Annotated in this window: 108 protein-coding genes (2 of these 108 running past the window's edge); 40 read left to right on the top strand and 68 right to left on the bottom strand. The window is 39.6% G+C overall.

Features of this window, described 5'->3' with window-relative positions:
- Both lnt and EHQ59_RS02555 read left to right on the top strand, forming a co-directional pair.
- On the top strand, window positions 1–1,362 hold the 3' portion of the coding sequence (gene lnt / locus EHQ59_RS02560; protein ID WP_135617564.1) for an apolipoprotein N-acyltransferase. 261 nt of this gene lie to the left of the window's left edge; the window shows 1,362 of its 1,623 coding nt (coding positions 262–1,623); its start codon lies beyond the left edge, outside the window; the stop codon is at window positions 1,360–1,362.
- Window positions 1,363–1,387: 25 nt separating this feature from the next.
- Window positions 1,388–1,684 carry a hypothetical protein gene (locus EHQ59_RS02555; RefSeq protein WP_015676730.1) on the top strand — a complete coding sequence of 99 codons (297 nt, stop codon included), beginning with the start codon at window positions 1,388–1,390 and terminating at the stop codon, window positions 1,682–1,684.
- A gap of 120 nt (window positions 1,685–1,804) precedes the next feature.
- Here the strand turns inward: EHQ59_RS02555 and EHQ59_RS02550 are convergent, their stop codons facing one another.
- On the bottom strand, window positions 1,805–3,805 hold the full coding sequence (locus EHQ59_RS02550) for a helicase (protein WP_135617563.1): 2,001 nt from the start codon (window positions 3,803–3,805) through the stop codon (window positions 1,805–1,807).
- 115 nt (window positions 3,806–3,920) lie between these two features.
- On the opposite strand from EHQ59_RS02550, the gene EHQ59_RS02545 reads away from it, so the two are divergent.
- Genes EHQ59_RS02545 through EHQ59_RS02530 form a run of 4 tightly spaced genes read left to right on the top strand, consistent with a single transcriptional unit; the run spans window position 3,921 to window position 8,554 of the window.
- Window positions 3,921–5,225, top strand: coding sequence for an ABC1 kinase family protein (locus tag EHQ59_RS02545; RefSeq protein WP_135617562.1), 1,305 nt, complete (start codon window positions 3,921–3,923; stop codon window positions 5,223–5,225).
- Window positions 5,222–5,455 carry a FeoA family protein gene (locus EHQ59_RS02540; RefSeq protein WP_135617561.1) on the top strand — a complete coding sequence of 78 codons (234 nt, stop codon included), beginning with the start codon at window positions 5,222–5,224 and terminating at the stop codon, window positions 5,453–5,455. The genes EHQ59_RS02545 and EHQ59_RS02540 overlap by 4 nt, the downstream gene beginning before the upstream one ends.
- Window positions 5,456–5,458: 3 nt before the next feature.
- A complete protein-coding gene (feoB, locus tag EHQ59_RS02535; RefSeq protein WP_135617560.1) occupies window positions 5,459–7,531 on the top strand; it encodes a ferrous iron transport protein B in 2,073 nt (690 codons plus the stop codon).
- Between the two features lie 30 nt (window positions 7,532–7,561).
- Entirely contained in the window at window positions 7,562–8,554 is a 993-nt protein-coding gene (locus EHQ59_RS02530; protein ID WP_135617559.1) for an N-acetylneuraminate synthase family protein, read from the top strand.
- Window positions 8,555–8,566: 12 nt separating this feature from the next.
- Here EHQ59_RS02530 and EHQ59_RS02525 read toward each other — a convergent pair whose 3' ends face one another.
- The 9 genes from EHQ59_RS02525 to EHQ59_RS02485 form a co-directional block, all read right to left on the bottom strand.
- Window positions 8,567–9,799 carry a vitamin K epoxide reductase/DsbA family protein gene (locus EHQ59_RS02525; protein WP_135617558.1) on the bottom strand — a complete coding sequence of 411 codons (1,233 nt, stop codon included), beginning with the start codon at window positions 9,797–9,799 and terminating at the stop codon, window positions 8,567–8,569.
- Between the two features lie 3 nt (window positions 9,800–9,802).
- Window positions 9,803–10,546, bottom strand: coding sequence for a 1-(5-phosphoribosyl)-5-[(5-phosphoribosylamino)methylideneamino]imidazole-4-carboxamide isomerase (gene hisA, locus EHQ59_RS02520; RefSeq protein ID WP_135617557.1), 744 nt, complete (start codon window positions 10,544–10,546; stop codon window positions 9,803–9,805).
- Entirely contained in the window at window positions 10,546–11,172 is a 627-nt protein-coding gene (gene hisH / locus EHQ59_RS02515; protein ID WP_135617556.1) for an imidazole glycerol phosphate synthase subunit HisH, read from the bottom strand. The genes hisA and hisH overlap by 1 nt, the downstream gene beginning before the upstream one ends.
- Window positions 11,169–11,750, bottom strand: coding sequence for an imidazoleglycerol-phosphate dehydratase HisB (gene hisB, locus EHQ59_RS02510; protein WP_167481364.1), 582 nt, complete (start codon window positions 11,748–11,750; stop codon window positions 11,169–11,171). The genes hisH and hisB overlap by 4 nt, the downstream gene beginning before the upstream one ends.
- Window positions 11,751–12,010: 260 nt before the next feature.
- Window positions 12,011–12,478: an LIC11177 family protein gene (locus tag EHQ59_RS02505; RefSeq protein ID WP_135617554.1), complete on the bottom strand. Its 468-nt coding sequence runs from the start codon at window positions 12,476–12,478 to the stop codon at window positions 12,011–12,013.
- Window positions 12,479–12,527: 49 nt separating this feature from the next.
- The gene (locus EHQ59_RS02500; protein ID WP_135617553.1) at window positions 12,528–13,481 is read right to left on the bottom strand and encodes a rhomboid family intramembrane serine protease; all 954 of its coding nucleotides are present in this window, start codon (window positions 13,479–13,481) and stop codon (window positions 12,528–12,530) included.
- A gap of 179 nt (window positions 13,482–13,660) precedes the next feature.
- The gene (locus EHQ59_RS02495; RefSeq protein WP_135617552.1) at window positions 13,661–14,359 is read right to left on the bottom strand and encodes a Crp/Fnr family transcriptional regulator; all 699 of its coding nucleotides are present in this window, start codon (window positions 14,357–14,359) and stop codon (window positions 13,661–13,663) included.
- Window positions 14,360–14,424: 65 nt separating this feature from the next.
- Window positions 14,425–15,243 carry an enoyl-CoA hydratase/isomerase family protein gene (locus EHQ59_RS02490; protein WP_135617551.1) on the bottom strand — a complete coding sequence of 273 codons (819 nt, stop codon included), beginning with the start codon at window positions 15,241–15,243 and terminating at the stop codon, window positions 14,425–14,427.
- Complete coding sequence (locus EHQ59_RS02485) at window positions 15,227–15,754, bottom strand: hypothetical protein (RefSeq protein WP_135617550.1); 528 nt, start codon at window positions 15,752–15,754, stop codon at window positions 15,227–15,229. Before EHQ59_RS02485 ends, EHQ59_RS02490 begins: the two co-directional genes overlap by 17 nt.
- A gap of 92 nt (window positions 15,755–15,846) precedes the next feature.
- On the opposite strand from EHQ59_RS02485, the gene EHQ59_RS02480 reads away from it, so the two are divergent.
- On the top strand, window positions 15,847–17,136 hold the full coding sequence (locus EHQ59_RS02480; RefSeq protein ID WP_135617549.1) for a PilZ domain-containing protein: 1,290 nt from the start codon (window positions 15,847–15,849) through the stop codon (window positions 17,134–17,136).
- Here EHQ59_RS02480 and EHQ59_RS02475 read toward each other — a convergent pair.
- The 4 genes from EHQ59_RS02475 to EHQ59_RS02460 all read right to left on the bottom strand — a co-directional run bounded on the left by EHQ59_RS02475 (window position 17,128) and on the right by EHQ59_RS02460 (window position 22,827).
- Complete coding sequence (locus tag EHQ59_RS02475) at window positions 17,128–18,291, bottom strand: tetratricopeptide repeat protein (RefSeq protein WP_135617548.1); 1,164 nt, start codon at window positions 18,289–18,291, stop codon at window positions 17,128–17,130. The two genes, EHQ59_RS02480 and EHQ59_RS02475, sit on opposite strands and share 9 nt — an antisense overlap.
- 78 nt (window positions 18,292–18,369) lie before the next feature.
- Window positions 18,370–20,886, bottom strand: coding sequence for a penicillin acylase family protein (locus tag EHQ59_RS02470; protein ID WP_135617547.1), 2,517 nt, complete (start codon window positions 20,884–20,886; stop codon window positions 18,370–18,372).
- 2 nt (window positions 20,887–20,888) lie between these two features.
- Window positions 20,889–22,091: a hypothetical protein gene (locus EHQ59_RS02465; protein ID WP_135617546.1), complete on the bottom strand. Its 1,203-nt coding sequence runs from the start codon at window positions 22,089–22,091 to the stop codon at window positions 20,889–20,891.
- A gap of 70 nt (window positions 22,092–22,161) precedes the next feature.
- The gene (locus EHQ59_RS02460; RefSeq protein ID WP_135617545.1) at window positions 22,162–22,827 is read right to left on the bottom strand and encodes a lytic transglycosylase domain-containing protein; all 666 of its coding nucleotides are present in this window, start codon (window positions 22,825–22,827) and stop codon (window positions 22,162–22,164) included.
- A gap of 157 nt (window positions 22,828–22,984) precedes the next feature.
- Between EHQ59_RS02460 and EHQ59_RS02455 the strand changes: the two genes are divergently transcribed.
- From EHQ59_RS02455 to EHQ59_RS02440, 4 genes are all read left to right on the top strand, one after another.
- Window positions 22,985–25,366: a HAMP domain-containing sensor histidine kinase gene (locus EHQ59_RS02455; RefSeq protein ID WP_135617544.1), complete on the top strand. Its 2,382-nt coding sequence runs from the start codon at window positions 22,985–22,987 to the stop codon at window positions 25,364–25,366.
- 145 nt (window positions 25,367–25,511) lie between these two features.
- Window positions 25,512–26,318, top strand: a complete 807-nt coding sequence (locus EHQ59_RS02450; protein ID WP_135617543.1) for a hypothetical protein — start codon at window positions 25,512–25,514, stop codon at window positions 26,316–26,318.
- A 40-nt stretch (window positions 26,319–26,358) separates the two neighbouring features.
- Complete coding sequence (locus EHQ59_RS02445; RefSeq protein WP_135617542.1) at window positions 26,359–27,165, top strand: hypothetical protein; 807 nt, start codon at window positions 26,359–26,361, stop codon at window positions 27,163–27,165.
- A 158-nt stretch (window positions 27,166–27,323) separates the two neighbouring features.
- Entirely contained in the window at window positions 27,324–28,106 is a 783-nt protein-coding gene (locus tag EHQ59_RS02440; protein ID WP_135617541.1) for a hypothetical protein, read from the top strand.
- 123 nt (window positions 28,107–28,229) lie between these two features.
- Here EHQ59_RS02440 and EHQ59_RS02435 read toward each other — a convergent pair whose 3' ends face one another.
- The 4 genes from EHQ59_RS02435 to EHQ59_RS02420 form a co-directional block, all read right to left on the bottom strand.
- On the bottom strand, window positions 28,230–31,406 hold the full coding sequence (locus tag EHQ59_RS02435) for an efflux RND transporter permease subunit (RefSeq protein WP_135617540.1): 3,177 nt from the start codon (window positions 31,404–31,406) through the stop codon (window positions 28,230–28,232).
- Window positions 31,384–32,796, bottom strand: a complete 1,413-nt coding sequence (locus EHQ59_RS02430; protein ID WP_135617539.1) for a TolC family protein — start codon at window positions 32,794–32,796, stop codon at window positions 31,384–31,386. The genes EHQ59_RS02435 and EHQ59_RS02430 overlap by 23 nt, the downstream gene beginning before the upstream one ends.
- 4 nt (window positions 32,797–32,800) lie before the next feature.
- Window positions 32,801–33,025: a YgaP family membrane protein gene (locus tag EHQ59_RS02425; protein WP_135617538.1), complete on the bottom strand. Its 225-nt coding sequence runs from the start codon at window positions 33,023–33,025 to the stop codon at window positions 32,801–32,803.
- A gap of 100 nt (window positions 33,026–33,125) precedes the next feature.
- Complete coding sequence (locus tag EHQ59_RS02420) at window positions 33,126–33,392, bottom strand: metal-sensitive transcriptional regulator (RefSeq protein WP_100716315.1); 267 nt, start codon at window positions 33,390–33,392, stop codon at window positions 33,126–33,128.
- Between the two features lie 44 nt (window positions 33,393–33,436).
- On the opposite strand from EHQ59_RS02420, the gene EHQ59_RS02415 reads away from it, so the two are divergent.
- Window positions 33,437–34,198 carry a class I SAM-dependent methyltransferase gene (locus EHQ59_RS02415; RefSeq protein ID WP_135617537.1) on the top strand — a complete coding sequence of 254 codons (762 nt, stop codon included), beginning with the start codon at window positions 33,437–33,439 and terminating at the stop codon, window positions 34,196–34,198.
- Here EHQ59_RS02415 and EHQ59_RS02410 read toward each other — a convergent pair.
- Entirely contained in the window at window positions 34,195–35,448 is a 1,254-nt protein-coding gene (locus tag EHQ59_RS02410; protein WP_135617536.1) for an NAD(P)-binding protein, read from the bottom strand. The two genes, EHQ59_RS02415 and EHQ59_RS02410, sit on opposite strands and share 4 nt — an antisense overlap.
- Entirely contained in the window at window positions 35,445–36,947 is a 1,503-nt protein-coding gene (locus tag EHQ59_RS02405; RefSeq protein ID WP_135617535.1) for a succinate CoA transferase, read from the bottom strand. Before EHQ59_RS02405 ends, EHQ59_RS02410 begins: the two co-directional genes overlap by 4 nt.
- Before the next feature lie 71 nt (window positions 36,948–37,018).
- On the opposite strand from EHQ59_RS02405, the gene EHQ59_RS02400 reads away from it, so the two are divergent.
- The gene (locus tag EHQ59_RS02400; RefSeq protein ID WP_135617534.1) at window positions 37,019–37,429 is read left to right on the top strand and encodes a zinc ribbon domain-containing protein; all 411 of its coding nucleotides are present in this window, start codon (window positions 37,019–37,021) and stop codon (window positions 37,427–37,429) included.
- Here the strand turns inward: EHQ59_RS02400 and EHQ59_RS02395 are convergent.
- Window positions 37,426–39,309, bottom strand: a complete 1,884-nt coding sequence (locus EHQ59_RS02395; protein WP_135617533.1) for an ABC transporter ATP-binding protein — start codon at window positions 39,307–39,309, stop codon at window positions 37,426–37,428. The two genes, EHQ59_RS02400 and EHQ59_RS02395, sit on opposite strands and share 4 nt — an antisense overlap.
- 2 nt (window positions 39,310–39,311) lie before the next feature.
- Between EHQ59_RS02395 and EHQ59_RS02390 the strand changes: the two genes are divergently transcribed.
- Window positions 39,312–40,736: an ABC transporter substrate-binding protein gene (locus tag EHQ59_RS02390; RefSeq protein WP_135617532.1), complete on the top strand. Its 1,425-nt coding sequence runs from the start codon at window positions 39,312–39,314 to the stop codon at window positions 40,734–40,736.
- On the opposite strand, the gene EHQ59_RS02385 is transcribed toward EHQ59_RS02390, so the two are convergent.
- The 7 genes from EHQ59_RS02385 to EHQ59_RS02355 are packed head-to-tail and all read right to left on the bottom strand — an operon-like array spanning window position 40,693 to window position 51,198.
- Window positions 40,693–43,176: a transglycosylase domain-containing protein gene (locus EHQ59_RS02385; RefSeq protein ID WP_135617531.1), complete on the bottom strand. Its 2,484-nt coding sequence runs from the start codon at window positions 43,174–43,176 to the stop codon at window positions 40,693–40,695. The two genes, EHQ59_RS02390 and EHQ59_RS02385, sit on opposite strands and share 44 nt — an antisense overlap.
- The gene (gene lon, locus EHQ59_RS02380; RefSeq protein ID WP_135617530.1) at window positions 43,173–45,545 is read right to left on the bottom strand and encodes an endopeptidase La; all 2,373 of its coding nucleotides are present in this window, start codon (window positions 45,543–45,545) and stop codon (window positions 43,173–43,175) included. The genes EHQ59_RS02385 and lon overlap by 4 nt, the downstream gene beginning before the upstream one ends.
- A gap of 13 nt (window positions 45,546–45,558) precedes the next feature.
- Window positions 45,559–47,553 (bottom strand): excinuclease ABC subunit UvrB, encoded by a 1,995-nt coding sequence (gene uvrB, locus EHQ59_RS02375; protein WP_135617529.1) that lies wholly within the window; start codon window positions 47,551–47,553, stop codon window positions 45,559–45,561.
- Window positions 47,554–47,559: 6 nt separating this feature from the next.
- Window positions 47,560–48,228: an ATP-binding protein gene (locus EHQ59_RS02370; RefSeq protein ID WP_135617600.1), complete on the bottom strand. Its 669-nt coding sequence runs from the start codon at window positions 48,226–48,228 to the stop codon at window positions 47,560–47,562.
- Between the two features lie 48 nt (window positions 48,229–48,276).
- Window positions 48,277–48,744, bottom strand: a complete 468-nt coding sequence (locus EHQ59_RS02365) for a tRNA (cytidine(34)-2'-O)-methyltransferase (RefSeq protein WP_135617528.1) — start codon at window positions 48,742–48,744, stop codon at window positions 48,277–48,279.
- A 7-nt stretch (window positions 48,745–48,751) separates the two neighbouring features.
- Window positions 48,752–49,909 (bottom strand): S1 RNA-binding domain-containing protein, encoded by a 1,158-nt coding sequence (locus EHQ59_RS02360; protein ID WP_135617527.1) that lies wholly within the window; start codon window positions 49,907–49,909, stop codon window positions 48,752–48,754.
- Entirely contained in the window at window positions 49,906–51,198 is a 1,293-nt protein-coding gene (locus EHQ59_RS02355) for a hypothetical protein (RefSeq protein ID WP_244245338.1), read from the bottom strand. Before EHQ59_RS02355 ends, EHQ59_RS02360 begins: the two co-directional genes overlap by 4 nt.
- A 117-nt stretch (window positions 51,199–51,315) precedes the next feature.
- On the opposite strand from EHQ59_RS02355, the gene EHQ59_RS02350 reads away from it, so the two are divergent.
- Complete coding sequence (locus EHQ59_RS02350) at window positions 51,316–52,020, top strand: histidine kinase (RefSeq protein ID WP_135617525.1); 705 nt, start codon at window positions 51,316–51,318, stop codon at window positions 52,018–52,020.
- Window positions 52,021–52,863: a glycosyltransferase family 2 protein gene (locus tag EHQ59_RS02345; RefSeq protein ID WP_135617524.1), complete on the top strand. Its 843-nt coding sequence runs from the start codon at window positions 52,021–52,023 to the stop codon at window positions 52,861–52,863.
- On the opposite strand, the gene EHQ59_RS02340 is transcribed toward EHQ59_RS02345, so the two are convergent.
- On the bottom strand, window positions 52,771–53,115 hold the full coding sequence (locus EHQ59_RS02340; RefSeq protein WP_039928508.1) for a hypothetical protein: 345 nt from the start codon (window positions 53,113–53,115) through the stop codon (window positions 52,771–52,773). The two genes, EHQ59_RS02345 and EHQ59_RS02340, sit on opposite strands and share 93 nt — an antisense overlap.
- 75 nt (window positions 53,116–53,190) lie before the next feature.
- Between EHQ59_RS02340 and EHQ59_RS02335 the strand changes: the two genes are divergently transcribed.
- From EHQ59_RS02335 to mutS, 5 genes are all read left to right on the top strand, one after another.
- A complete protein-coding gene (locus tag EHQ59_RS02335; protein ID WP_135617523.1) occupies window positions 53,191–54,081 on the top strand; it encodes a shikimate dehydrogenase family protein in 891 nt (296 codons plus the stop codon).
- Window positions 54,082–54,157: 76 nt separating this feature from the next.
- Entirely contained in the window at window positions 54,158–55,384 is a 1,227-nt protein-coding gene (locus EHQ59_RS02330) for a folylpolyglutamate synthase/dihydrofolate synthase family protein (RefSeq protein ID WP_135617522.1), read from the top strand.
- A 62-nt stretch (window positions 55,385–55,446) separates the two neighbouring features.
- Entirely contained in the window at window positions 55,447–56,067 is a 621-nt protein-coding gene (locus tag EHQ59_RS02325) for a TetR/AcrR family transcriptional regulator (protein ID WP_135617521.1), read from the top strand.
- Between the two features lie 16 nt (window positions 56,068–56,083).
- Window positions 56,084–56,716, top strand: a complete 633-nt coding sequence (locus EHQ59_RS02320) for a phosphoribosylanthranilate isomerase (RefSeq protein ID WP_135617520.1) — start codon at window positions 56,084–56,086, stop codon at window positions 56,714–56,716.
- Window positions 56,700–59,222, top strand: coding sequence for a DNA mismatch repair protein MutS (mutS, locus tag EHQ59_RS02315; protein WP_135617519.1), 2,523 nt, complete (start codon window positions 56,700–56,702; stop codon window positions 59,220–59,222). The genes EHQ59_RS02320 and mutS overlap by 17 nt, the downstream gene beginning before the upstream one ends.
- Here the strand turns inward: mutS and serB are convergent.
- The 7 genes from serB to bioD are packed head-to-tail and all read right to left on the bottom strand — an operon-like array spanning window position 59,193 to window position 65,774.
- Complete coding sequence (serB, locus tag EHQ59_RS02310) at window positions 59,193–60,092, bottom strand: phosphoserine phosphatase SerB (RefSeq protein WP_135617518.1); 900 nt, start codon at window positions 60,090–60,092, stop codon at window positions 59,193–59,195. The two genes, mutS and serB, sit on opposite strands and share 30 nt — an antisense overlap.
- A 2-nt stretch (window positions 60,093–60,094) precedes the next feature.
- Window positions 60,095–60,862 carry an SGNH/GDSL hydrolase family protein gene (locus EHQ59_RS02305; protein WP_135617517.1) on the bottom strand — a complete coding sequence of 256 codons (768 nt, stop codon included), beginning with the start codon at window positions 60,860–60,862 and terminating at the stop codon, window positions 60,095–60,097.
- On the bottom strand, window positions 60,840–61,019 hold the full coding sequence (locus EHQ59_RS02300) for a hypothetical protein (protein ID WP_002975048.1): 180 nt from the start codon (window positions 61,017–61,019) through the stop codon (window positions 60,840–60,842). Before EHQ59_RS02300 ends, EHQ59_RS02305 begins: the two co-directional genes overlap by 23 nt.
- 24 nt (window positions 61,020–61,043) lie before the next feature.
- A complete protein-coding gene (locus EHQ59_RS02295; protein WP_244245337.1) occupies window positions 61,044–62,591 on the bottom strand; it encodes an MFS transporter in 1,548 nt (515 codons plus the stop codon).
- 59 nt (window positions 62,592–62,650) lie between these two features.
- The gene (gene bioB / locus EHQ59_RS02290; RefSeq protein WP_135617516.1) at window positions 62,651–63,706 is read right to left on the bottom strand and encodes a biotin synthase BioB; all 1,056 of its coding nucleotides are present in this window, start codon (window positions 63,704–63,706) and stop codon (window positions 62,651–62,653) included.
- A gap of 57 nt (window positions 63,707–63,763) precedes the next feature.
- Complete coding sequence (bioA, locus tag EHQ59_RS02285) at window positions 63,764–65,092, bottom strand: adenosylmethionine--8-amino-7-oxononanoate transaminase (protein ID WP_135617515.1); 1,329 nt, start codon at window positions 65,090–65,092, stop codon at window positions 63,764–63,766.
- Window positions 65,073–65,774, bottom strand: a complete 702-nt coding sequence (bioD, locus tag EHQ59_RS02280; protein ID WP_135617598.1) for a dethiobiotin synthase — start codon at window positions 65,772–65,774, stop codon at window positions 65,073–65,075. Before bioD ends, bioA begins: the two co-directional genes overlap by 20 nt.
- A 58-nt stretch (window positions 65,775–65,832) precedes the next feature.
- Here bioD and EHQ59_RS02275 point away from each other — a divergent pair, with 58 nt between their 5' ends.
- Complete coding sequence (locus tag EHQ59_RS02275) at window positions 65,833–66,354, top strand: cyclic nucleotide-binding domain-containing protein (RefSeq protein ID WP_135617514.1); 522 nt, start codon at window positions 65,833–65,835, stop codon at window positions 66,352–66,354.
- Complete coding sequence (locus tag EHQ59_RS02270; RefSeq protein ID WP_135617513.1) at window positions 66,351–67,409, top strand: AI-2E family transporter; 1,059 nt, start codon at window positions 66,351–66,353, stop codon at window positions 67,407–67,409. Before EHQ59_RS02275 ends, EHQ59_RS02270 begins: the two co-directional genes overlap by 4 nt.
- Window positions 67,410–67,423: 14 nt before the next feature.
- On the opposite strand, the gene EHQ59_RS02265 is transcribed toward EHQ59_RS02270, so the two are convergent.
- Window positions 67,424–68,338, bottom strand: a complete 915-nt coding sequence (locus EHQ59_RS02265) for a DMT family transporter (RefSeq protein WP_135617512.1) — start codon at window positions 68,336–68,338, stop codon at window positions 67,424–67,426.
- A gap of 43 nt (window positions 68,339–68,381) precedes the next feature.
- On the opposite strand from EHQ59_RS02265, the gene EHQ59_RS02260 reads away from it, so the two are divergent.
- Genes EHQ59_RS02260 through EHQ59_RS02245 form a run of 4 tightly spaced genes read left to right on the top strand, consistent with a single transcriptional unit; the run spans window position 68,382 to window position 71,427 of the window.
- Window positions 68,382–69,593: a hypothetical protein gene (locus tag EHQ59_RS02260; RefSeq protein ID WP_135617511.1), complete on the top strand. Its 1,212-nt coding sequence runs from the start codon at window positions 68,382–68,384 to the stop codon at window positions 69,591–69,593.
- Window positions 69,544–70,239: a uracil-DNA glycosylase gene (gene ung / locus EHQ59_RS02255; RefSeq protein WP_244245336.1), complete on the top strand. Its 696-nt coding sequence runs from the start codon at window positions 69,544–69,546 to the stop codon at window positions 70,237–70,239. The genes EHQ59_RS02260 and ung overlap by 50 nt, the downstream gene beginning before the upstream one ends.
- Window positions 70,229–71,116 carry a DMT family transporter gene (locus EHQ59_RS02250; protein ID WP_135617510.1) on the top strand — a complete coding sequence of 296 codons (888 nt, stop codon included), beginning with the start codon at window positions 70,229–70,231 and terminating at the stop codon, window positions 71,114–71,116. Before ung ends, EHQ59_RS02250 begins: the two co-directional genes overlap by 11 nt.
- On the top strand, window positions 71,113–71,427 hold the full coding sequence (locus tag EHQ59_RS02245) for a 4a-hydroxytetrahydrobiopterin dehydratase (protein WP_135617509.1): 315 nt from the start codon (window positions 71,113–71,115) through the stop codon (window positions 71,425–71,427). Before EHQ59_RS02250 ends, EHQ59_RS02245 begins: the two co-directional genes overlap by 4 nt.
- A gap of 57 nt (window positions 71,428–71,484) precedes the next feature.
- On the opposite strand, the gene EHQ59_RS02240 is transcribed toward EHQ59_RS02245, so the two are convergent.
- On the bottom strand, window positions 71,485–72,393 hold the full coding sequence (locus EHQ59_RS02240) for a porin OmpL1 (RefSeq protein ID WP_135617508.1): 909 nt from the start codon (window positions 72,391–72,393) through the stop codon (window positions 71,485–71,487).
- Window positions 72,394–72,568: 175 nt separating this feature from the next.
- Here EHQ59_RS02240 and EHQ59_RS02235 point away from each other — a divergent pair, with 175 nt between their 5' ends.
- From EHQ59_RS02235 to EHQ59_RS02225, 3 genes are read left to right on the top strand one after another with little or no spacing between them, the layout of a single operon-like run.
- Window positions 72,569–73,138: a hypothetical protein gene (locus EHQ59_RS02235; RefSeq protein WP_135617507.1), complete on the top strand. Its 570-nt coding sequence runs from the start codon at window positions 72,569–72,571 to the stop codon at window positions 73,136–73,138.
- Between the two features lie 46 nt (window positions 73,139–73,184).
- On the top strand, window positions 73,185–74,270 hold the full coding sequence (carA, locus tag EHQ59_RS02230) for a glutamine-hydrolyzing carbamoyl-phosphate synthase small subunit (protein ID WP_135617506.1): 1,086 nt from the start codon (window positions 73,185–73,187) through the stop codon (window positions 74,268–74,270).
- Between the two features lie 24 nt (window positions 74,271–74,294).
- Complete coding sequence (locus EHQ59_RS02225) at window positions 74,295–74,480, top strand: DUF5808 domain-containing protein (protein WP_100716283.1); 186 nt, start codon at window positions 74,295–74,297, stop codon at window positions 74,478–74,480.
- Here the strand turns inward: EHQ59_RS02225 and EHQ59_RS02220 are convergent.
- The 16 genes from EHQ59_RS02220 to EHQ59_RS02145 all read right to left on the bottom strand — a co-directional run bounded on the left by EHQ59_RS02220 (window position 74,442) and on the right by EHQ59_RS02145 (window position 90,002).
- Entirely contained in the window at window positions 74,442–75,485 is a 1,044-nt protein-coding gene (locus tag EHQ59_RS02220) for a hypothetical protein (protein ID WP_135617505.1), read from the bottom strand. The genes EHQ59_RS02225 and EHQ59_RS02220 overlap by 39 nt on opposite strands.
- A gap of 18 nt (window positions 75,486–75,503) precedes the next feature.
- Window positions 75,504–76,829, bottom strand: coding sequence for an MBOAT family O-acyltransferase (locus EHQ59_RS02215; RefSeq protein WP_244245335.1), 1,326 nt, complete (start codon window positions 76,827–76,829; stop codon window positions 75,504–75,506).
- Window positions 76,830–76,910: 81 nt separating this feature from the next.
- The gene (locus EHQ59_RS02210; protein ID WP_135617503.1) at window positions 76,911–79,115 is read right to left on the bottom strand and encodes a GAF domain-containing protein; all 2,205 of its coding nucleotides are present in this window, start codon (window positions 79,113–79,115) and stop codon (window positions 76,911–76,913) included.
- Window position 79,116: 1 nt separating this feature from the next.
- The gene (locus tag EHQ59_RS02205; RefSeq protein ID WP_135617502.1) at window positions 79,117–81,450 is read right to left on the bottom strand and encodes a hypothetical protein; all 2,334 of its coding nucleotides are present in this window, start codon (window positions 81,448–81,450) and stop codon (window positions 79,117–79,119) included.
- 9 nt (window positions 81,451–81,459) lie between these two features.
- The gene (locus tag EHQ59_RS02200) at window positions 81,460–81,675 is read right to left on the bottom strand and encodes a polysaccharide biosynthesis/export family protein (protein WP_244245334.1); all 216 of its coding nucleotides are present in this window, start codon (window positions 81,673–81,675) and stop codon (window positions 81,460–81,462) included.
- A gap of 128 nt (window positions 81,676–81,803) precedes the next feature.
- Window positions 81,804–82,184 carry an ATP synthase F1 subunit epsilon gene (gene atpC, locus EHQ59_RS02195; protein ID WP_135617500.1) on the bottom strand — a complete coding sequence of 127 codons (381 nt, stop codon included), beginning with the start codon at window positions 82,182–82,184 and terminating at the stop codon, window positions 81,804–81,806.
- Window positions 82,185–82,189: 5 nt separating this feature from the next.
- Window positions 82,190–83,596, bottom strand: a complete 1,407-nt coding sequence (atpD, locus tag EHQ59_RS02190) for a F0F1 ATP synthase subunit beta (RefSeq protein WP_135617499.1) — start codon at window positions 83,594–83,596, stop codon at window positions 82,190–82,192.
- A gap of 21 nt (window positions 83,597–83,617) precedes the next feature.
- The gene (gene atpG, locus EHQ59_RS02185) at window positions 83,618–84,487 is read right to left on the bottom strand and encodes an ATP synthase F1 subunit gamma (RefSeq protein WP_135617498.1); all 870 of its coding nucleotides are present in this window, start codon (window positions 84,485–84,487) and stop codon (window positions 83,618–83,620) included.
- 11 nt (window positions 84,488–84,498) lie between these two features.
- Window positions 84,499–86,013 (bottom strand): F0F1 ATP synthase subunit alpha, encoded by a 1,515-nt coding sequence (atpA, locus tag EHQ59_RS02180; protein WP_015677260.1) that lies wholly within the window; start codon window positions 86,011–86,013, stop codon window positions 84,499–84,501.
- Window positions 86,010–86,573, bottom strand: a complete 564-nt coding sequence (atpH, locus tag EHQ59_RS02175) for an ATP synthase F1 subunit delta (protein WP_135617497.1) — start codon at window positions 86,571–86,573, stop codon at window positions 86,010–86,012. Before atpH ends, atpA begins: the two co-directional genes overlap by 4 nt.
- On the bottom strand, window positions 86,570–87,094 hold the full coding sequence (locus EHQ59_RS02170; protein WP_015677608.1) for a F0F1 ATP synthase subunit B: 525 nt from the start codon (window positions 87,092–87,094) through the stop codon (window positions 86,570–86,572). The genes atpH and EHQ59_RS02170 overlap by 4 nt, the downstream gene beginning before the upstream one ends.
- Before the next feature lie 2 nt (window positions 87,095–87,096).
- Window positions 87,097–87,381, bottom strand: coding sequence for an ATP synthase F0 subunit C (atpE, locus tag EHQ59_RS02165; protein WP_002975055.1), 285 nt, complete (start codon window positions 87,379–87,381; stop codon window positions 87,097–87,099).
- 48 nt (window positions 87,382–87,429) lie between these two features.
- A complete protein-coding gene (gene atpB, locus EHQ59_RS02160; protein WP_425270108.1) occupies window positions 87,430–88,509 on the bottom strand; it encodes a F0F1 ATP synthase subunit A in 1,080 nt (359 codons plus the stop codon).
- On the bottom strand, window positions 88,478–88,858 hold the full coding sequence (locus EHQ59_RS02155; RefSeq protein ID WP_135617495.1) for a hypothetical protein: 381 nt from the start codon (window positions 88,856–88,858) through the stop codon (window positions 88,478–88,480). Before EHQ59_RS02155 ends, atpB begins: the two co-directional genes overlap by 32 nt.
- Before the next feature lie 231 nt (window positions 88,859–89,089).
- Complete coding sequence (locus EHQ59_RS02150) at window positions 89,090–89,530, bottom strand: MarR family winged helix-turn-helix transcriptional regulator (protein WP_135617494.1); 441 nt, start codon at window positions 89,528–89,530, stop codon at window positions 89,090–89,092.
- Window positions 89,517–90,002 (bottom strand): glutathione peroxidase, encoded by a 486-nt coding sequence (locus EHQ59_RS02145; protein WP_135617493.1) that lies wholly within the window; start codon window positions 90,000–90,002, stop codon window positions 89,517–89,519. The genes EHQ59_RS02150 and EHQ59_RS02145 overlap by 14 nt, the downstream gene beginning before the upstream one ends.
- Window positions 90,003–90,329: 327 nt before the next feature.
- On the opposite strand from EHQ59_RS02145, the gene EHQ59_RS02140 reads away from it, so the two are divergent.
- Complete coding sequence (locus EHQ59_RS02140) at window positions 90,330–91,619, top strand: ammonium transporter (protein WP_135617492.1); 1,290 nt, start codon at window positions 90,330–90,332, stop codon at window positions 91,617–91,619.
- A 5-nt stretch (window positions 91,620–91,624) separates the two neighbouring features.
- Window positions 91,625–91,972: a P-II family nitrogen regulator gene (locus EHQ59_RS02135; RefSeq protein ID WP_002975072.1), complete on the top strand. Its 348-nt coding sequence runs from the start codon at window positions 91,625–91,627 to the stop codon at window positions 91,970–91,972.
- Between the two features lie 52 nt (window positions 91,973–92,024).
- On the opposite strand, the gene ilvB is transcribed toward EHQ59_RS02135, so the two are convergent.
- The 3 genes from ilvB to lepB all read right to left on the bottom strand — a co-directional run bounded on the left by ilvB (window position 92,025) and on the right by lepB (window position 95,266).
- Complete coding sequence (gene ilvB, locus EHQ59_RS02130; RefSeq protein ID WP_135617491.1) at window positions 92,025–93,740, bottom strand: biosynthetic-type acetolactate synthase large subunit; 1,716 nt, start codon at window positions 93,738–93,740, stop codon at window positions 92,025–92,027.
- Between the two features lie 264 nt (window positions 93,741–94,004).
- Window positions 94,005–94,232: an AtpZ/AtpI family protein gene (locus EHQ59_RS02125; protein WP_135617490.1), complete on the bottom strand. Its 228-nt coding sequence runs from the start codon at window positions 94,230–94,232 to the stop codon at window positions 94,005–94,007.
- Window positions 94,229–95,266 carry a signal peptidase I gene (gene lepB, locus EHQ59_RS02120; protein ID WP_135617489.1) on the bottom strand — a complete coding sequence of 346 codons (1,038 nt, stop codon included), beginning with the start codon at window positions 95,264–95,266 and terminating at the stop codon, window positions 94,229–94,231. Before lepB ends, EHQ59_RS02125 begins: the two co-directional genes overlap by 4 nt.
- Window positions 95,267–95,377: 111 nt before the next feature.
- On the opposite strand from lepB, the gene EHQ59_RS02115 reads away from it, so the two are divergent.
- Window positions 95,378–96,169, top strand: a complete 792-nt coding sequence (locus EHQ59_RS02115; protein WP_135617488.1) for an aldolase — start codon at window positions 95,378–95,380, stop codon at window positions 96,167–96,169.
- Window positions 96,170–97,909, top strand: a complete 1,740-nt coding sequence (locus tag EHQ59_RS02110; RefSeq protein WP_135617487.1) for a DUF2079 domain-containing protein — start codon at window positions 96,170–96,172, stop codon at window positions 97,907–97,909.
- A gap of 146 nt (window positions 97,910–98,055) precedes the next feature.
- On the opposite strand, the gene EHQ59_RS02105 is transcribed toward EHQ59_RS02110, so the two are convergent.
- The 3 genes from EHQ59_RS02105 to EHQ59_RS02095 all read right to left on the bottom strand — a co-directional run bounded on the left by EHQ59_RS02105 (window position 98,056) and on the right by EHQ59_RS02095 (window position 100,520).
- Window positions 98,056–99,078: an MBL fold metallo-hydrolase gene (locus EHQ59_RS02105; protein WP_135617486.1), complete on the bottom strand. Its 1,023-nt coding sequence runs from the start codon at window positions 99,076–99,078 to the stop codon at window positions 98,056–98,058.
- Between the two features lie 9 nt (window positions 99,079–99,087).
- Complete coding sequence (locus tag EHQ59_RS02100; protein WP_100718408.1) at window positions 99,088–100,266, bottom strand: MaoC family dehydratase; 1,179 nt, start codon at window positions 100,264–100,266, stop codon at window positions 99,088–99,090.
- 71 nt (window positions 100,267–100,337) lie between these two features.
- Window positions 100,338–100,520, bottom strand: a complete 183-nt coding sequence (locus EHQ59_RS02095; protein ID WP_207762651.1) for a hypothetical protein — start codon at window positions 100,518–100,520, stop codon at window positions 100,338–100,340.
- An 84-nt stretch (window positions 100,521–100,604) separates the two neighbouring features.
- Between EHQ59_RS02095 and EHQ59_RS02090 the strand changes: the two genes are divergently transcribed.
- The 3 genes from EHQ59_RS02090 to EHQ59_RS02080 all read left to right on the top strand — a co-directional run bounded on the left by EHQ59_RS02090 (window position 100,605) and on the right by EHQ59_RS02080 (window position 105,070).
- A complete protein-coding gene (locus EHQ59_RS02090; protein ID WP_135617485.1) occupies window positions 100,605–102,209 on the top strand; it encodes an NADP-dependent glyceraldehyde-3-phosphate dehydrogenase in 1,605 nt (534 codons plus the stop codon).
- A gap of 73 nt (window positions 102,210–102,282) precedes the next feature.
- On the top strand, window positions 102,283–103,527 hold the full coding sequence (locus EHQ59_RS02085) for a DUF1554 domain-containing protein (RefSeq protein WP_135617484.1): 1,245 nt from the start codon (window positions 102,283–102,285) through the stop codon (window positions 103,525–103,527).
- Between the two features lie 265 nt (window positions 103,528–103,792).
- Window positions 103,793–105,070, top strand: coding sequence for an esterase/lipase family protein (locus tag EHQ59_RS02080; RefSeq protein ID WP_135617483.1), 1,278 nt, complete (start codon window positions 103,793–103,795; stop codon window positions 105,068–105,070).
- A gap of 1 nt (window position 105,071) precedes the next feature.
- On the opposite strand, the gene EHQ59_RS02075 is transcribed toward EHQ59_RS02080, so the two are convergent.
- Together EHQ59_RS02075 and EHQ59_RS02070 are read right to left on the bottom strand one after the other, a co-directional pair.
- Window positions 105,072–106,007, bottom strand: coding sequence for a histone deacetylase family protein (locus tag EHQ59_RS02075; protein WP_135617482.1), 936 nt, complete (start codon window positions 106,005–106,007; stop codon window positions 105,072–105,074).
- The gene (locus EHQ59_RS02070) at window positions 106,004–106,567 is read right to left on the bottom strand and encodes a hypothetical protein (protein WP_135617596.1); all 564 of its coding nucleotides are present in this window, start codon (window positions 106,565–106,567) and stop codon (window positions 106,004–106,006) included. The genes EHQ59_RS02075 and EHQ59_RS02070 overlap by 4 nt, the downstream gene beginning before the upstream one ends.
- Window positions 106,568–106,653: 86 nt before the next feature.
- On the opposite strand from EHQ59_RS02070, the gene EHQ59_RS02065 reads away from it, so the two are divergent.
- Window positions 106,654–107,616, top strand: coding sequence for a putative glycoside hydrolase (locus tag EHQ59_RS02065; protein WP_135617481.1), 963 nt, complete (start codon window positions 106,654–106,656; stop codon window positions 107,614–107,616).
- Window positions 107,617–107,708: 92 nt separating this feature from the next.
- Here EHQ59_RS02065 and EHQ59_RS02060 read toward each other — a convergent pair whose 3' ends face one another.
- The 4 genes from EHQ59_RS02060 to EHQ59_RS02045 all read right to left on the bottom strand — a co-directional run bounded on the left by EHQ59_RS02060 (window position 107,709) and on the right by EHQ59_RS02045 (window position 112,119).
- Window positions 107,709–108,731: a lipase secretion chaperone gene (locus EHQ59_RS02060; protein WP_135617480.1), complete on the bottom strand. Its 1,023-nt coding sequence runs from the start codon at window positions 108,729–108,731 to the stop codon at window positions 107,709–107,711.
- A 120-nt stretch (window positions 108,732–108,851) separates the two neighbouring features.
- Window positions 108,852–109,763 (bottom strand): esterase/lipase family protein, encoded by a 912-nt coding sequence (locus tag EHQ59_RS02055; RefSeq protein ID WP_135617479.1) that lies wholly within the window; start codon window positions 109,761–109,763, stop codon window positions 108,852–108,854.
- A gap of 110 nt (window positions 109,764–109,873) precedes the next feature.
- Complete coding sequence (locus tag EHQ59_RS02050; RefSeq protein WP_135617478.1) at window positions 109,874–110,911, bottom strand: hypothetical protein; 1,038 nt, start codon at window positions 110,909–110,911, stop codon at window positions 109,874–109,876.
- A 95-nt stretch (window positions 110,912–111,006) separates the two neighbouring features.
- Entirely contained in the window at window positions 111,007–112,119 is a 1,113-nt protein-coding gene (locus tag EHQ59_RS02045; RefSeq protein WP_135617477.1) for a lipase family alpha/beta hydrolase, read from the bottom strand.
- A 287-nt stretch (window positions 112,120–112,406) separates the two neighbouring features.
- Here EHQ59_RS02045 and EHQ59_RS02040 point away from each other — a divergent pair, with 287 nt between their 5' ends.
- Complete coding sequence (locus EHQ59_RS02040; RefSeq protein ID WP_244245333.1) at window positions 112,407–112,574, top strand: hypothetical protein; 168 nt, start codon at window positions 112,407–112,409, stop codon at window positions 112,572–112,574.
- 64 nt (window positions 112,575–112,638) lie between these two features.
- Here EHQ59_RS02040 and radA read toward each other — a convergent pair whose 3' ends face one another.
- Together radA and EHQ59_RS02030 are read right to left on the bottom strand one after the other, a co-directional pair.
- Complete coding sequence (gene radA, locus EHQ59_RS02035; protein WP_135617476.1) at window positions 112,639–114,006, bottom strand: DNA repair protein RadA; 1,368 nt, start codon at window positions 114,004–114,006, stop codon at window positions 112,639–112,641.
- Window positions 114,006–114,644, bottom strand: coding sequence for a ribonuclease D (locus EHQ59_RS02030; RefSeq protein ID WP_135617475.1), 639 nt, complete (start codon window positions 114,642–114,644; stop codon window positions 114,006–114,008). The genes radA and EHQ59_RS02030 overlap by 1 nt, the downstream gene beginning before the upstream one ends.
- A gap of 54 nt (window positions 114,645–114,698) precedes the next feature.
- On the opposite strand from EHQ59_RS02030, the gene EHQ59_RS02025 reads away from it, so the two are divergent.
- Window positions 114,699–115,343 carry the start of a glycoside hydrolase family 36 protein gene (locus EHQ59_RS02025; RefSeq protein ID WP_135617474.1) on the top strand. Its footprint extends 1,242 nt past the window's final position, so 645 of the gene's 1,887 nt are visible here — the first part of the coding sequence; it begins with the start codon at window positions 114,699–114,701; the stop codon falls past the right edge of the window.

The following is a 115,343-nucleotide window of genomic DNA, read 5'->3' as shown; positions in this document are numbered from 1 at the left end:
GGTCATGGAATCTTCATTACCTCTCTTCTCTTTCTGATTTATGCGAGTTTCTCATTTTATAAAATTGGGGTGGTTTTTGTTGGTGCCCATTTGATCACCAAATACCGACTTGTGGGAGAGACTAAATTTTATCTCCTTATTTTCCCTTCTCTTTTCCTACTTTCGGATTGGCTTTGTCCTATGGTTTTTCCTGTGTATTGGGGAGATCTCTTCCGAAACCAAATCCTTTGGCGTCAGATGGCACGTTTGGGCACAGAAGTTCTGGGTTTCGTTTCCATCATTTCTGTTTCTTTACTTTACCTCATGGTGAGTCAAAAACTGACACAGTGGAAACAATCGTTTTTATACTTGGCACCGATCTTTTTTATTTTCTCTGCAAACTTATATTTTTTAGCGGAATCCATCCCGGAAGAAAAATCCATTCATTTGGTTTTAGTCCAACCAAACACACCGTATGCGAAAAAGGAAATCCAGGAAAACTTTGGTTTTATGACAAAAACCATGCAGGACGTCTATAATTTATCGCAAGAAGCCATCACCAATGCACCTAAACCCATCGATGCAGTCGTTTTACCTGAATCTTCTATTCCATTTTTAGGAACACTTCCTTCCCCTAGCCCGCAGTCCACGTATAGCAAAAGTTTTGTGGAAATCACCGAAACACTTGTCCGATTGGCCAATGCCCCTTTACTTTTTAATGAATTGGTTTGGGATGGTGGCTCAAGGAATTCGTTTAGTATCTTACAACCTATCACCTTACAGACAGATAGGCGATACAAACACAAACTTTTACCTTTTGGAGAATACCTTCCTTTCGAAACTCAAATCCCAATCCTTAGAAACGTATTCCCAGAGGTAAGCCATCACATCCCAAGTGAAACCTTTTTATCCCAATCCTTCCCTACCAAATCAGGAGAATCGGTAATTTTCACTCCTCTCATTTGTTATGAAGTTTTGTATCCAGAATTTGTCAGATCCATGATCAACCATTCCCCTTCGGAACTCCTCATCAATCTCACCAATGATTCTTGGTTTGAAAGTGTTACAGAAACCAAACAACACGCGGGTGCCGGGAGATTACGTGCCATTGAATCAGGAAGGCCATACATTCGTGTTGCAGTCCAAGGAATGACAACAGCTTATGATCCTTGGGGTAGAGAAATGATGGGAGAACTTCCCATCTTCCAAAAAGCAATTGGATACCTGGATGTTTTGTCCGTGTCCAAAGAAAGAACAACGCCCTATTTGGCATTTGGGCCCTATCCATGGAGGATATTGGCTCTTTTTAGCTTATTTTTTGTATTTTTCACGAGTCCGAGAGCTTTGGACTCCTATAAAAAGAAAAATGAAATTGAAATTTAGCATAGGATAGAAAGGCTATTCGAATATGGAATGGGAAAAAATACTTCGCGATGCAGTCAAAGAAAACTCAATCAAGGAGTTGTATCTGAGAAAGGTACCATCATTAAAGACTTGCGAAGATTGGAATAAGGTTGTCGAAGTGGGAACTGTTGACCACAAAACCAAATATGCATACTACAAAGGTGGACTTGTGAAATACGGAGAAAGATTATTCTTTGTCACACAAGAACGATTGGATGCTGTCTCTCCCTTTCGCAAATGGGATTTTAAAAGCAAAATCAAAGTCACAGACCCTGAGTTGACTGTGGGCGAAAAGAAGTAACAACCCTTTAGAGAACAACATTGCCTTTATGGGAAGAGATAAAAAAAGACCAACGATTGTTGGTCTTTTTTTTTGAACTATTCTAATGGAATGGATTTTAGATTCGAGTGAGTTTGTTTCTTAACGATTCAAACGAATGATCATATTGAGTTTTTCAGCAATGGCAATCACTTCCATCACCTTTGATTTTTCAATGATGATCCCTGTTGGGCTCACTTCTTCTAATACAAACTTTTTCCCTTTGATTTGACCAAGTAGGAGTTCCATCACTTGTGAATCTTTGGTTCTAAGGAGAACTGAGTCTTCTGTGATTGTGACAATTGGTAAATTGTTTCCCCAATCATCCAGTAAGAAGAGTAAGTTTTGCGCAAGATCAGCTTTAGAAGACTCACGTAAGAAGTGGATAAAGGTTTCTTTATCGTAACCCAGTAAAATTCCCAATTGGAAACTATCTTTTGTCAGTAAGAACGTATAAACACGATCATAATCTTTGAGTTCACAAAACGCTTTGAGCAAATGAATTCCATGTAAAGAAACTCGGTCTGGGAAGGCGATGATGGAAAAGTCTGGGTTGATCGTGATCCCACCCTTTTCGGTTACCGTTACAAGTGCTTCATGATTGAAATAATGAAGTCCAAGTTCGGATAAACTCAAATTCCGTTGTGGGTATTCTACTTCGATGAGACCAAAGAGTTGTAAATAAAAAATAGCAGAGATGATCTCTTTTCTAAGATCTGCCAAATCTTCTTCATACGTTTTGATTTGGAAGGTAGGAGAAAAAACCAAATGGTCACGAATGATATGTGAAAAAATCACGGAAGTATTGATTTTTCCATGTGCCATAATGAGTTTTACAGTTTTGTCTAAAATTCCTTTTTCATAAAAAGGAACTTCCGTAGCCGTAAACACTTCTGGTGGATTTAACCTACGAGTTCTTGCTTCATTCACTTCGTGAATGACAAGTTTCATGATTTCAAAAATATCTTTTTTCAAAAACTCATCTGTTTCTTGGATGAGAATTACATTTTCACCCTTGATATCTACATAACCTAACAGTTTTAAGATGGGGAGAATGAGTTCAATTTGATAAACTTGGCTTTTTTCAGGGAAAATTTCAATATCAGGAGATAAAAGTTCTGTTTCAGTTCTTTTATGATCTGCTTGTTTGATTTTTCCGGACTTAGCAAGGTTCAAACCTTTTCTAGAAATATAAGAAATGAGTTTTTTTACGTTTAAGAAAAAATCGAGTCCATTTGCAGAAATTTTTTCCTGACGAACACGAGTTCCTTTTTTGACCGGAGGTAAAATAGGAGAAAACTGTAAATGGTCGAGAATTTCTTTTGGAATGACAATCACACGAATGAATTTGTCTTCCACATAATACACATCTCGAACTAAATAGAGCGCTGTTAGGTGAGGAATGGTTTGTTCAAATTTCCCACGATTGACAGTGATATAATTACGGATTGTGTCTGCTTCAATCACACCACCGTGGATGTAAATTTGGTGTAATACATCTTTGTCGAAGTCAGAAAGTTCATCGATGAGTTTTTGTAAAAATTCAGCATTGAGAGCATTTTTTAAAAAAGTCTCAATGTGTTCCCCTTTTTTTGCACCAACTGCTTCTTTCCACTCGTCAGGAAGTTCCGCGAGTGTTGCTTTGTGAAGGGATTTCTCAATCGAATACTTAAACTTTTCACCCTTAGGGTTTGTTTCTACTTTGATGAGTTTTTGGTATTCATCATACGTGTGGTATTTATCTAAATTATTAGTAAGACGTTCGCGGTTTTTTCTTTGGTATAAAAGATAATACTTTCGAAGAACGTTCAGTTCCATCTCCACGTTGATGGGTGGAATGTTGACCTTACGCGAGATTTCTCCAAGAGTCATCACACCTTTGTTTTTCAAAATGGAGGTTAAGATGTTCACTTGGAGAGGAGTGAACTTTTCCAAAACACCTTTTAGGTAAAATTCGTTTTGGAAGGTCTCCATGAGACCTAAAATGGTCGATTTTTTGTCCTTCCCCGGGATCTTTTGGATGTTCCAAAGATTTGCGATTTTTTTGATCTCGTTGAGATCGAGTTTCTCTAACTCTTGGTACAGGACAGTTTCTTGGCTCATGGGTGCGATTTGATAAGTTTTTGGTTGGGACCTATTCCTGCAACTCTATTTCAATTGTAGGTCCGAAGCCTATTTTGTCGTTTCCAAACCCCATTTAGGTCCCAAATTAGGGTTTATGGACTCATTTTCCGAGATTGTTTCATTTGGCCTCCACTCGAGTCTTCGAGTGGCTCATTCTAGTTTCGTGTTTTCTACCAAACTCCTCGGAATCCTGGCAAAACTTGCCAAAGGGGAACCAAACCACAGAGAAATTGCGATCTCACTCCGAGAGGCCTTTTCCCAACTCGGTGCCACCTACATCAAACTGGGACAATTCATTGCCAGTGCCCCATCCCTCTTTCCCATCGAGTATGTGGAAGAGATGCAAGCCTGTCTTGACTCCGTTAGACCCGTCCAATTCCGAGAAATCCGCTCTACTGTAGAACGGGAACTAGGTGGAAAACTCGAAACCCTTTTCCATAGTTTTGAAGAAACGCCACTTGCCTCAGCTTCCATCGCCCAAGTCCATGCAGCAGTCACAAAAGAAGGCCTGGATGTGGTCGTAAAAGTGCAAAGACCTGATGTCCACCTAACTTTGAAAACCGACATGCAGATTCTCGGAATTCTCACGAAAGTTCTCGAAGTCATTGCACCTGAATTTAAAAAATCGGGTCTCACGGCAATGTTCCAAGAATTCCAAATGTCCATTTTACAAGAGATTGATTTTATCCAAGAAGCCAAAAACATCGAAGAGTTTGAAGCCTATCTATTAAAGGCAAAAGAACAAAGAGCAAGAGTGCCTCGTGTGTATCATACTCTTTCCACAAAAAAAGTTTTAACGATGGAACGTTTTTATGGAGTTCCCATTACCGATGAAAAAGGTTTAAAACAATTCACTGACAATCCAAGAAAAGTTTTGAGTGATGCTCTCGAGATTTGGTTTTCTTCTTTATCCAACCAAGGGTTTTTTCATGCCGATGTCCATGCAGGAAACTTAATGATCTTAAAAGATGGAAGTATTGGGTTTATCGATTTTGGAATTGTAGGTAGAATCTCTCCTAAAATTTGGAAAGGCCTTATGTTATTCACACAAGGAATTGGAATTGGGGAACCCACACTTGTGGCAAAAGGACTTGTGGAAATGGATTCCACTGATAGTGGAGTAAACCCAACACTACTTGCAAAAGAATTGGATTCTGTATTCAACGAATTAGAATCTGTTTATATACATTTAACCGAAAATGAAATGTTTGATGAATCCAAGGTGAATCGAATCATGTTTGAAATGAAGGAAATTGCCGAAAAAAATGGATTAAAAATTCCAAGGGAGTTTGCCCTTCTCATGAAACAAATGTTATATTTTGATCGCTATGTAAAATCCATGGCACCTGAAATCAATTTATTCCGCGACTCTCAAAACTTTGTGATTGGAAAAACATGACCTTACTTGATTTAAACGAAGGTGATTCTGCCATCATCCACTCCATTCGAACGGACCAATTGCCAAAACCAATGCTCACCGAACTTTTAGAACTTGGATTTTTTCCTGGTGCTGAAATTCATCTGAAAACAAAATCAAATTCCCTTGGCAAACTGATTTGTTCCCTTGGTGGCACTACCATTGGGTTACGAATGAAAGATGGTGAAGCAATTTTACTAAAAACTATTTAAACGATGAAACAAAAAAACATTTATCTTGTCGGAAACCCAAATTGTGGAAAAACCACTTTATTCAATCAACTGACAGGCCTTAGCCAAAAGACTGGAAACTTCAGCGGTGTCACCGTAGAAAAAAAGGAAGGTCTTGTTTCCTTACCCAACTTAGAACTGAAGATCACCGACTTACCAGGAACATACGGACTCGGTGGAATTGCCGAAGATAAAAAAATCGCATATGAAGTTTTGCTCAAACGGAATGAAAACGAATCCGTGATCTATGTACTCGATGCTTTGAATTTAGAACGGGGATTACAATTTTTATTACAAATCATCGACATGGGTGTGCCTACCTTGGTTGTCCTTACAATGAAGGATGTGCTCGAGAAAAAACGAATCCATTTGGATTTAGAATCACTGAAAGAATCCTTGGGTTTAGAAATCGTACTTGTGAACGCAAAATCAGGAGAAGGAATAGGCGAACTCAAAAACCTTCTTACTTCCGAAAACTCATTTCGCAAACAAAAACGACTTTGGAGTTGGGAACCAAAGGAAGAATCCTTACTGACCAAACTGAAAAAAAAGTTATCCATCACAACCAACGAAGCAGAGTTTTTTTTATCACAAGCATTGAAATTTTTAAATGGGGATCCTCATTTACAAGACAAACGATATTTGGACCAATTCCCAGAAGCCACGAAAGCAGTTTTATCAAAAGAATTACAAACAAACAAATTCCAGTTTGGATACCAAGAGGAGATGATCCATAGATCGATCCTGATTAAAAAAATCATCGCTGATATCATAAAGTCTCCCCTTTCTAAAAAAGGTGGTTTCGGGGAAAAATTAGATTCTATTTTTTTACACCCCATTCTTGGTTTTCTTTGTTTTTTTCTTTTGATGGGGATTTTATTCCAAAGCCTTTTTAGTTTTGCGGAAGTTCCAATGGATTTAATTGAAGTAGGGATCACTCAATTGCAAGATATCACATCTTCGTATTTACCAGATGGTCCGTTTCGATCGCTCCTCGTTGAAGGGATATTAGGTGGTGTGGGAAGTGTTGTAGTTTTTATTCCCCAAATTGCTCTTCTCTTTTTATTTATTGGAATCTTAGAAGAATCGGGTTATTTGGCTCGTGCTAGTTTTCTCATGGATCGACTTATGGGAAAATTTGGTTTATCAGGAAAATCGTTTATTCCCTTGCTATCTTCGGCAGCGTGTGCAGTACCTGCCATCCTTGGGACAAGGACCATTGAAAACAAATCCGATCGTTTTACAACGATTATGGTATCCCCTCTTATTATGTGTTCGGCGAGATACCCAGTTTACATTTTAATTGTAGGTACAGTCTTTAGTTATCCTCCACTCTTTGGGATTTTCAATGTGCAAGGGTTTGTATTGTTTTCGATGTTCTTTTTGGGAATGGTGGTTAGTTTTTCCTTTGCTTTGCTTTTTAGAAAAACTGTATTCAAAGAAAATGCTTCTTATTTTGTCATGGAGCTACCACGATACAATCTTCCTTCCTTCAAAAGTTTGTTTTTTACAGTGTATGGAAAGGTAAAATCCTTTTTGGCCACTGCTGGCCAAATCATTCTTTATATCTCTGTATTATTATGGTTTTTAAGCCATTTCCCTGCTGAATACAAAGAGAATGTATGGAAAACAAGTCCCATTGAAACATCATACATCGGACGTGTGGGAAAGGTAATGGAACCTGCCATTGCACCTATGGGATTTGATTGGAAAATCGGAATTTCAATCCTCACTTCCTTTGCAGCAAGAGAAGTGATGGTTTCCACCTTAGCCGTATTATACGGATCAGAGGAGGAAGGAGAAGAATCCGAATCTTTACGTGAAACCCTCAGGTCTGATCGAAAAGCCGATGGAAGTCCTGTATGGACACCTCTCACCGGAGTCTCCCTTTTACTCTTTTTTGCTTTTGCAAGCCAATGTATGTCCACACTTGCTGTCACCAAAAAGGAAACAGGATCGATCTTTTGGCCAACAGTCCAATTCTTTTATATGACAACACTTGCGATTACAAGCTCACTTCTGGTTTATCAATTGGGAAAAATTTTAGGATTTGTTTAATCTGCCGACAATGAAATCTAGAGGCACACTTTGGATTTTCATATCGGCAACAAAACTCTAAACAGAAACTCAAGTCCCTATTTAGTCGCAGAAATTGGACTCAATCACAATGCCAATTTAGAAATTGGAAAACGAACGATCGAGAAGGCAAAAAAATCAGGTGCCCATGCGGTCAAATTCCAAACCTATCGCACAGAAGAATTCATCGATTCCAAAAACCCAGAAGTAAAGTTTTTATTTGATATCTTCAAACAGTATGAGTTAAACGAATCCTTCCATCGTGAATTTCAAAAAACCGCTTTGGACTTGGGACTCGATTTTTTTTCGACTCCCCTTTGTGAATCAGCGGTAGATCTTTTATCGAGCCTTCAAGTTCCTATTTATAAAATTGCTTCAGGTGATATTGTAAACTTACATTTGTTAAACAAAGTGATTCAAACGGGAAAACCCATCATCGTATCAACGGGTGCTGCTTTACCTGAAGAAGTGATTCGGGCAATTTCTAAATTCCAAAAAGAAGCTGTAGAGGTTTGTTTATTACATTGTGTTTCCATGTATCCAACTCCTCTGGACAAAGTGAATTTAAAATCCATTCCTTATTATTTGGATACCACAGACTATATAGTTGGATTTAGCGATCATTCGGATGGAACCCTCGCCTCTTCTGTTGCCATTGGCCTTGGAGCCGTTGTCATCGAAAAACATTTCACTTTGGACAGAAGTCTGGATGGACCAGACCATACTATTTCCATGGATCCAATAACATTTCGTAAATTAGCAGACGATACCCATCAAAGTTTTCTCATGCGAGGTGTGTATGGGAAAAATACTCATACAGAAGAAACAAGTGGTTGGTTTTACGGAAGAAGGTCTTTGTACAAACAAAACCAAAGGATCTTAAGTTTAAGGCCGGCACTTCACACAAAAGACAAAACGGTTTTAGATTCTTGGGAATTAGATAAGGTAGGGGATCCTTCTCTTTTACCAGAAGGACCCATTCGTTTAACACCTATCAACAAATAGGTGTTAAATCAACTACATCTTTTGGATGATTTGTTCGAGTAAAGTTTTTAAGAACACAGGGTTTGGTGTTCCACTTTCAATTCTACGATCATTGACGTAGAGAGAAGGAGTGGATTGGATGTTCAGTTTTTCTGCTTCATCAATCTCTGCATTCAATTGGTTTTGTGCTTCTCTCGAAGCCATACAAGTTTTGAGAGAATTTACATTGAGACCAATTAGGTTTCCTAAATTCACAACACTTGCACCAGAATGAGCCACACCTTTTTCCAGGTTATCATACAATCCGCGGTACATTGGCTCAAATTTTCCTTGTTTGTCGGCACAAATGGCAGCCATCGCTGCGATACAAGAAGAAGCACCTGGCCTTGGTTGTTGCATAAGTCGGTTACAAGACCCATCCAAAGGAAAGTTTTTATACACAACTTTCACCATTCCATCATACTCAGAAAGAACAGTGTGTAAGATATGACTTGTATGCAAGCAGTGACCACAGTTATAATCTGCATACTTCACGATTGTAATTGGTGCGTCTTTTTTCCCGATAAAAGGTGAACCCGCTATATTGATGCCAAGTGTCGGCTCTTGGAAATAAGCACTGACTTTTGATTGGATTTCTTTTGAATCCATTCCCCGTGAAGTGGCAAGTGTATTGGAAGATTCACCTTTCACCCACATTTTGCTTGTTGCAAATCCAACAGAAAAACTAAAAAAGAAAACTAAACCAAAGGTTGCATATCCGTCTTTGATGGAAGAAACCATATCGAGTTTTGGTTTTCCTTCTGTTTGCCATAACAAATAGACAATGGCAAGTAACGAAATGGTGACAAGGTAGGTGACAAAACATAACTGACAAATGGTTCCAATGATCCCAACAGAGATTCCAAATAAAATTAGATCAAAAATAAATCCTAATACGAGAACAGGAACGAGAAGGGAAATGAGTTTGGCGACTTCATCAGAGTTTGCACTTTTGGAAATCGTAAAAAAAGCATAGGTTACCAAACCGTAAAATCCAAATCCAAGTAAAGCGATCGGAATATTCCCCAAAAAAGGAACACCTGGAATCGCAGAATAAGAACTCTCTGCTACTTTTAAACAGGAATCTCCTCCACCTAATGCGGAGCATGCGGCTCCAGCTAGATTTTCTGTTCCGATTCCAAAATACTCAACTGCTAATAGGAAAGAAAAAAGAAGTCCTAAAACTCCTACAACTATTCCGCTGATTGCCAAATTTTTACGATTCATTTTCTATTTTTCCCTCTTTTGATTTAAAATCCTGATACTTTCTTTTAGATCTAATTTCCCTTCATAAATGGCTTTTCCTGTGATGGCACCAAATAATTTTCCATTTGTTTTTTCATACAAATTCACTAAGTCTTCTTTGGAGGAAACACCACCCGATGCCACCAGTTGTAAGTCAGGAAAAGTTTCGAGTAATTCTGTATAAGCAAGTGTATTGGGTCCTTCCATCATACCATCTTTCGAAATATCCGTAAATATCACGTGACGAATTCCCATCCCATACATTGTTTTCAAAAAATCTTTGTACAAAATTCCTGAGTTTGTTTCCCAACCCTTAGTTCTCACATAACCATTTTTAGCGTCTACACCAATCACAATCCGGTTTTGGCCAAAAAGAGAAAGTGCCTTCTCCACGATACTTGGATCCTCGACTGCCACTGTTCCTAAAATCAACCTGGAAACTCCAAGCCCATCATAAAACTTCATTGTTTCGATGGAACGAATTCCACCACCTAGTTCCAGTTCTACGGAACATTTCTCTTTGATTTTTTTGATGGTTTTTTCGTTTTCCGATTTTCCAGTTTTTGCGGCGTTTAAATCCACAATATGAATGAGAGTGGCACCTTGTTCTTCAAACACTTGGATCATTTTTTCCGGTTCGGAAGAATACACTGTTTTTTTAGCATAGTCCCCTTGTAAAAGGCGGACAGCTTCGTTGTCGAGTAAGTCAATTGCTGGTAATACTAACATTAAAGTTCGATGAAATTTTTTAGGATCCCAAGTCCTAGTTTGTCTGATTTTTCAGGATGGAACTGAGTTCCAAATACAGTTTCTTTTTCGACAACTGCTGGAAAGGATTCCCCGTAATAATGGCAGTTAGCGGTGATATCCAACCTGTCAACACCCACGGGTCTATAGGAATGGATAAAATACATAAAGGATTCGTTTGTGATCCCTCTTAATAGTTTTGTATTCTTCTGTTTGATATCAAAAAGTTTATTCCAACCCATATGTGGAACTTTGAGATTGGGTTTGCCTTCAAACTTTCTAATTTTCCCACGGATGAGACCAAGTCCTGGAATCGTGGATCCCACTTTATTCGTTTCGTCAGAATCTTCGAATAACACTTGATAGCCGATACAAATCCCAAACAAATACTTTTTTTTGGCCACATGGTCTTTGATGATCGATGTAAATCCTAGTTCATTTAGATTCTGCATCGCTTTGTCAAAATGTCCATCTCCAGGCAAAATGATTTTATCTGCATTCTTTACTTGGTTAGGATCACTCGTAAAAACAAAATCATTTGTATATAAAGAGACAGCTTTTAACAAGGAATGGATATTCCCCATTCCAAAATCTAAAACAGCAATCACTCGAGCATTCCTTTCGTAGAAGGGATTTGATCTTTGGCGCTGGAATCAATCGCGATGGCTTGGCGTAATGCCTTACCCAAAGCTTTAAAAATAGATTCGTGAATATGGTGTCTGTTTTCACCATAATGCACCACAACATGTAAGTTCATTTTGGCATTGAGAGCCAACTTCTGCAAAAACTCTAACGTAAGTTCGGCGTCGTAAATTCCAAACTTCCCATCGAGTGTGGGTCCCGTATATTTAAAATAAAACCGTCCCCCTAGGTCAACTGCCACAGTGGTTAACACTTCATCCATTGGCAGGGTAAAATTTCCATAACGGAAAATTCCCTTTTTGTCACCCAATTGGTTGTGGATCATCTGGCCGAGTAGGATCGCTGTATCTTCCACGGAGTGATGGCAATCGATGCCAATGTCCCCACGAAGTTTTAAGTCCATGTCAATGAGGCCGTGTTTGGAAATATGAGAGAGCATATGCTCAAAAAACGGGATTTCTGTATCAAAGGAATAAACACCACTGCCTCGGAGGTTTAGGTCCAAGCGGATGTCCGTTTCGGATGTTTTTCTGGATTCCACCATATTCCTAAGCATGTTTGGCAGAAAACCCAGGTGTCAAGAGAGAATGTGGGAGAGAGTTAAGAAGCGAAGCTCAAAATACCAACTAAATTATACCCGATGAAGACCCAAAAACAATAAACGACCGCAATCACCATAAAAATCAAAATTCGAATCCAATGTTCTTTCAAAAACGTCCCTCTATAGGAACTAACAAACCACAGGGGAAAGCTTCTCAGATTTTTTAGGGAAAACCGTTTGTTTTTTCAAAAAAAAATGAGGGATTATTTTCCAAATCGTTGGTTGAACATACGAACGAGCTCAGAGATCGAATCTTCCACGTATTTAAAATGTTTTGGTTTCATCGGGTCTAGAGGCATCATGTCGTGGATTTTTTTATATCGGTCAAAAGACTCACGAATGTATTCCAAATATTTTTGGCTCGTAATCCCATACCGTTTGAAAATGGATTCGTTTTCAACGAACAGACGTTTGAAATCGTCTGCATAATTGCCATCATTCAAAAAATAATACCGCAAATCTGCTTTTGCCTGGGAAAAGGCGATGTCAATATTAGTGATAAATTTAGACGATTTGGTTGTTTCGGTGTTTACTTGGCTTTGGGAAGAAAGTTTGGCTGCTGCTTGTTCGATTGCTTTTTGTTCGGAAATTCGTTTTTCTTTTTCGAATTCTTTTGTCAGTTTTTCGCGTTTGAGAACCTCATCTACTGAGGACTTTTTATCGTCAGGCATAGTTTCATTATCCTCATCTCACACAAGTGTCAAGGAATAAGACGAAAAATTATTCCTTAACTTTACGAAGTGCACAATTTGGCAACCATTCACAACGCAAACAAATCGGATCCTCGGTATTATACGTAGAAGGAGGGCAAATATTGGCATTTTCCACTTGCAAAGGTTGTAAATAATTTATTACCGAAACCCGATCGCGTTTGGACTCAATTTGTTTTAAAACGGATTCGTTGATTTTTTTTTGGTCCAAAAACAAGTCTTCGACTGGCGATTGTTTCGGTTTCGATGTGGGAGCCGTTTCTTTTTGTTTTGGTGATTCCCATTCCATACCAGGAAGATAAGGAACAGTTGCTGGCAAAAAATGTTTGGGGAAAAGTTTCACTAGTAAGAGAGCTGTTAACGCTCCACCCAAATGGCAAGTATTGGAAATAGAACCATTTCCAAATTGGGAAATCAAATAACCGATCGCAATGGATACCCAAACCGCATTTTTCGCTTTTACAGGAATGATGAATAACAAAATTTCAGCATTAGGATAAAAAAGGCCGAATAACGCTAATAATCCGAACACAGCACCAGATGCTCCAATGGTTTGAGAGGTCATGGATTCTAAAACCGGAACATGACCACCTAATACAACATTGGCGTAAGCAGAAACCACAACGAAAATACCAGCACCAATTTGAGATAAAAAGTATAAAATGGTAAACTTAGATTTACCTATGATAGGAATGAGATTATTTCCTAACATGTACATAGCATACATATTGAATAATAAATGTAGAGGTAATACATCGACTGCATGTAAAAACCCGTAAGTGAAAACTTGCCAAACAGCTCCACTCAAAACAAAATCAGGTGTGAGTCCAAAACGATAAATGAGTTGTTGGTTCGCAAAGTATTGTAAAAAAAATACCAAACAATTGATGATTAAAATTAAATTCAAAGGATGAAGGATCGGATTCCCGAATAAACTAGGGCCCTGGCTTCGATTTCGACTCATGGTACTTCCAAAATTTACAAAGCTAGGAAAGAAACAAGGGAAATAAAAAAAGGGGGAATCCTTTCGGAAGCCCCCCGGGAGTGATTTAAGGTAAAATCAGGCAACAGACCCTACCTTGATTATCAATCACTTCTACCATCGGAATTCCAGCGCTCTTGCTTAACACTTAGGAGAAAAAATTAGGCAATTTTTGAGAGAGAATAAAGAGCATCTCTGTTCAGAATGTCGATGCGGTTTTTGTCTACGGAGATAAATTCCCTGGCCTTGAGGTCAGAAAGGGCACGAACTAAGGTCTCCGTTTTTGTACCGATGAAAGTAGCAAGCACGTCCCTTGTGACTTTGAGTTCCACATGATTTTTACGGCCTTGGGCATTGTCTAAAACGATGAGGATCTCTGCTAATTTTTCATGGACTTGTTTGGTTCCAAGAGAAACCACATGTTCTTCCATCTCACGCCACTCTTTGGCCATTTGCCGAAAGACTTCTTTTTGGAAATTATTATCGTCTTTGACTAATGCTTCAATGAGAGCACCCGTAATGTAACAAGCGTGAGTGTCTTCCACAGCGATAACGTTATGATGAGAGATAGAGTCTGAAATACAATCCCGAAAACCAACCCAATCTCCTGGACCACTGAGGCGCAAAGTTTGTTCCTTGCCACTGGCAAGTTGCACATAACTCCGCACAAGTCCTGATTTGATAAAGAAAAATCCTTCGGCTTTGACACCAGCTGTGACGAGTTGTTTGCCACGTGGAAAAATCGTAAAATCTTTCCCAGCATTGATTCGTTCGATTGTCTCATGTGCGGCACAGTGAAGCACATTATGATTTTTATAATCACAAAGGAAACAATCTGGATTGAGAGGGAGGTCAGACATCAAATTTTTTTGTAACCCCTTACCCGCTGCTTGTCGAGACAAAATTTTAGAAACTTTCTAAAATTTCATTTCCCTAAGAATTTAGGATCCCGCTTTTCAATAATACTCTGGATGGTCTCTTTGAAGTCATCCGAGATAAAATTGCGAGCTTGGGATTCCGCTTCTTTTTTCAAAGCTGAGTCCAATTGTTTCCAACTGTACAAATTTGTTTTGAGCTCTTGTAAGGCAAGTGGTGCGGCTTTGGACAACGAGATCGCAAGTTCCATAGCTCGGTCATACACGGAAGCTTTAGGAACCGAATCCAGCGCGAGTCCCCATTCTTTGGCAGTGGTTCCATCAAATGTTTCCCCTGTTAGGAGGAGCCTTCCCCCTAAACTTTTTCCAAGAAGTTCAGGCGCAAGAAAACTAGAACCCATTCCAGGATGAATTCCCAATCGCACAAAATTAAAGGAATACTTCCCTTCGTTTGCATAAATGCGAAGGTCACAACCAAAAGTTAAGGATAGTCCCGCACCAATCGCATGGCCATTGACAGCAGCGATCACAGGAACAGGAAGTTTTCGCACAGACAAAAAGAAACCGTAGAACTTTCTCATATCACGCCTGTTTTGCGAGAAACTCTTTTCAGAAAAAGAACGTAATAAATTCAGATCCCCACCGGCACAAAACACATCATTTCGTCCTGAAACGATGACAGCTCTTGGAAGTTTTTTTTGTTTGCGAATGGAATGGATGAGGTCAGAAAACTCTTCTCCCATTTTCCAAGTCATGGAATTACGAGAAGAGGGATTGTTTAAAAAGATGGAAAGGATGATTCCATCTTCGGTTTCACGGGATTCAAGTTCTAGGAATTCATACTCTTTGGTTTCAAATCGCGATTTCATCTATCTGAAAGGATTCGTACCAGGCTTTATCTTGTAAAGATAAAGGTTTTTTCCCAATCTCCATATTTTCAAAGTAATTGAGTAAAATTTCTAAATGTTGGCTTTCCAAATTTTGGTTCGGAAGAGCAGAATCAATTCCCTTGCTAAACAAAACATCCCCACGAATTTTATCTTTGTAATGATCTGGTTTGCCGCTAAAGATCAAATGGGAAGAAATCAAATCAAACCGAATCGTATCCACGATCCGACGCAGAGATTCTTCTGACTCTAAATAATAGCGCGATGCCACCTCTGTTTGGAAATAATCTCCCCATGTGATGAGATCGGGAACCGAACCTGTTTTTTCTAAAATCCGTTTTTGAGTCTCTTCATCGGTATAAAGCGAACCTGCAAATCGTTCCACGATGGCATGGAGTTCCGACAAGATGGCCAATTTTTCAGGGCTTAGGAGTCCTTGGCGGATCATGGGAAGAAGTTCAGGATTTACGTGTTTAGGGAGAGTCAGTTCCATATACTTCCCATTTCGGCGGATTCTGTCGTTTCCCAGCATATTTTCTGCCGAAGAAAATCAGTTTTCGCCCTCTAAAAATCGATAATTTTAGTATGGCGATCGGCAGAACAGATTCGATGCAGGAACTTATCACGATTTTAGAATCGTTATTTGATGAGACCATTATCGGATCCGACGTCAATATCGTAAAACACCTCTTCTATTACCTAAAAGCCGATAACCGCGAATTCGAATTCATTTACGAAGAAGACATCTTAGTGGCTGCCGTCGAAGAAATTGAGGCCCATTCCGTCACTCTGATGATCCCGGACCTTGTGGAAAAAGGTTCCAGAAGGGCACGCGTTCGTTTTGAAGTGATGAATATCAACTATCAGTTTGAAGTTGTTATCCTCGACATCCAAAAAGATCAAATTGTCATCAAAACTCCAACCGAGTTACAATCATACCAACTCAGAACCAATCGAAGGATTCCCGTTGATGATTTGTTTATGAACTTCATCATCCTCTTTCGTAGTTTGTCGGGTGGATCGAGAGAAGTAGGAAAAAACTTATATGCGGAAAGCCGTTTCCCTCACCTAATGAAGGAAGTACGAAAAGACAGGCCTGATAGCAAACTGATTAACATCATGTTAACGGAAGCAATCGAACGCATTTCTAAAGATTATGAAATTCATTTCTTCAAAGAAGGTGAATCTCGAAATGAATTCGATGATTTTATCAAAAAAACGATCCTACGCACAGCAAAAACTATTTATATCCCCGATTGCAATAGAATCACTTCCTACATCAATGAAACAAACGATGATGTTTTGTTTAATTATGTTTCTGAATACAAAGACATGTCCAAAGAATTCGGAGAAGAGTTTGCTTTGGAATTTTTTGAATCCATGCGAAAACACGAATCCAGAAATTTTTTGGTTTCGTACATCATCACTCCCATTCGTTTGTATGAAGATGTTGTAGGTTACATCAAAGTATATTCCACAGCAATGGAACGGTTTACCATTTCCCAAAACCAAGCAGTGTATATCTTTGAATTGGCAGAGATCATCAGTTACGTATTCACTAAAATTGCCATTCAAATTGGTAGTTATGAAACCATGCAGTCCACAACCAAAGTAGTGGATATCTCACTTGATGGTCTACTATTTGAAATCTATGACAAACGTTTGTTTCAATATCTAAAACGACACAATATCATCAAAATGTTCATTCCATTAAACAAAGAAAGAACCATGATCCTTCGTGGGGAAATCATTCGGTTTCTAGATAAGGGTGACCATTACCACTTAGGTGTGAATTATTTTAGTTCCGCACCAGATGATATGTTGTTTTTAGAATCGTATTTGTTTGAAAAGAGTATGAAAATTCTTTCAGAGTAATCCCGATTGTTTTTCAGCAAGACGGATTGCATTGAGTAAATCTTCAGAAAGTGTGGTTTCACCCGTGTAATACAATCGCAAAAGTTTGCCATGTTCTACCAGTTTCGAACGATATTTGATTTCTTCCTGGCTTCCTCTCGTTTCTTTCCAACGTAAATTGTAAAATTCACAAGCGAGTTTATGTAAGTAATAATCGGATTTACGAAGTGCATAAGCCTTATTTAAAAATTCTTCTGTACGAAGAGCAAGTTCATCCCGTGTTTTCCGTAAGTCTACCGTGTTCCCAGCTAAGTTCGTATGTAGGAGGTTTAAATACGTCACCTCAAAACTATAAAGCCAAACTTCATATATTTTAGGGTATAAAGTTCGAGCTTCCTTTGCCACTTGAGGCATAAGCTCTAATTGTTTTTTATTTTCTTTCCCTTCCACTTTGAAGTAAAAAGTCAAAAATCGTAAATAGTCTACAAGGAATAACAATCGTTCCTGAGGGTTTGAAAAACGTTCTCTATTTTTCCAAGCCATAGAATATTCAAAAGCAGTAGAAACATACCCTTCTCCATCTTTCCAATGAGCTTTTCCAAGCGCATAATGTAAATCAGGTGAACTTTGATCTAAGGATACGGCGTGTTTGTATTTACGAAGAGCCTCATCCATTTGCCCTTTCGCAAAATAATGATCCCCTTGTTTTTTAGCTAAAAATGCTTCTTCGTATTTTGTGGTGTCTAGTAACCTAGCAGCTGTTACAGGTCTATCTTCAATCAATCGGAGATAACCTTCTCCACGGACTTGCCATCCAAAAAAAGTAGTGAGATAAACGGATTTCACCGTAATCATCCCAACTATATTTCCTTCACGAAAGGTTTTGTGATCTTGGTTTTTTTCGAGTAAGTATAAAGTTTGTCCGACACGAATCCCTTTCGGGTCTGCGACTTTGATAGTCACCGTATCTGGTCTTGTATCTACTTCCAATTCTTGCGAGAGTTTATCTACTTCGTAAAAACTGGCTTTTTCGATTCCTACGACTTCCCCTACGACAATCATACGCAAAGGATCTAAGGAAGATTGGCTTCGAAAGGCAAATGCCAAACGATCCGATGGTGACTGTGCGTAAACAAATGTCACAAGTAAAAAAGGAAGCAAAAACAGTCGAACCATCTACACTAAGGATCGACCGTTTTTGAAACAGGGAGAGAAGAAAATTGAACTCCCTACGGACACCGTAGGGAAAATCTTTTATTTAGGAAGGAAATCCAATCGAAATTTTCCTTCTCCCACTTGGTCTTTGGAATACAAAATCTTTCGGTGCACACCGAGATTGTAATCTTCCACGAGGTTTCCATAAAAAGGACTTCCTAAGTTCCCACTATTTCCAATGGGAAGTTGCGTCACGGACTCTTCAAACCTTCCATAATCAATGACCCTTCGTTTGGAAGGACCCGCTGTCGCCGTCCAATCTTCTTTCATCAATTTGTATTTGAGGTTATTGACTACTTCTGCCCCACCTGCGCTAGCCATAGGACCGATGTTAAAGACATTCCCAATCAAAGGTAACACTCCCAGTGGATGAGGGTGTTTGATTTTGTAGAGGTATTTCCATCTCCAAAGGCTCGGGGAAGCAGAAACATGGGTTTCCAAATACTTTGCTGTTTCTTCAACAGATCGTTTCAGAATATCATCTCTTGTTTCTCGGATGCCAACAGTTCGCAAATCATCCCAATAGAGGGAATTGGGATTACGAACAAACCTTCGATAGGCATTCCAATATTCTGCCATATCACCATAGAGTTCAAAATGTTCCTGACCCATCTCATCGATCAGAAGCTCTTTCATGGTGATGTAAAAAAATACATCATAAACAGCAGCACCTTGGGATTCTGGGAAATGTTCGAAGTTCCAATTTTTTAAAATTTCTAAAACCTTTTTTCCACCTAACGACTTAGAGTCTTTGACTGTGGAAAATAGAATTTCTAAATATTCGGGTGCAAAAGAGGCAACTGTATCGTTTTGAATGGCGGCAAGTTCTTCCAAACTCCATTTTTCTTGGGTTTCTAAAATTCCAACTAACCTTTGAAAACGATCAGGGGGTTGCCAATTGCCTTCTGGTTTGCCAAGTCCTGGCAGATTTTTGGTTGTGACTAAGTTATTTGCGGTCACAATGATTCCATTCTTTGGATTGATGATCTTAGGATTGTCTTTTGTGGGAACATATCCAATGACATCATTTTCTCCGGTCGAACCTTCCAAAATTTTCCTAGAGTTTCCTGATTTTAAGATAGGGAATCTTCCCACTGCATAATAGGCAATATTCCCTTGTTTGTCAGCATAACTAAAGTTAAGCCCTGGCGCACCAATCATAGAAGAGGCAGAATCTAATTCTTGAAAGGTCTTTGCTTTTCCCATTTTATACAATACATCGAGTAAAGGGTTTTCTAAATGGTGGTGAGCCCAATACAAACTGAGTGGCCTTCCCACATAACCTTTGATGTGTTCGGTGATGATGGGACCGTGACTCGTAATCGGTACTTCCAATGGAATTGTTGATCCATCTTTCTTTTTGATTTCATCTTTGTAATAAGTTAACTCTTCCCAAACGGAACCAGTTTTGTACTTACCATCTTCAATGGTTTCCCAATACAAATTGACATCATCTTGTTCGAGCATGGTGAGTCCCCAGGCTTTATCCCGATTATGAGCAATGAGGGGAAACGGAATGATGGATAAAAAATACCCATAGTTTTCATACCCAGGGTATTCAATGTAGGCTTCATACCAAACACCCGGATTTGACAAAGCAATGTGTGGGTCGTTGGCCAAAACCGCGCCACCACTTGCAGAACGACTAGGAGCAACTAACCAGGAATTACTTCCTTCCAATGGTTCAATGGGGAGCTCTAGACTTTGCACAAATCCAACCAAACGTTTTAAATCAGAACTATCTTTTCTTCGATTCACCAAATTTAGTTTTGGAGTTTCGATACGATTGGTACTATCAGAATTTGATCCTGTTTTAGAGGATGGATTGGAATTATCTGCCAGTTGTTTCCATCCCGGTTGGCTCTCTAAAATAGAAGCATTGGTTTCAAAATCATAACGAGGAAATAATTCACTGGAAGGACGACCCACTAACTCAGATTCCATGATGGAATACAGACTATCGGATTTTATTCCTTCCGCAAAAGAAAATCCCATATAAAACAAAAAGGAAACCGCATCCACTCGGTCAAAAGGCCTTGGTTTGATACCAAGAATTGTGTATTCAATTGGTAAAGGTTCTGTTTCGAGAAAGTGATTTACCCCTTCGAGAAACCAGTCTAGTTGTTGCCAAGCTTCTGGGTAAATGGGGTTCTTTTGACTCACATACTTCTCAGCCGATTGTTTTAACAAAAGAGATTTCAAAAATTTGTCGGTAGGAATCAGTTTTTCACCAAAAATTTCAGTGAGTCCCCCTTTCCCAATCCGTCTTTGTAATTCCATTTGGAAAATTCGATCTTGCGCCATTGTAAAACCTAACGCAAAATAGGCGGACTTGGCATCTTCCCCTATGATATGAGGAATCCCAACCGCATCACGTGTCACAGTGGCCTTAGTCGAAAGAGTTTTGGAACGAACTTCTCCCTGGTATCTAGGTGATTTGAGGGCAACAAGACCCCAAAACAGAAAGTGTAAGGTCACAGGTAAAGTGAAAATGAAAAGTAGGAAGAGACTTGTAAATGGTCTCTTCCTCAAAAATGTTTTGCAAGTATGGTACATAGTTATTGTAATGCTTTGATTTGACGAATTCGGTTTTGTTTATCCGCAGAGTCCCAAGCCGCATTGGAGAAGGATTCTACTTTGTAATACTTGGTTTTGTATTCTTCTTTGTAAGGTAACACAAGTTCTCGATCTGGTTCTGTGGTTTTGGCCGCTTGGATTTTTCGAAGTCCTTCTGCACCTTGGTTAAACCACTCAGGATCAATCGGTAAATTCACACGATGACCTCGAAAGGAAGTCGCAATGTAGGGACCATCCAAATCTTTATCACGTAGAATTTTGCCATAAAATGTAAATTCTACTTCGTTGGAACCAGACACTAAATCACCGTCATACACAGCGTAGGCGATGTATTCTCCATTTTTTTCGTCTTTTAAGTTGGCTTCCAAGTGGTATTTTCCTTTTTTGTAAACATTCACAACGGCTCTTACAATGAGAGAACCATCTTGAAGTGAATCAGTAAATACTCCATTGAACTCAGCTGGGATAGAAGGACTTGAAAAAAAGCTAGAGGTTAATGTTGTTTTTAAATTTTCAGGACCATATGTGATCTCTGCCACAAGTGACATTTGCCCCCAATCTGCTTTTTGAGGTTTCCAAGAAAAGGTATGAATATTATCACCTCTTGTTTGGTCACCATCACTTCCGTTATCATTCACAGAAGCACTGACAACACCGTATCGTTGTCCTTCCCATTCTTTAAACACTTGGTGAGAGTCGATGGATACCTTCACTCGGTTTCTTGCTTTATCACGACATTCTAATGTAACGTACATCATGTCTTTGTTCCCAATGACGGCCCAAGTTTTTGGTTGGAACAAACATACATATCCTGTAGGTTCGTTCGTTTTTGCATCAATCGTATAATCTGGAGAGGTTTCGATGATAAATGGAAATGCTAAATCATGATTGAGAATGGACATTGGTCTTGAAAACGGAGGGTATTCCGCCCATTCCATATACTTTTCTAAAATGAATTCTGGTGTTGCCCCGTCATCAGGGATCCCTTCACTACCACCACCATTCTCTCCACCTGATTCATATCCTTGCGTTGGATCCGAACTACTGGCCATTCTTTCTTGTCTTTTTTTTTCTTTAGATTCTTGGTCTGTACCAAATCCATCTGAAGAAAAATAAAAAATAAAACCTACCAACACCAGTATAACAATAGTTAGATACAATCCGTATCTACGAAATAAATCCATACGCTCCCTTCCTTTTCTGTTGTAAAACGGTTAAGAGCCTTTTCGGTTTTGAAACGATGTAAAGTAAAATTTAAATGGAAATGAGACTGGCTAGTGATTCAGAAATTGGAATCTCTTGAGGAATTGGCATTTGTTTCCACTCTTCGTAGTATTTGTATACTGTTCGTGAATAAGTGGGAACACCGCCAAATCGTTTATAACCACCAAGTCCTGCATTATAAGCTAACAATGTTGCTTCGAGTGAATCGGTGCGTTCCAAAAGATAATTCAAATAAAGAACACCAAGTAAAAGATTCGTTTCTGGTTCATACAAATCATTGGCAGAAGAATATGAAATTCCTTCTTTTTTCGCAAGCCACTTGGCCGTTTCAGGCATCACTTGCATGAGTCCAAGTGCTCCTTTATGGGATTTTGCTCGCGTATGGAACTGTGATTCTGTTTGGATCAGACCAACTAAAAATCCCAAACGGTCCACGGGAACTTGGTAAGTAAGCCCAGTCCTTTTGGGAAATCGAATGAAATACGAAGCCCTTTCGATGGCCTGAACCAAATGGATTCTCTCTTTTGTAGAGAGCCCTGGTCTTTTTTTAGCGATCAGAAACTCCAGTTTTGATTTCGCAGTTTCATTTCCGACCTGGTTTCCACTAGGAATTAATTTTCCATAGGATTCCAAAAAAAAGACAGAAAGCAAAAGAAAAGGGAAAAGGGTTTTAGGGAAAAATCTAGATTTTCGCATGGTGACTGATTGCCTCCTTATTGTGCATTGCACAATAAGGCCAGTTTCTGAGACCAACTTCTCCTGGCAAGGAGAAATTTGTGCGTTGCACAACGAAACTTCGAGACAAATGGGAAATGCTTGCCGAAACTTTGTTTTTAGGCATACGTGGAATGGCTTGGTTCCTTCACTCAACCTATACAGTTTCTTTTACTTTGGCCTCAGCTTGGTGAGTGGGATCGCGTACATCTACTTTCGATCTCGGAAAGAGGAACTGACCACTAGCTTTCGAGGGCTTCTCATCCCTCTTTTCAGTTTATTTTTTTGGTCAGTCGCTTGGTCGCTTTGTAATTCGTTTTTAACCCCCCTCACAGGGTATGTTTTTGTTTTTTTAAAGAACCCCGCCATTTTAGTACTCGGTGTCTCCACTTCCGAATTAGCATTCAGGTTCCAAAAAGACTTATTTCCAACTTGGAGGGTTTGGAGTTTTCGAATCCAAACGGGCATTGCCATACTCGCAGGAGTGATCAATGGACTCGGATTTTTTAAGAGAAAGATTCTTTTTGATCCTAAAATGGAATTTTATGTTCCCGAACAATCCTCTCCCGATCTTTGGATTCGTTTGTCGATCTTATCCATCGCCATTGCTTTGTGTTGTATATTGATCAATACACTTGCTGCCCTTTTTGCGAAGTACAATCGATTTAGTGGAATTCAAAAAAAAGCAACTGGTGGTTTTATCATCGCCATCTTTGGAATTCTAACTTTAGCATTTGCCGATATCCTTGTGGATATGAATTATGTAAGTAAACCAACTTATCTTTTCATTTTAACAAACCTAACCATCATCATCATGACAATCCTCGTACTTGTTTCTTTAAACCAAGAGACAGTTCCTTCTTCCGTAGGATTCAAAATCATGACTTTCAATTTAACGATACTCTATTTGATTTTATCCATCGTGGCGAATTTTTTATTCAATCGATTTCGAATTGATATCCAAAACGAGATGAGCCGGGAAAAACATAATATCAAAACCCAATTGGAACTAGGGAATGTTTATCCATTTGTGTATCTCACGGATTTAGTCGTTGATATGCAGGAAAAAAACTTTCGAATCAATAAAATCAATTTTCCGACAAATGAAATCCAATCCCTTACAAAACGGATTCCTTCGTATGAAGAATTCAAAGTAGAAACGTTTTCTGACAAACCCAATGGCATCTATTGGACATCTGATTTTTATGCAAAAAACCATCATTTTTTATTAGCGATCCCTTATTTGGAGTATCGAAACAAAGTCCACCAAACAGTCGTCTGGCTCATCATCACACTGCTTTTTTCCATTTTCACGATCTTCATGTTGTATCCTGTGCTTCACAAAACAAGTATCGTGTATCCTCTCACTAGATTACTTTCTGGGATTCGAAGAATGCAATCAGGAGATTTATTTGTTTCGGTAGAAATATCCAGTAAAGATGAAATTGGTGAACTCTCTAAAAGTTTTAATGATATGATTTCGATCGTAAGAGAAGCAAGGTTTCAACTCGAACAAAAAATCGAAGAACGAACTGTTTCATTAAACAATACGATCTTAGAACTAAGTGATACCCAAGAACAATTATTACATGCCGAAAGAATGTCAACTCTTGGTAAAATTGCAGCAAGTGTTGCTCACGAAATCAATAACCCTCTTGCTGCCATCAAAGGAAGCATTCAATTCATAAAAGACAGCCAATTTTCCGAAGACAAACAAGAACTGACTCCACTCGAAGTCCAATCTGATTTACTGATTGCAGAGTTTAAAAACAAAAAACGTTCGGAAGTCACCTCACGTTTCAAACGCAAACGCGAGTTAACTCAATTCTTTCGCTCCAAACATATCCAAGACCCTGTCTCTTTAGCTGACACTTGTTTTGATTTTCACATCGAAACCATCCCGAAAGACTACTTACATCTTTTTGATTCCGAAGAAGGAATCGAAGCCTTCCAAACTCGTTTGAATGAACACGTGGTTCGGTTCCATTTGGGGATCATTGAAACGGCAGTGGAACGGGCTTCCAAAATCGTATTTGCCTTAAAACACCATTCCTACTCGGGTCCCAAAGAAAACCAAAAGGTACTCTCCCTGAGAGAAGGAATGGAATCAGTTCTCAGTATGTATTCCAAAAGTTGGAAACCTCATGTGGAAATTGATTGGGTGCATGAAGGGGATCCAATGGTGTTTGGCCATGCAGACGAACTCATCCAAGTTTGGACCAATTTGATTTACAATTCCTTCCAAGCTTGCCCGAATGAAAATGGCCGAATCCAAATCTCTCTTCGCCCAGCAGGAGAAAATGCCGTCATCCAGATTGAAGATAATGGGAAAGGAATCCCACAAGAGATTCTCCCTCGGATCTTTGAGCCATTTTTTACCACGAAAGAACTGGGAATGGGCACGGGACTGGGTCTCTCCATCGTCCAAAAAATCATCGAAAACCACAAAGGATCCATCCAAGTGGAAAGCCATCCAGGCAAAACCCTCTTCACCATCACCCTACCCCTAGCAAATTCCTAGGATATCTCGGACAATTTTGTCATGAAACGAATGACAATGGCAAAAATATGTTAATTTTCTGTCGAAAGTTGGCAAAAAATTTCTTGTCAAACTTTTGCCAAACTTATACAACAAAGGAAACACCATTAGGAAATAGGAAATTTAAATGCGAACTCTACTCACAGCGATCACAACTCTCATTTTAGCAGGGTCACTCAGCGCCCAAACCTACACTGTCTTCATTCATGGCAAATCGGGCAAAAATCATAATGGCATCGGCACAACGGATGTGAACGGATATTGGGGTTCTTCTGTGAATTCTGTCAGTGGAAAACGAATTTTCATCGGTTACGATGGAACCACTGACCCAAGAACGTACGGATCGTCCCGCGCACAATCGAATATTTCCACTGGTCTTACCAACTACTGTAAAGGTGCCAACTCTTGCAAAATCGTATGCCACTCGGCGGGATGTTACGCGATCGAGTATTGGTTATCAAACCTTGGCTCTACTGCTTCTGCGAAAGGTTTTAACATCACAAAAGTAACGGCACTCGCAGCGGCTTCTGGTGGATCGGAACTTGCGAACGCACTCAACGGAATTACGTTTGGTTTCGGTGGAAACGCAATGGACAAATCTCTCATCGTAACCACTGCTCGCGGGGCATTTAACCACAATAATACGGGTGGTGTGGCAGTGAATCACGTACCTGGTTACAAAGGTATGTTTGGAGCATCTGCTATCCTTCCTGGAGAAGATGACTATGCGGTTGCTTATCACTCTTCTTGTGCTTACAACCGTGCAGGGGGATTAAACAAATGCCAAGGATCTCTCACACAATACGAAGGTTTATGGCCATTCGGCTCTAACAGAACATACACACAATACAGTGGACACTACCGTGCACCATCTGTTTCTTCCACAGGATTGTATCTAGACCACGGTCAGATCAAAACGGAAGGTTGGAGATAAATTTAGGATTCATTGAAAGAAAGGAAAAGGAAATAAAGAGATGCGTAGCTCAATCACAACAATACTTGCGTTCCTAGTAGCAGGATCGCTTAGTGCACAAACCTATACCGTGTTCATTCACGGTAAGTCGGACAAAAACCACAATGGTGTGGGAACAACAGACGTAAACGGATACTGGGGTTCTTCCACTAGTAAAGTTTCTGGGTCTAAAATTTTCATCGGTTACGATGGAACCACTGACCCAAGAACATACGGATCGTCCCGTGCACAATCGAACATTTCCACTGGACTTACTAACTACTGTAAAGGTGCCAACTCTTGCAAAATTGTATGCCACTCCGCTGGCTGTTATGCGATCGAGTATTGGTTGTCTAACCTTGGATCTACTGCATCTGCGAAAGGATTTAACCTAACAAAAGTAACTGCACTCGCAGCGGCTTCTGGTGGATCTGAACTTGCATCTGCTCTGAATGGAATCACATTTGGTTTTGCTGGAAACGCAATGGACAAATCTCTTATCGTAGGTACTGCTCGTGGTGCCTTCAACCATAACAACACTGCAGGTGTCGCTGTGAACCACGTGCCTGGATACAAAGGTATGTTTGGAGCATCTGCCATCCTTCCTGGGGAAGATGACTATGCGGTTGCGTACCACTCTTCTTGTGGATACAACAAAGCAGGTGGTTTAAACAAATGCCAATCTTCCCTCACACAAAGTGAAGGAATCTGGCCTTTTAATTCCAACGTGACTTACACTCAATACAGCGGTCACTACAGAGCACCATCTGTAACTGCGACTGGACTTTACCTCGACCACGGACAAATCAAAACAGAAGGATACCGATAGAATCGGGATCCTTTCGATACTCTCCCTTCGGGGGGATTCGAAAAAGGCCAGCCACTCCGGCTGGTCTTTTTTTTTGCCCTAATATAATACGAATTGACACATTTGACTTATTTGTGGAATTTGTGCTAAAAGATAGAAAATCAGGAAAGGGAAAAACTATGCGGAGCACCATCACAACAGTACTAGCGTTCCTACTTGCAGGATCACTAAGTGCACAAACCTACACCGTGTTCATCCACGGAAAATCAGACAAAAACCACAATGGCGTGGGCACAACAGACGTGAATTCGTATTGGGGAACCTCTGCGAATACCGTTTCTGGATCGAAAATTTTCATCGGTTACGATGGAACTTCTGACCCAAGAACATACGGATCGTCTCGTGCTCAAACAAACATTTCCACTGGACTTACGAACTATTGCAAAGGATCTAACTCTTGCAAAATCGTATGTCACTCTGCGGGATGTTACGCGATTGAGTTTTGGTTGGCAAATTTGGGATCCACTGCGTCCTCAAAAGGTTTCAATCTTACAAAAGTAACTGCACTTGCAGCGGCTTCTGGTGGATCGGAACTAGCTTCTGCTCTGAATGGTGCAACATTCGGATTTGGTGGCAATGCGATGGACAAGTCTCTCATCGTTTCCACAGCACGCGGAGCGTTTAACCACAACAATACGGCTGGAATTCAAATTCACCATGTACCTGGTTACAAAGGTGCTTTTGGACCTTCTGCCATACTTCCAGGTGAAGATGACTATGCAGTTGCATACCATTCATCTTGTGGATATAACCGTGCAGGCGGACTTAGCAAATGCCAATCTTCCATCGTAAGTGGTAGCACTACTTATACACAATACACTGGACACGTAAGAGCTCCATCTCTTACTGCAACAGGTTTGTATAAGAATCATAGTGAGATCAAAAACGAAGGAACAAGATAAATTTAGGTTTTAAGAACACAAAGCTAGGACTCCTAGCCTTGTGTTTCGATTGAGAAGCTGAAGGGAAACCTTCAGCTTTTTTTGTATCAAAAGAAGATCATTTTTAGTTTAGATCTTCATTTTTTATGCATGTTTGATCACACCTTGTCTTGATTTTCCGATGAACCAATAATAGAGCACTGGTACTGCAAATCTGCTTAATACTGTTGCGGCTATTTCACCAAACATGAGTGAGATGGCAAGACCTTGGAAGATGGGATCAAATAACATCACAAAGGAACCCACGACAACTGCAGAAGCTGTGAGTAACATGGGTCGAAACCGAACTACTCCTGCATGCACCACAGCATCTTTTAATGGAACACCTTTTTTAATCTCTCCTTCGATGAAGTCAACAAGGATGATGGAGTTACGAACAATGATCCCTGCTCCGGCAATGAATCCAATCATGGATGTTGCAGTAAAATAAGCACCCATCACCCAGTGGCCAGGCAAAATTCCAATGAGTGAAATTGGAATCGGTACCATGATGATGAGAGGAACTGTGTAACTTTTAAACCATCCTAAAACCAAAACATAGATGAGTAGGATTACCACAGCGAAGGCTCCCCCTAAGTCCCTGAACACTTCATATGTAATGAACCATTCTCCATCCCATTTGATAACAGGTTTTGTTGTATTCCAAGGTACATCTGCTGTTTGGGTCTCATACTGGATCTTAGGCGCCAGTTTTAACATTCCGTAAACAGGTGCTTCCTCTTCTCCAGATAGTTCACTCATCACATAATTGACAGGTTTTAAGTTTTTACGAAAGAGGGCGCGGTCTTCTTCTAAGTAAGGATTCCCTAACACTCGTTCGGAGGAAACGACTCCCGATTCCATAGACATGATATTTTGGTTTTGGAATGGAGACTTCGAACTACGAACATTTTGTTTCACAGATAGATAAATCGATACTTCCTCTGGTTCTTTTGCTGTCGCCAAACTGACAAGTGGTGATTCCGAAAACAAAATGGAACCCGTGTATGCAAGCGCCGATGTTTTGATTCCGTAAAGACCTGATTTTTCAAAATCAATTGGATATACCATCTTCGGTCTTCCGTTCCGTAAGGAAGTATCCAAATCAACCACACTTGGTTCTTCCTTGAAAATTTGGTAAATCTCTTCCGCTACTTTTTTTCTCTCCGAGACTGTAGGTCCGTAAATTTCAGCGACCATAGTTGCCATCACCGGTGGGCCTGGTGGAATCTCTAATACCTTGGTCACGGCATTGTGATTCGTTCCAAAGGATTTGATCTCCCCACGTAATGATTCTATGATTTCATGACTTGATTCCTTCCTGTCATTTTTATTCTTTAAAATGATTTGTAAGTCATTCATCGAATCCAAATTACGAAGAAACGAGTGTTTCACCATTCCAGAAAAAGAAAACGGTGCCGCTTCTCCCCCAAAGATTTGGATTTTTTCTACATTCGGATTTTGTAACAATTTCTTTGCCAATCCTTCCGACTGTGACATACTTTCTTTCAAAGTTGTTTTTGGTTCGTAATCGACAAGAACTTGGAACTCTTCTTTGTTATCAAAAGGTAACATTTTTACTTTTACCCATTTGAAAGCAACGAAGGCCATGGAAACCACAAGCAGTCCAATGGTAATGGCACCAAAGAGACTTGCGTTTTTCTTTGTACCTAACAACCAATTGGTGAATTTAATGTAAAGTTGGTCTAGTTTGGAAACTTTATGACCCACTTCCTTTTCAGAGTGAGTATGTGTTTCTTTTAACAATCGGACAGATGCCCAAGGAGTGATCACAAAGGCAACAATGAGTGATAAAATCATCGCAAGACTTGCCCCAACAGGGATCGGTTTCATATAAGGACCCATAAGTCCTCGCACAAACGCCATCGGTAAAATCGCAGCGATCACGGTAAATGTTGCAAGGATAGTTGGATTTCCAACTTCCGAAACTGCAATGAGAGTCGCTCGAATGATACCGAGTTTTGGATTTTCTTCCAAATGTCGTTCAATGTTTTCCACCACAACAATGGCATCATCCACCAGAATTCCAATGGAAAAAATCAATGCAAAGAGTGTCACTCGGTTCAGTGTATAACCAAGGAAATAATAAATGGCAAGTGTTAAAGCCAAAGTAACAGGAATGGCAATGGCAACCACAAGGGCAGACCTCCATCCCATCCATAAAGCAATGAGGATGGTCACAGAAATTGTAGCAATTAATAAATGTTCTATGAGTTCATGTGATTTGTCTTCCGCAGTACTTCCGTAGTCTCGTATTACACTTAAAGAAATTTCTTTTGGTAAATCCTTTTGAAATAGTTCTGCTCTTTCAATTAAGTCCTTAGAGAGGTTTACTACATTGGTTCCCTTTCGTTTGGCAAATACAATGGTAACCGCATTTCGTTTGGACTCACCGATGGATTTGTCATATAATAAAGAGCTTCTGGTTCTTTCCTCAGGCCCCTCTTCCACTTGGGCAAGATCTTGGATGCGGACCACTCTTCCTCCGCGTTGAGCAACAGGTAAACGTTTTACATCGGCTATATTTTTTAATACACCACCAACTTCCGTATCCAAAACAGATTCTGAAGACCAATTTTTACCAGCAGGTATGAGGGCATCATTTTGTTTTAAACTTTCTGCTACCTCCATGGAAGTGACTCCGTATCTTGTGAGTAACTCTGGATCAATTTTTACCCTTACTGTTTTCTTAAGTCCACCTAACATTTGCACACTAGCTAAATCAGGTGTAGAAGACAATTCACGGGCTAAAGGTGCCACTTTTTGTCTTAGTTCATAATCATTTAATGATTCAGAACTAAAACTTAAAGCAAGGAAAGGAACATCATCAATCGAGTATGACTTTACAATGGGATTAAGAGTATTTTTGGGTAAACTTGTTTTTGCTTCCATCAGTTTGTGATGGATTTTCACAAGAGAAGGTTCAATCGGTTCTCCCACTTTAAATCGGACAGTGATATAACTTCCATGCCACTTACTTGTGGAATAAATGTATTCCACTCCTTCCAGTCCCCAGACTGCACGTTCGACAGGTTCTGTCACTTTACGTTCTGTTTCTTCTGGTGAAAAACCAGGACTAGGAATTTGGATATCAATCATCGGAACCGAAATTTGTGGTTCTTCCTCTTTTGGAGTTAAATACACTGCAAATAAACCGAGCACTAAACTCGCAATTGCGATGACGGGCGTTAACCTAGAATGTAAAAATGTTTCCGCAAGTCGCCCTGCGAAACCCGCTCTAATTTCTTCCAGTGGATTCATAATTGTCTTCCTTATTTGAAAATATTGATACTTCGGTTCTTACTTGTAACATCCCAATTTCTGTTTCCATTAGAACACGTGATAACTCTAAAGATTTATTTAATGTCTCTGCAAATTGAATGGCATTGATTGCTCCACTTTGGAATAATCTTTGCATGTTTGAGACTTGTTCTTCTTGGAATTTTACTGTTTCTTTAATAAGTTCCAAACTTTCCTTAAGAGTGGTTTCTTTTTGAATTAAAGATTTCACATGTGCTTCTTCTTCTTTTGTTTTTTCTTCAATTTTTTTCAGAGCGGATTCAGCGTTTAATTTTGCTTCATCAACCGCGCCCATATCTTTTGGATTATAAAGATTCATTTGTAAATACACACCGGCTTGGTAGGCGTTGGAAATATTCCTGCTTCCTTGGTATCCATATGCTTCCGAATACGCTCCCAGTTTTGGTAAAAACTTAGCCATTTCCATGTCAGCTTTCAGTTTTTCACCTTCTGCATATTTGATTTGTGCATTCATTTGGTTGGATCGTTCATAACCAACTGGTCGTTTGAAATAGGTATCTAAGAAAGTATTTAGATCTGACTCTACTATTTCCAAATCTGTAGATGGTAAATCAGATAATACATATAAGGTTTCTTTATAATCTTTGATTTGTAACTCAGATTGTTTTTCCAAAATCGAAATTTGGTTTTTGATGGATTTTAAAGCAAGGTATCCAGCATAACCAACAGGATTTCCTTTGTTCCCTAACGAGTAATTGGATTGGAAACGACTTTCTATTTTTTTGATTTGTTCGAGTCTCTTTTGATACTCATACAAGGACTGGATGGCTCTGTAATAAAAACCAGCTTGGGCAAATTCACGATCTCGAATCGCTAACCATTCAAATTTTAAACCAGTACTTCTTTTTTCATTCATTGCTGCAAAGGTTTTGCCAGATCCACCTTCGTATAAAGGTAAATCCATACCTAACGTTCCTCGAGAATATTGGTGGCTACCTGGATAGTTTAAAGTATCTTTTGCAAAAAGATTCATTGTATCCGAATTCAATGTCGTATAAGGTTGGTTATTCGAATCTAAAAAATTTCCTGGTCGAGTCCGAGTGGATGCCGTAGAGAAATCTGCATCTGTCGCACTCCTTTGACTTAGTTTACCCATAAAGTTGAGAGTTGGATCGTTTGTTTGGAAAGTTCGAAGATCTGCATATACTCTAGGTAACCAGTGTTTGTCGGATCTATCTTTTGCAATTTCACCAGCTTTCCACTCCAAATATTTAGATTTTCTTGCTGATGAATTTTCTTCGATTCGTTTCCAAAGTTCATTAAATCCGACTCCTTCAGCAGAAAGATAAATCGGCGCGAAGAGAAGCAGAAAGCTAGTGAAATATTTCATTGGATTAGTCCTTAACCTTTGGTTCTACACCAAGTTTGTTCAAAAGGATTGCCATGGGACAAAAACCAATGATTGAAAACACAACCAAGTTTATCCCAACAAGTAAGTTCAAAAGGAACCACCAAGAGGAAACATATACCCCAAGAGAAACTCCTACTAAACTAAACACTCCAGCGATGAGAAATACCAATCGCTCCAAATACCATGTTTTTGTTGAAGCCAAGAACATTACCATACCCCCTATAGTATATAGCTTTTAGACCATACATACCCCTGCGGGTATATATGGCAAGAATTTTTAAACGGATTTTGGTAGGAGAAAAATGGAATTAGAGAGAGAAAGCAGCAGAAATGGCTTTTTTTACGTCAGTTTCGATGTTTTGTGTGGACTTCTTTTCTTTGAAACAGGTATCCATATATTCATGTATATAGGCCTCTCCAAACTTTTTCATGGCTTGGTGGGCTGCCTTCAGAAGAAGGATCGCTTTTTCGCAGTCCTGTTCTTCCGTCACAATGGTATTTTTGATCGCTTCCAACTGCCCTTGGATACGATTGATGCGGTGGATGAGTTTGGTTTGGTTTTCAGAAAGGCTCATACCTACATACCCAGCAGGGTATATGAGAAATTCAAGTAAAAAAAATGACACCTTTCCCGTTTTCTAAGTCTCCCGTCACAGACCTTTCGCAAAGAGCACCCTATTTTGTTTCCAATTTTGGTTTTTGGACAGGGGTGACCGACTACAAAGAAGCAGGAATCCAATTTTTAACTGAATTTGCAAATCAATGCGGACTCAAACAAAATGTTTCCATCTTGGAAGTGGGATCTGGCCTTGGCGGAAGCCTTCTCTATTGGAAGGATCACTATCATCCCTCTAGGCTATCTGCTATCAATTTACCAGGGGAACAATCAAACTTCGCCAAACAACTCTTTCATGAACATAATCTAGAAGTAAGTCCTTTTATAGAAGCAGGATGGGAAAAAATAAACACATTAACATCGAATGTGTATGATTATGTTTTTTCTGTTGATGCTGCTTACCATTTCACTCCTATGAATGAGTTTTATAAAGAATGTTATCGAGTTTTGAAACCTGGTGGGAAATTGGTATTCAATCTGTTTCACTTAATCGATACTCGAAAAAAAAGTTTTAATGGGCTTTTGTCTTTTTTTTACATCCCACCGAACGAAGTGAAAAAATCCGAGGAGACCATTTTGGAATTAGAGTCCATTGGATTTCTGATCGAAAAAAAATTAAATTGGACAAAGCCAGTAATCGAAGGATTTGTTCAAAACAAGTCACAGATGAAATTTAGTCTACAAGTCTTTGGAACAGTATTACAAACGATTACTAAAATTTTAGGCCTTAGTTATCATTACTATGTAGTCCAAAAACCAATCTAAGTTTGGATGATGGAATCAATGGATTGGTTCAAAATTTTGGAAACAACTAGTAATGCAGACTTTGCACCTGCTTCCAATAGAGGAATTCCATATAAGGAATAGGATCCACATAGCCAAAGTTTGCAATCTGGATTTGCATGTAAGGAAGAAATCCTTTCAATGGCAAGTCTCGTTCGTTCATCCATGACTGGTCTTTCGAATTTTGCCAATTTCAAAGTATCTTGTTCACTCGGTAATTTGTGAGGGTTCCAAGTTTGGTAAACCGTTTTCCCTTGTAATTCAGGGATAATTCTTCCTAAGTCCAATGTGACTTCTGGTTTATCATAACCTTCTCTGATATTAAAAACGAGCGATACATTGGGATTTTTAAAATAACTGGAATCAGTATGTAAAACCACATCACTTGCTTCATATCGAAATTCATCCAGAATTTCTTTTTCCTTTTCAAACCCTTTTCCAAGTAAATGTTTCGCCTGATTGGCTTGGGTAGAAAGGATCACATGATCAAATTCTTTTTCTTCCTGTTCAAATTGAATGATGGACTTCGAACCTTTTTTATAAATTTGTTGGATTTTGGAATTTAAATGGAGTTCATCTATTCCTTTTGTCATTCGAGTGACAATATCACGTGTTCCAAATTTTGCTGTTTCTTGTGGAGTGTATGAATATCCTCTCGAATGATAACCGATAATGGTTTCCGCAGGATACTGCGCCACAGTCTCCGTTTTACAAGTGTTCACCAAAGCAAATGTAGGTAATAAAAATTCATAAATAAAAGAATGAGAATATTGGTATTTCTTTAAAAAATCTAAGATCGTGATCCTTGGATTTTCGTTTTGCCAATCTGATTTTGCATTGGCATAAAACTTTAACAAATCGGAAAAGATGGTTCTTCCTTTCGCAGATAAAAAAACATCTGCTGTTGGGATCCCTATGTGAAAACCAAATAGGTTTTTGGAAAAAAAACCGAATACGGCTTCATCACTGGAATCCACACGAAAGGAATAATCCACAACTTTTGTTTGGATCGAAGCCTTGTCATACACTTGGAATAAAGTAGGATAATAATCACGTTTGATCGTGCGAAAGGGTATATCAAATTCCACTTCCTTCCCGTGTATCATTTGTTTGGCTCCAAAGGCAACCATTCCAATCTCGGGATGTTTTTCGTATAAAAAAACATCCGTAAATTTATTGAAAGCCCAAGCAGCCGTTAAACCGGTAATCCCTGATCCAACAACTGCGATCACTTCATACTTCCTGTTTTTAAGAATTGCACATGCCAAGACAAAGCTGTTTCCAAATCATGAGGAGTATGTTTCCCTTTTGAGACTCGAAGTGCATTTTCATAATAAGCTCGAAGTTTATCCCGGTATATCGGATGAGCACATTTTTCAATGATTAATTCCGCACGTTTTTTAGGCGGACATCCTCTTAGGTCTGCCAGTCCATTTTCTGTTACAAAGATCATCGTTGAATGTTCGTTATGGTCAGTATGAGAAACCATAGGAACGATTGCTGAAATATTGCCATCTTTGGCAAGCGAAGGAGTCATAAAGATACTGAGATGAGAATTCCTTGTGAAGTCACCTGACCCACCAATGCCATTCATCATGGATGTTCCCATCACATGGGTTGAATTCACATTTCCATAAATATCAATTTCGATGGCTGTGTTCATAGCAATGAGACCCATACGTCGAATCACCTCAGGGTGATTGGAAATCTCTTGTGGTCGAATGATAAACTTAGATTTCCAATTGGATATATTCTCATGGAATCGCTTCAAACCTAACTCCGAAAAGGTGAGAGCCGAAGTGGATGCTACTTCTAATTTATCTGCATCAATCAAATCGAAGACAGAATCTTGTACGACTTCTGTATACATTTGAATTGCATGAAATTTTGGATCCTTTGCCATACTGGCAAGAACTGCATTGGCAATATTTCCTACTCCATTTTGGAAAGGAAGGTATTGTTTTGGAATCCTTCCTTTTTGAATTTCGTGTTGGATAAATTCTAAAACATGAGCTGCTATATTTTGGCAATCTGCATCAGGAGTTTTGAAGACAGTAGCCGCATCCGGTTTGTTTGAGCGTACAATTCCTTTGATTTTTTCTTTTGGAACTTGTACATATGGTTCTCCAATACGATCACTTGGATTGACAATCGGGATGGGTCCACCTTTCTCATGGTGATTTGGTAGATAAATATCATGGTAGGTTTTGAGTTCTAATGGATGAGTATCGGTTAACTCAATATAGATGGATTCCGCATTTTGTAAATAGGTGGCACTCATCCCAGAAGATGTGGATAAATAAATTTTTCCATCAGTTGTGACATCGATCGCTTCCACGATGGCAACATCAATTTTTGGTAAAATTCCATGTTCGATGTATTTCACCACATGCGATAAATGCATATCAATAAAATCGGTTTCCCCTTGGTTGATCAAATTACGAAGGTGAGAGTTGGATTGGTATGGGATTCTTAATTTTAAAGCACCCGTTTTGGCAAGAACACCATCTAACTCTTCGCCTGTGGATGCTCCTGCATATAAATTGATCGAAAACGTTTTTCCCGATTTTTTCTCTTCTTCAATTCGTTTTGCAAAAGCGGTGGGAATGAGTTTTGGGTAACCTGCAGGTGTAAAACCGGAACATCCCATGGTCACATGATTTGGTAATAATTGGGCAATTTCTTCAGCTGTTTTTAACTTTTCTTCAATCAGTGTATTGGTAACTGTCATAAATTCAATTTCTCTACTTAGACCAAAGATAAAGAGATTGCCTAAAAATAAAAAGTCCAAATTCTGAACGTATGGATTTTCTCTTATATTTCTATTCGGTATTATTTGGAATCATTCTTGTTGCTCCTTTTGTTTTGTTCTATTATCGCTTCCAAGTGGATGAGTCTCCTTTTGGAAAGGAAACAGATGCCCACTTAAAAGCCATTTATGAGAAAAAGAGTAATCTCTTGGATTCGTTAAAAGACATTCGATCTGATTTTGATTCGGGGAAACTGACAGAAGAGGAATTTCAAACCCAATCCATTCCTTACATTGAAGCCTTGGAAACAGTAGAATCCGAACTTATTGTGAAACAAAAAGAACAATTGACAGTCATAGAACCGATCATCAACAAGGACTGGACTTGTGCGAATTGTGGTTCTTTTGTTTCGGTTCCTAATGCAAAATTCTGTCCCAATTGTGGGACCAGTCGTTTGGCCTAATGGGATCCAGAGAATTGCATATCATATAAACGTTTGTATTTGGAATTTGGATTTTGTAGGAGTTCCGTGTGACTTCCACTTTCTACAATTTTACCATTCTCTAAATAATAAATCGTATCAGCAATTTTAACAGTTGATAAACGGTGTGCAATGATGATGACTGTTTTGTTTTCATACAAACGAACAAAGGCTTGTTGGATCAATCGTTCTGATTCTGTATCAAGGGCAGAAGTTGCTTCATCTAAGATCAATACTTCTGGATTGGCAAGTAAGGTTCTTGCAATGGAGATCCTTTGCCTTTGCCCACCTGACAACATCACACCCCTTTCTCCCACAATGGTATCATAACCTTCCTCAAAAGATTCGATGAATTCAGATGCGAACGCATCTTCTGCGGCACGCCTAATTTCTTCTTCCGTTGCTTCTGGTTTTCCAAAGGCGATGTTTTCTCGGATCGAACCATTAAACAAAAAAATGTTTTGGGAAACTACACCAATGCGTTTACGAAGGTTATCTAAACTTAAGTCTTTGGCATTTACATCATCCCAAAAAATTCCACCTTCTGTGGGATCAATTAACCTTGGTAATAAATCCACAAGTGTGGATTTACCAGCTCCCGAAGAACCAACGATAGCAATGGTTCCACCTTTGGGTAATGTAAGGTTGATGTTTTTTAATGCATATAAATCAGTATTGGGATAAAGGTAAGTCACATCTTTATAAGTAATAGCCTTTTGCAAATCTCCAAGCGATTTAGGACTTGTTGGTTCTTTGATATCAACATCTCTTCCTAAAATTTCAAATACACGATCACTTGCAATCACAGAGGCTTGGATCAAATTCACCAAGATGCTCATTTGTTTGAGAGGACGCATCAGAAAGATAAGTGTTAGAAAAAAAGCAATGAACATCCCTTTGGAAAAACTTGCATCTTCCAATAAGTAAGCACCAATTCCTAAAAAAACCATCGTCACAACAGAACCAGATAACTCAGTCAAGGCGGGTCCTATTTGGTGATAAAAATGTGTTTTGAATGTTTTATCTGATAGGTTTTGGTTTACTTTAAAAAATCGTTCTGCTTCCTTGTCTTCCATGGAAAAAGCACGAATCACACGAATACCTGAGATCACTTCTTGTAAATCACCATTGAGCTCTGATAACTGTTCCTGTTGGTTTTTGGTAGTCCTACGAATCCTGTCTGCGAATGTACTAACAGGTCCAACAATGAGTGGAATCACAATGAAAAGCAAAAAGAACAATTTCCAGCTTAACACTAGTAAGATGATCAAATGCGTGATGATGTAAAAAAAGTCATTGATCGCGTCTTTTAAATCGTTTGAGACAACTTTTCCCACAATGTCGACGTCGTTAATGACACGACTCATGAGAACTCCCGTTTTTTCCCGATAAAATTCATTTAGTGGTAACACTTGGAGTTTTCGGTAGAGAGCTTGCCTTAGGTCCTTCACCGCAAGTAATCCCGCTGAATTGACAAAGTAAACTGTTCCCGCAAGGCAAAGTAATTTCAAAAAGTAAATCGGTAATATGATGAGGCAAAATAGATAAACCAAATCATCTGGTTTTTTCTCAGACAACTCTGCATTGGTTTTATCCTTTAGATTGGCAAATTGCCATTCCCAATACACAAGCCCTTGCAAACGATCTGGATTTTTGTGTTCGTTTAAAAGAGACTGGTCTTTTTTGGTAAGAGCAATTTGGAATTTGTAATTTTCGCCCGTGCCTAAAGAATCAAAAATGGGGATGAGAGAAGTAAGCGAAGCTCCATTAAAAATGGAAACAAATATAGACAGAAAAACTCCTAAACTGAGTCTGTATTTGTATTTTGCCAAATATGGCCAGAGTTTGCGGTAAATCTTCACGTATGAGAACCTTATCCCTCGTTTTCTTTCTCTTGTCCCTCACTTTTTGTGGGAGAGACCGAGAGGAGTTTGCCATCCAAATTGCTTTGCCATCGGATCCTACCCATTTGGATCCTTTATTTAGCACAGACCTCACAAGCCAAAAACTGGCCCGTTTCCTACACCAAGGCCTATTCGTTTCCGAAAAGGATGATTTTGTTTCTCCTTGGGTCACCAAAACTTCTCACACCCATTCCCCATCCGAGGAGATTTGGCGTTTTGTTTTACAGAAAACAAGTCCACCCATCCAAGATATCCATTTTAGTTTAGCAAGGTTGGTATCGGAATCTTATCCGAGAAAGGCCGATTACCAATTCCTTTTATCCGTTCAAATCCTTTCCCCAAGTGAATTAGAATTACGATTCCGAAAAGGAACAGAGGAAAGGGAATGGAAAGAAAAGTTAAGTTTACCATTTGCTTCCATCATTGGAAAAGAAGAATGGGAAAAAAACAGTTTAAAGACCTATGGGAAATATAAACTCGTTCAATGGAAAAAAAATGAATTCATAGATTTGGTATATCAAAAAGAAGAAACAAAAACACTTCCGAAATCGATTCGTTTTCGCATTTTACCACAATCCACCACTTCTCTTTTTTTATATCGCAAAGCGGAATTGGATGCATTCAAACTATCTGATTTTTTACTTTCCATCCCCGAAGCCACTTCCGAGTTCACTCTGACAAAAAAAGGTAGATCCGTACAATATGTAACCATCAATCAAACCAATCCTTGTTTTGATCTTCCTTTTCGGAATGCTTTGAACTTCAGTATTCCTAGAGAACAAATCATTCAAAAACTTTTGGAAAGTCATGCGGACTTAACGTATGGACCCATCCCACTTCCATATTTGGAAAGATTGAATCTCAATCTAAAACCAATGAATCTTTCTTATGATAAGAACAAGGCAATTTCTGAATTGAAACAATCCAAATGTTATCCCAAAATTCTAACACAAGAAATCAATTTTCGTATGCGCGGAGATGACGAAAACCAAACCAAAGGAAGAGCCATTAAACAAGCATTAGAAGAGATTGGTTTAAAAATAAAACTCCAACCCATGGAAAAAGCACCTTTGTATAAAGAAAATGGAGAAGGGAAAGGTGATTTAACACTACTCACTTGGTATTCTGATTATGATTCCGTTTGGAATTTTGTAGATCCTCTTTTTCATCCAAGTAAAACTGGAAATGGCGGGAATCGTTCCTTTTACCAAAACGAAACAGTAGGCAGTTTGTTAAACAAACCCAATAGAAGTCTTGCTGATGCCAAAACAGTGATTGAAACTGTCACCGAAGAGAAACCTTGGATTTTCCTATGGTCCATCCAAGAAAACTATTTAGTCTCTAAGGAGTTTCTTCGTTATACCGAACTCGCCGATTATCTATAAGAGGTGGTTCCAATTCTACAGAATCCACCGCAGTAGGTTGCATCTTCGTTCCATCAGTTTCATAGGTGGAAATCTCAGAGTCTTCTTCATCAACTGCATTTGGCACATTGGCAATGTTAGGTTGCGGATCAGATTTATTAAATCCATTTCGTTTTGGTGGCAAATCACCAATATAATAATACTGGGCATACAAAGGAACTTTACAAATATATTCAGGACTTGATTCGATCATCGTTCCATCATCTGCACACACATCAACTTTGACAAAGTCACCGACAAAACTTGGGATGAGTTGGTTTCCCATTCCTAATTTTGATTTTACGTTTTGGATGTATTTATACCAGATACCACCAGACACACCAGATCCAGATCCTGGGAACGGCGCTCCTTCATCGTGGCCCACCCAAACAACCGTTACATTGCGTGGCGTAAGGCCCGCAAACCAAACATCCCTTACTCCTTTGATTCCTTTCCATTTAGAAGATTTTAGTTTGGGAGACTGGACTGTTCCGGTTTTCCCTGCATATAAAAAAGGTTCCCCTTCTTTTCTTTTTAAGGTCATCGTTCCTTCTTCAGTTAGGACCGATTGTAATGTATTGACTGCCATCGCACATGCGACTGGATCTAATATTTGTTCGGCGGCTTCGTTTGGAACCGTATTATAAAATTCGTTTCCATCCATATCTGTGATTTTAATGATTTTCCGCGGAGTGACTCGCCTTCCCCCATTCATGAGCGTAGCATAAATTGTAGACAATTCCATAGGACTTAGTTCTCCAGATCCCAGGGCAAGGGAAAGATTCCTTTGGAATCGTTGTTCCGCTTCTTCTTCGGGAATCGAAAGGATGGCACTTAATTTCTGAATGAAATATGAAATCCCTACTTCATGTAATAATTTCACAGATACGGTATTCACGGATTGGGCCAAAGCTTGCCGAACAGTGATATCCCCTTTATAACCTTTGTACCAGTTTTTGGGAGAATAACCAGAGAAGTCTAATTTTTCGTCTTTGATTTTAGAGGATGGATTGACAATGCGTTTTTCAAAAGCGAGAGCATACACTAACGCTTTGATTGTGGAACCAGGTTGTCTTCTCGCTTCCTCTGCTCGATTGAATCGAAATACATTGGAAATTTTATATCCACCCACAAGTGCTTCCACATCCCCTGTTTCAGGATCCAATGAGATCATTGATCCACTGAGTTGGGGCAAAATACTTCTCGTTACTTCTGCTAAATCGGCTTTCCCTTTACTCTGATACTCTAACTCTTGTTTGGAGAGATCGGCCCGAACTGAATCTACGCCAATACGGAGTGCTTCTTCCGCAAAACGTTGTTTTTCTAAATCGAGAGTTGTATAAACAAGAAGTCCTCGTTCTTCTAAATCTTCATTCGAAAATTTTTCCAAAATAAACCTTCGAATCTCTGAGTTAAAATCAGGAGCCAAATTGACACGGAAATCTTTGTCTGCTCCATATTTCCCAATTTCACTTGAGTATTTGAGATTTCCTTCATCATCTTTGGTTTCTTTGATTTTATAAATGGTTCGAAATCGCTTCAAATTCACTTCAATCGAATCAGAAAATTTCACAGGAATGTCTTTTTGAGAAGGATGTAATTCTGGATTTCGCGCCATATCATATAACACTCGTTTTTGGCGAGAAAGAGCGATTCCCAAATTACGAACAGGATTGTAGACACTGGGTGCAGGAATGATGCCTACGATTAAAGCTGCTTCTTCTGGGCTCAGTTCCGAGGCAGGTTTACGAAAATAATACCGAGCTGCTTCTTCTACCCCAGTATTTCCTTCTCCCAAAAAGATTTGGTTTAAATACATGGCCAAAATTTCTTCTTTGGAATAATGGCTTTCGATATAAAATGTACAATACAATTCAGTCAGTTTATTGAATAAATTTCTTTTACCAAGATTCAGAGTCAACTTTGCTAACTGTTGTGAGATGGTAGATCCACCTTGTGACAATCGAAACTGAACAAGATTGGTAACAACCGCACGTAAAATTGCCGTATAATTCAAACCAGAATGGGAAAAAAATTCTCTGTCTTCCGAAGATAAAACAGCCCAAACAATCACGTTGTGTTTACCTAAATTGTCTGTACGAATGGGACGAAAGTTACGACGGTAAAACTCACCCATCACTTTCCCACTTCGGTCGAGGATTTTTACAGATTTAGGTTGGAAATTGTCATAAAAATTGGAAACTTCTGATCTATATTTTTCTAGGGATTTGTGAACACGAGCTTCTTCGCCAGACCAAACTACGTAAGCACCTCCCAAAAAGAAAAAAGTAAGGAACACACCCACAACGATTCCAATTGCGATTACTTGGTTTTTCTTTTTCCACAAAAACCGCATTAAGTCCGTTAAATGGCCATACAACACTTCTAAAATCAAATATAAGGAATTGTTTTTATAGTTCATTTTTTCTTACTCTTTGTTTTAGGAAAAACCAATGACTCCACTTCTTCAAAGTGCGTGACTGGATAGAAGGTAACACCTTTTTTTACATAGTCAGGGATTTCTTGGAATGCTTTTTCATTGTCCTTTGGAAAGATAATTTTTTTGACTCCTACCCGTTTTGCAGCTACGATCTTTTCCCGTAGTCCCCCAATGGCTAATACTTCTCCAGTTAAAGTCAGTTCGCCTGTCATACCAAAACCTGGATTGATTACACGGTTTGTCACAAGTGATAAAATGGCAGTTGCCATGGTGATTCCAGCACTTGGGCCATCTTTTGGAGTCGCTCCATCTGGCACGTGTAAGTGGATGGCTTTTTTCTCAAACAAGGCATCGTTATTCAAATAATTTTTCACAAACGACAAAGCAATGTTTGCTGACTCTTCCATCATTTTACCCATTTGTCCTGTAAGAGTCAAACCACCTTTGCCAGGAATCAATACCGCTTCGATGAGTAGTGTTGATCCACCCGCATTTGTCCAAGCAAGTCCGAGGGCAGTTCCTGGAACTTTTGGAATTGTCATTCGATCATCCACAAACGGTGGAGGTCCTAAGTATTCTACCAGATCTTTTTCTCGAATTTCTTTGGAATACTTTTCCTTTAACACTTGTTTGAGGGTGAGTTTACGAACTAATTTATCAAAAGTTTTTTCGAGTCCACGTAATCCCGATTCTCTCGAATAGGAGTTAATGAGATGGGTGACCGTCTCCTTTTTCATTGTGAAGGAATCTGGTTTTAAACCATTTTTGATAAAGATTTTATCCCAAAGGTATTTTTGGAAGATTTGAACTTTTTCTTCCGTGATATAACCGGAAAGTTGGATCACTTCCATCCGATCGAGTAAGACTCTTGGAATAGGTTCAAAAGTATTGGCAGTCGCGATGAAAAGCACATCTGATAAATCAAATGGCAAGTCCAAGTAATGATCTCTAAAATTGAAATTTTGTTCTGGGTCAAGAACCTCAAGGAGTGCCGCTTGTGGGTCTCCTTGGTATCCTTGAGACATCTTATCAATCTCATCTAACAAAATCACAGTATCACGTTCTTTCGTGATCTTCAGTGCATTGATGAGTTTTCCTGGCATCGCCCCAATATAAGTGCGACGATGGCCTTTGATCTCTGCTTCATCTCTTACCCCACCCAGAGAGAACCGAAAAAACTTACGACCAAGTGCCTCAGCAATCGATTTAGCAATGGATGTTTTTCCAACTCCAGGTGGGCCAACAAGGCAAAGAATAGAACCTTTACTTTTAGGATTGAGTTTATGAACCGCTAAAAACTCTAAGATTCGTTCTTTGACATCTTCTAGTTTGTGATGGTCACGGTTTAAAACTTTTTTGGCATGAAGTAGGTTGATATCTTTGGGAGCTGGTTTTTCCCAAGGCAGACTATCCACTAAGTCCAAATAATTTCGAATTACATTGTAATCACTAGAGATGGGATCTGAGTTTTTGAATTTATCTATCTCTCGTTCCACTTCCACAATGATTTCTTCAGCAACGGGAATGGCTTTTAAACGAGTGAGTAGTTTATCATATTTTTGTTCGGTTTTATCTTCCCCAACACCTAATTCTTGTTGGATGGCTTTTAATTGTTCTCGAAGGAAAAATTGCCTTTGTTGGTTATCAATTTTATCATTGATTTGTTCTTGGATTTTTTTCTGCAAAACCACAAGTTCAATTTCTTTTTTAAGAAATAACAAAACCTTTTCTAATCGATCATTGATATGAATGGCTTCTATGACGGATTGGTATTCTTCCTTTTCCAAATTGAGAATAGAACAAACAAAATCAGCCATCTTAGCTGGTTCATTCACATTCATCATCGTTAATTTCATATCTTCCGTGAACAATGGATTGTTTTGAGCGAGTTCCTTTGTCAAAATGAGTAAGGTTCGCATCAGTGCTTTGATGTTATTTTTGCTTGTGCCCAATTCTTCTTCAGGGTAACTCACATTGGCAATTAACATTGGTTCTTTGGTATGAATCGAATTGATTTTGAAACGTTGGATGGTATTTACTAAAATATTCATCCCACCGTCTGGTAAGTTGATTTTTTTTAAGATCCTTGCAACAACTCCAATTTGGAAAATATTATCTTCCGATGGAAGTTCTGATTCATCTTCCTTCAGCAAAATAAGTCCTAAAAATCCCGCTCCTTTTGAAGACTCTTCGATCGACTGGATGAACCTGCCTGGTGGTACGATGAGAGGCGTGATGATTCCAGGAAAAACGGGTCTTACTTTGATCGGAAGTAAAAAGATCTGTTTGGGTAAGGTATCTTCTAGTCTTGCCAATTTGGTTGGGTTTTCCCAAAATTCATTTGTTTCCAATCCGTATCCTTCCTTATGTTTCAATTTTATCAGGGCCAAGCGCTAACATTTTATCGCGGAACAAGGCTGCCTTTTCAAAATCCAAGTCTTGTGCGTAACGTAACATTTCTCGTTTCAAGGCTTCACGTAACTTGTCTTTGGTTTTGTATTTCTTCAAGGTAAATTCTTTTTCTAATTCTTTTAAGGCTTCTTCTTTGCTATCTTCTTCCGCCATTTCTCTTGGAAGGATATCATGAATTTCCTTTTGGATGGTTTGCGGAGTGATCCCCATTTTTTCGTTATGAGTTTCTTGGATCAAACGCCGTCTTTCGGTTTCACTGATGGCTTTTTGGATAGAATCGGTCATCCGATCTGCATACAAAATAGCCTTTCCATTCACGTTCCTTGCTGCCCGACCAATGGTTTGGATGAGGGATTTGTAATTTCGTAAAAACCCTTCTTTGTCCGCATCAAGAATGGCCACAAGGGATACCTCGGGGATATCCAATCCTTCTCGGAGCAAATTGATCCCAACTATACAATCATACACTCCTTTTCGTAAGTCCCGAATGATTTCTGTTCGTTCGATGGTATCAATTTCGGAATGGAGGTATGCGATTTTTAATCCAACTTCTTTGTAATAATCCGTAAGATCTTCTGACATCTTTTTGGTCAGAGTGGTGATGAGGATTCTTTCTTTTTGTTCGATGCGAAGTCGAATCTCATTCAGCAAGTCTTCAATTTGATTGGTCGTAGGTCTTACTTCTACAATGGGATCAAGTAGCCCTGTGGGGCGAATGATCTGTTCAAACACCGCTTCACTTTTTTCAAGTTCTTTTGTATCAGGAGTAGCAGACACATACAAAGTCCTTGGTGTCATGGATTCAAATTCTTCAAAGTTGAGAGGACGATTGTCGAGAGCACTTGGCAATCGAAACCCAAACTCAACTAACGTTTGTTTCCTGGATCTATCACCTGCATACATCCCACCAATTTGAGGCAGTGTCACATGGGATTCGTCAATGATGAGTAAAAAATCTTTCCCAGGAAAATAGTCCAGTAAACATGCAGGCCTTTCTCCTTCCGAACGTCCTGTCAAATGCCTAGAATAGTTTTCAATCCCACTACAATACCCTAGCTCAACTAACATCTCCATATCATAGTTCGTACGAGATTCAATGCGTTCTGCTTCTAAGTGTTTGCCCTGTTTTAAAAAATACTCTTTTTGGGCCGCCATTTCTTCTTTGATTTTTTCAATGGCATCTTTGATTTTTGGACCAGAAGTAATGAAGTGTTTTGCAGGATACACAACCACTCGGTCTAGTTTGGTTTTTACTTTTCCTGTCAGTGGATCAATTTTAGAAAGTCCATCAATTTCATCTCCAAAAAGTTCAATGCGAATCCCCTCTTCTTGGTAGGATGGCATGATTTCAATTGTATCTCCGCGAACACGGAAATTCCCACGACTAAAATCAATATCGTTTCGAGCATATTGGATGTGTAAAAACTTACGAATGATTTGGTCACGATCGATTTTATCACCCACATGTAACATGACAACCGAGTTCATATAATCTTCAGGAGAACCCAAACCATATATACAAGATACAGAACTCACAATGATCACATCGTCACGTTCCAATAGACTGGATGTAGCACGTAACCTAAGTTTGTCGATTTCTTCATTCATCGACATATCTTTTTCAATAAAGGTATCGGAAGAAGGAACGTAAGCCTCGGGTTGGTAATAATCGTAATAAGATACAAAATATTCTACGGCATTTTCAGGAAAAAATTCCTTAAACTCACGAAATAATTGTGCTGCCAAGGTTTTGTTATGAGATAAGATAAGTGTGGGTTTTTTGACCCGAGTGATGACCTCAGCCATGGTAAAGGTTTTTCCTGAACCAGTGACACCCACAAGGGTGATTTTATTTTTACCTTCACCGAATGACTTCGCAATATTTTCAATTGCTTTCACTTGGTCTCCGGCAGCTTTAAAAGGAGAAACCATTTTGAAATTTGCCATAGGAACCTATGTTAGTTTACGAGTTGCTTTTAGGATAGCTTGTTTTCTGTTATCAGTGATCTCTAAGTCCACTGAATCAAAAAGTTTTTGCATGACCATCATACCACGCATCAGAGTTGCTGTGGATGAAAATTTCCCTCTTTGGATATCATCTTCTAAATTAAAATCTTTTACGGTATTGACCATTTCAATTGTAAAGACTTTTTGTTTATCAATTTGGAAGGTCACTTCCACACCACCACCATCACCATACTTGGCGGCATTTTCTACGGCTTCTACGGTGGCGATACAAAGATCCATCCGCAACTCTTCATCAATTCCATTTCGTTTGAGAAAATAAGCAAGCCTTGCCCGAACATATTGCATGGGGTTATAATGAAGTGCCCCAAGGATCACAAAGGATTCTGATGTTCCCATCTTCCTTACAATAGGTGACTCGTCTGTAATGTAGTATTCTCGTGGGTCAATGGGATTTGTGGTAATGAGTCCATCTTTGACAAACTCATCCATCACTGTGGTGACGGTTTCCAAAGTCACGTTCGGAACATCTTTGAATTTTCTCTGGGTTTCCATAAACACCCAAGAGGTAAAATCGTTCACATTCCCCGAAAGTCCATTGGAGAACAAAGTTTTGATTTCTTTCTCTAACTCAGTTCTGGAGAGAGGGAACGGCATATATTCCCATTTCAATGAGAACGGAGGACTTGTAAATTGTTTTATACTTTAGGGATTAGTCCGCGTTTTTTCTTGGCGCAGTGCTTCATAAAGAACGATGGCAACAGCATTGGATAAATTGATCGATCGGCTCGCTTCTGCCATAGGAATCGAAATGATTTGGTCAGAAGGGTGTCCGTTGTGAATTTCTTCCGGGAGTCCCGAAGTTTCTCTCCCAAATAAAAACACATCATTTGCCCGAAACTTCACATCCCAATAGGTTTTTTTTCCAAATTTGGAGACGAGGAAAATTCGATTGCCTTCGGATTCTTTGGTCGTTTGAAACTCCTCCCAAGTCGGGAACTGGTACAAATTCAAATCCTTCCAATAATCAAGCCCTGCTCGCCGCACGGCTTTTTCAGAGAGGTCAAAGGAAGGTTCCCCTACAATGGAAAGTGGCACACCTGCGTTTACACAGAGGCGCGCGATATTACCCGTGTTAGGTGGTATTTCGGGACGAAATAATGCAATTTCCAATCGAAGTTTACTTCTTCTTTTTTTGGTTTTCCAATGATTTTTGGAGCGCAAGTCCAAAACTGGAAACAGATCCTGTTGCCTCATCTTTAGAAAGATATTCTTGGTATTCCATTCGGTCTTTTGCTTCTGCTGCTTTGGAAATGGAAAGAGCAATTTGTCTTTTCTCAGGATTGATTTCCAAAACAAATACTTCGAGTTTTTGACCAGGTTGGAATACTGTGTTCAGAGGAGTTCGTTGTGGAATCCCTGTTTCTTTGTTTGGAACAAGACCAGAAAAATCATCTCCCAACCGTACAAAAAGTCCGAAAGGTTTAATTGATTCCACAGTCCCTGAAATGATATCTGATTCTTTGAATGGAAGTTTGCCAGACCATGGGTCTGATAAAAAATCTTTTACACTAAGTGAGATTTTATTCGTAGACCAATCCAAAGTTAGAATTTTGGCACGAAGGGTTTCTCCCACTCGAAACTCAGTTGTGAGGTCTGGACTTTTTTTGTAAGTGGCTTCGGATTGTGGGACAAGAGCATCCAATCCATCCATATCCACAATGAGTCCAAATTTATGAATGCTTTTGACTGTGCAGGAAACAAACATGCCTACTTTTAACTCGTCACGTAACAGTTGCTTTTTGGTCTCTCTTTCTTTGTCTGCTATTTTCTTTTGAGAGAGAAGGATTTTAGATTGTTTTTTCCCAAGTTCTGAGATGATAAACTTAATCCGTTTGCCAGAGATGTTTTTCCCTTTGAGTGAGACATCTAATTGGCTAAACGGAACAAAGGCTGTCGCACTCCCAAGTTTAACGTCCCAACCACCATTACCTTCTTGTAATAATTGGCCGAGCACTGGGATTTCAAATTGATTTGCCAATTCTAAATTTTCTTCTGTTAGGTTGTCAGCTGACAAACAAGTGGTAAAATAAAAATCACCCGAGTTTTCTTTTAAAAAATATACGATGAGTGTTTCACCAACTTTTGGTAACACTTCTTCTCTCCATTCTTCTGAAGAGATATTCCCGATGACTTTATTGTCTACGGTGCGAATGAACACATAATCATTTTTAACAGCTGTTACTTTCGCTTCATGGCGTGAGCCAGGTTCAATGGATTGTCTTTTTTTAAAACTTTCTTCTAATAAACGGTCAAATTCTGAGGATGGGCCTTTCATTTTGCGGTTCCTTCCTTGGTGGGTTTGGAGGTATATACCAATTTTCCTCCCAATACCATGGATTCAATTGGAAATATTCCCGAAGCACGTTTCAGAGGATTTTCCGAAAGGATCGAAAAATGCGCAGGTCCTCCCACTCGGAGCCTTCCCCCATGATCGGCTCCCACATATTGACAGGTCGTTTGGGTGAGTGTTTGGATGATACGACGTCGCACTTGTGGCAAACTTTCCTCATCCCGATTCGTAGGCAAAAGAGTATAGGATTTGTTTCCAAAGAGAGATTCCCAAAACCCTTTTGAGGCAACATTCGGTTTCTCTTCTTTTTTCTTTGCCTCTTGGAGCAAACTTTCCCAAAGCATCACTTCTACAACGGCAGCTTGGCCAGGGAAAAGACCCCAATGACCAGAGCCGCTCGCAAAGAGTAAATTGGAATGGGTTTCTGTTTCCAAACGAAACTGCGAGGCATACAGGGAGAAGGGCTCGGATTCCGTTTCTTCTGAGTTTTCCGTTTCCCAAATCAAATTTTCTTTCCATACTTTGCCAAAATAAGGATGGACTTTGGCCCACGTGACGGCTTCTTCTTTTCCAACCTCTGGTTTTCGTTTGAGTTCCTGTAAGTAAAGAATCCCAAAGAGCGGCGCCCATAAAAAATCACGTTTTTGCGTGCGGTAGAGATTGGTTCCTACTGGCATGGGATGGAAAAGAACCGTGAATCCAGTGTCGAGTGCATCTTCCCAACTGGTTTTGTCTGCGAAGGTGTATGCGACAGCCAAATTCCCATTTGATTCCAACTCCTTTCGTTTGGCAAAGAGTTCGGTTTGCGAAAAACCACGGTTTTCCTTTTCTTTTAAGAAAATGGGAACATGGCCATTTCGTTTGGAATCCCAATTTCCCTTGAGTCCCGATTGGTAATTGGATCCATCCCCCACTTCCAGGTCTGGATACAGATGGGGTTTTTGGGTTTGGGAAAGGATGGGAGCATTCCATTTCGACCTGACGATATCCGATTGCAAAGAAGTAAGATTGGGGTCACCGACAGACTCAATGTGACTAAACCCTGCGGATAAAAATCCAAGGAAAACACGAGAGAGTTCGGCTTTGTTTGTTTTTCCCCCTTGCCCATTGGCACTAATGGTGACAGAGGCGTCACAAAATCCCGGCAATAGGTATTCCGGATTTGGTTTGGGGGATGCGGGTTTCATCGAAAGAATTTTACCCTGCCCCACTTCCAAATCGACAAATCCAGAAAAATTGGCTTTTTCACTGTCCCAAATCCGAACAGATTTCATTTTCAAAGATTGAGACAAAAGAATCGAGGGGGCAATAGCCGATAGGAATAAGGTGAGGGATAGAAGCCTGCGGTTTTTCATGCTAGCGGTCTTAGTACCTTGACAGTAAGGACTAGAATGGAAAAGATTTCGGGTATGGGAAAGGAAACAAGCGAGATTTCTGATCACATCAAATTACATATCGAAAACGGGAAAATTCTCTCGCTAAAGACCCACCGGGTCTCCAAATCCGTGGAAGAACACATCAAAGAGGCCGTAGGCCTAATTTTGGACCGTCTCACCTATCCCACACTCGTTCCTACGCTCTACACCATCATCAAAGAACTCGCCATCAATGCCTGCAAAGCCAACCAAAAACGGGTTTTCTTTGAAGAACGTGGGTATAGCATGTTAAACCCTTCGGAATATGCCAAAGGGGTTCGCGAATATCGAGAGATGTTTTCGGAAGAGATGTCGAACGAATTCGGGATCAAAGCCAAAAAAAAAGGATACTACTGCCTTATTAATTTTAAATACAACGATGATGGCATCATCATTGAAGTGATCAACAATACTCCCATTGCCAAAGAAGAAGAAAAATCAATCCGCGAACGTTTGGAAAAAGGCATGATGTACGATGACATTGCTCAGTTTTACATCGATAATGCGGACACCTCAGAAGGAGCAGGCCTTGGTCTTGCTCTCATCCTCATCATGTTAAAAGGGGAAGGGATTGATCCTAATTTTTTTAGAATCATCATTGGCGAGGATTCGACCATTGCTAGATTGGAAATACCACTCAGTGAAAAGTTTATTTCCAGACGCGATTCTAACGAACCTTAAATGACATCAATTCCTATCTCCTGTGCGATCATCACCTTAAATGAAGCTGATAACCTCAGCCGTACCTTAAAAGCCATTTCTTTTGTGGATGAAATCGTCATTGTGGATTCAGGATCAACAGATGATACAGTAGAAATTGCGAAATCATTTGGAGCCAAAGTTTACCACAGGCCATTTGAAAATTACGCAGACCAAAAAAACTTTGCGATTACAAAAACGAAACATGATTGGGTATTTGCCATTGATGCGGACGAAGTGGTTTCTCCTAAATTAAAAGAAGAAATCCTCGATCTGTTTTCCAAAAACAATTTGAAAACAAAAGGATTTTTAGTACCAAGACTCACGTTTTATTTAGGCAAATGGATTCGATTCGGTGGATACTATCCAAATTATCAAATCCGATTGTTCCAAAAATCAGAAGGACAGTTTAGCGGCGGTTTGGTGCACGAAAGAGTGAAGTTAAATGGCAAACCTTCTAAATTAAAAAATCCACTCTTCCATTATTCTTATAAAAATATATCAGACCATTTGAAATTCATTGATCGGTATTCTAGTTTGTTTGCAGAAGAAGAGTATCGAAAAGGGAAACGAAGTTCTATTTTTTGGGCTTTTATGAAAGGATGTTTTAAGGGTTTTTATATGTATTGGATTCGCTTAGGAATCCTAGATGGAAAACAAGGTTTTGTTCTCGCTCTCCTTGGGTTTTATTATAATTTTCTAAAGTATCTCAAACTTTACGAAAAATCGAATTCAATCCCTTCGTTCTTTGTTATGGTTGATTCGGTTCATAACGTAGAGAGCAAAAAATCCACCAAGAAAAATAGCGACCAAATTCACGTTTGATAATTGTGTGGATCCAATTTTTGGAGACATGAGCCACATGATGATGTCACGGATATAGGTTTGTAATGTGGCAAATACAATCAACGCACCAATTCCTGCGACAAAAGTAGATCCCCAAAATTTTCCGAGTAAGTCTTTTCGTTTGTAATAATAAAAATAATAGGCACAGGCTGCGGATGCGAGAAAAAAGAATAAAATATCAACGAGAATTGTCCATGGTTCCGATGGTGCGGCAAGCGGTAATGAAATCATTGGTCTTGTACCTATCTATTACCTATTTTCGGTAAGCCATTGTTTAGTCCATAAGATAAAAAAAAGAGGTTTTCCTTGTATTCAAAACACACTGAGATCTTCGGGATACTAGGATATCCCTTAGGCCATACCCTATCCCCTTGGATCCACAATACTCTTTTCCAACTCAGCGGGTATGATGCCGTGTATTTAGTGTTTGAGAACGAAAGGTGGAAAGAGATAGGACTGGCTCCTCTTCTTGATTTGGGTGTGAAAGGAGTATCGGTCACCATTCCTTTCAAAGAATGGGCGTATACGCAAGCAAACCAGGTTTGTGAAGCCTCTAAAACTATGGCTTCGTCCAATACCCTTCTCTTACGAGATGGGATTGAGGCGGTGAATACAGATGGTACGGGAGCCCTCCAGTCCATCAAACAACACAATGTTGACCTTGTCGATCCGAGGATCGCAAAAAATATCCTTGTTCTCGGGAGTGGTGGCAGTGCAAAAGGAATTTTGTTTTCCATCGCAAACGAATTAAAAATCCAAGCAAACAATCGGGAAATCAAACGAAAGGTCCACTTACTCGCAAGAAACCAGGAAGCGATGAGTGAGATCGAACAATCGTTAGGAAATCCAACTTGGTTAGAACGAACCAAGTTAGAGCAAGTGATGCAAAATAAAGAAGATTATGACTTAATCATCCACACAACTCCTATTGGAATGAAGGGTGTAGGTGGTGAACGCATTTTGGATTCCCAATTTTTTACCAAAAAACATACGTTATTCGATATCGTTTATAATCCTCTCGAAACAGATCTTGTGAAAGAAGCGAAGAAAAAAAAGGCCGAGATCATCCCTGGATATCATATGTTACTGTACCAAGGAATCAGACAGTTTGAACTTTTTACCCAAGCCAAAGCAAAGTCGAAATGGATCAAAAAGGTAGAATCCATTTTACTTCAGGAATTAAAAAAACGAAAATGAAAGTCCTTGGCTATTTTCGTTTTCCATCACGAGATCCCATTGGCATACAAAAATTAGAGTCATATTCGCTTACAAAATGTTATTTTTAGAGTATTTAAACCAAAGGCAAAATGTGGAGAAGACAAGAAATTTTAATGTCTTCCAAAACTATACCCTAGATGCGCTAAACAAACTGTTTGCATCGCTAAAATCTTCGATTCATACAAGTGAGAAAAAAAGTCCCAATCCTTCCAAACCCATTCGCGTAAGCGTTGTTGGAACAAACGGAAAAGGTTCCACCTCACACTACTTAGCTTGTCTTACTTCGCTTCTCGGCTACAAGGTCGGATTGTATACGTCACCACATCTTCTCACACCTCTGGAAAGATTCCAAATCGTAACCAATGGAAATCTATCTCTTCCTTCCAAAGAAGACGTCGAAGAATGTTTCCAAACCATTTTAAAAGAAAATCATCCCGAGATAGATTCCTTATCTTATTTTGAGTTTTTAACTGTCTTTGCCTATCGATACTTCCAGAAACAAAATGTGGAAGTGGAAATTTGGGAAGCGGGACTTGGCGGAAGGTTAGATGCGACAAAACTAGTGGAAGCCGATTTTGTAGTGATGACAAAAATTGGTCTCGACCATTCTGAAATTTTAGGTGGAACGAGAGAAGCGATCTGCCAGGAAAAATTAGGAATCATTGGAGAGAAAACTTTGGCTTTGTTTGCGATGAAAGAAGAAGTGGATTCTCTCCCTCTTCCTTTTCAAAATCGGCCCAAAAAAGAGAAAGTCCCACTCCATGTGATCGCACAAGCACCTAAAGAAAGTTATTTGGAGTCAAATTTCCTTTATGCAAAGGAAATCCTAAAAGACCTTTTTCCAAGTCGAAAAAATGATTTGGAATCGATATCCTTTCCAGAAGTTCCCAATCCCAAAGGAAGGATGGAAGTTTTGGCAAAGGAACCGCTCATCGTCTTTGACCCTTCCCATAATCCAGACGCCATCCAAACAACGACTCAGGAATTTTGCAAATCCCATCCCGAATTCCACCTCCTACTCGGGAGCCTCCCAGATAAGGATCTTCCAGGCATCCTAGAGGTTTTGCCTAGAACGGCCCTAAAAACCCTCTTTTTATGGGAAGGAGAAGGTTTTGGGACGTTTCCTGAGCCTCGGCCCGACCTTGCCAAACAAACTAAAAGGACCAAATCCGAATCGGACCTGGTTCCTGTATTCCAAGGCAGAACTCCGCTTTTGGTGTTAGGAAGTTTTCGACTTTATGGAATTGTGGCAAATTTAATACAAAATACAATAAAGATGTAAAATTGGACTTTACAAATGAATCCTGAACGAGATTGTTCTTTTAGGAAACATCGTTCAGGACTATGCAAACTCCAAAAGAACATACTAGAAAAGAAATTCTACAAGCAGCTCGTGAAGAGTTCATCCAACTTGGTTTTGAAAAAGCCAGCATGCGAACCATTGCCAAAAAAGCAAAGGTCTCCACGAGTAATATCTACAACTACTTTGAAAACAAAGAACACCTACTGACTGAGATCTTACAACCTGTTTTATCAGGTCTTGAGAAAGCCTTCGCCTATGTATCACATCCTGATTATTTTGAAAAAAGGTTTAACGACAGTTATGAGGCATGGAAAGAAAGATTTCACATAGCTCTCGACTATGTTGATTCCAATCGAGATGATTTCATCCTACTTCTTACCAAAGCCCAAGGATCCCATTTGGAAGAATTTCCAGATACTGTCCTCACAAGACTTACCAAAATCAATTTTGAACAGTATACAAACTTCAAGCAAAAGAACCCAAGTTATAAAGGGGAAGTAGATGAATTTGTGGTTCGCAATATCCTATCTTTTTTCCTCAATATCTTTGTCCAAATGGTAAGACAAGGGATTTCCAAGCAGGACATGCTTGTGTACCAAGATAGTTTCTTAAAATTTTTACACTTTGGATACAAAGGATCGATTGCCTCCGATCTGAACTGAATCAATCTGGTTCTCGATGGGAACCGATACTAAAATTAAAATCTGTGGAATCCGTGACCTACCCACATTTGAGTTGTGTTATGAACTCGGTGTGGATTATGTAGGTCTTAATTTTTCACCTCGTTCCCCGAGGAAGATTGACCGGAAGTCAGCAGAAAAAATCCTTTCACTCCGAAACAATCCCGGATTCCCCATCATTGTTTTTTTATTTTTTGAAAACTCATTGGAAGAGATACAAACTCTCACAAAAGAATTCCATCCAGACTTAGTCCAACTCATCCGTGGAGATGGTTTTCTCACAGAGGAAATTTGGGAAACACTCACTTCGGAGGAACGTTTATTACCTGCCATTCGCATTCAATCACAAGTCACCTCGGATGAGGAATTAGAACCAAAATCAAAACTTGTGATTCTCGACAGTTTCCAAAAGGGACTCGGTGGGGGGAGTGGTCATGTTTTTCCATGGGAATATGTAACAAACGTACAACGACCCTTTTTATTAGCGGGAGGGATCACTCCGAGTAATGTCCAACTGGCATTAAAGACTCTTCATCCCTATGGAATTGATGTGGCAAGTGGCGTGGAAACTGACGGCAAAAAAGATCCTAATAAAATCAAAGAATTGGTAAACAATGTCCGAAACATATGAAGCTTTAAATACACCCGTTATGCGCCAATATCTGGAAGTCAAAGAACAACATCCAGATGGAATTGTGTTTTTCCGAATGGGTGATTTTTACGAAATGTTTTTAGACGATGCAAAAATAGCTGCACAAATTTTAGACATCACACTCACCAAACGACAAAACCAAATTCCGATGGCAGGCATTCCCTACCATGCGACAGAAAGTTATATTTCAAGGCTCATCTCTGCTGGGAAAAAAGTTGTCGTTTGTGAACAAACAAAACCCGACGACCCAAAAGCAAAAATCATGTCAAGGGAAGTGGTTCGAATTATCACGCCAGGCACCGTTGTGGAAGACAACTTACTGGGTGGTTACCAAAACAATTATTTATCCTTATATTATAAAGAAAAATCTTCCGTTTACTTAGCGTTTGCTGACGTTTCTACCTCAGAACTTGTATACTTTTTCTTTTCTGAAACGGAAACAGAAAGAATTTTAGATACAATCAAACGATTTTCTCCCAAGGAAATGATTTATACTGAGGAAATTCCTCCTCTCTCCCAAGAAATCAAAATCATCCTCTCCCAAATCCCAAAAGAGTATTTACCTAAAAAAAAGGGGGCAGGAATCGACACTGTTGTACACGTATTAGATGCTTATCTTCAATACAATTATAGAAATCAAAATTTTGTTTTTAAATCTCCTAGACGAATTGATGAATCCGAATATTTGGTCCTTGATGAACAAACAGTTTCTCACTTAGAACTTGTCGAAAACCCAAACGACAAACACCACACACTCTTTGGTGTCCTCAATCGTTGTACCACTGCCACAGGGAAACGGTATCTCAAACAGAGGATTTTATTTCCCACACGAGATGAAAAGAAAATCAAAGACCATTGGGACAAAATTGAAATTTTAACTCAGAACAAAAAAGAAAGATTACAAATCAAAGAGTCACTTGGGGATCTCATCGATTTGGAACGAGTCATCACTCGATTCCGTGTGGGGAAAGCCCTACCCCGTGATTTTCGAGGTATCGAAAAAAGCCTAACAGCCGTAAGTCAAATGAAACAGATTTTGGATGGAATTGGTTATGATTTTTCCAAACTTCCAAAAGACTTAGAAGCTCTGGTTTTCGAATTTCAAAATACACTGTTTGATGGAGAACTTCCTGTATTTTTAGGGAACTCACCGTTTCTAAAATCCGATTATGATAAAGAGTATGATGATGCTATTCTTGCCCGTGAAAAAGGAAAAGATTGGATTTTAGAACTCGAAGAAAAAGAGAAAAAGGATTCAGGTTGTTCGAGTTTAAAGATTCGTTATAATAAAATCCTTGGTTACTTTATCGAAGTTTCCAAAGCCCAAGCAAAAGATGTTCCTCCTCATTTTTTGAAAAAACAAACCCTTGTCACTGGGGAAAGGTTTACCTCCCCTAAACTTGAAGAACTAGAACGCGCCATCTTACAAGCTGATGAAATCATTGAACGGATCGAAAAACAAGTGTTTGATCGATTGGTGACCACTTGTATTTCACTTTACGAAGCATTTTTAACTCTTTCGAATGAAGTGGCCTCTCTCGATTACCATTTATCCCTCACGGAAACCAAAGAAGAATACCAATGGACAAGGCCTGAAATTCGATCGGATGGAATCATTGAATACATTGATTCTCGCCATCCCGTGGTGGAAACGTTTTTACCCATTGGCGAACGGTTTGTTCCCAATACTCTCGAACTCAATCCCAAAGAGAACGCCATTGCAGTGTTAACCGGTCCCAATATGGCAGGTAAATCAACCTTTATGCGTCAAATTGCCATCAATCAAATCCTCTTCCAAATGGGTTCTTATGTGCCTTCCAAAAAAGCATCTTTATCCATTGTGGATCGAATTTTTACTCGTATTGGTTCTGGGGACAACCTAACCAAAGGTGAGTCCACATTTTATGTAGAAATGAAAGAAACCGCCACAATCCTAAACCAATTCACTGAAAATAGTTTGATTTTGTTTGATGAAGTGGGCCGGGGTACATCAACTTACGACGGTTTGTCGATTGCATGGGCAATTTTAGAATTTTTAAGTAAAAATTTTCCTAAACCAAAAACCATTTTTGCCACCCACTACCATGAATTAACAGAACTCGAAAAAGGTGCGGGGATCTTCAATCTCTACCTTGATACTTTTGAAAAAGATGGAGAAATATTATTCTTAAAAAAAGTGAAACGAGGAAAATCAAAACAATCCTTTGGAATCTACGTCGCAAAACTTGCGGGAATTCCAGAATCTGTATCGGATCGTGCTAAAGAAATTTTATCGGGACTCGAATCCAAAAAACGAGAAATCAAAATCAAAAATGAAGAACCTAGTTTGTTTGGGAATCTTTTAGAAAAAGAACCAAAGGGGCTTTCGGCTAACAAAGAAAAGGTGCTAAAAAGAATCTCACAAATTGATCCTAACAAAATCCCACCATTGGAAGCCTTGTCAATTTTAGATGAATTAAAACGAATCCTCAAAGAGGAAAACTAAAGCGGATAAATTCGTATACTCAATCCAATTGGTAATTTGGTCTTTTAAACCTTGTTTGGCGTGAATTCCAATCCCAAACCCTGCTGCGTTTAACATCAAAGCATCATTGGCTCCGTCACCCACAGCCACGACTCGTTCAAGGGGAACTAATAATTCACTTGCATACTTACGTAAGTATACTTCCTTTTTTTCACGATTGATGATCTCACCAATGATATTGCCTGTAAAGATTCCCTCTTTTTCTTCTAGTCCATTGGCTCGAAAAAAATCCACAGGGTATTTTTTGGAAAAAAGTTCCAAAACAGGACTAAATCCTCCACTAAGGATTCCAAGTTTTGCACCATGGGAGGGAACAAATTGAAAAATAGATTCCATTCCTTCATTCAAATGGAGTAACTCATACACTTCTTTAAAACTTTGGACAGAAAGTCCAGCTAAGTGTTTCACGCGAAGGCGAAGGGCTTCATCAAATCCCATCCCTCCTTCCATTGCTTTTTTGGTAACACTTGCCACTTCCTCAAACACACCGTGTTTTCTCGCTAACTCATCGATCACTTCTTCTTTGATGACGGTTGAGTCCATATCAAACACAAAAAGAGAAGATTGGTCTTTGGGTAGAAAGGAAGGGAGAAAAAGGAAATCAATCTTCTCTTTTTGTAATCGTTCTCGTAGAACTAAAATTTGTGTTCGTTCCAAAGGTTTCGAAATTAAAACACGAGCTGCATACAAACCAAATTGTTCTGAGAAAGAAATTTGTTTTCCATTGCCATTCGAAACTTCTAAAGATAAAACACCACCGGCTTCTTTTAGAAAATTGGTAACGAAGTTTTCAGAAATGGGAGAGTGAGAAACGAAAAGGATCAAATTCATTTTTACTTTTGCAAATAGGGTCTTAGTTTTTTACCCCAAAGTTCATATCCCTTTTCATTGAAATGCAGGCTATCTCCATTGGGACGAATGAACTCTTCACTGAGTGTGGGAACATCTTGTTTACGCATTGCATCCCAAACTTCGATGTATTCCACATTGGTTGTGGTTCTTGCCACTTGGGCTAAAAACAAATTGTAAACAGGTACAATTTGATTGAGTTCTTTCACACGGGTAGGTGGGACTGCGATTAAAAAGATTCGGATTTGATGGTTACGAGAATGGATTTTTTGAATGATCGAAAGTAGATTATTTTGTACAAGACTCAAACATTTGCCTTGGATAAAATCATTTCCACCAATTTCAATGACAACCGTTTTAGGATTTAAAACTAACACATCTTCATCAATTCGAGTTAATAATGTTTCTGTCATATCACCACCGATCCCTCGATTGGTGACAGATTTTCCTGGAAATTCCTTTGCCATCAGGTCTGGCAAAAACAAATGAACCAAACTATCGCCAGTAAAAACTATTTCTGATCGTTTGATTCTTTTATTATCTTCGCCGTATAACAGACGTGTGGGGAACCAACCCTTTTCAATGTACTTTTTGAAGTTGGCTTGATCACGCCAACCTGACTCAGAAAAACATTGGAAGTTGGAATCGAAGTAATCTCGTTTTGAGGTAGAATTACAATTGGTAACACTCAAAACCAGGGCGATAGAAACGCCCCATCGAAGGAAGAATTTAATCCTGTTCTTGAGGTTCATTCATTCGGAAGCGCTTTTGCCAATCTTTGATTTGGGCCTGCGCATATTCTTCCGTGTCACAAATCCGAAACTCGATTGGGTTATTTGTGGTTGTCTCGATGAGTTTGGCTTCGATATACCCGTTCTTTAACTTGGTTGTCTCAATGCGATATCTCATCTGAATAGCTCCAAAAACCAGGATTTATTTACCACGTATCTTTGCAATCTCTTCTAAAGTTTCATCCTCTTTGTATTTTCCAAAGAGAAAAATTGCAAGTAAACAGAAAGCAGATGCGAGAGGGCCCGTCAATCGAACTCCCAATTCCCCACCAGCTTCTACTTCTTCGACTTTACAAATCGTTGATTCCTTGCTTATTTTTGCCTCACTCTCACTATTTTTTTTCGGTTCTGACTTAGAATCGGACACAGATGGTGCAATGATCCCTGTCACATTGGGAGATACTTGTTTTTTAGAATCACGGTCGAGCCCAAGCAGGATCACAGAGCTGAAGATCAAAACCGCAAGTGTTTGTCCTAGTTTTTGCATAAACGTTCGACCCGCATAAAAAAGGCCTTCCCGTTTGGACCCAGTTTTTAATGAATCAAGTTCAGCAATATCTGCTAATATCGCATTTGGTAATATTCCAAGGATCGCAATTGGGATGGCTGCTACGGCCACAATCATGTAACCTTGGATATACGGTGAGAGAGGCAAACTATGTTTTCCAATGAAATAGATGGATAAAAATAAAGCGAGGAAGGTATAAAACCCAATGAGAACGGTTCTCTTTTTTCCAATTTTCCGTGCCACAAAGTTGACCACAGGGTAAAAGGCAAAGGAAACGAGTAACATAACTGTCAGAAGTTGTGTCACAAAGTCTCTTTCAAGCTCCAATAATACTGTTACATAATAGGAAATTCCCGTTGTTAAGATCGTGAGTGCTAAGAAGTAACACAAATCCGAAAGTGCAAAATACAAAAAGTTTTTGTTTTTGAAGGTGAGGATGATCGCTTCTTTAAACGGAACACTGGAAGCTTCCGATTCACAATATGTTTTTTCATGGATGGTAAACACAGGGAAATACATACAAATCGCAGCAAAGATACAAAGGATACCGAGAGCATATTGGCGAGAGGCAAGGGTTTGCAGTGAAGGATCCGCATCAAAAACAAAACTCGATTGTAAAGCACTCGCAATCATAGGTTCTGTGGATGCGACAATGATCCCAAGTGCATAGGTAACTGAGATATAAGTTGAAAGGTTCAGTCGTTCTTCTGGAGTGTGTCCCAGTTCAGGAATCAGTGCAAAAAACGGCGTGACATACACTGTTAGAAATAAATAGAAGAGTAACATAAAACTCGTCATCCAAACTAAGTTGGTCGAGGAAATAAAGTTATGCGGTGGGACAAAGATTAACCAACAAAAGACGGCAGATGGAATCCCACCCAAAAATAAAAAGGGAATCCTTCGCCCAAACCTTGAGGAAAATCGATCAGAAGAGTTGGCAATGAGTGGATCCGTAAACGCATCCCACAAACGCCCGACAGCTGCGACAACACCAATGGTAGAAAGGCCCCAAAAGGCCATTTTTTCGATTAAATCTGGGAAACAATCCTGCCCAGCTTTCGGCGCTGGTGGTAAATAAAAATAAACTTGGTGGAGACCGATGATGTTGATGAGAGTTGACCAACCAAGTTGGCCGACTGCGTAACTAATTTGTTTTCCAAAGGGTAAAGAAGGTTTTTGCATTTGTTTCACTAGAGGCGATAAAGTAGGAGCATCTTACCGCCAAAAGTGAAAAAGGCAAACTACTTTTTATGTTTATAGAGTTCTGGAAAGTTTTTCTCGTCGTATAAAAATTTGGACTCGTAGTCTTCCCAACCTTCTGGAATTCCTTCTGTAAACTCAGGCACCATATTACAATCACGAATGAGATTCATAGTTTGTTCCATCTCACTGCCTTTGACGTTGAGATAACCTTCTGCAAAGAGGGAATTGGAAACGTATAGTGCCATGGATTGTAAGGAACCCAAATGACCTTCTCTTCCTGCCCCCACACGGATTTCTGAATCAGGATTTACCAAACGAAACACAGACAAAACACGAATACAAAACTCTGGAGTGAGTGATGACTTTTGGATGGCATGCCCTTTGATCGGAATAAAAAAGTTCACAGGAATGGAAATCACACCCAACCGTTTTAGTTCAAATGCAACTTGGACAATGTCTTTTAATTCTTCACCCATACCCACGATGATTCCAGAACAAAGACCAATCTCTGCTTCCTTTGCCGCCTTAAGCGTAGTTAGTCGGTCTTGGAAGGTGTGTGTGGAACAAATTTCATTGTATTTGGCTTCGGATGTATTGAGGTTATGATTATAACGATCAAGACCTGCGTCTTTGAGTGCCCTTGCTTTTTTGGCGTCGAGTATCCCAGCAGAAAGACAAACTTTCATACCTAGTTCCCCGTTGATTTTAGAGATGGTTTCCGCTAATTTGTCGACTGCCTTGTCAGTTGGTCCACGTCCGGAGGTGACCATACAAAAACGATAAGCACCATTTTCTTTTGCCTTTTTGGCATCTTCCCAAATCTCTTCTGGGGATTTTAAGGAATACTCTTGGATCCCCGATTCTCCTCCCTTTCTCTGTGCACAGTAACCACAATCTTCGGGGCAATATCCGTTTTTGATATTATCTAAAATATGAATGCGAACTCGGTTCCCAAAATGACGGAATCGTTCTTCAGATGCTTTTGCAACGATTGGCAAAAGTGGGACTTCTCCTTTTAAAATCTGAAGGGCTTCTTCCTCGGAAATGACAGAGGGTGAGGAAGAGGTGGTTTTTTCTTGGACACTTGCGATCATGAAAACAAAATCTTTTCAACGGGTGACTCTGTAAACGAAGAAAATGGAAGGAAAACTTTAGTCTTGTTCTGGTTCTAAAAATGTTGTGAGAGTTGATTCGAGAGCCAAAAATATTTTCGCCAAGGAATCATCAGAAATGGTATACGGAGGTGTGATGTAAATCGTTCGTCCGAGCGGCCTAAGTAAGATATGAAATTTACGAAGGGAATTTTTGATCCTCTTACCAATGGGATTTAAGTATTCATCGGAGGCCACGGGTTCTCTCCATTCAAAGGCAAAAATTGCCCCTATCACTCGCACATTTTCGACAGAGTTTCCCATCTTCTTTTGAAACTGAAGGGCATATGTTTTCAATTTTGATTCTAACTCTTTCACTTGGGAAAGACCAACTTCCCGCAAAAGAGTAACGGACGCATAACCAACGCTACATGCAAGTGCGTTTCCAGTCATTGTATGAGCATGAAAAAAAGCTTTATACGGATCTTTTGAAACAAAAGTTTCATAAATCGATTTTGAAACCAAAGTGGCCGCAAGAGGTAAAACTCCGCCTGTCAAACCTTTTGCGAACACCAATAAATCTGGTTTCACACCTGCCTTTTGGTAAGCAAAATATTCGCCCAGTTTTCCCATTCCTGTGAACACTTCATCAAAGATCAGTAAAGTGTTTGTGTAAGTAGCAAGTTCTCGAAGTTTCTTCAAAACTTTTGGATCATAAAATAACATCCCATTGGCTCCAAACACCAATGGTTCCATCACAATCCCGGCATATTCTTTTTGTTTGATCGCCAATTCCAAATCGGACAAACATTCCGTATGACAATCATTAGGTTTTTTACCCCAAGGACAATTCATACAATTGGGAGCTGGAAATTCTTTTGTAGGGAAACGTAACTCTGAAAAAATTCGATTGAAGTAATTTTTCCCAGAAACATTCATCGCACCGATGCTGTCTCCGTGATAGGAATTGGAAAATACTAAAAACTCAGACCGAGGTTTGTAATTTGGATGATTTTCATAGTATTGGATGGCAAGTTTTAGTGATATCTCAATGGCATTGGATCCATTGTCTGAATAAAAAACTTTTTCAAAATCAAAATCTGTCAGTTCTAAGATGGCTTTCGATAAAGATTCTGCTGGTTCATGGATATTCCCTGCAAGCAACACATGGTCCAAAGATTGTAATTGGTTTTGTAACGCGGAGATCAATTTTGGATGTCTATGACCATAAATCATCGTCCACCAACTCGAGATGGCATCAATCCAAACATTGCCCTCATCATCCGTTAGAAATTCCTTTTCCGCAGAAACGATTTTTAAAAGGGACTCTGATTCGTCCTGGATGGTAAGTGGAACCCAAGTATGAGTTTCAATTGGATTCAGTTTCATCGTCTACGTTTAAAACAACATCAATCACATTGCGATGGACATCAAATTCTGCCAAAGCAAATGCTTTAAATTCTTCTGAACTTAATTTTTGATCAGGAAAATTAGTAAGACCTAAAAAGGAGACACCACCTAATTTCTGTATCATGGTCGCATTGTCTTCTTGTAATGGATTTTTCGGTCCCACCAAATAAAATCCATACACAGGAATGAAACGAGAAGTCAAAACCTCTAATGTCAAAAGTGTATGATTGATGGTCCCAAGTTCCGTAGTGCCAACAACAATCACCCCCAAATTCGATTCTTGAATGCCTCGAATGGTGAGATAGCCTTCGGTGATGGGTACAAAAACACCACCTGCTCCTTCAATGAGTGTATTGTTTTTTCTTTCCTTGGCGATGGATGATAATAAAGATTTTGGGTCAATGTTTTGACCTTCCACTTTCGCAGCGTAATGAGGACTTGCTGGTGTTTTGAAGACAAAACCAGGTTTTAGAAAATAAGAATCGGACAAACTAGTTGTCTTTTGCACAAAACTGGTATCATCGGCACTCACGGTTCCTGTCTGGATGGGTTTCCAATACCGGAATCCATGGTTTTCCGCATATTTTGCCATAAAGAGACTAGAAAAGAAGGTTTTGCCCACGTCGGTACCGGTGCCAGTTACGTAAAAAGCTTGTCCCATAAGAGCAAGTTTTATCAATTCCAGACCTCGTCTATCCGATTTATAATAGAGAGGCACTATGCAACTTCCCCTTTGGAAATCCATTCTCAAACGCGATGACAATCCGATTACGGAGATTTCACATTTTTTGCGTGAAACCGCTATCTTCCATGGTATGTCACGAAGAACTCTTCGTGAAGTAGCGCGACTCATCCACAAACGTAAATACTACGCAGGGGAAACCATCTTTTACCAGGGCCAAGCTGGTACTGGAGTATATCTCATCTTACAAGGAAAAGTGGAAATTTATTCCGAACGAGAAGGAGTTACATTGAAACTCGCCGAACTTGAGAAAGGTGCTTTTTTTGGTGAGTTAGCATTGTTCCAAGACTTTCCAAGGTCGGCAACTGCAGTGGCTATGGTGGATTCGATTTTACTTGGTTTTTTCCAACCAGAACTCAAAACACTCTTAGAAACAAAACCTAGAGTGGGAAATGATTTATTACTCAGCTTTGCATCCATCATTGCGGACCGACTTCGCAAAACAAATGATACACTAGAAGCAGCTTACTTCAAAAGTAAAAAGAATAAAACCAAATGATTTTCAAAGAAAATAGTATTTCATCCTTGGTATTACGTTCTGCTTTTTTTGGACTCATTGCCTTAACGGTTCTCATTGGAATCGTAGGTGTAAAATTTTTAGCAATCCCTCTTCTCATCTCGGGAATTCATTTTTATATTTTCCATGGAATTGTCGATTATTTTGAATCGAGAGGAATTCACAGAGCCATTACCATCATTGTGATATTTTCATTTCTCATTGTTGGTGCATATTGGTTTTTGGCATTTTATCTACCTAATCTCTTTGAAAAGGCTCAACCCATTGTTTCCGAATGGTCAATCAAAATGGAGGATCCTAATTTCCAATTATTGGATTTTTCAAAACTGCCAGTTGTCTCTAAAAATCCTGAGCTTTGGAAAAAAATCATCAATCCAGAAGAAATTGCAAAACTTGCGACCAACAATTTGGAAGAATTCCTTCGAGGGATCGTGGTTATGATTCCTACTTTTATCAGTTGGATGATCATCATCCCTATCATCAGCTTCTTCTTGTTACTCGATGCCAATTTGATTTATAAAACAATGATTAGTTTTATTCCAAATCGTTTTTTTGAAATGTTTCTTATGGTTTTTTACCGAATGAACCAACAGATCACAAGTTACTTAAAAAGTTTGGTGATCCAATGTGGAATTATGGCCATTGTTGCTTCGATTGGCTTTTATCTTGTAGGGGTTAAGTTTTTTTTCTTATTTGGAATTTTCCTGGGAGTTGCCAATTCCATTCCCTATTTGGGGCCACTCATTGGAGCGATCCCACCGATACTATTTGCTATTTTATTCCCAGAAATGTCCCCTTCCATTGGATCCATTGCCTCAGTTGTGATTGTCGCTCAATTGGTTGACAATGCCATCGTTCAACCGGTCGTAATAGCCAATGCGGTCTCTTTACATCCATTAGCGATTCTGATCGGGATTGCCGTTGGTGGGAATTTTTTTGGAATCTTTGGGATGTTACTCGCGATCCCCGTCTTATCGATTTTAAAAGTAACGATTGGAATTTTATATCACGCCTTAAAAGAACACCAAATCATTTGATCTTAGGTCGGTTTTTACTCTTCTCGTTTGTTCCATTTCCCCATTTCGGAAAAAAGGATTCCAAACAAAGTCAAAAACGATCCAATCGCACCTACCACACCCAACCTTTCACCTAACACAAGATATGCCAGAAAAAATGAAAACACTGGCTCAAGGCTATACAGTAAACCTGCTCTTGCTGGCGAAACCGCCTTTTGGTATCTAGTTTGGATCTGAGTGGTGAAGATAGTTGCAAAAATAGAAGTATAAAGAATCCCAATCCAAAACTTAAGATCAAATTGGATGGAAATGGTTTGGCCGAGAAACACAGATTCTACCGGAAATAAAAACGTAGAAACTACAGCGATCAGTAAAATTTCAAATGATACGAGGATCTGTGTTGGAATTTTTTTGCTATAGATATCGATTAATAAAATGTATACAGCAAAGAAAAATGCACCTAAAAGTGTCAGTCCATCACCAAAACTAAATCCAAATTCATTTTGAAATTCCTCAAACGATTTACCATTTTGTGAAATACAAAACAAACCGATCACCACTATGATCACGGCAATCCAAGTTCGTAAGGAAGGAAGTTTGCGTTCAATGGCAATTTCGAGTAATGGGACAAAGATCACATAAGCACCAGTCATAAACCCTGATTGGGTAGCTGAGGTGTAAACAAGGCCAATTGTTTGAAAGGCATAACCCAGAAGAGCCGAACATGCAACAAAAAATGCAGGCAGAATGTAATCCCACCTACGATTTGTCTTGGAAAATAAAGTTTTTCTGTATAATAGAAGAGTGATGATTCCTGCTAACCAAAACCGCACTGCCAAAAAGAGAAACGGTGGCACAGAATCGAGTGCAAGTTTGATGACCACAAAGGTTCCACCCCAAAGAATGGCGGCAATCACCAAAAAGAGTTCTGGAGTGAAGATCCTAGTCATGTTAGGTCAATCTTTCGAAGGAAATTGGTAAAGCAAGGAAAAGATGAATTGGAAATTTAGAATCCGAAAACCACAACTAGGCTCTACTTTAACATGGGAGTTGTATTTTCCACCAGGGACTTCCACTTGGGTTGGGGAAAAGGTACAAGAGATTTTGGATCATGTTCCACTTCCCAATCAACCAGAACCTAACGTGCGTGTATTTTCCGAAAAAATCAAAATTGAAAATACCAATGCTCACCAAATCACCTATCTCTTGTTTCATGGTTACTTCATTCGTGACTTACGCCTTGTGATTGCAAGAACTACAGACTGGGATATGTCTGCAGAAAAAAGAGAATCAGAATGGGAGAGAATACTAACCGAAGCAGTTTCGATCGCAAAACCACTTTTTTTAAGTCCTGAAACCAAATTTTACGAAGTGAAAGAAAACCTTCATATCAGCTTTTTTGAAAACGAAATCACAGTTTCTCTTTCCGTATTAGGGGAACCAGGTTACAAACGAGGGGTCAAATCCAATTTCCCAACAAGTGCTCCCATACCGGAAGACTTAGCTCATATACTGACAGAAGAATGTTTTCAGATTTTTTCCATTCCCAAAGACAAGATTAAAGCAGTATACCTTCCCTTTGCAGGAACAATGACCTTTGCCACCGAATGGAAATTAGCTGAAGAAAAAACTCCTTTTTTAAATTTACCAAGGGAATTCGTTTGGAAAAAACTAATTTTATATCCGACAAAATCGTATGAACATTTTCTGAAAAAAAATTTGGAACAAAATCAAAACTTAAATCCACTCACACCCATCGTTCTACAAGACACCGATCCTGCTCTGGAACCTTATTGGAGAAAAGAGTTTTCTAATTGGCGTAAGTGGATTCATGTCGAAACCATTGATCATACCATTTCTGATTTTTTAAGAACCTTACCTGTATTTCCGGAAGGAAACCCAAATCAAACACATTATTTTTTACCGTTAAACCCACCATATGGTTATCGCAAAACAGAAAGGATGGATTCCGATGATGGTTTGTATTCAAAAATTGGAAACCGAATCGAAGTTTTATCCAAACAATTGAAAAACAATGTTTCTCTATTGGGTATGATCCTTTGTCCCACAGAAGAGAAATGGAGTGAATGTATGAAGGAATTACGTTATTTTTCCAAAAAAACCATTCATGTCACACACGGAGGAATCGACTTACGTGTGTTATTTTTTCATTCGGAGGGAAAATCTGAAAGACGTTCAAATTGAATCCAGTTGGAAATCTGTTTTACAAACAGAATTTGAAAAACCCTATTTCACACAATTAAGGGAATGGGTAAGAGGAAGATACATTTCCACAACAGTTTATCCTCCTGCAAAACTCATTTTCCAAGCCTTTGATTTATGCCCATTTGACGAGGTAAAAGTGGTCATCCTTGGCCAAGATCCCTATCATGGTCCGGGTCAGGCGCATGGTTTATGTTTTTCGGTGTTAGATGGTGTTCCATTTCCACCATCCCTTCAAAACATATTCAAAGAGATTCAGGATGATGTTGGAAAACCAATTCCCAAGTCTGGTGATTTGAGTTATCTCGCAAAACAAGGTGTCTTTTTATTAAATGCAACCCTAACTGTCGAAAAAGACAAAGCCGGGTCTCACCAAAACCAAGGTTGGGAAATATTCACAGATGCTGTTATCAAAATATTGGCAGAACAAAAATCGAATTTAGTATTTCTATTATGGGGAGCTTTTGCCGGTAAAAAAGAAAGTTTGATTCCACCAAACAAACACTTGGTATTAAAATCGGCTCACCCTTCTCCCCTGTCTGCTTATCGAGGTTTTTTGGGAAACAAACATTTCTCGAAAACCAATGAATACCTACTGAAAGTTCGGAAGAAACCAATTGACTGGTAACGAAAAAAAGGGATATTTTTTTGTTTTCCTCACAGGAGTGTTTTTTGCCTTTGAGGTCATTGGATTTAAAGAAGTGTTTCGGCGAACCAATTTATCTCCAGAGATGGCAGCATTTTTTGGTGTTGGATTTGCATTTCTGGTTGTGACTCCATTTTTCATTTCTTCCAAGAAACGTAGAGAAAAAATAACGATCACCATCAAACGAGATGGATTGATTTTACTACTCGGAACTTTTTCCAATGCGATGGGAATTGTTTTGTATTATTATGCATTAAAACAAACGGATCTCGGACCTGCTGCTATCCTTATCAAAACAACTGTTTTGTACAATGTGATCCTTGGTGTTGTTTTTTTAGGGGAAAGATTCAAAGACAGAGAAGTCTTCGGCATGATCCTTTCCATTATTGGAATTTATATGATCTCTACTCTGGAAGGTCAAATCAGTCTCGTATCTGCCTTTTGTATTTTACTCAGTGCTTTTTTATTTGCGATCCAAAGTTATATGATTAAAAAATACATCCCTGAAATTTTGGGACTTGAGTATGCATATCTACGCCTGCTCTTGTTATGTGTATTTTTCTTTTTATATTCTCTATGGATTGGGTCCTTTCTCATCCCTGATTTAACAGCGATTGTTTCGCTAGGATTTTTTTCTTTACTCGGTTATTTTTTAGGAAGGCCATTTTATTTTGAAGCTCATAATTATTTACCGATTAGCAAACTAAATGCAACTCTTCTAATTGAACCCATTTTTTTAATGTTTGTAGGAATTTTCTTTTTAAATGAACCTTTTGATACACAAAAGATATTCGGTGCATCCATCATTCTTCTTGGATTGTATTTAATCGTATTTCATAAACGAAAGGTCAAAGTATGAAACGAAACTATCAAATGTTAAGAGAAGAAGAAATCCAATCCATTCTTCAAAAGTATCCCGAATGGCAACGGATACAGAACGGAAATGTTTCTCATTTTTATTTGGAACGCAAATTTAGTTCTTTTACAGATGCGTTTCTTTTTTTAACAAAAATTGCCTTTGTATCAGAGTCCCTCGACCACCATGCGGAAATCTGGAATGTTTATAACTTAGTGCGCCTAACATTGTATACACATGATGTGAAAGGGCTCACAAAAACGGATGAAGCCTTTATCGAAGAGGTCATGAAACCAAATTTCGCTACGGCATAAAAAAAGCCGGAATTGGAAACCAATGCCGGCTTTTCGTTCAATCAAGCGAGAAGCTGATTAAATTTCGATTTTGTAACCTACGCGGTAAGTTTGTCCACCTACTACTACTGGGTAAGCAACCCAAGGAGCAAGAGCAGAAGCACCACCAACGGAGCTAACTCCACCAACACCCATTCCTGCTGAAAGGATTGTTTCCAATTCGAAGAAAAGGTGACCTTTGTCAGTAATTTTAGTTTGTGCACCCACTAACCAGTTGAGTCCGAATCCACTAGCGCCGAAACGAACGTTTTCTTTGTAAATTCCAGGGTTTGGAGCATCAGTGATCAAAGATCCACCAGTTCCTAAGAGTGGAGTGAAACTGTTAAGAGCTGGAGCGTTGATTGTTCCAGAAACTCCCCACCATCCTTGGAAGTAGTTTACCCCTGCTCCGATGTAAACAGCAGTGTCATTCGCAGCATTGTATAATTTGATACCTAAGTAAGTTGGAACTGTCCAAGCAGTGTAATGCCACTCTTGGTCTAACCATTTGTAACCCATAACTGTTGAAGATGTTTCACCACCTGCAATTTTAGTAGTGTAGTTAACATTGATTCTCCAGAAAAGGCTGTTGAGACCAAAAATCCCTTCTTTTTCGTAACCTACGTTGATGTTACCACCGACCATAGCGCCACTTGTTTTCGCACCAACCACACCACCAGTTGTACGTTTCAAACTGATGAGTGTGTTTTCAGGATAAATTGCTTTTTGCAATGGGTATCCTGTAACGTTTCCGCTAGCATCGCGAGATACAGAAGCGTTTCTTGAATCGAGACCATCTTTTGTAATGGTTCCACCGAGTTGTGCGAGGTCGAATTGCATACCCAAACCGACCATAAAATAAGAACGAGGACCTGTTTGTGCGCTTAAGCTACCAGCTAAGCACATAAGTAAGAACCCCATCATTCCGAAGCGTAGAGATTTCAGCATTTGATGATTACTCCTTAGTGAGTGTTTCCTGAATTTTTTTCGTTCCTGTGGATAAACGAATGCCTAGGGGCGGTCGTTTATACCGACAATTGCAATGAAACTAGTCCTTCTCAAAGGTTTTGTCAAATAAAATTGTTAAATCTTCACGAAAATTGTGTTAATTGTGGAATTTCGAATGAGTCTAACCCTATCTAAACAACTTTTCCTTATTTGCAGATTTCTTTGGCTTTTTGTTCTTTTTTCCATCCCGGTCGATGCCAAAGAACGAAAAGTGATACGGATTTCAGGTGAAATTATCTCTTGGGAAGAAGCTGGTGAGGATCCCCACTTTCGCTATTTAGATCCAACCAATCTGAGAGAAAAAATCATCCATTGTGATGCGGAAACCATGCGCCTTAGTTTCGGGAACAAACCCAAAACCAATCTTTATATGGAAGGAAAGGCAACCCAACTCACACCCACTTCTGATGAATGGCTTTGTGTAGGCAGACCTCATGTCTTTCAAAAGTATAAAGTTTCTTCGCCAGTCAAAACGTCTCAAACGAAAACTGTGCAAGGGCAAGTGGTCGAAGCAGATCCAAATACAGGCCAAATTGTATATCTCGTGCGAGGGAGACGATTTTATCTGACCATTGACCCCTTGGAAGCAAAATCCATGGCCGAAGAACTCTCCGAGTTGAAAACAGTGACCATCGACGGGGAATATCGGTATGACCGAATCAAACGTTATTATGTGAAAGATTGAACAATTTTTGTTCGCAAGCCTGGCTTCATTCTTTGGAATGGACTGGATGCAGGCTTTTTTGGTTTTAGCAAACGGAACGGTCATGAAGGGCCGATCCTTCGGTGCAAATAAGAATTCGATCGGAGAAGTAGTTTTTAATACTTCAATGGCAGGGTATCAGGAAATTCTCACTGACCCTTCCTACAAAGGTCAACTTGTCACACTTACCTACCCAATGATTGGGAATTATGGAATTAATCCAGACGATATGGAATCAGATCGAATCCAAGCTTCTGGACTCATTGTCAAAGAATACGTCAAACGTCCTTCCAATTTCCAATCCAAAGAAACACTCAGTGATTTTTTAATCAGATTTGGAATTCCTGCCATTGAAGGAATAGATACTCGCAAGCTAACACGCATTATTCGAAACGCGGGAGCCATGAACTGTGGTATTTTCATCAGCGAAACGTATGAGGATTCCTTTTTAGAGGCGGTGAAAAACGCTCCTTCCATGGAAGGACAAGATCTCGCCCAAGTGGTGACTTGCGAAAAACCATATGTATTTGGTGCTCATTCCCCAAGTAAATTTAAACTTGCAGTTTATGATTTTGGGATCAAACGAAACATCCTTCGCCTTCTCGATGCAGCCGGATTTAACGTCCACGTTTTCCCTGCGAAAACAAAAGCAGAGGATTTACTGAAAGATGGATTTGATGCTTTCTTTTTATCGAATGGCCCAGGGGATCCTGCTCCACTCGATTATGCGATCCAATCGGCGAAAACGATTATGGAAGCGAAAAAACCTCTGTTTGGAATTTGTCTGGGTCACCAAATCATTGGACTTGCCCTTGGGAAAAAAACATCCAAACTTAAATTTGGTCATAGGGGCGGTAACCACCCTGTCCGTAATGAAGAAACAGGTAAAATTGAAATCACTTCCCAAAACCACGGCTTCCATGTGTTAGGTGAGTCATCACCAGATATGCCAATCACTCGCATCAATTTATTTGATAACACGGTGGCTGGATTAAAAACGAAAGGATTACCTGTGATGGCAGTGCAGTATCACCCAGAAGCATGCCCGGGGCCTCACGATTCCGCATACCATTTCCAAGAATTTTATACTATGGTAGAATCCTCAAAATCGTAAGATTTGGTAAATTGAGGGGGCAATATGTCATACAAAGAAGATAAAAATTTCTGGGGAATTCCTTACGGAACTGAAATTTCAGCGGAAGCGTTCGTGAAAGATATTTGGGATCCATCGACTGAGGAAATTCTCACTCCAAAACAATTTTTAGGAATTGGTTGGGGAATCAACCTACATGCTCTTGGTAGACGTGTGGGTGTGATTAAGTAACTTTTCTTTTAATAAGTTTGCAAACACATCTCTTCCTTTTCGGTTGAGATGTGTTAAGTCAGCAAAATACTGATACTCGTTTACAAAACTTTCTTTAAAATCAAAAATCTTCACCTGATCAAAGTTAGATTCTTTTTGGATCTTATCTAAAAAAATTTCTGAAACCAAATTCGCATGTTTTTCTTTTAGATCCATTTCCATCTGCGGAGAAAACGGAATCCGGAGAATCACCACTTCCCAATTCTTTTGTTTCCATGTTTGGATCGACTGAGTCCATAATTCAATGGATACGTCTCGTTTGCCCGCAAGGATCTTTGTATCTAAATTTTGAAACTTCTCGTCTTTCGTAATTGTAGGATCACTGTCGATGGATTTCCAAATCCAAGCACCACTCTCTTTTTCCATACTTCTTTGTATGTTTTCCCATTCCAATTGTCGTTTGTTTAAATCAGATTGAACCGATCTGTCATAAAATATTCGATTTAAGTTGGAACTCAGTCCAAAATAAGGAAATGTTTGAATGACCATCTTCCAAATCAAATCTGTAACACTCGAATAATAAACCTTTCTAAGGAGTGGATCCCTGAAATCAATTGTTTGAAACGGACCAAAAGAAACATACGCTTGTTTGTGGGCATCAGTAATGGAATTTTTACTTGTGTTTAGTGGAGAAAGATTCACATATACTTTTCTCAAATTGGGTAATCTTTGAAGGGCAAGTAAGGTATCCGAATAAATTCCTTCTGGTTGTTGGCTTGGCTTCGGCAAATACAAAACTTCATCCACACGAACTTGTTCGATCTCTGCAATCGTTTCAGGTCGGAGGCCACTTACAATCTGACTATCTCCAAGAATCAAAATTTTTGTTTTTGTTTTCCACTCACGATTATTAGCAAGAAACCAATATTGGGAAGTGGTCTCACAATAAGGAATCAGATAGCTCCAAGTCGAATGCATGAAGAGAGAAACAAAGACGAATGCAAAAAATAAATAACGAAGTCTCATTTGGAATATCCTTTTTCCTCAAAATTGAAAATAGAAAAAATCTTCCTTCGCAAACGGGGATACGACGGAAAACCAGATAAAACTCAAAACAAATATCATCAAGGGAAGAAATGGTTTCTCATTTAAGAAAAAACTGGGACGTTCTGTTTTTCTCCATTCTTGCCAAAGGTCAAACAACACAAGAGGTAAGATAATGAGAAGTAATGGATACGGAATCAAATCTAAACTGGGAAGAGTGTTTAAGTTTTTCAAAATCAAAAAACTTTCTGAAGGAGAGGAAATTCGAAACAATAACAACCCAAGAGAGAAAGTATAAAAGGTCAAAAAGATTCCAAATCCAGTCAGGATCTTATTTTGCATTTGAGTGAATCCAATATGTTTCAAAAAACGGTAAAACACAAGACAAACACCTAAATACACGCCCCAAATGATAAAACCATAACCTGCACCATGCCAAATACCCGTAAGAAACCAAACTAACATCAAATTGATATTTTCACGAAGAAACCCATGGCGATTACCACCTAACTTAATATAAACGTAATCACGTAACCAAGTTGATAAGGATATATGCCATTTTGACCAAAACTCTGCTGGATTAGAAGAAAAGAAGGGACGTTTGAAATTGTTCATGAGTTCAAACCCCATACATTCAGCAAGACCCATGGCACAAAGGGAATATCCAAAAAAATCAGCATACACTTGGAAGGCGATGGTAGGTGCAATGATCCATAAAATTCCAGGTGGCAATGAATCAAAAGAGTTTACGTTCATCTCTACATAACGAGACAATGGATCAGCAACACTTGATTTGATCAAAACTCCCCAACAAAACAAAGAAAGGCCATTCCAAATCATCTCTTTTGTGATGATACGTTTTGACTCAAATTGAGGGATTAAATTGCCTGGTCTTTCTATCGGCCCGAGTAACAAAAGTGGAAAAAACAAATCATACAAAACAAATGTAAAATAATTTTTACAAACTGTAATTTTTTCATCATACACTTCTATCAAATAACTGATGTTATGAAATGTATAAAAGGAAATCCCAATTGGTAATAACAAACTTGGTTTCCAACGGAAAGGGAGACCACCCAGCTCTATCTGAATATCAGAGAAAACTCCCCAAAGGAATAAAAAATACTTAAATACTCCTAAATAGAATATATTGGCAGTCACTCCGAAAACAAAAATCCATTTACGTGTCTTTGAATTATTTTGATGGATCCAAATTCCTATACAATAATTGAAAGTGATGGAACCAAACAATAATAGAGTAGCGCCAACCCCCCACTGCGAGTAAAAATAGATTCCGAAAATGAGAAGTAGTACTTTTCGAACCAAGAAGGAAGCGTAATAGTAAAATAGATAAAAAACAGAAAAACTAATTAGAAAGGAAAGAGAATTGAATAACACGAAGATGTTTTAGGCTTCTTCAACCATTTCCAAAAATTGATTTTTGTCCTTTGTATCATGTGGATAAGATAAAGTTAAGACACGATAACTTGCTCGGAAATTTCCGATGATGGCTTCTTCTTTTTTGGCAAAAGAGGATTTGATTTTTTTGATCACAACATCTGTTTCTTCTTTGTCTTTTCCATGTAACACCAAAACAAATTTGCCCTGACCCACTCGAGTGAAAAAATCCAATTCACTGATATGATCCATCATCGTTTTTCGTAAAGAATCTGCATACCTTGCAAAGGTTCCAGTGCCCACTAAATGAATCATCCGCGAAACATTTTGTATTTTGAATAAGGAAACCGTAAACGATGCTTTGAGTGAGGAAGCTTTTTCCATCTCAGAAATAATTCTAGATTCCAAAGGATTAAATGGATTTCGGAATAAGGCTTCTTTTTCTTGTAAAATCAATAAATTTGCAAAAACAGGTGCTGAGGTTTCTAACATAGAAACTGCCACATCACGGATTGTATCTGTCCAAGTGGTACCTGTAGAGTGAACGATCACCATTCCGACTAACCAATTCAAGTTGATGATCGGTAGGATGGTAAATTCACTCATAATTCCTAATTCATCATTGGTAAAAATTGATTTAAGTTCCGAGTCTTCTCTAAAATTTTCCAGTTTGTAAACCCCAGAAACATTAGAAACCATCCCAACAATATCCGAATCCTTGCTCAGTCGGAAATCTTTTGTTCTTTCAGGTAAAATGAAATTGGAACCAAACACGATATAGTCGGATCTAGTTTCCGAATCTAATACAAGGAAAGAGAATTGTTTTACACCCAATTTGGATTTAATATGATCAATTAAAAGATCATATGCTTCATCCATTTTACGCACTTTGGCAAAATCTCTTGCAAATTGTAAAACGGATTCATTGATTTCGATCACTTCCTTTGCGTGCACCAAATCGTCGTTAATCGCCTCAAATTCAGAGACTCTTTCGAAGACTGATCCAGCAATATCACCGACGATCTTAGCGAACTCTAAATCATCCGTGATGTATTCTTCACCGTTGATTAGTTTTCCTAGAGATAAAACCCCAAAACATCTTTCTCCATGCCTGATAGGGACAAGGATTTCAGAACCAATCTCATTTAATAAATTCAATTCTCTGTTTGGTAACCGAGAAGATTTAAATTCACCAGCATAAATCACAGTTTCCGAATCGGAAATGCGGGCATAAATTTCATCACCTGGGGAAAGATACCAAGAATCCTTGGATTGGATTCCTTGGGCAGCAACGGCTTCCCATTTTGTGTTTTTTAAGTTTGTAGAAGTGAGGACCACTACCGAGTGGCAACCCACCTGGCCAATTAAACTATATACTAAGTTATCAAAAAAATCGGAAAATTCTTTGGATGATGCAATCTCTTTTGTAATCTCAAAAATTGCTTGGTAATTTTCGATTCGTTTTTTAGAAGCAAGATGATATGCCATCGGAGCAGTACCAAAATCTGATTCGTCATCAAATAACACTTCTTCGCCGATTGGTGCTGGATCTTCTTTAGTGGGTCGTAACGGTTGTTTTGCCGCTTCTTTTTTGGCTTCATTTTCCCATTCATCAAAAAGATTTACTTCTGGGAGAGGAGAATCAGGTTCTTCCAAATCATCGTGATAATCACGTTCCACCAGATCATCACCTAATTCTGGTTCTCTGTCCTGGTTTTGAATTGGTTCTGGTTCTAAAGTTTCTTCAGGTACAGGAAACTCAGATTCGTTTTCAGATTCATGATCTGATTCTGAATCCAGGTCAGAACTTACTGGTTCATAAGGATTTGATTCTTCCTGTAAAGAATCTAAATCATCATCTAAATTGGAAACTGGGTCTTCATTCCAATCATCATGTTCTTCGGAAAGATCACCGAAGTCAGAATCAGTAAGTTCGGGTATATCACTTAGGTCAAATTCTTCTTCTCCATCAGGACTTGGTAAATCACCAATTTCTGTAGCCAATGTATCGGAGATAACATCGTCTAACCATTCTGAGTCGGTATTGGATACAGGGACAGATTCCTTTGGACTTTGTGGAAGAGATGGTTCTTCCTCTCTGAAATGTTCTGCTTTTTTGAGTAGTGATGGTGTTTCTTTTTTTGAAACTGGAGTTTGACTACCTTTTGTTTCCGAAGTTTTTTTGATCTCTTCGGCTCGATCCAGTAGTCCCACTTTACAACTCCAATTCTTTCATCATTTTTTTGTATAACTCGAAGTATTGTGACTTCGAGAATTCGCGAATGACCTCATCAGGTAAGTTGCCGAGTAAATTATCTAAATAACCAAGAACTTTTTTACGATCTCCAACTGATAATTGGTCACCACCTGCTTCTGCAAATGCATCTGCTGATTCTTTATTTGTTTTAGGAGCGGAAACATCTGATTTGCGAAGTTCTTCCAGAGGGGAAAGTTTTCCCTCCATCGCATATTCATCTAAATCAACTTCGTATTCTTCGGATTCATCGGAAGCAAGTGTAGGAGTTCTAATTCCTTGCGTTAAATCATTTGTTAAATCAAAACTATCATCAATAGTAACATCGGAAGTGAGATCACCAAAATCAGTTTCTGCTTCATGTTCTACTAAATCGATGTCTTCCATCGGTTCCAGGTTGAACTCGGAAGTGGAGTCTTCGTCATTCGAATCTAATTGGAAATCAGAAATAGGTTCATCTTCAATTTGTTCGGAAAGAGTGAATTCTTCTTCCTCTGGCAAAGTAGCAATGTCTTCCAATCCTTCGCCAGGAAGTTCTTCCCCAAGAATTGCATCCAAACTTTCAGGAGATAAGGTGACGTCTTCTTCTTCCAACTCTGCTTCAAGTTGTCCGACTCCACCCGCAGCAGATTCACCTTCTTCCTCTTCCAGACCAGCAATATTTTCCAACTCTTCCATTGATAATGCAATGGACTCGTCTTCTTCCTCTTCGGCCAAAAGATCGGATTTCGGTGTTAGGTCCTCTTCGTAAGGAAGTGGAGCTCGGTCTAAGCTATCAACTAATTCTTCGTCTGAAACTTCTTCTGCCTCTGCGGCAATGGAATCGAGTTCTTCCAATGAAAGAGCAATTGGCCCTTCGTCTTCTTCATCCTCTTCAGACGCAGACTCAAAACCTTCCATTTCCCCTTCCAAACCTTCTACAGACGGTTCGGAAGTATCAGACTCAGGTTCGCCAAAATCAAAACCAAAATCATCTCCGAGATCAGTATCCAATTCATGGTGTTCTTCGTCGGAATCTTCTTCCACTGGATCGTTAGCAATGATGCTACCCAATTCGTCTGGACTTAACGTAATGGATTCGTCTTCGATTTCTTCACCAAGTAAGTCAGAAGATGGATCTTCCATATCTTCTGGAATGGCTCCACCTGAAATATTTTCTAACTCTTCTAGAGAGAGAGTTAACGGTCCCTCTTCTTCTTCGGCAGATGTTTCTGCTTCTAATGATGACGGACTTTTTTCTTCCGCAATAAAATCATCACCTAATAAATCGAAGCCGCTCTCTTCTTCCTCAGTAAAATTAGGAAGATCGGTATGTTCGTCTGTTGTAAAAAATTCTTCTTCCGATGCTAAGGTTTCTTCTAAACTCGCCTCACCACCAGCACCAAGGATACTTCCTAATTCTTCATCGGAAAGAGTTAGATTTTCATCTTCTTTGTTATGACCAAATAATTCATCTTCTTCTGGATCTACTAAAGATTGGAAAGTAGTTTCTTCTCCACCAGGTCCTAAATCATCTTGCGGAACAAAAGTCTCTTCGTTGTCATAATCAGTTAAATCAAATTGAGGTTTTCCCTCTTCATCAAAAGCAAGTGTTGTATCAATTTCTGAGTCATCCAAATCAAGATCTAAATCAGAATGCTCATCGATTAACGCGTGTTCTGCGCCCAAACCATCTCCCGCCATAGAACTTCTTTCTGGTAAACCAGAATGTTCCTCTTCCGGGAGAGATCCTGTTATGTTCTCTAGTTCTTCTAAAGAAAGGGAAATTGGACCGTCTTCTTCTTCGTCTGCAGATTGTTTTTTATTGGAAGTAAGAATTCCATCTTCGCCATTCAGGATGGATTCAATTTCTTTATCGAGATCAATTAAATCATCATCGAATTCTAATTCGAGTTCATCTTCATCATCAACAGTTTGAAGATTTTGTGATTTGCTTTGTGAACTTGGTTGTGGTGATTCTAAGTCAGAATCTTCTTCATAGTCTGAAAAATCAGCATGAATGTCTTCATCGTGTAATATGGGGTCTTCTTCCCCAAGCAAATTTAAATCGGAATCTAAATCAATATCTAATATATCATCATAATCATCGGAGGATGCAACCATATCGGATATGGAATCATCTTCATCTTCGAAAGCGGAGATATCATCTAAGTTTGGTGCTTCAATCCCAGGAGAGACATCCAAATCATCATCCCCGATATCAAAATCATCCAAATCTAACGAAAACGAGTCTTCATCGAGTATAGGTTCGATGTTCTCTAGATCTTCGTTTTTATTCTTTTCTTGATCCGCCATTCGCCTCGATTACCGTTTTCCCAAATTTAGTACCTGGCCATCCTCTAACGGCTGTTCCAAGATACTGTCCTCCGTTTTGATTTGCGCTCCTGGTAATGTTCCACCAGCGATCTCAATTAAATCGTTTCCGTTAGAACCAGCATCCAATGTATAAACTCCAGGGTTCACAACGGGTCCCTCAATTTTAACACGGATCGGTGCTTCCGAATAGATTCTTTTTCGCAAATCAGGGTTTTCCTTCAAGTAAACCAATCCAGACAATATTACAATAAAGAATACCATTCGTCTGATCCAGATTGAATTCAAAGGAAATCCCCCTCTGGTATATTTTCGGCAAGAAGGGGGGAAAAAAATTAACGTTCGTGCAGTAAAATGCGAACTTTTGCTTTCTTTAGGAGATTTTCTTTCTCTTTCGAGGTTGGAAGTGCTTCTGCTTCCTGTAAGAGTTCAATGGCGTGGTCATGGGACAAATCGTCTTCAGAATCCCCACCCTCAGTGAGCACTCGGATTTGGTCATTTCTCACTTCGCAGAACCCACCATCGATGGCGATTCGGAATTCTTTCCCAGCAGTATGCAATTTGATAAGCCCAAAATCGAGTTGGGAGACAAGGGTTGCATGTCCTGGCAAAATTCCGAAATAACCCACAGAACCTGGCAGAATCACTGATTCTGCCTTGCCCTGATATAGGATTTTGTCTGGTGAGATGACTGTTAAAGTCAGTTCTTTACTCATCCGAATTAACCTTTGAGTTGTTTAGCCGCTTCGATCACTTCGTCAATTGATCCGACCATGTAGAATGCTTGTTCAGGAAGAGAATCATACTTACCTTCAATGATTCCTTTGAAGGAACGGATGGTATCTTCTAACTTCACATATTTACCAGGTCGACCAGTGAACTGTTCTGCCACGTGGAATGGTTGGGAGAGGAATTTTTCCAAACGACGAGCACGAGCCACAAGGATTTTGTCATCCTCAGAAAGTTCGTCCATACCAAGGATCGCAATGATATCTTGAAGGTCTTTGTAACGTTGTAAAATTCTTTGTACTTCACGCGCTGTGTTGTAATGCTCTTCCCCAACGATTTGTGGGTTCATGATTCTGGAAGTGGAATCCAGTGGATCCACGGCAGGGTAAATCCCTTTTTCAGAAATCGCACGAGAAAGAACCGTAGTGGCATCTAAGTGCGTAAACGCAGTTGCAGGAGCCGGGTCAGTTAAGTCGTCGGCAGGAACGTAGATCGCTTGCACAGAAGTAATGGAACCTCTGGTTGTGGAAGTGATTCGTTCTTGTAATCCCCCCATCTCTGTGGAAAGAGTTGGTTGGTATCCTACCGCTGATGGCATACGACCAAGAAGCGCCGATACTTCAGAACCTGCTTGGGAGAAACGGAAGATGTTATCTACGAAAAGAAGGATATCAGATCCAGATTCGTCACGGAAGTTTTCTGCCATTGTTAATGCAGAAAGAGCCACACGAAGACGTGCACCAGGAGGTTCGTTCATCTGACCAAAACAAAGTACTGTTTTGTCAATAACACCAGAATCTTTCATCTCGTGCCAAAGGTCGTTTCCTTCACGAGTTCTTTCCCCTACACCAGCGAACACAGAGTAACCACCGTGTTGTTTTGCGATGTTATTGATAAGCTCTTGGATAAGGACGGTTTTACCAACCCCAGCACCACCGAAGAGTCCTGTTTTTCCCCCTTTGATGTAAGGAGCAAGAAGGTCGATTACCTTGATCCCTGTTTCAAAGATCTCAGTTTTAGGTTTAATTTCTTCGTAAGAAGGTGCATTTCTGTGGATAGGAAGTTTTTTAACATCTTTTGGAAGGTCACCCATCTCATCGATGACTTCACCTAACACGTTAAAGATACGACCTAGAGTTTTTGTTCCTACTGGAACTGAAATCGGAGAACCTGTATCCGTTACTTCCAAACCACGTTTTAAACCGTCTGTGGATTGAAGAGAGATCGCACGAACTGTGTTGTCTCCGATGTGTTGTTGCACTTCTGCAGTGATGGTAACATCTTTGCCGTTTACTTTCGATTGAATCTCTACCGCATTGTAGATCTCAGGCATATTGCCGGAATCAAAACTGATGTCCAATACCGAACCGATGATTTGTTTAATTTTACCTTTATTCATATATACTCCGAAAGACCTTTGTTAGGAGATGGCTTCCGCTCCCCCTACGATTTCTGAAATTTCCTGCGTAATTTTTGCCTGACGAACTCGGTTGTATCCACGTGTCAGAAGTTTGATCATCTCACCAGCGGCGTCTGTTGCAGCCTTCATCGCCACTCTACGTGCAATGTGTTCGGACGCAACTGACTCCAAAATGATTTTAACAAAAGTTGTTTTAATCACCATTGGAAGTAAGTTTTCTAAGATGGTTTTTGGATCTGGTTCGTATAACACTTCTGGACCCGTAGAACCTTTGGAACCCGTTTCTTCCATTTGAAGCGGAAGAACAGACGTGATCTCAGGTTTTTGATTGGCTGCTGAATAATAATGAGTGGAAATGATTTCAACAGAATCCACCGATTCGTTGGCAAAACGTTCCATAAAATAAGAAGCAAGATCGTTAGCTTCTTTACTTCCGGCTTTGTCATCGATGTTGGTGTATGATGTTACCAATTCAACTTTTGCAAATTTAAAGAAAGAGATCGCCTTTTTCCCTGCAGCGTGGACTTCTACTTCCACACCTTTTGACTTCAACTCTTCGATACGGTTTTTGACCATACGAAGAAGGTTGGAGTTAAAACCACCGCATAACCCACGGTTTGCGGCGATAGCAAGGATAGCAACTTTACGGATTTTGTCCGGCTTCCTTAAGTAAGGGCTGTGGATGATCCCGGCAAGGCTAGACAAAGAAGAAACTAACTCACGTGTTAAGTCAGCGTATGGTTTCGCCGCATTCACTTTGTTAGTGGCTTTTTTTGCCTTTGCCGTGGAGACCATCTCCATGGTTCGAGTGATTTTTCTCGTGTTTTTAACCGAGTTAATCCTCTTTTTTATCTCACGCGGTGTCGCCAAGATCTTTCCCCTTAGTTATTCTTTGCTAAAAAATGTTCTACAATCGATTTGATTGTTTTTTGCAGAGCTGCTTCTTGTTTCACTTCTTTGGCAGTTCTGATTTCTTCCAATACTTCTGGGTGTTGTTCTCTCATTGTTTTCAAAAGGAAGGCTTCGAATTCTCTTACTTTTGCAGTAGGAATTGTATCCATAAATCCTTTTGTCACAGCGAAGATCGAAATCACTTGTTCTTCCACTGGAGTTGGTGAGTTGTTTGGTTGTTTGAGAATTTCAAGAACTCGGTAACCACGATCAAGCTGAGCTTGTGTCACTGGATCTAGTTCTGTTCCTAACTGTGCAAACGCTTCTAGGTCGCGGAACTGTGCAAGATCAGACTTGAGTGTTCCCGCTACTTTTTTCATCGCTTTGATTTGCGCTGCAGATCCAACCCGTGATACAGAAATTCCCACATCCACCGCAGGGCGAAGACCCGATGCAAAAAGGTTGGATTGGAGGTAAATCTGACCATCTGTGATGGAAATTACGTTTGTAGGAATGTATGCTGATACTTCCCCTTCTTGAGTTTCGATGATTGGAAGTGCAGTCATAGACCCACCACCGAATTTATCATCTAGTTTCGCTGCTCTTTCGAGAAGGCGAGAGTGAAGGTAGAATACGTCCCCAGGATATGCTTCACGACCTGGTGGGCGGCGAAGTAAAAGTGACATTTGTCTGTAAGCTACGGCTTGTTTGGAAAGGTCATCGTAAACAACTAGAGTTGCTTTCCCTTCTTCATACATGAAGTATTCAGCCATTGTTGCGCCTGAGTAAGGTGCAATGTATAACATAGGAGCAGGTTCTGATGCGTTTGCCGATACGATGATCGTATATTCAAGAGCACCTTTTTCGCGTAACATTTCGATGGTGGATGCAACAGTAGATGCTTTTTGTCCAATCGCTACGTAAACGCAGATCACACCTTTTCCTTTTTGGTTGATGATGGTGTCGATCGCGATGGAAGTTTTTCCTGTTCCGCGGTCACCAATGATGAGCTCTCTTTGTCCACGTCCAATTGGGATCATCGCATCAATCGCTTTGATACCAGTTTGCATTGGTTCGTGAACTGATTTTCTCATCGCGATTCCAGGAGCTGGAGACTCAACTGGTCTTGTTTTTTTCGCGTTGAGTGGTCCTTTTCCGTCGATCACTTCCCCAAGTGGGTTAAGCACACGACCAAGAAGTTCTGGTCCCACTGGAACTTCGAAGATTTTTCCCACACGTTTAACTGTGAAACCTTCTTCGATTTTAATATAATCACCAAAGATAACAACCCCAACTGAATTTTCTTCTAAGTTGAAGGCTTGGCCTCGAACTCCGTTTTGGAATTCAACAAGCTCTCCTGACATTACGTTTGTGAGTCCGTAAACTCTCGCAATCCCGTCCCCGACTTCGAGAACTGTTCCGACTTCTTCAACTTGAAGGTCTTTCTTGAAGTTTTTAATTTCTTGTTTTAGTACCGACGTTACTTCGTCTGTTTTAATTTTCATTCAAATGCTCCGACTGGGATTTTCTTTTGGAGGAGAGCCTCTCTTGTTCCGGCAAGTTTTGCGCGGATTGAGGCATCGATTAAAAAGTCGTCTATATAAATTTTGAATCCACCAATGAGGGCTGGATCCACTTGTTCCGTGACACGAATTTCACGTCCAAACTTAGATCCGATGGACTTCGTGATTCGATCTACTGCTTCTTTACCTAATGATTCTTTGGAAACGATACGAAGGGAACTACGATTTTTAAGTCGGTCCACACCTGCACGATAATCTTCCAAAATATCCTTTAAGTAAAGGAACCTGTTTTTACGAACCACAAGTGTAATGAAGTTGGCAACAAACTCTGATGCCTTCCCTTGAACTGACTTTGCGGCAGTTTGTTCTTTCTCAGAAGGATCAACTAATGGAGAAAGAAAATAATGGCGAATCGAATCATCGGAAAAGAAAACATCAACGAGTGTTGATAATTCCTCTTCCGTTGACTCAAGAGAGTTAGTTTCTTGAGCTAACTCTAAAAGTGCCGTTGCGTAAACCTTTGAAATTTGGTTCAGACTCATTTTATTTTAAGTTTATCGAGTTTTGCGATCTCTTTTTCAACAAAGGAAGCATAGTCTTCCTTCTTCAATTGTTTCTCCAAGATCTCACTCGCGATGAGAACGGACATTTCCACAATTTGGTTTTGTAACTCAGACAAGGCTCTGCCTTTTGCCAATTCGATTTCTCGAACAGCATTGTCTTTGATTCCCTTTACTTCATTGTGTGCTTCTTCCGTCAATTTAGTGCGGAGAGCAACTGCATCTTTCTTAGCTTCATCGACAATTCTGTGTGCTTCTTCTGTTGCTTTGAAGAGTTGGTCTTTGTATTCTTTTAAAGACTTTTCTGCTTCAACACGAAGAGATTCCGCTTTGTTGATATCACCTTGGATGCCGGAAGCACGTTCTTCGAGAGCATGAAGGATCTTGTCCCATGCAAATTTTTTAAGAACGAAGACAACAACTGAGAAAGTGACCAGGGTCCAGATGACCAGACCCGGATTGACTTTCAGCAAATTGAAGCCGGAAGCCGCGAGGAGTACCAAGACTATTGTCCTTGTTCTACTTTAGTGGCACCAGCACCAATTGTTTTGTCAATTGAGCCATTGAGTTTGAGCGCGATAAGAAGAGCGATTACCACTGCGAAAAGTGCTGCACCTTCAATCATACCTGCTGCTACGTAAAGAACGAGTTGGATCTTTCCCGCTGCTTCTGGTTGGCGGCTAATGCTTTCTGCCACTGATCCACCAATTCTACCAATACCGATTCCTGCACCAAGTAATGCAAGTCCTGCTGCGAGTCCTACTGCGATGTATCCTAAACCGAATTCCATTGTTTTCGTTTCACTCCTGTGTGTTTTATAATATAAATAAAACCAATGTTAATGTCTATGCATCACAGTTCCGATGAACACGGTTGTGAGCAGTGAGAAAATGAACGCTTGTAGAAGTGCTACAAGAAGTTCTAAAAAGTAGATGAGCACTGAACTGAGAACAGATACAGGTGCAATCATCCAACTTTCACTCATAAAGATAAACCCAAGTAACGCAAGGATCATAACGTGTCCTGCTGTCATGTTGGCAAGTAACCTCATGGTTAATGCAAACGAACGGGCAATATGAGTAACGATAAACTCTAGAACCCACATGAGTGGCCAGAGTGGGAGAGGAACTCCCTTAGGAACCGCATGTGCTACAAAGGAAAATCCTTGGTAGGAGAAAGCAGTTCCGTAAATCGTAAGTAAGGTGATAGATGCGAGAGAAAGAGTGACACTGATGTCACCTGTGGGAGTGATCCCAGACCAAATCTCACCAAATGTATGGAGAGAATGTGGAGTGTGTTCGAATAACCCAAGAGCGACAAGTCCGTCAGATGCTGCAACAGTCAGCTCCCCTACCGATGGGATGAGTCCAAACAAGTTACAGAATAGAATAAAGAAAAACAAAGAGAAGATGTAATGGTAGTAAGAATGTCCGTGGTGGTCGAGAGATGAATCGACTACGTTTTCTTTTAAGTAACTCACAAACGCTTCCACACCCGAAGTGAATTTGTTATGCACCTTTTTCGGATTTTTAGAAATGAGGTTTGCGGCAGGGATAAAGATGAGGAACATAAAAAAACAAGCGATCCACATCATGGTCACTCGTTTGGTGATGTGAAGGTCAAGACCACCAACATAGTGATATTTCACACCGTCATGGTTTACGAAGACATCGTGATTTTCAGCATCGAAACCAGATTGGCCTTCCATTACGATTGTGCCACCGAAGTTCAATGGGAAGATAGGAGCGTCACCTAAGTGGTGCGCCATCACTTCGCTGAAATCGAAGCCCTCATCAGAGCTGTGCCCTTCCGAATCGTTTGCAAAAACATTCGTAAAACTAAGGGAAAAAACTAATAAAAATGATAAAAAAAACCGATATTTAGACTTATTTTCCACTGAAATAGCTCGCAAATACAAGGAAAAGAAGGTGGACGAAATAGGCAATTAAAAATCCAGAAGTTGCCTCAAAAGGGTATTCTAAGACCTGAAACGCAGTCAAAATGCCTAAATTCAGAAAAAACGAAAGAAATACAGTGAAAAGAGGGAAGCCAGTCTCTGATAAAGCAGGGATTTTACGAGGAAGGAATCGTAATTGTAAGATGGCCATTTGCACGGAAAAGGAAATGGCACCCCCAATATAAAAAAGAATTCGAAATCCATCTTCCACAAAACGCGCTGTTAGGGGAAGACTTAGAATCAATACAATGAAAAGATAACTAAAATAATGCCAATGGAATCGTCTGAGATTGATCGAATTTAGATCCATGGGTTCACGTTGTGATAGGAAGGGTTTGGGGGCAAGCCGGAATGGGTATGGGGTTTGCGAGGATAAAAAGGTATAGATCCCCGCCCTAATCGAACTGGGTGGGGTTAACCACCCGCCACCCAATGGCTTCCATATATCACATGTTTGCTGGTTTGGGAAATAAGAATCTCTTTTTCAAATTTTTATTTTTCGATAAGTTCGCGTTTTTGTAACGATTCAATCAGATATACGTTAATGGCTACCCAATTGGTCCAAAATTTGTTTTAATTGGCTTGCTTGTGTCTCTTCAATTCCAGAAAGACAAAAAATCTTCTCTGGTATCAATTTTGCTTTTTCTCGGAGCGATTTTCCTTTTTTTGTAAGCACGATATTCACAATGCGTTCATCAACATTACTTCGCTCACGAATTAGGTAATCCATTTGCTCTAATCGTTTTAAGAGCGGTGTCAATGTTCCAGAATCCAACTGGAGCCTTTCGCCAATTTTACTCACTGTTGAAATTTTCTCTTCCCACATAACAAGCATTACTATATACTGGGGGTAAGTTAACCCTATGTCCGCAAGAAGCGGACGATAGAGTTTCATCAACCGATGCATAGACGAATACATCGAAAAACAAATTTGGTTCTTTAACAAAAGAACCTCATCTTTTTGCGATTTAACCTTGGACAAGTTTCTCTATATCCTTTTCGATTGCTTCTGGTTTCGTGATTGGCGCGTATCGTTTCACAACGTTTCCATGTTTATCCACCAAGAACTTGGTAAAATTCCATTTGATATCCAATGATCCAAAAATTCCAGGAGCACTCTTCTTTAAATGAGAATATAGTGGATCTGTATTTGGACCATTCACTTCCAATTTTGAAAAAATTGGGAATGTGGTAGAAAAAGTTTTTTCACAAAACAATTTAATCTCTGTATCAGATCCTGGCTCTTGTTCCCCAAATTGATTACATGGGAACGCTAAAATTTCTAAACCTTTCCCTTTCCAACGATCATAGGTTTCTTGTAATCCTTTGTATTGAGGAGTGAAACCACATTGGCTTGCAGTGTTCACAATCAACAAAACCTTATCCTTAAATTGTTCCATCGGGATCTCTTCAGATCCACGTTTCACTTTAATTTTATAAAAATCTTCTGCCATGATTTACTCCGCTTCTTTCAATTAGATTGTGCACAATATAATTTTGTTCAATCTTTTTATTTGAGGAATTGAGAAAAAAGGGAAGATTTTAGGTTTTTTTGCGGATATTAAATCCCCGCCCTGAATTGGGTGGGGAACTACAACCCGCCTCCCAATGTCTACCTCTTACCACAGCTTGTTTTGATTGACAAATCCCTATCTCGAATCCCAAATTTTTCTTAAAAAAAGTTCATCTTTTAACGATTTTTACTCGCTTTCATACTCCACCCATTCCTAATAATACGAATTTTATTTCGGAAATTGAATCTAAAACCTTTGGAGTCATTTATGAATTTACATATGGTCTTACGACCTGTCTTACTCTGTTTTTTCTTTTTATTGCCAACATTACTAATGGCAGAAGGAGAAACGGCGGTTACTAGTCCAATCGATAAGTCTGACACGACTTGGATGTTGGTTTCTTGTGCTTTGGTCTTTTTTATGATACCTGGGCTTTCTCTTTTTTATGGCGGTATCGTCCGGTCCAAAAACGTATTGTCCACGATGATGCATAGTTTTGTTGCTATCATTGTGATGACATTACAATGGACAATCTTCGGATATAGCTTTGCGTTTTCTGGTGAGAATCCTTATATTGGAAATTTCGATTTAGCATTCTTGGATGGTATCGATCTCAACTCAGCAACAGGATCGATTCCAACTTACGTTCATTTTTTATTCCAAGGAATGTTTGCTATCATCACACCTGCTCTCATTTCAGGTGCAATCGCAGAACGAATTAAACTATCTGCCTATATTGTTTTCATTCTCGTATGGTCAACGTTAGTCTATGATCCAGTGGCACATTGGGTATGGTCGGAATCTGGTTGGTTATTCAAAATGAATGCGTTAGATTTTGCTGGAGGTACTGTTGTACATTTAATTTCGGGGATTGCCGGATTATCAGCAGCAATTGTCATAGGCAAACGAAAAGGTGATCCAGGCCTACTCACTCATCCAAATAACATGACGTATACATTACTTGGTTCGGGATTATTATGGTTTGGTTGGTTTGGATTCAATGCAGGATCTGGTCTTGGTGTGAATGGACTTGCGGCAAGAGCATTTCTCGTGACTTTAGTTGCTCCCGCAGCTGCTGGTGCAAGTTGGTTACTCATTGAATGGTATCATACAAAAAAAGCCACGGCACTTGGTGCTGCTTCGGGTATTGTTGCAGGCCTTGTTGTGATCACACCTGCCTCAGGTTTTGTTGGAGTCAAAGGAGCCATAATTATGGGATTACTTGTATCACCTATCTGCTATTTGGCGATTCTTCTAAAAGGAAAACTAAAGTACGATGATACCTTGGATGCGTTTGGAATCCACGGAGCTGGTGGTGCATTTGGTGCCATTTTAACTGGAATCTTTGCATTAGAATTAGCAGAAGGAATGACATTTCAAAGTCAAATGATGGCACAGATCATCAGTGTTGTCGCAACGGGATTTTATTCTTTTGTTGTGTCTTATCTATTGGCGGTTGTCATTGAAAGAACCATTGGATTTAGAATTGAAGAAGACAAAGAAATCACTGGTCTCGACCAAGAGATTCATGGTGAAAAAGGATATGATATTAGGTAAATAATATGAAATTAGTAATTGCAATCATTCAACCACACAAACTCGAAGAAGTAAAAAACGAATTAACGAAAAATGAAATTTATCGTTTAACAGTCAGTGATGTACAGGGTTATGGCCAACAAAAAGGGAAAACAGAAGTGTTCCGTGGCCATGAATACCAAGTAAACTTACTCAGAAAAGTTCGATTGGAAATCGCAGTCAATGATGAATTTGTAAAACCAACAGTTGATGCCATTTTGAAAGCAGCAAAAACGGGTCCTGAAGGTAAAATTGGTGATGGTAAAATTTTTGTTATGCCATTGGAAGAAGTGATCCGCATCCGCAGTGGCGAACGAGGAAATAAAGCCATTTAATTTCGAAAATGCTCCCATAGAATGAACTGTAATTCTATGGGAGTTGGAGTTTTTAAGTTTTTACCAAGTCCAAAATGTATTCTTGGTTGGACTTACCACCGGGAACAAATGGATATACTCCCCAATCCGATGGTATTTTGATTTCCACAAAACTTGGTCCACTACTTCCCAACATAACCTGCAAATCAAAATCATTTTGATCTTTTTCCCATAACAAATATGGAATCTCAAAAGAATCACATAACGTTTGAAAGTTGGGATGAAAATGAAACTTCGATCCAGAATAAACATTCCCATAAAACAAATCTTGTTGTTGTTTTACTAATCCAAGATGCATATTATTCATCAAAATGATTTTTACATTGAGATACAGTTCTCGAAGTGTTGCCAACTCTTGAAGATTCATCATGATCGAACCATCACCTGTAAAACAATATACCGTTTGCTTTGGGTTTGCCAAAGATACACCAATTGATGTAGGTAACCCAAAGCCCATTGTACCTTGCCCACCAGAAGTGATCCATGTATTTGGATTGGGAAATGGATAATACTGAGCCACCCACATTTGGTGTTGTCCCACATCCGTGATCACAAAATGATCTTCACTTGAAACATAAGAAGCAAAGTTAGTGATGAGTTCTTTTGCTGGATGGATTTCTGGAATTTGTTTCCAAACTTCTATCTGTTGTATATAACTAGATGTTTTATTTTCTAGTGAGTGGAAACTGGATTCTTTCCTAGGAATGGGAAATAGATCAGAAATCACTTCTGAAATGTCTCGATTGAAACTGAGATTTGGCTTTTTGATTTTCCCAATTTCATTGGCATCAATATCAATATGAATGATCTTTGCATTCGGACAAAATAATTCTCTGTTTCCAATCGCTCGATCATCAAAACGAACACCAATAGCAATGAGTAAATCACATACTCCTAACGCTTCATTGGCCGTTATGGTTCCATGCATTCCCATCATTCCTAAATTTAGGGGATCATTTTTTTCTAAAATCCCAAGTCCCATTAGTGTTGTCACAGCAGGGATTTGGTAATGATGAAGAATTTCACGAAATCGTTTGGATTCTTTTTTAGCTCCCCCACCCAAGTACAATAAAGGAAACTTAGCATCCGTTAAATACTGGTTCCATTCCTGTAAAAAAAAGGAAAGAGAAATCGAATCATTCCCTGAGAAGGAAATTGATTCCATACCACTTGGATCAAATGGATTCTTGGATTCAGGTAATGTTCTATGTCCGAAAGAAATCGTTTTCATTTGAATGTCTTTTGGCAAATCAATCCATACAGGCCCTTGTTTCCCTTCGGACGCGAGCCGGTACGCTTCTTCCAAAATCGATGGAATCAATTTTGCATCTTCCACCGAGTATACCTTTTTTACCATCGAAGTAACGATTTGTTCTGTATCTAATTCTTGGAATGCATCTGTTCCTTTTAAGTGAGTGGGAACTTGGCCAGAAAACACCAACATTGGTACTGAATCTCTAAAGGCATCTGCAACAGCTGTGATGAGATTGGCAACACCTGGACCAGAGGAAACAAAAACAACACTCACCTTCCCTGTGCTACGAGCCATTCCTTGTGCAATAAAACCCGCACCTTGTTCGTGCCTGGCAAGAACATGGCTTATGTTAGATACCGCCAAACTCTCGTATAACGGCAAAATGGTTCCACCTGGAACACCTGGGATCCATTGAATTCCTTGTTTCTCTAAAAATTGAATGATATATTGACTTACGGTAATTGATTCGGTCATACGTATTCTCCCTTTTTGGTTTCCTCGTCGACTTTTGCTTTCTGTCGACCGAGGAAACAATAGGAGGATTATGACAGAAAGCTACGTATGATTGAAGAGACGACGACGACGACTAGAATGAGGGATCTGAGTACATAAGAAGGCAAACCCAATGCATAACGGGAACTGTTCCCGATTGTGTATGATTTTGCCAACGTTTCCATAGTCTGATTCTTTTATTTGATTCATCAATGATTTGGTCAAGAATTTATTTGGGAAGGAAGTTCATTCGTTTTCTTTGGCACGTTTGATCAGTGAATAAAATGCAAAAACAAACCCCAAAAAAAATCCAACCAGTAACCAAAGTGGCTCCGATTGGAGATACCCATCTAAATAATAACCGCCGATGACAAAGAAGACAATCGAGGATACAAATTCAAAACCTGCCCCAGCCATTGCTAATGGTGACTGATCTTTTTTACCAGAGGAAGGTTTTTTAGGATCTTCTGTCACTGCAAAATTCGACCAATCCTATCAAAACGAACACTGAGCCTCCAAAGCCGATAACGAAGTGTTCTTTCGATCCAACCAAATCGAGATTCATCTCCATAATAACGCGCATTATGTGAAGAGAATACTTCCGAATAGTGACATCTTTTTTCTAATGTTTCCCCGTCATATCGTTCTGCAATCTCGGGGCCTTTCTCTGCTAATTCTTGTCCATCTTTGTATTCACAAGTGGAGTCCTTCCAGTCTATGGAAAAATAAATGATAAGAGCCTTACCTAAAATATCTTCCCGTTTTACAAATCCCCAAGCACGGGAGTCATGAGAATCATCTCGATTGTCTCCCATCACCATGTACTGTCCTTCTGGGATTTCGCAACCATGTAAAAAATCACAATACTCAAAGATATGAGCTCTTCTATCGTCCTCAAATCCTTCCAAGATGTAATGTTCAAATCCAGGTTTCACTTCTTTGAAGAGCGCTCGTTGTGTTGCTTCTAAATTATCTAAATCAGACAGTTCCTTTCCAATGGGAACTTCTTTGGGTTCATAAGATCGGAATTCGGTGGCACCTTTTTCTTTGTACTCAACGAGTGCAAAGTGTACTCTCCCTCTGTCCTTTGTATCGATGAATTTTCTTGTGATACGAATGGTATCTCCAGGTAGACCAACCACACGTTTGACAAATCGTTTGGCAAAAATTCCAGAACGAGACTCTTCTTGTCCAAGTGCCGTAGCTGGTGGAATAAAGGTGACAATGTCTCCTCGTTTTGGGTCATCGATACGGAAGAGTTCTTTTTCTGTGAAAGGCATTCGGAAGGAATACCGCATTTTATTCACAAACAAAAAGTCCCCAATTTTTAAAGTGGGGATCATCGATCCTGATGGGATATTATTTGCATCTAATATAGATGATTTGAAAGCAAATACGAGGACAACAATGATTCCAAAGGAAATTCCTGAGGCAGCGGCCCCTTCCTTTTCTGGTTCTTTGGATTCTGGTTTTGGTGTGGACTTGAAAATGGAGGAAAATAATCCCATAGTTCGAAGCTAAGGAATTGGAATTTTCTGTCAAGAAAGGGGGAAAAAAAGCGCAAAAGACTTGTACTATTTTCGGGAATCGACGATACCATACATGGAGATCTTCTGCTTATGGAAACATCAATCCGTGGATTACGTAATACCCTAATTGAGATGAAGGAAAACTATTCTTTTGTCTGTATCAAAACGGGAACCGAAACAGAAGATATGGGAGAGGAAGAAATTTCTCTTCTCCGAACGATCACTGCAGGCATATTACCTCTCTATGTCAAAATTGGTGGGCCAGAAGCACGTAATGATATCCGCATTTGCCAAAGGATTGGTGTTTCAGGGATTTCTGCTCCTATGGTGGAATCCGAGTATGCCCTGAAAAATTTCATCCAAACGATGAAAAACCTCCTCACTCCTTCTGAATTTGAATCTTATAACAAATCCATCAATATGGAAACCATTACTGGTTACCGTAATTTAATGGATATCTTCGATTCTCCTTCCTTCCAAGAACTACAGCAAGTAACAGCTGCTAGATCTGACTTAAGTGCCTCCATGGACAAAAAACCAGATGATAAAGAAGTGACTCGTGTTGCCAAAAGAATCATTTCAGAAGCAAAGAGTCGTGGGAAAAAAACTTCAGTTGGTGGAACCATAACCAAAACTAATTTTGAACTCATTGCAAATGAAATTCAACCTGACTATATCAATTCCAGACACATTATGGTGGATACAAAAGAAGCCATGAAAATTGGGGCAGCAGACATCGCAGAATGTATGTTAGTATTCGAAATGGATTTATTTGAATTATTCTCCAAAACCTTTCCTGAAAAAGGATACTATTACAGAAACCGAGTTGAGATCAATAGAGAACGAATCGGTGAAAGAAAGGTATTGTATTTCATTCGATAAGTGGTTTATTTATTTTTTCTTTCTAGTTTAATTACTTCCTTTCTTTTTGTTTCTCCTAAACACTTTCATGCCCCCTTTCAAAAGGGGGTATCTCTTTTTTTCCTTGGTCTCTTCGTATATTCAGTTTGGAAAAACAAAAAAGAATCACCGAACTCAAAATCATTTTCTAAGTTTTTTTCCTTACAAACGCATAATGACCTGCTTCCTTATTTTGTTTGGGTGAGTGGGCTTTGTTTTCTATTGGCAAGTTCCTACCATGCGTATCATCTCACCCAATTTTTTGTGAATTCCTTTTTATTCCATGATGCCGATTACATTGGAATTTCTGATGTATTACTCTCGTTCGCGAAAGGATACGGATTTCAAAGCCATTATTATAGTGATACCGTAAATGGTAGTTATCTAAACCATCACTTTGCTCCAGGGATGGCTTTTCTTTCCCCCTTCGTCAAGTGGATTCCCAATCGATATGGGCTAGCCGTTGGTGTATTTTTATGTTACCAACTGACAACGATTTTATGGTTAACTTGGGCCTATTTCGTATCCCAAAAAAACAAATCATCGATTGATTTGAAGTTTTTAGTGATTTGGGTGGTACTTACCAATCAATTGTATTTGTATCGGATTGGTTCCAGTTATCATTTTGAAATTCTTGTAGTCTTCTTTGGTTGTTTCTTTTTTTACCAGTGGGAACGATGTAAAACCATCCTTGTAGATGGCAAAACCAAATTCACCAAACAGTTATTATTGTTAGGATTATCTCTGATCTTATTTCTCATCCAAAAGGAAGACATTGGTATTTATCTCTGTTTGTTTTTCCTTCCGGTGATTATCACTTCCCTTTATCAGGTTTACCGTGCATATAGAGAAAATAGATTTCTTACAAGTACAAGCCAACGGAAGGTCTTTTCCCTCTTCGGAATTCTACTCATCACCGTATTGTATTTAGGTTTTGTTTTTTTCCTTTTCCCGATCCTAAATGGTTCCCATTCGATATTAAGTTGGTCTCAAGTTTTGAGACAAGAATATCACGCCTCTTTCAAACAAGTGACTAGTGTTTCCAAATCAATTCAAATCTATTTAGAATTACTTACAAGTGGGGGACTTGGAATGATCCAACTCATTCCCGAACTTCTTGGCATCAGTTTGATTTACCTAATGCATGTGCTCTCCACAAGGCCTTGGCACCATGAAGTGTATTCGTATTACAGTTATTCCCTACTTCCCTTTTTACTTTATAGTGGGATTTTATGGCTCAAGTCCGAAAAACAAATTTCCCTTCCCCTTGTGTATCTCATCTTAGCTTGTTTGTTTTGGAAAAACTCGATGGACCAAAATTTTCCACTCGTTACCCAATCAAAAGAACATTGGTATGATTCCAAGGTCCAAGCTGAGGTAAAAGAAGACTTACCATATGCCAATGGAATTTTACAAACTGAGGCGGAAAAAGAATCAACTCACTCAGCAAATAAAAGAAAGGAACAAATTGTATTTTCCCAATACAATCTTTCCTTTTTTATCAATGATAAGGTGACACTCTATCCACTCGAAAAGCTACAGAACGGAAAGGAAATTTGCGATCAAACAAAACTTTGTTATGTGGTTTTGGCTCCTGAATTCACTGACACAATTCTTTGGCCGAAACAACGCATCCTCGATACCTTTGCAGAGGCCAAAACACGGAATCATCAGAAAATTTGGCAAGGAAAACAAATTGAAGTTTGGAAACTTAAGAAGTAAAAAAATTTCAATTTCTTTGGAAGTGTTATCCTTTCAGAAAATGAAGATTTCGTTCGGAAACATTTTCCAATTCGAATCAAATATCGTTCCAATCAATGGAAAATGAAAGGATTATACAATCCTTGAGAAACACTTAAAATTCTTTTTTAGGAAACAATATGAAAGACTTCGTATCCATTGTCTCTTTTTTCGATACGGATTTGTCCTTCTAACACGAGTTTTTGGATGATGCTATACACAAGACCAAGGGCCGTTGGCAGGTGGCCACCATTATGTACTTTTTTTCCGATCGCCGCTTCCATTAATACTTTTAAGTCAGATTCCCCTTCCCGAAGGCGACGGAGCACTCCTTTCTCTAAGATACTCAGAGTTTTTTTCACAAGAGTGATCGTTTTTTTGGGATCTTCAATTTCGCTTCCGTGGGCAGGTAACATTCGTTTGATGGGTTCTTCTAATAACTTAGAAAGGGTAAAATAATAATCCCCTAAGTTCCCATCCATCTCAGAATAAATGGCTGTGAGATTGGCAATGATGAGGTCTCCCGAAAAATAAACCCCTGTGCTTGGGTCAACGGGAGTGATATGGTATAAATTATGACCAGGTGTGTATAAAAACCGAAAGAGCCTTCCACCTAACTCCAAACTATCATTATGATCAATCGCCACATCAATGCGTAAGACTGGATCCCCTTTTTTAGTTTCCCCAAACTTACTAAAAAACTGACGCCAACCCTTACGAGATTCCGTTAGGATACGACCCAGTTCTTCTTTGTCACCAAAGGCTTTGTGAAATAAATCCTCAGTGGCTTCTTCAAAGAGTAACATCGATTCCAAATAATTCCCAACTCCATCTGCCATAGCACGGTATCCATAATAGGTTACATTTTTGGCATAGGATTTAAGAACTAAGGCAGAAGAGATATGATCTAAGTGGTTGTGCGTGTAGATGATATGACGAATGTCTTTGAAAGAAAATCCCTTGGTTTTAAGGGATGCTTGTAACATGGGAATGGATTCGATGTAACCTGAATCAATCAGGGTGAGTCCATCGTTTCCTTCATACAAATAGATGTTATTTGGAGCGTAAAACGGTTGGGGCAGAACAATCTTGAAGATACCATCCCCAATGTCCTCCATCTCAGGAATTCGCTTAGGGATGGTTACTTTCAAAGTTTCACCTTATGGTTGTTTTTTGATGATCAATCTTCTTTCAATTTCGAAGATTTTTTCTGGGATTTTTTCTTTTCCCAATTTCTTTTTGTCGTTTTCTTTGAGGAAAAGATCCGCACCAAATTTATCCAATGCATCATTTGCTTTGATGTTTTTCAGACCAATAAATTGGATTTGTACTTCTCCCGCTGGGATTCCGTATTCTGTTCCTTTGTCTTCTGTTGTGAGGATTCGGGAAATACAAGTTACCGTATCACCAGAGAATGCAGGTTGTGTATGGTATCCTTCTGTGAAACCAAGTTCCCAAATCGCATTTTCAGAAATATCACGAGATGCCATACCAGCTAACCAACCAAATACGAGTCCACCATACACCACTGGTTCTCCACCCATTGGGCCTGAGATTCCTGCAGAATACAATTTGTCATAATGAAGTGGGTGTGTGTTTCCTACTCGGTAGGTCCATTGGTAGTGTTCGTCTGTGATCGTTCTACCGTTTTGGTGTACATAAATTTGACCTGGTTTGAAGTTTTCAAAGTAAGTATGTCCCCAAGTGACATCTTTCATCTCAGTTGGGAATTTGAGGTTTGGAAGTTTGAGTGCAGGAGTTTTGGACTCAGGAAAAAAAGCAGAAGCATCACCAGGTTTTGGATTTCCTTTTGGTTTTCCATTGGACTGGTAAATCATGATCTTACGTTCGTATTGTAACACCACTTCGTTTTTTTGGTTGAGGCAAAGGGTTCTCACACTCACGATTCCTGGTTTATCAGGCCCTTTGTCATCTACAGCCAAAATTTTTGTGCGAGAAGACAAGGTATCACCAGGATACACTGGCATTAAAAATTGTGCGTTGTAATAACCAAGGTTTGCAAGCGCCTTTTCACTGTTATTCTGAACACCGATAGAAAGCGCTAAGTTAAACACCATGAGTGGGTGGACTAGTAAGTCTTGGAAACCATGTGCTTTTGCATATTCACTGGATAAGTAAAGAGGATTGGCATCCATAAACACAGTGGCAAATTCTTGGGCAAAACTTCTGTCGACTGTGAATTGGCGAGGGTGAACGTAAATATCACCGACATTGAATTCTTCGAGGTATCGTCCGTAGATGTTCTTCTTGATGTCAGAGAGAGAGGCAGGGGTCTTGGGAGCTAACTCACCAAAAGGGGACACTGATTTTTCGACCATGGGAATTCCTTTTTCGAATGGGATAGGACTAATTTTCCAAGAGAGGTCCTACAGAAAACGATTTTTCCAGCTCATCCGGTCGCTCGTTTGGCGTATTCCTCCTTCCAAGCGCTGTGCCAAAGATACCATTCTTCCCGAACCGCGCGGTATCTTGTCAAATCACTGCGCACTTCTTGCATCAGTAATTCCAATTCTTCCACTCGGCGAAAGAGGCGTAAGGTCAAAGCCTCCCACTCTTCCTGGTTCTCTGCCATCCATGGTTCCATAATTTAACTATCGGCGGATCTTTTCTGTAAAATGTTGCTTTTTTAGTCCTGTGCGCATTCGATTCATGGATCATGAGCTTTGTTTTTCCGACTGAAGATTCCATTCCCCCTGCTTACCGCATCTCACCCATCCACCAAACCAAATACCTTCTCGGTGGCGAAATTCTGGAATGGAAGGGAGAAACACAAACCGTAAAGTCCCCGATCTTTCTCGAACGAAATGGCAAATTGGAACAAGTAGTCCTTGGATCCTACCCTAGTTTTGATACATCGCAAAGCCTTAAGGCACTCGATGCCGCAGTCAAAGCCTACAACCATGGAACAGGTGTTTGGCCCACTTCCACACCAGAGGAAAGGATCTTGGCAGTGAACCATTTCCTAACTCTCATGAAAGAAAAACGAAACCAAATCATTTTACTTCTGATGTGGGAAATTGGAAAAACAGAAAAAGATGCCACAAAAGAATTTGATCGCACGATCGAATACTTAGAGGATACAGTAGAGGCACTCAGAGAACTGGAATCCAATTCTTCCAAATACATACAAGAAAGTGGACTGATTGCCCAAATCAAACGTTCCCCTTATGGTGTGGTTTTGTGTATGGGGCCATTTAACTATCCGTTAAACGAAACTTTTTGTACCTTAATCCCAGCGATCCTTATGGGAAATACAGTTGTTTTCAAACCAGCCAAATATGGCGTTTTGCTCTTAGAACCTCTTCTTGAATCTTTTCAAAAAGCATTCCCACCTGGCGTGATCAATACTGTGTACGGTGATGGGGCCAAAGTCATTTCACCCATTATGGAATCAGGTAAAATTGATGTGTTTGCGTTTATTGGTTCGAGCCAAACCGCAAATCTCATCACAAAAAAACACCCAAAGCTCAACCGCCTAAGATCTGTTTTGGGACTGAATGCCAAAAACCCAGCCATTGTCCTCCCTGATACAGACTTAAAAACCTTGGTTCCTGAAATTTTATCAGGATCTTTATCATACAATGGACAAAGGTGTACGGCACTCAAAATCCTTTTTGTACACAAAGATATCTTAGATGAGTTTACGAAATTGTATTTGGAAGAATTTTCCAAATGGAAAGCGGGAATGCCTTGGGAAAAAGATGTGAACTTCACTCCACTCCCTGAAGAAGGAAAAACCAAATGGCTCAAAGAACTTTTGGATGATGCATTAAAACATGGGGCAAAGATTTTAAACCAAGGTGGTGGGGAAATTTTAGAATCCTTTATGACACCTGCCATCCTTTCCCCCGTCTCACCTAACGCACGTCTGTATCACGAAGAACAATTTGGACCTCTTGTTCCCATCGTTCCTTATACATCAATCGAAGAACCAATGGAATACATCATCAATTCCAATATGGGCCAACAGGCCAGTGTGTTTGGAGAAGACCCAAAGACTGTTGGAAAACTGATCGATACCCTTGTGAACCAAGTGGCTCGTGTGAATTGGAATGCGCAGTGCCAACGGGGACCCGATGTGTTTCCTTTTTCGGGAAGAAAGGACTCGGCGGATGGGACACTATCTGTTTCCGATGCACTTCGTGTGTTTTCCCTACGCACCGTAGTCAGCTTAAAAGACACAGAAAAGGGACGTAATCTTCTGGGGGAAGTACTGAAGACCAAGAGTTCTCGTTACCTTTCCGAAGAATTTCACTTGTAAGTCCTCCTCTTTTCTCCGATCATTGAGAAAGGGGTTTCCCTAATTTGTTGAAAGGGATAAGGAGGCTATCCAAATGCGTTGGAATGGAGTTTTGGCCTTCTTATGTTCTCTCAGTTTTCTCACTTGTAATCCAGTGAACACAAAGGATGAGTTTCTTTTTACTCTGCTGAATAGTCAGTTTCCAACGACTTCTTTTAGCATTGGATCTTCCGCCAAAATCAATGTTACCGGGACAAGTGTGGTTTTGTACTATGGAACGTCAAAAACCTTTGGTTTTTCGCTCGTTCGTCAACCAACTGCGAATGTAGTTTTATCCTTCACCAATGCAAAGTTAAATGTGATTGGCAATTTGACATTTACATCTTCTGATTTTAATACAGTTCAATTGATTACATTAAATTCAAATACACAAGTTTTAGAGACTTCAAATCTACTTGTGACAGCTGCCAGTGCAGATCCTTTTTTTGATGGTGTGTCAGGTCAAATTCCAATTTACCATCGGAACGTCAGCGTATCTTATTCAGGGAACTCCTTTATTTTCAAAGAAGACAGTGCTGCACCAACCTTAACGGCAACACTAGGATTTCCGATCACTAACTGTTCGGTGGCTCCCGCACTCCCCAATGGACTTTCAATTAATTCTAGCACATGTGCAATCTCAGGAACTCCGACTGACCAACAAGCAGGCACAACATATATCATTACAGCAACTGATGGTACAAACACAGATACTGAAAATATAACAATTCGGATCGAACCTACTGTGTATAAAGTCTTCATTACTGCATCCACATTTGATGGGAATTTACAAGGTGCTGCAGCAAATGGACCAGCAGGAGCAGATGAAAAATGTGCGGCCGATGCCAATAAACCTTCTTCTGGAACTTACAAAGCGATGGTTACGGACGGAGCAAATAGAAGGGCCTGTAGCTCACCAAATTGTGGAGGAGGAGTTGGAGAGAATATAGATTGGATATTTCAATCTGGTCGTATTTACATTCGATCAAGTGATTCTGCATCACTGTTTACGCCGAATGCAGCAGGGATAATCAATGCTCCGGCTACGATATTAAATCATTCCTTTGACTCTGGAGTGACTAAGTATTACTGGACTGGATTTGCGCAAACAAATTATTGGGAAGAGGCTACGTTTCAAACCACAAACAGTTGCATCAATTGGACAACGAATGCAACTACACCTACTGCCAGTGAAGGGGGAAGGGTTGGAGCTTCGAACGTTACTGACTATACAGCTTTTCGATCTGGCAATGGTCGAAGTTGCAGTGACAGCTATCATTTAGTCTGCGTCGAACAGTAAACATATAATTCATATTTCCCTAATTCCAATTTCATTCTATCCTGACAGACTCTTTTTGATCTTTGATATCTCTTTAGAATTCAAAAGAACAGGCTCAACAACGGATTTTGTGTTGCATACAAATGATCGATGATCGATTCCCCATTTTAGCAACTGATTGATACTTTGGATCATCCCAAGGAATCTGATCCTTTCCAATGAAAAACGATTTCCCCATTTCGTTTTTGACTCGCTTTCCTAGAATCTTCCCTTACACTTTCTCACCGTGATCCAAATCCTAATCAATTCCCTTGCTGGGAAAACCGTATCCCTCACCCAAAAAACAACGGATTCCCTCTTAAAAGGAGTTCAATTTTTAGTCCATGGCAGTCTGACAAAAACGGGAGATGGTTTGGATCTTTTATCCAATGCCTTTTTTTATAAACCTGAATGGAGGGAAGCACTCCAAAAACTCGGGGTCCAAGTGCGAGATACTGGTCTTCGTTCCAATGAAGAATTACAAAAAACAATCGAACTCACAAACCAAGCGTTTGACAAAGCCCTATTCAAAGTAGAACTCACAGCCAAAAAAAGTGATGATATGGTGTTTGATAACCGTATGGTTTCCAGTATATTAGGAAGTTCTCATAACCAAAAATTCAAACTCACAAAAATTGATATGTGTTTTCGAACCTTTGGAAAAGACATCACCGCCAAAGAAACCCTCAGTGAATACCTAAACTCTGGAAAAACGAAATCGGTTTTATTTTTACCAGGTCTTTTTACCGATGAATCAGTTTGGCAAGAACAAACAGTCGAATACAAAAATCGACAAATCACTTCCCCTGGCCTTGCTACGGAACTTGCTACCTGTGGATATTTTTCTTTTTATCTCAGATACAACCATGGACTTCCCATCCATGAAAATGGGAAAAAACTCATGCACCTTTTGGATGTTTTTTTTGCCGAACACACTGAAATAAAACCAGATATCATCTGTTATAGTTTAGGTTGCCTTATCTTTCGATCCTGTATCTACCATGCAAAATTGGAAAACAAACCTTGGATCAATCAACTTGGAAAAGTGATCTTAGTCGCTGCACCAAACAAAGGTTCGTATTTAGAAAAAATTGGATTTTGGTTAGGGTTTTTATTCGAAAAAAGTCCCAATGTCGCTCTTAAAATCATTGGAATGATTGGAAACCTAAGAAGTGATGCCATCAAGGACTTATCGTTTGGTCTCATCCGTAAAGAAGAGAAAGGATGGAAGGAAACCATCTCTGGTTACTTTGCAGAAACCTATTTTGGTGAGTTAGATGATTTAGATGTTTACCAAGCCTATGCACTCATGGAAGGACCTGAAAATCCTTTACAAAACTTTTTAGGAGATGGGATTGTAGAGAAAAAAAGTCTCAGTTACCTAACGGACAAAGTGTTCGATAAAAAAACGAACCCCTCCCTTCGTACCTTAGAACTAAAAAAACAAAACCATTTTTCCATCATCAGCGCAAGACCACTCATCCATTGGGTAAAAGTTGTATTGGGAGTGGCTCCTAAGGAATGAATTAAGAAGAAGCAAATGTTTCCAAATGCACTTTCACTGATTCCGAGAGTGCTTGGAAATCATAACCACCTTCCAAAAACGACAACATCCTTCCCTTTGCATAAATATCAGCAATTTGTTTCACTTCTTTTGTGAGTGATTCGTATGAGGATGTGGTGAGATTCATTCCTGCAAGTGGGTCACGGATATGAGCATCAAACCCAGCGGATACCAAAACAAACTCAGGTTGAAAACGCTCCATTTCTTTATGAACAAACGTAAACTGATCTAAATATTGTTTCTCTTCAGCTCCTCTTGCCATTGGCAAATTGAGTGTATAACCAAGCCCCTTCCCTCGTCCCCTCTCACTTGCAGAACCAGTGCCAGGATAAAACGGAAATTGGTGAAAAGAAACAAAATAAACAGAATCATCCTCGTAAAACTGGTGCTCGGTGCCATTTCCATGATGGACATCCCAATCCAAAATCAAAACTCGTTTGATCCCTTGGGTTTGTAAGTATTTGGCTGTGATGGCAATATTATTAAACAAACAAAATCCCATGGCGTGATCCGATTCTGCGTGATGGCCTGGTGGGCGCACAAGTGCCATTCCATTTTTTAACTGACCATCCAAAATGTCTTGTGCCAGTGTCACACCTGCACCAACAGCAAGGCTTGCTGCTTGGTATGTTTTTGGTGAAAAAACTGTGTCTCCATCTAAATAGCCTGATCCTTTTTCTTCACAAACTCGCCCCACCAAACGAACGTAATTTGGATCATGGATGGTAGAGATCAGGGATAAAGGTGCTTCTTTAAAATTGGTTTTCCATTCAAACTTGTTCGATGGTAGGTCTGAAATCTCCTCCAAAATGGATTCTAAACGCACATGAGTTTCAGGATGACCAGAACCCGTTTTATGATCTAAAAAAGATGGGTGATATGAAATTCCCGTTTTCATTGGAACAACATAAACCGTTCGATATAAACAATCATCTCAACAATCTCAGCAATGATCCGATCAACTTGTTTTGTGATTTGGATTTTGTCTTCTGGTGATATAGTTTTGTCGAGTCCGGCATTTCCATACACGGCATAAAATGTTTTGATGTCATTGGAAAATTCTGTATTAAACCATTCTTTAAATGTTCGTTGTTTCATTTTATACTCCGGCCGAATCCCACCAGTGAGTTCCCAAATTCCCCCGTCTCCAAAACGCAGGCGTAACTCAAACAGTCCCCTATCTTTGCGAATGTACACTTCAGTATCCGCTTGGGAAAAATCCAGTTTTCGTAACATCACAAGGACGAGTAAGATATTTTCTAAAAATTCATTTAGGTCCTTTTTCTCTGATCCGCTGATTTTGGCATCGTCTCCTAAATGTTGCAGGTAAGACTCACCCATTGCTTTATACAGCCGAGAGACTTCCACCATTCGGTCTTTGAACTGAGTCTGTTCGGAAAGAACTTCCGGGAAACGACCGTAGGACTTAATCTGGAAGTCATTTGTGATTTCAATCATGCCCAAATTTTGAGATACCAATGGAATTTCGTCAATCGATTCGATTTGAATTTTCTGCACGAAAGGAAAAACTTGTCATAACGACTATGAAACCATTTTTTTCCTTTCTGCTTTTATTTGTATTTATTGCCTGCCAATCCATATCGCAAACCAAAGGGCAAAAAAATTCGGGTTCCGTGAACGAAGCTCCTGAATTCATCGAAGGCCTCTACATCAATACCAAAACCATTCGCGATAAAAAACGATGGACTCTTCTTTTCCAAGTGATGAAAGACGCAGGGATGAATACAGCTGTTGTGGATATGCAACCTCACCCACCAACTCCAGAACAAGTAGCCGAAGCAAAAGCTCTCGGGATTTATATGGTTGCTCGTGTGGTGAATTTTGAAGGTGGCCTCACTGAAAAAACACCTAACGCAAGTCTTGTGTCCTCTATTCAAAAATCCATTCGCAAAGCCTGCGAATTAGGATTTCCCGAAATCCAGTTGGATTACATTCGCTTCGCTGATGGTGGCACAAACTTCAGTATGAGTTACGAAAAAAGATATGAATCCATTTTAGGTATCATCAAAGACCATAAAGAAAAAACAAAAGACGTTTGCCCAAGCCAAACCCAATGGACAGCCGATATTTTTGGAAGAGTTCCCTTTATTGAAAACGATGTGATTGGTCAGAAAGTAGAACCCTTTAGTGAAGAACTCAATGGACTTTACCCCATGTTGTATCCATCTCATTTTTACGGTTTGACCAAACGAGTTGCTGATCCATATGGAACGATTAAAGACGGACTCGATCTGACTGTGAAACGAGCCAAACAAGGCACCAAAGCCATCGCCTGGGTGCAAGGGTTTAACATGATGGTTGGTCCAAGTAAGTTGAGTTATACGGACTATATCAAAGTACAAATGCAAGGAGCACGCGACTCCCAAGGACATGGTTTCATCGTATGGAACGCAGGGAACGAATACTTAGAAACCATGAATGCATATGAAAAATACAAAAAGGAACCAACACCTAACTCCCAAAAGTTGTCCCAAAATCAAAACTAATGGTATTAATATCTAAGGATTGAAGTTATTTATCAATCCTTAGATATCCTACACATCATTTCGCTGCAAAACGATATGATGATAAATACCTTTTATTTCCCAGCTTCCTCTATATTCTTTCTTCTCACATAGGCATCCGCCTCTTCTTCAGAACCTAACATTTGGATTCGAAGATCATTCAGCTTTTTTTCTTTCTCTGATTGTGAAAGGTTAACATTTTCTCTTAGAAATTCCTTCTCTTTCAATTCATATGCAGAAATGGATTCAGAAAGTTTGGCTTCTTTTTTTCGTTCACTTGCCAAAAGATCTGCTTTTTCTTTTCCAAAGTATTTTGTTTCAATTTTATAGAGGTATTTTTCTTTTTCTTTTGAATCACCGATGGATGTGTATTCCTTATCTCGTAAGGACATTTCCATTTGGTAATGATCAAATTTATCTTCTCTCGATACTAATGAATCATAATAGTTTCCATAGGTTTTTTTCTTAAACTCTTCAAACTGTTTTACCCGCTGTTCTGCAGGCACATTTGTTGTTTGTTTTAAAAAATTGTTTGTTCCTTCTAAAAAAGAAACTTGAGCCTCTTCCATTCCAAAAATCAATTCTGCTTTATCGGTAAGAATCTCTCTTCGTTTGGATTTGATTTTTTCATACAATTCCATAAAGGAAAGGTCTGTTGGTTGTTCCCATTTTCTGTATTCTTCTTCATAACGGAAATACGAGACAAATAGATCTTTTACCTTTTCTTTGTCTGGTGATTCGTATTCGGAATCAATATAAGCAAGGATTGTCGCATTACACTGTTCAGGTGTAAAATCTGGATTACATTTACGACGTAAAGCCCAAACTTCCCAAACAAAATTGACTTTGCCTGATTTCAGATCATCGAGTAATTCTAAATAAGGTTTGGTTCTGTCTTCTCGGAACGGAGAGATGGCTTCGTCCCAAAAACCGTCTCCGTTGCCTAAGGGAGAGATCCGATCTGCAACCATTTGTTCTTCGGGAGAAAGTGAATCTTTTTTATCTCCTTGTGATTCGTTTGGTTTTAAGAAATAGAGTAAACTTAAGAACAGTACAAAGAAAAGAATGATGATGAGAATAATTTTTTTAAAATCCATTTGTGTGAATGAGAGAACCTTGGGAAGTATTGAAATGATTTGAAGAGGTCAAACGAGAATCGATTGTAGAATGAAAAAGCCGATGTTTCCACCGGCTTTTCGTTGCGGATTCTAGATTACTTATAATCCAGCTTTTGCATTTTTTGCGATGTTCAAGTACCAACCTTGCACATCAAAAAAGTTTTGTCCGCTCCATGCCAAGTTAGTTGCTTGGAGGTGGTCAATCCCTGTTGCATACCAATATGCATTCGGAGTTCCTTTCCAAGCACCCCATTTTTGGGAATTGAGTGGAACTACTCCGTCATTTCCTCCACCTAAACCATAAAACAATCCACCAGCCCATGTGATTGGGTGAGTGAGTGCCATGATTGGGTGTTGGATGAGGTCTGCCCATGCCATTTGGCTACCGTAAGAATAGTATTTGATTCCAGATTTGTTAGGTGAGTTTGTATTAAATGTTTTTACATAACTGACAGTTAAAGACTTACCCATGGCAATGGCATCCTGCGGACGACCATCACGATACACTAGTTTTGCAAGTAAACCAAGTGCAGAGTTTGCAAAAGGTTGTAACCAACTAGGAATCACTGCAAGAACGATGTCAGCCATCGGTGCTCCTTTGTGGAGGGAGTTGATTGTGGTAACCGTTTGTGTTTTACCAGCAAATCCTAGGTTTGAAACCATATAACGAATCACAAGCCCACCTTGGCTGTGTCCCATCAAATGCACCTTGGAACAACCGTTTGCTGTCATCCAAGTGTTAACTGCAGATTGGATTTGGCTTGCACGAGTAGGAATGGAATTCGTCGCAGAACTTCCAGGTGTAGTTACTTTTGCACCTTGGCTACGTAGGTAACCATCAAGTCCTCCCCAATACTTAACGAGTCCACCAGCGAGTCCTTGTGTGTCGTCAAAACCAAGGATCCCGTGAACGAGAGCGATGCATTGGCCATCCAAAGGACCAGCAAACAGACCTGATGTGGGGAAGGAGAGAAGGGTCGCTAAAAACCCGATCACTATTTTCTTTTTCATATTTCACCTGAACTTTCTATGTTTTGGCTAAATTAACCCACTTAGGCGCCATAAGTCAACTTTTTATGACACAACTATGGCAAATATTTCGGAACAGTGTTCCAAATCCCTCAGTTGACCCCATACGTGCGTTCTTCCGCCGCTCGAAAGTAACCACTCGCTTCTTCGTTTTTGATGATTTCAGCCTCTTCCCCAAAAAGTTGTTTCCGCATCGCGTCGAGCTGTTTTTCATCCTCAGCTGTCATTCCCCCTTTCTTCGTAGAAAGTTGGTTTCGTTTCTCCGCATACTTCTGTTGGTTTTGCCAGGCTTTTTCCCTTTCCTCTTCTAGAGCATCCCACCGGTTTAAGGCCGCTTGGTCCATTCCCATGGTTTGGCGGATTTCACGAAGAGCGGACTTTCGTTCCCCGTAGGATAAAACCTTTAAGTCCTTTTGGACAGAAACCATAAACCCTTCTGTGAGTTGTTGGCGTTTGTTTTCCATAAGCCTTGGGTAGTCTTTGCCAAATTGTTCCTTTAGGGTCTGAGAATAATTGCTTAACTTGGCATCCAAATTTCCAGCAGGGCTTTCCTGGATTCGTTTGAGTGTGTCTCCAATGACAGTCATTTTCTTTTCCATGGCCCAAATCTGATCTGCCTTTTCACCGAAAAGGCGATACCGTTCTTTCCACATCATCTCACGGCGGGCTTCGTCAGACATGAGTCCCACCTTACTCATGTTTGCTTCCCTAAAACGATTGTAATTATAAAGACTTTCGGACATACGCATGAGCTCCAAAGCTTTATTTGGAAACGCGTATCCTAAAATCTGATTCAAAACTTTGACCCAATCGTTAGGATACAATTTGGGAAGGTCTTTCATCAGTTCTTCGATCAAGGCAATTTGAGCGGCAGGGTTATCAATATTTTTCCCATACTTTTCTTGTAAGATCCTTGCGATCTCTTCGATGGAATACTCCATGAGTTTATGATCTGCGTAGTCTTCTGGTAAGTTTGGTAATTCTTTTGACTCGGCAATTTTACCTTCAGCGAGAATTGCTTCGAAGTCTTTTTGGTTTTTGTCTTTGCCAGGCCTTAAGATTAAGATCGTTACAAATAGAATGATTAGGCTTGAGAGTACGCTATATAAGATTTTTTTATTTTGAAACATAATGATTGAATAGGAATGATAAAATGATTTGTCGGATAAGTGTTAAAAAAATTGAAATTGGCAGTAAGTTGTTTTCCTTACTGCCAAAGAGGTTGTTAACCGCCTTTTGTGACGATAAACTCTAAAATCGAAGCATAAAATTCTTCTTCATCAAATGTATCTGGTGGAACCCCTACCACATCTAAATGGTCTTGGCTTACAACAGATGACTTAGATGTCATTTGTGCAGACGTTGGTGCATTTAAGTTACTTACATAACCTAAGTTGGAATTGACAGTGATGGTATCAAAACAGATAGCACATTCATTGTATTGCAAACGATATCCCATTTGTTGTGAGTTGATCCCAACAAGTCCGTCATCATCGTTGTTACCACGAGTGCCATCCCCTTTACCGGCAGCACCATCGTTATCACAATCGTCTAAACAATAACCGTCTCCATCGATGTTGTAAAATCCTTCTTTGAGAAGGTATAACGCTGGATTGGTATTGATGCTATCTTGTGCTGTGATAATGGAACCCCAATACGCTGCGTTATTTGTATTCACATTATAATTTGTGTTAAATGCTTTCATACCGGTGGTGATCCCATCAGTAGATGAATAATCATTATAGACTAATTGTTTTGCCGCTGCGATTCCATCGTTTCCTGAACCATAAATTGCGTTTCCAAAAAGTTTCGCCAGTGCGTTCACAACAGAAGTCACACCAGGACCTAAATCTAGGATGTACTTTGCAGTAGGAGAACCTCTATGAGGGCTTGATACTGAAATTAAGACATGGACAACTTGTCTTCCGTAACGAGCCCGTAACACAGCTGCTGCTTTTCTTGCATCAATTCCCCCTTGGGAGTGACCAATGATATTCACTTTGGTGGCACCAGTGGAAGTCATATAGTTTTGAATGCGATCAGCAAGTTGAGTTCCTCTTACTTCTGAAGATTGGAAGGGAGTGACACTTGCCGCTAACGCTTTTTGATTGGAGCTTATGCTACCGTTACACGCTGTTTCCAAAAACTCGTCACAAGGATCTCCAACGAAGGTACCGTAGTCGTTACCAAAGTAGTAGTATCCGAGTAAGTTGTCGAATCCAGACAATCCATGTGCGAACACAACTGGATAGACTGTTTTTCTTGCGCCTGCATGGACCCCTGTTGTGAACAATAGGAGTGCGAGAAGGCAAACAAGATGTTTCTTTTTAGAGTTCATAAATCACCTCTGAACAATCTACAGAGATCATACAATCTGAGGAAATAGTCAAGTTAATTGTGTTAATTTTGGGTCATTTTATTATTTCGTGACATACTTAGTACTTATTCTATTGATTTTGCCAAATTTAAAACATAACTTCGGGAATTGCCTAGAGCGAAGGACCCTCTGCAATTGAATCTCCCAACCTGTGTCGTGTATTAATGGGTGTGTGATAGGATCTCCCCACTTCCATCATCTACTGGAAATGACAAACAACTTGTTTGGATTTCTCTCCGGAAGGTGGAATGGCTAAGGTATGGGTGGATTCTACTTTAGTCTCAACTGCAAATGTCTCGGGAGGTTGTGGTGTTTTGGAACAAGCACATTTTGGTTTGTATGCCTCTCCCACTCTCAGTTCAGGTTCGATCTATAATGACGATTTACGGATCCAAGAAGTAAGTGTATGCCCGTAACAATAAAATCTTCGGATTAGAAACAAAACTTTGGTTAATCCTTTGCCAAGAGTTCGGTTTTGGTTTACAAACCTAACTCTTGTAAGTGTTTGATAGGCCTGAGAGTGATGGAAGGGAACATACCTTCCACTTCTTTCCAATTGCCATGAGGTATGAACACTTGGCTGATTCCAATCCCTACTAGTTCTTTGATGCGTAAACTGATTTGGCCCACACTTCGCACTTCACCAGAGAGACCCACTTCTCCCAAATACCCTGTTTCTCTTGCAATGGGTTTGTCCCGAAAGGAAGAGACAATGGAAGCAGTGATGGCAAGGTCAAGACTTGGTTCATCGATACTGAGTCCTCCTGCCAAATTGCTAAAGATATCTGACTCCGAAAGGGGAAGCACCAAATACTTTTCGATGACAGCAGATAATAAAATCACGCGACGATTATCGAGACCTTCTGCCATTCGTCGTGCTTGGCCAAACGAAGATTTTGTGACTAACGCCTGTACTTCGACACTGATGGCACGAGAGCCTTCCATCACCGATGATAACACACTCCCAGATCGTTCTTCTGTTTCTTGCGAAATAAACAAACGGTGGCGATCAAGGACCTGTTTCAAACCTCCAAGCACCATCTCAAAAATCGCAGTATCTCCCACGGCACCAAATCGGTTTTTCACGGCACGTAAAATGCGGTAATAGTTAAACCTGTCTCCTTCAAAGTACAATACAGTATCCACCAAATGCTCTAAAACTTTAGGACCTGCAATTTGGCCTTCTTTTGTGATATGGCCAATAAGAAAAATAGGAACTGACGTGCGTTTGGCGGTCTCTAAAAATACTTGGGATGACTCGCGAAGTTGTGTGATGGTGCCCGCTTGGTTCACAAGGCTTTCTTTTAAAATGGTTTGGATGGAATCTATGAAAACAACTTTCGGTTTTAAGTCCGTGATCATTTGAGAGATGTTTTCAGCAAACACTTCGGAGGACAAAAGGATATTCTCCGAGGACACTCCCATTCGTTTGGCACGTATCCCAATTTGAGAGGCGGACTCTTCTCCTGAAATGTACAATACTTTCCCTTGGTCTGCAATGTTTTTGGCAATTTCCAAAACCAAGGTGGACTTTCCCACTCCAGGCTCACCACCAACTAACACCAAACTTCCAGGTACAATCCCTCCACCGAGCACCAAATCCAATTCGCTAAATCCAGTATGGATACGGGTATGGGAATCACTCACCACAGAACCTATGGATTTTGGTTCGGTGTACTTTCTATCTTTGGGTGGGAAACCTTTCGGAGAATCAAATCTTCCTTGGGATGTGGAATTTACTTCTTCAATTTGGTTCCACTCTCCACAGGATGGGCATTTGCCTGCCCACCGACTAAAGGTATCACCACAAGCCTTACATTGGTATTGAGGAAGTTGTTTTTTCGCCATCAATGTTCAAAGAGATTATAAACTTCGAGTAAATCAAGTTCCACTTGTGTTTCTAAAAACCCAAAACATTTTTCCGCAAGAGCAAATCTGTTTTCGCGGATCATCATCTCGGTTAAAATCGATTCTAAAGAAATCAAAAATCGGACATCGGTGGAAGCATAATCAACTTGGTCTTTCGTTAAGATCTTTTTCCCCCAATCGGAGCTTTGATTTTTTTTGTCGATGTTTTCTTCAAAAAACTCTCGAATTAGCTCTTTTAACCCGTGTTTATCGGTATATGTGCGAGCGAGTTTACTTGCTATTTTTGTACAGAATACACTTTGCACTTTGATACCAAGTCTTGCTCGTAAAAAAGTCATGTCCATACGAGCAAAATGAAAGATTTTTGTGATGTCTTTTGATTCAAATAATTTTTGGATGTGAGGGGCCTCTTTTTGGCCAGGCAAAATTTGCACTAAAGCAACTTTATTTTTCGAATCGGAAATTTGTACAACACAAAGCCTATCCCTTCTGGGATTGAGCCCCATCATTTCGCAATCCACTGCTAACCGGTCGTCTTTTTTAAATGCTTCAAAAAAATCTTCGTTAAGATCTCCTTGTAAAACGACTGGTTTTATAGTTGAACGTTTTTGGGTCATAATGGCTTACTATGGAAACCACCCTAACAAAATCATCAAATAGATTTTTCCAAGATGAAAATTCAATATAGAGTTCATAATTCCGTCACCATTTCCAATTTCCTGCCTGTCAAAGCAGGTGTTTTCCAATCCGAATGTAAAAAATTCGAACTTTTGCTCAGCACCACAAAAGATTCCAAATTGGGCACAGTTCTCAGCCCCAAATTGATTTGGCGCGAAAGCACGAGACCCGAGGTCGGTTTTTCCGTTGATCATCTCGAGTTAGAACTTTCTGACTTACCCGAGGGAAATGGATTTGGCCTCTTCCAACATGGTTACCAGTCCTGGTCCATCTCGAGAAAGATGGAGAGTTCTGACACCGACAGGTCTCCCTTGTTAAAGTTTTTGCATTACTCGCAAGAAAACGTTTATTCCAAAAACGAAGCCAAAGTGGGAAAATTCATTTCAGAATATCTTACACTTCTTTATAACAAAGAAAACCAAAATGGTGTATTATATGCACCTCTCGAAGCTGGTGAATTTGGAACCAAGTTTGAAGTGATCTTTAGTGCAGAGGGAAACGTAACATCCGTTAAAGTAATTTACGATATCCATTGCCTGCCTGATTTGCGTCCGAATGCAAAACTCAATATTTCAAAAATCAAGGTATTGTTTTTTAATGGAAGTCCCGAAACCAAATTACTCAAATACTTTGAGGAA

It is taken from the genome of Leptospira kemamanensis (assembly GCF_004769665.1).
Classification (GTDB): Bacteria; Spirochaetota; Leptospiria; order Leptospirales; family Leptospiraceae; genus Leptospira_A; species Leptospira_A kemamanensis.
Note: the sequence above shows the minus strand (reverse complement) of the source record. Positions and strands in the feature narration are given on the sequence as shown.

Excerpts from the sequence above, each read along its gene's own strand:
- EHQ59_RS02555 (WP_015676730.1), top strand. The coding sequence starts at position 1,388 with ATGGAATGGGAAAAAATACTTCGCGATGCAGTCAAAGAAAACTCAATC.
- EHQ59_RS02550 (WP_135617563.1), bottom strand. The coding sequence starts at position 3,805 with ATGAGCCAAGAAACTGTCCTGTACCAAGAGTTAGAGAAACTCGATCTC.
- EHQ59_RS02545 (WP_135617562.1), top strand. The coding sequence starts at position 3,921 with ATGGACTCATTTTCCGAGATTGTTTCATTTGGCCTCCACTCGAGTCTT.
- EHQ59_RS02540 (WP_135617561.1), top strand. The coding sequence starts at position 5,222 with ATGACCTTACTTGATTTAAACGAAGGTGATTCTGCCATCATCCACTCC.
- feoB (WP_135617560.1), top strand. The coding sequence starts at position 5,459 with ATGAAACAAAAAAACATTTATCTTGTCGGAAACCCAAATTGTGGAAAA.
- EHQ59_RS02525 (WP_135617558.1), bottom strand. The coding sequence starts at position 9,799 with ATGAATCGTAAAAATTTGGCAATCAGCGGAATAGTTGTAGGAGTTTTA.
- hisA (WP_135617557.1), bottom strand. The coding sequence starts at position 10,546 with ATGTTAGTATTACCAGCAATTGACTTACTCGACAACGAAGCTGTCCGC.
- hisB (WP_167481364.1), bottom strand. The coding sequence starts at position 11,750 with ATGGTGGAATCCAGAAAAACATCCGAAACGGACATCCGCTTGGACCTA.
- EHQ59_RS02505 (WP_135617554.1), bottom strand. The coding sequence starts at position 12,478 with ATGCCTGACGATAAAAAGTCCTCAGTAGATGAGGTTCTCAAACGCGAA.
- EHQ59_RS02500 (WP_135617553.1), bottom strand. The coding sequence starts at position 13,481 with ATGAGTCGAAATCGAAGCCAGGGCCCTAGTTTATTCGGGAATCCGATC.
- EHQ59_RS02495 (WP_135617552.1), bottom strand. The coding sequence starts at position 14,359 with ATGTCTGACCTCCCTCTCAATCCAGATTGTTTCCTTTGTGATTATAAA.
- EHQ59_RS02490 (WP_135617551.1), bottom strand. The coding sequence starts at position 15,243 with ATGAAATCGCGATTTGAAACCAAAGAGTATGAATTCCTAGAACTTGAA.
- EHQ59_RS02485 (WP_135617550.1), bottom strand. The coding sequence starts at position 15,754 with ATGGAACTGACTCTCCCTAAACACGTAAATCCTGAACTTCTTCCCATG.
- EHQ59_RS02480 (WP_135617549.1), top strand. The coding sequence starts at position 15,847 with ATGGCGATCGGCAGAACAGATTCGATGCAGGAACTTATCACGATTTTA.
- EHQ59_RS02475 (WP_135617548.1), bottom strand. The coding sequence starts at position 18,291 with ATGGTTCGACTGTTTTTGCTTCCTTTTTTACTTGTGACATTTGTTTAC.
- EHQ59_RS02470 (WP_135617547.1), bottom strand. The coding sequence starts at position 20,886 with ATGTACCATACTTGCAAAACATTTTTGAGGAAGAGACCATTTACAAGT.
- EHQ59_RS02465 (WP_135617546.1), bottom strand. The coding sequence starts at position 22,091 with ATGGATTTATTTCGTAGATACGGATTGTATCTAACTATTGTTATACTG.
- EHQ59_RS02460 (WP_135617545.1), bottom strand. The coding sequence starts at position 22,827 with ATGCGAAAATCTAGATTTTTCCCTAAAACCCTTTTCCCTTTTCTTTTG.
- EHQ59_RS02450 (WP_135617543.1), top strand. The coding sequence starts at position 25,512 with ATGCGAACTCTACTCACAGCGATCACAACTCTCATTTTAGCAGGGTCA.
- EHQ59_RS02445 (WP_135617542.1), top strand. The coding sequence starts at position 26,359 with ATGCGTAGCTCAATCACAACAATACTTGCGTTCCTAGTAGCAGGATCG.
- EHQ59_RS02440 (WP_135617541.1), top strand. The coding sequence starts at position 27,324 with ATGCGGAGCACCATCACAACAGTACTAGCGTTCCTACTTGCAGGATCA.
- EHQ59_RS02435 (WP_135617540.1), bottom strand. The coding sequence starts at position 31,406 with ATGAATCCACTGGAAGAAATTAGAGCGGGTTTCGCAGGGCGACTTGCG.
- EHQ59_RS02430 (WP_135617539.1), bottom strand. The coding sequence starts at position 32,796 with ATGAAATATTTCACTAGCTTTCTGCTTCTCTTCGCGCCGATTTATCTT.
- EHQ59_RS02425 (WP_135617538.1), bottom strand. The coding sequence starts at position 33,025 with ATGTTCTTGGCTTCAACAAAAACATGGTATTTGGAGCGATTGGTATTT.
- EHQ59_RS02420 (WP_100716315.1), bottom strand. The coding sequence starts at position 33,392 with ATGAGCCTTTCTGAAAACCAAACCAAACTCATCCACCGCATCAATCGT.
- EHQ59_RS02415 (WP_135617537.1), top strand. The coding sequence starts at position 33,437 with ATGACACCTTTCCCGTTTTCTAAGTCTCCCGTCACAGACCTTTCGCAA.
- EHQ59_RS02405 (WP_135617535.1), bottom strand. The coding sequence starts at position 36,947 with ATGACAGTTACCAATACACTGATTGAAGAAAAGTTAAAAACAGCTGAA.
- EHQ59_RS02400 (WP_135617534.1), top strand. The coding sequence starts at position 37,019 with ATGGATTTTCTCTTATATTTCTATTCGGTATTATTTGGAATCATTCTT.
- EHQ59_RS02390 (WP_135617532.1), top strand. The coding sequence starts at position 39,312 with ATGAGAACCTTATCCCTCGTTTTCTTTCTCTTGTCCCTCACTTTTTGT.
- EHQ59_RS02385 (WP_135617531.1), bottom strand. The coding sequence starts at position 43,176 with ATGAACTATAAAAACAATTCCTTATATTTGATTTTAGAAGTGTTGTAT.
- uvrB (WP_135617529.1), bottom strand. The coding sequence starts at position 47,553 with ATGGCAAATTTCAAAATGGTTTCTCCTTTTAAAGCTGCCGGAGACCAA.
- EHQ59_RS02370 (WP_135617600.1), bottom strand. The coding sequence starts at position 48,228 with ATGCCGTTCCCTCTCTCCAGAACTGAGTTAGAGAAAGAAATCAAAACT.
- EHQ59_RS02360 (WP_135617527.1), bottom strand. The coding sequence starts at position 49,909 with ATGAAAGGCCCATCCTCAGAATTTGACCGTTTATTAGAAGAAAGTTTT.
- EHQ59_RS02355 (WP_244245338.1), bottom strand. The coding sequence starts at position 51,198 with ATGAAATCTGTTCGGATTTGGGACAGTGAAAAAGCCAATTTTTCTGGA.
- EHQ59_RS02350 (WP_135617525.1), top strand. The coding sequence starts at position 51,316 with ATGGAAAAGATTTCGGGTATGGGAAAGGAAACAAGCGAGATTTCTGAT.
- EHQ59_RS02345 (WP_135617524.1), top strand. The coding sequence starts at position 52,021 with ATGACATCAATTCCTATCTCCTGTGCGATCATCACCTTAAATGAAGCT.
- EHQ59_RS02340 (WP_039928508.1), bottom strand. The coding sequence starts at position 53,115 with ATGATTTCATTACCGCTTGCCGCACCATCGGAACCATGGACAATTCTC.
- EHQ59_RS02330 (WP_135617522.1), top strand. The coding sequence starts at position 54,158 with ATGTTATTTTTAGAGTATTTAAACCAAAGGCAAAATGTGGAGAAGACA.
- EHQ59_RS02325 (WP_135617521.1), top strand. The coding sequence starts at position 55,447 with ATGCAAACTCCAAAAGAACATACTAGAAAAGAAATTCTACAAGCAGCT.
- EHQ59_RS02320 (WP_135617520.1), top strand. The coding sequence starts at position 56,084 with ATGGGAACCGATACTAAAATTAAAATCTGTGGAATCCGTGACCTACCC.
- mutS (WP_135617519.1), top strand. The coding sequence starts at position 56,700 with ATGTCCGAAACATATGAAGCTTTAAATACACCCGTTATGCGCCAATAT.
- serB (WP_135617518.1), bottom strand. The coding sequence starts at position 60,092 with ATGAATTTGATCCTTTTCGTTTCTCACTCTCCCATTTCTGAAAACTTC.
- EHQ59_RS02305 (WP_135617517.1), bottom strand. The coding sequence starts at position 60,862 with ATGAACCTCAAGAACAGGATTAAATTCTTCCTTCGATGGGGCGTTTCT.
- EHQ59_RS02300 (WP_002975048.1), bottom strand. The coding sequence starts at position 61,019 with ATGAGATATCGCATTGAGACAACCAAGTTAAAGAACGGGTATATCGAA.
- EHQ59_RS02295 (WP_244245337.1), bottom strand. The coding sequence starts at position 62,591 with ATGCAAAAACCTTCTTTACCCTTTGGAAAACAAATTAGTTACGCAGTC.
- bioB (WP_135617516.1), bottom strand. The coding sequence starts at position 63,706 with ATGATCGCAAGTGTCCAAGAAAAAACCACCTCTTCCTCACCCTCTGTC.
- bioA (WP_135617515.1), bottom strand. The coding sequence starts at position 65,092 with ATGAAACTGAATCCAATTGAAACTCATACTTGGGTTCCACTTACCATC.
- bioD (WP_135617598.1), bottom strand. The coding sequence starts at position 65,774 with ATGGGACAAGCTTTTTACGTAACTGGCACCGGTACCGACGTGGGCAAA.
- EHQ59_RS02275 (WP_135617514.1), top strand. The coding sequence starts at position 65,833 with ATGCAACTTCCCCTTTGGAAATCCATTCTCAAACGCGATGACAATCCG.
- EHQ59_RS02270 (WP_135617513.1), top strand. The coding sequence starts at position 66,351 with ATGATTTTCAAAGAAAATAGTATTTCATCCTTGGTATTACGTTCTGCT.
- EHQ59_RS02265 (WP_135617512.1), bottom strand. The coding sequence starts at position 68,338 with ATGACTAGGATCTTCACTCCAGAACTCTTTTTGGTGATTGCCGCCATT.
- EHQ59_RS02260 (WP_135617511.1), top strand. The coding sequence starts at position 68,382 with ATGAATTGGAAATTTAGAATCCGAAAACCACAACTAGGCTCTACTTTA.
- EHQ59_RS02245 (WP_135617509.1), top strand. The coding sequence starts at position 71,113 with ATGAAACGAAACTATCAAATGTTAAGAGAAGAAGAAATCCAATCCATT.
- EHQ59_RS02240 (WP_135617508.1), bottom strand. The coding sequence starts at position 72,393 with ATGCTGAAATCTCTACGCTTCGGAATGATGGGGTTCTTACTTATGTGC.
- EHQ59_RS02235 (WP_135617507.1), top strand. The coding sequence starts at position 72,569 with ATGAGTCTAACCCTATCTAAACAACTTTTCCTTATTTGCAGATTTCTT.
- carA (WP_135617506.1), top strand. The coding sequence starts at position 73,185 with ATGCAGGCTTTTTTGGTTTTAGCAAACGGAACGGTCATGAAGGGCCGA.
- EHQ59_RS02225 (WP_100716283.1), top strand. The coding sequence starts at position 74,295 with ATGTCATACAAAGAAGATAAAAATTTCTGGGGAATTCCTTACGGAACT.
- EHQ59_RS02220 (WP_135617505.1), bottom strand. The coding sequence starts at position 75,485 with ATGAGACTTCGTTATTTATTTTTTGCATTCGTCTTTGTTTCTCTCTTC.
- EHQ59_RS02205 (WP_135617502.1), bottom strand. The coding sequence starts at position 81,450 with ATGGCGGATCAAGAAAAGAATAAAAACGAAGATCTAGAGAACATCGAA.
- atpC (WP_135617500.1), bottom strand. The coding sequence starts at position 82,184 with ATGAGTAAAGAACTGACTTTAACAGTCATCTCACCAGACAAAATCCTA.
- atpD (WP_135617499.1), bottom strand. The coding sequence starts at position 83,596 with ATGAATAAAGGTAAAATTAAACAAATCATCGGTTCGGTATTGGACATC.
- atpA (WP_015677260.1), bottom strand. The coding sequence starts at position 86,013 with ATGAAAATTAAAACAGACGAAGTAACGTCGGTACTAAAACAAGAAATT.
- atpH (WP_135617497.1), bottom strand. The coding sequence starts at position 86,573 with ATGAGTCTGAACCAAATTTCAAAGGTTTACGCAACGGCACTTTTAGAG.
- atpE (WP_002975055.1), bottom strand. The coding sequence starts at position 87,381 with ATGGAATTCGGTTTAGGATACATCGCAGTAGGACTCGCAGCAGGACTT.
- EHQ59_RS02155 (WP_135617495.1), bottom strand. The coding sequence starts at position 88,858 with ATGGATCTAAATTCGATCAATCTCAGACGATTCCATTGGCATTATTTT.
- EHQ59_RS02145 (WP_135617493.1), bottom strand. The coding sequence starts at position 90,002 with ATGGCAGAAGATTTTTATAAAATTAAAGTGAAACGTGGATCTGAAGAG.
- EHQ59_RS02140 (WP_135617492.1), top strand. The coding sequence starts at position 90,330 with ATGAATTTACATATGGTCTTACGACCTGTCTTACTCTGTTTTTTCTTT.
- EHQ59_RS02135 (WP_002975072.1), top strand. The coding sequence starts at position 91,625 with ATGAAATTAGTAATTGCAATCATTCAACCACACAAACTCGAAGAAGTA.
- ilvB (WP_135617491.1), bottom strand. The coding sequence starts at position 93,740 with ATGACCGAATCAATTACCGTAAGTCAATATATCATTCAATTTTTAGAG.
- lepB (WP_135617489.1), bottom strand. The coding sequence starts at position 95,266 with ATGGGATTATTTTCCTCCATTTTCAAGTCCACACCAAAACCAGAATCC.
- EHQ59_RS02115 (WP_135617488.1), top strand. The coding sequence starts at position 95,378 with ATGGAAACATCAATCCGTGGATTACGTAATACCCTAATTGAGATGAAG.
- EHQ59_RS02100 (WP_100718408.1), bottom strand. The coding sequence starts at position 100,266 with ATGGTCGAAAAATCAGTGTCCCCTTTTGGTGAGTTAGCTCCCAAGACC.
- EHQ59_RS02095 (WP_207762651.1), bottom strand. The coding sequence starts at position 100,520 with ATGGCAGAGAACCAGGAAGAGTGGGAGGCTTTGACCTTACGCCTCTTT.
- EHQ59_RS02090 (WP_135617485.1), top strand. The coding sequence starts at position 100,605 with ATGAGCTTTGTTTTTCCGACTGAAGATTCCATTCCCCCTGCTTACCGC.
- EHQ59_RS02085 (WP_135617484.1), top strand. The coding sequence starts at position 102,283 with ATGCGTTGGAATGGAGTTTTGGCCTTCTTATGTTCTCTCAGTTTTCTC.
- EHQ59_RS02075 (WP_135617482.1), bottom strand. The coding sequence starts at position 106,007 with ATGAAAACGGGAATTTCATATCACCCATCTTTTTTAGATCATAAAACG.
- EHQ59_RS02070 (WP_135617596.1), bottom strand. The coding sequence starts at position 106,567 with ATGATTGAAATCACAAATGACTTCCAGATTAAGTCCTACGGTCGTTTC.
- EHQ59_RS02065 (WP_135617481.1), top strand. The coding sequence starts at position 106,654 with ATGAAACCATTTTTTTCCTTTCTGCTTTTATTTGTATTTATTGCCTGC.
- EHQ59_RS02060 (WP_135617480.1), bottom strand. The coding sequence starts at position 108,731 with ATGGATTTTAAAAAAATTATTCTCATCATCATTCTTTTCTTTGTACTG.
- EHQ59_RS02055 (WP_135617479.1), bottom strand. The coding sequence starts at position 109,763 with ATGAAAAAGAAAATAGTGATCGGGTTTTTAGCGACCCTTCTCTCCTTC.
- EHQ59_RS02050 (WP_135617478.1), bottom strand. The coding sequence starts at position 110,911 with ATGTTTCAAAATAAAAAAATCTTATATAGCGTACTCTCAAGCCTAATC.
- EHQ59_RS02045 (WP_135617477.1), bottom strand. The coding sequence starts at position 112,119 with ATGAACTCTAAAAAGAAACATCTTGTTTGCCTTCTCGCACTCCTATTG.
- EHQ59_RS02040 (WP_244245333.1), top strand. The coding sequence starts at position 112,407 with ATGGCTAAGGTATGGGTGGATTCTACTTTAGTCTCAACTGCAAATGTC.
- radA (WP_135617476.1), bottom strand. The coding sequence starts at position 114,006 with ATGGCGAAAAAACAACTTCCTCAATACCAATGTAAGGCTTGTGGTGAT.
- EHQ59_RS02030 (WP_135617475.1), bottom strand. The coding sequence starts at position 114,644 with ATGACCCAAAAACGTTCAACTATAAAACCAGTCGTTTTACAAGGAGAT.